This is a genomic window from Kitasatospora sp. NPDC098652, assembly GCF_044760155.1.
GTDB lineage: Bacteria > Actinomycetota > Actinomycetes > Streptomycetales > Streptomycetaceae > Kitasatospora.
The window spans coordinates 392404-507746 of sequence record NZ_JBIWAQ010000004.1; the positions used below are offsets into that span (position 1 = coordinate 392404).

Annotated in this window: 96 protein-coding genes and 1 pseudogene (1 of these 97 running past the window's edge); 35 read left to right on the top strand and 62 right to left on the bottom strand. The window is 73.9% G+C overall.

Annotation, left to right across the window (positions count from 1 at the left end; genetic code table 11):
- Positions 1–52 precede the first annotated feature (52 nt).
- The 4 genes from ACIQWA_RS12500 to ACIQWA_RS12515 form a co-directional block, all read right to left on the bottom strand.
- Entirely contained in the window at positions 53–1165 is a 1113-nt protein-coding gene (locus ACIQWA_RS12500) for a PDZ domain-containing protein (RefSeq protein ID WP_360233306.1), read from the bottom strand.
- A 42-nt stretch (positions 1166–1207) separates the two neighbouring features.
- Positions 1208–1399, bottom strand: a complete 192-nt coding sequence (locus ACIQWA_RS12505; RefSeq protein ID WP_360233303.1) for a hypothetical protein — start codon at positions 1397–1399, stop codon at positions 1208–1210.
- Positions 1400–1645: 246 nt separating this feature from the next.
- On the bottom strand, positions 1646–2086 hold the full coding sequence (locus tag ACIQWA_RS12510; RefSeq protein WP_360233300.1) for a molybdenum cofactor biosynthesis protein MoaE: 441 nt from the start codon (positions 2084–2086) through the stop codon (positions 1646–1648).
- A gap of 197 nt (positions 2087–2283) precedes the next feature.
- Positions 2284–3432, bottom strand: a complete 1149-nt coding sequence (locus ACIQWA_RS12515; protein ID WP_188303064.1) for an NAD-dependent epimerase/dehydratase family protein — start codon at positions 3430–3432, stop codon at positions 2284–2286.
- A 200-nt stretch (positions 3433–3632) separates the two neighbouring features.
- On the opposite strand from ACIQWA_RS12515, the gene ACIQWA_RS12520 reads away from it, so the two are divergent.
- Together ACIQWA_RS12520 and ACIQWA_RS12525 are read left to right on the top strand one after the other, a co-directional pair.
- Positions 3633–5198, top strand: a complete 1566-nt coding sequence (locus ACIQWA_RS12520) for a zinc-dependent metalloprotease (RefSeq protein WP_402481405.1) — start codon at positions 3633–3635, stop codon at positions 5196–5198.
- The gene (locus tag ACIQWA_RS12525) at positions 5195–5788 is read left to right on the top strand and encodes an NUDIX hydrolase (protein ID WP_402481408.1); all 594 of its coding nucleotides are present in this window, start codon (positions 5195–5197) and stop codon (positions 5786–5788) included. Before ACIQWA_RS12520 ends, ACIQWA_RS12525 begins: the two co-directional genes overlap by 4 nt.
- Positions 5789–5856: 68 nt before the next feature.
- Here ACIQWA_RS12525 and ACIQWA_RS12530 read toward each other — a convergent pair whose 3' ends face one another.
- Positions 5857–6555 carry a M48 family metallopeptidase gene (locus ACIQWA_RS12530; RefSeq protein ID WP_402481411.1) on the bottom strand — a complete coding sequence of 233 codons (699 nt, stop codon included), beginning with the start codon at positions 6553–6555 and terminating at the stop codon, positions 5857–5859.
- Between the two features lie 333 nt (positions 6556–6888).
- On the opposite strand from ACIQWA_RS12530, the gene ACIQWA_RS12535 reads away from it, so the two are divergent.
- Positions 6889–7968, top strand: coding sequence for a ThiF family adenylyltransferase (locus ACIQWA_RS12535; RefSeq protein ID WP_360246207.1), 1080 nt, complete (start codon positions 6889–6891; stop codon positions 7966–7968).
- Between the two features lie 465 nt (positions 7969–8433).
- The gene (locus ACIQWA_RS12540) at positions 8434–9888 is read left to right on the top strand and encodes an ABC1 kinase family protein (RefSeq protein ID WP_402481414.1); all 1455 of its coding nucleotides are present in this window, start codon (positions 8434–8436) and stop codon (positions 9886–9888) included.
- A 125-nt stretch (positions 9889–10013) separates the two neighbouring features.
- Here the strand turns inward: ACIQWA_RS12540 and ACIQWA_RS12545 are convergent, their stop codons facing one another.
- From ACIQWA_RS12545 to ACIQWA_RS12560, 4 genes are all read right to left on the bottom strand, one after another.
- Positions 10014–10415 (bottom strand): hypothetical protein, encoded by a 402-nt coding sequence (locus tag ACIQWA_RS12545; protein WP_360244644.1) that lies wholly within the window; start codon positions 10413–10415, stop codon positions 10014–10016.
- A complete protein-coding gene (locus tag ACIQWA_RS12550) occupies positions 10412–10780 on the bottom strand; it encodes a WhiB family transcriptional regulator (RefSeq protein ID WP_370863281.1) in 369 nt (122 codons plus the stop codon). Before ACIQWA_RS12550 ends, ACIQWA_RS12545 begins: the two co-directional genes overlap by 4 nt.
- Before the next feature lie 168 nt (positions 10781–10948).
- Positions 10949–11407 (bottom strand): hypothetical protein, encoded by a 459-nt coding sequence (locus ACIQWA_RS12555; protein ID WP_360244641.1) that lies wholly within the window; start codon positions 11405–11407, stop codon positions 10949–10951.
- Between the two features lie 315 nt (positions 11408–11722).
- Entirely contained in the window at positions 11723–13990 is a 2268-nt protein-coding gene (locus ACIQWA_RS12560; protein WP_402481418.1) for an ATP-dependent DNA helicase UvrD2, read from the bottom strand.
- Between the two features lie 163 nt (positions 13991–14153).
- Here ACIQWA_RS12560 and ACIQWA_RS12565 point away from each other — a divergent pair, with 163 nt between their 5' ends.
- Positions 14154–14411 carry a mycoredoxin gene (locus ACIQWA_RS12565; RefSeq protein ID WP_350506166.1) on the top strand — a complete coding sequence of 86 codons (258 nt, stop codon included), beginning with the start codon at positions 14154–14156 and terminating at the stop codon, positions 14409–14411.
- Between the two features lie 88 nt (positions 14412–14499).
- On the opposite strand, the gene ACIQWA_RS12570 is transcribed toward ACIQWA_RS12565, so the two are convergent.
- From ACIQWA_RS12570 to ACIQWA_RS12595, 6 genes are all read right to left on the bottom strand, one after another.
- Positions 14500–15339: a GntR family transcriptional regulator gene (locus tag ACIQWA_RS12570; protein ID WP_402481421.1), complete on the bottom strand. Its 840-nt coding sequence runs from the start codon at positions 15337–15339 to the stop codon at positions 14500–14502.
- Between the two features lie 302 nt (positions 15340–15641).
- Positions 15642–16583, bottom strand: a complete 942-nt coding sequence (nudC, locus tag ACIQWA_RS12575; RefSeq protein ID WP_360244631.1) for an NAD(+) diphosphatase — start codon at positions 16581–16583, stop codon at positions 15642–15644.
- Positions 16584–16746: 163 nt separating this feature from the next.
- Positions 16747–18150 (bottom strand): dipeptidase, encoded by a 1404-nt coding sequence (locus ACIQWA_RS12580; protein ID WP_360244628.1) that lies wholly within the window; start codon positions 18148–18150, stop codon positions 16747–16749.
- 242 nt (positions 18151–18392) lie between these two features.
- The gene (locus ACIQWA_RS12585) at positions 18393–21257 is read right to left on the bottom strand and encodes an FtsX-like permease family protein (protein ID WP_402481425.1); all 2865 of its coding nucleotides are present in this window, start codon (positions 21255–21257) and stop codon (positions 18393–18395) included.
- Positions 21254–22033, bottom strand: coding sequence for an ABC transporter ATP-binding protein (locus ACIQWA_RS12590; RefSeq protein ID WP_402481428.1), 780 nt, complete (start codon positions 22031–22033; stop codon positions 21254–21256). Before ACIQWA_RS12590 ends, ACIQWA_RS12585 begins: the two co-directional genes overlap by 4 nt.
- Before the next feature lie 191 nt (positions 22034–22224).
- Positions 22225–22854 carry a PadR family transcriptional regulator gene (locus tag ACIQWA_RS12595; protein WP_402481431.1) on the bottom strand — a complete coding sequence of 210 codons (630 nt, stop codon included), beginning with the start codon at positions 22852–22854 and terminating at the stop codon, positions 22225–22227.
- A 67-nt stretch (positions 22855–22921) separates the two neighbouring features.
- On the opposite strand from ACIQWA_RS12595, the gene ACIQWA_RS12600 reads away from it, so the two are divergent.
- Entirely contained in the window at positions 22922–23905 is a 984-nt protein-coding gene (locus ACIQWA_RS12600; protein WP_402481434.1) for an endonuclease/exonuclease/phosphatase family protein, read from the top strand.
- A 10-nt stretch (positions 23906–23915) separates the two neighbouring features.
- Here ACIQWA_RS12600 and ACIQWA_RS12605 read toward each other — a convergent pair whose 3' ends face one another.
- The 4 genes from ACIQWA_RS12605 to ACIQWA_RS12620 form a co-directional block, all read right to left on the bottom strand.
- Positions 23916–25100: a PP2C family protein-serine/threonine phosphatase gene (locus ACIQWA_RS12605; RefSeq protein WP_360244613.1), complete on the bottom strand. Its 1185-nt coding sequence runs from the start codon at positions 25098–25100 to the stop codon at positions 23916–23918.
- 194 nt (positions 25101–25294) lie between these two features.
- Positions 25295–28609, bottom strand: coding sequence for a UvrD-helicase domain-containing protein (locus tag ACIQWA_RS12610; RefSeq protein WP_402481436.1), 3315 nt, complete (start codon positions 28607–28609; stop codon positions 25295–25297).
- A 110-nt stretch (positions 28610–28719) separates the two neighbouring features.
- Entirely contained in the window at positions 28720–32085 is a 3366-nt protein-coding gene (locus ACIQWA_RS12615) for an ATP-dependent helicase (RefSeq protein WP_402481439.1), read from the bottom strand.
- 97 nt (positions 32086–32182) lie between these two features.
- Positions 32183–32560 carry an MGMT family protein gene (locus ACIQWA_RS12620; protein ID WP_402481442.1) on the bottom strand — a complete coding sequence of 126 codons (378 nt, stop codon included), beginning with the start codon at positions 32558–32560 and terminating at the stop codon, positions 32183–32185.
- A 134-nt stretch (positions 32561–32694) separates the two neighbouring features.
- Here ACIQWA_RS12620 and ACIQWA_RS12625 point away from each other — a divergent pair, with 134 nt between their 5' ends.
- Complete coding sequence (locus ACIQWA_RS12625; protein WP_360244601.1) at positions 32695–35433, top strand: lysylphosphatidylglycerol synthase transmembrane domain-containing protein; 2739 nt, start codon at positions 32695–32697, stop codon at positions 35431–35433.
- 98 nt (positions 35434–35531) lie between these two features.
- Here the strand turns inward: ACIQWA_RS12625 and moeZ are convergent, their stop codons facing one another.
- From moeZ to ACIQWA_RS12650, 5 genes are all read right to left on the bottom strand, one after another.
- Positions 35532–36710: an adenylyltransferase/sulfurtransferase MoeZ gene (gene moeZ / locus ACIQWA_RS12630; protein WP_360244598.1), complete on the bottom strand. Its 1179-nt coding sequence runs from the start codon at positions 36708–36710 to the stop codon at positions 35532–35534.
- Positions 36711–36939: 229 nt separating this feature from the next.
- A complete protein-coding gene (locus tag ACIQWA_RS12635; RefSeq protein WP_402481446.1) occupies positions 36940–37950 on the bottom strand; it encodes an NAD-dependent epimerase/dehydratase family protein in 1011 nt (336 codons plus the stop codon).
- A 134-nt stretch (positions 37951–38084) separates the two neighbouring features.
- On the bottom strand, positions 38085–39158 hold the full coding sequence (locus ACIQWA_RS12640; RefSeq protein ID WP_402481447.1) for a hypothetical protein: 1074 nt from the start codon (positions 39156–39158) through the stop codon (positions 38085–38087).
- Entirely contained in the window at positions 39158–40966 is a 1809-nt protein-coding gene (locus ACIQWA_RS12645) for a DUF3492 domain-containing protein (RefSeq protein ID WP_402481449.1), read from the bottom strand. The genes ACIQWA_RS12640 and ACIQWA_RS12645 overlap by 1 nt, the downstream gene beginning before the upstream one ends.
- Before the next feature lie 385 nt (positions 40967–41351).
- On the bottom strand, positions 41352–42254 hold the full coding sequence (locus ACIQWA_RS12650) for an alpha/beta fold hydrolase (RefSeq protein WP_402481452.1): 903 nt from the start codon (positions 42252–42254) through the stop codon (positions 41352–41354).
- 256 nt (positions 42255–42510) lie between these two features.
- Here ACIQWA_RS12650 and ACIQWA_RS12655 point away from each other — a divergent pair, with 256 nt between their 5' ends.
- The 3 genes from ACIQWA_RS12655 to ACIQWA_RS12665 all read left to right on the top strand — a co-directional run bounded on the left by ACIQWA_RS12655 (position 42511) and on the right by ACIQWA_RS12665 (position 43997).
- The gene (locus tag ACIQWA_RS12655; RefSeq protein WP_360244584.1) at positions 42511–43170 is read left to right on the top strand and encodes a TetR/AcrR family transcriptional regulator; all 660 of its coding nucleotides are present in this window, start codon (positions 42511–42513) and stop codon (positions 43168–43170) included.
- A 134-nt stretch (positions 43171–43304) separates the two neighbouring features.
- A complete protein-coding gene (locus tag ACIQWA_RS12660) occupies positions 43305–43532 on the top strand; it encodes a DUF3107 domain-containing protein (RefSeq protein ID WP_360244581.1) in 228 nt (75 codons plus the stop codon).
- Between the two features lie 105 nt (positions 43533–43637).
- On the top strand, positions 43638–43997 hold the full coding sequence (locus ACIQWA_RS12665; RefSeq protein ID WP_402481456.1) for a hypothetical protein: 360 nt from the start codon (positions 43638–43640) through the stop codon (positions 43995–43997).
- A gap of 6 nt (positions 43998–44003) precedes the next feature.
- On the opposite strand, the gene ACIQWA_RS12670 is transcribed toward ACIQWA_RS12665, so the two are convergent.
- On the bottom strand, positions 44004–44732 hold the full coding sequence (locus tag ACIQWA_RS12670; RefSeq protein WP_360244575.1) for a ferritin-like fold-containing protein: 729 nt from the start codon (positions 44730–44732) through the stop codon (positions 44004–44006).
- A 702-nt stretch (positions 44733–45434) separates the two neighbouring features.
- Here ACIQWA_RS12670 and ACIQWA_RS12675 point away from each other — a divergent pair.
- From ACIQWA_RS12675 to ACIQWA_RS12695, 5 genes are all read left to right on the top strand, one after another.
- The gene (locus ACIQWA_RS12675) at positions 45435–47480 is read left to right on the top strand and encodes a DEAD/DEAH box helicase (RefSeq protein ID WP_402481459.1); all 2046 of its coding nucleotides are present in this window, start codon (positions 45435–45437) and stop codon (positions 47478–47480) included.
- 103 nt (positions 47481–47583) lie between these two features.
- Positions 47584–48462, top strand: a complete 879-nt coding sequence (locus ACIQWA_RS12680) for an alpha/beta fold hydrolase (protein ID WP_402481462.1) — start codon at positions 47584–47586, stop codon at positions 48460–48462.
- A 382-nt stretch (positions 48463–48844) separates the two neighbouring features.
- A complete protein-coding gene (locus tag ACIQWA_RS12685) occupies positions 48845–49003 on the top strand; it encodes a hypothetical protein (RefSeq protein ID WP_188305309.1) in 159 nt (52 codons plus the stop codon).
- Positions 49004–49375: 372 nt separating this feature from the next.
- Positions 49376–50014 carry a DUF6758 family protein gene (locus tag ACIQWA_RS12690; RefSeq protein WP_360230840.1) on the top strand — a complete coding sequence of 213 codons (639 nt, stop codon included), beginning with the start codon at positions 49376–49378 and terminating at the stop codon, positions 50012–50014.
- Positions 50015–50070: 56 nt separating this feature from the next.
- Positions 50071–50931, top strand: coding sequence for a PHP domain-containing protein (locus tag ACIQWA_RS12695; protein ID WP_402481466.1), 861 nt, complete (start codon positions 50071–50073; stop codon positions 50929–50931).
- A gap of 101 nt (positions 50932–51032) precedes the next feature.
- Here ACIQWA_RS12695 and ACIQWA_RS12700 read toward each other — a convergent pair whose 3' ends face one another.
- Entirely contained in the window at positions 51033–51674 is a 642-nt protein-coding gene (locus ACIQWA_RS12700) for a suppressor of fused domain protein (RefSeq protein WP_402481468.1), read from the bottom strand.
- Between the two features lie 402 nt (positions 51675–52076).
- Between ACIQWA_RS12700 and corA the strand changes: the two genes are divergently transcribed.
- On the top strand, positions 52077–53198 hold the full coding sequence (corA, locus tag ACIQWA_RS12705; protein ID WP_402481471.1) for a magnesium/cobalt transporter CorA: 1122 nt from the start codon (positions 52077–52079) through the stop codon (positions 53196–53198).
- 94 nt (positions 53199–53292) lie between these two features.
- Here the strand turns inward: corA and ACIQWA_RS12710 are convergent, their stop codons facing one another.
- Positions 53293–54222: a DMT family transporter gene (locus ACIQWA_RS12710; protein WP_402481474.1), complete on the bottom strand. Its 930-nt coding sequence runs from the start codon at positions 54220–54222 to the stop codon at positions 53293–53295.
- Positions 54223–54353: 131 nt separating this feature from the next.
- Here ACIQWA_RS12710 and ACIQWA_RS12715 point away from each other — a divergent pair, with 131 nt between their 5' ends.
- The 4 genes from ACIQWA_RS12715 to ACIQWA_RS12730 all read left to right on the top strand — a co-directional run bounded on the left by ACIQWA_RS12715 (position 54354) and on the right by ACIQWA_RS12730 (position 58200).
- Entirely contained in the window at positions 54354–54893 is a 540-nt protein-coding gene (locus ACIQWA_RS12715) for a hypothetical protein (protein WP_402481477.1), read from the top strand.
- A 157-nt stretch (positions 54894–55050) separates the two neighbouring features.
- Complete coding sequence (locus ACIQWA_RS12720; protein ID WP_360230852.1) at positions 55051–56337, top strand: magnesium transporter MgtE N-terminal domain-containing protein; 1287 nt, start codon at positions 55051–55053, stop codon at positions 56335–56337.
- Positions 56327–56983, top strand: coding sequence for a DUF1003 domain-containing protein (locus ACIQWA_RS12725; RefSeq protein WP_402481479.1), 657 nt, complete (start codon positions 56327–56329; stop codon positions 56981–56983). The genes ACIQWA_RS12720 and ACIQWA_RS12725 overlap by 11 nt, the downstream gene beginning before the upstream one ends.
- A gap of 56 nt (positions 56984–57039) precedes the next feature.
- Complete coding sequence (locus tag ACIQWA_RS12730; RefSeq protein ID WP_360230854.1) at positions 57040–58200, top strand: Mrp/NBP35 family ATP-binding protein; 1161 nt, start codon at positions 57040–57042, stop codon at positions 58198–58200.
- A 76-nt stretch (positions 58201–58276) separates the two neighbouring features.
- On the opposite strand, the gene ACIQWA_RS12735 is transcribed toward ACIQWA_RS12730, so the two are convergent.
- From ACIQWA_RS12735 to sigE, 4 genes are all read right to left on the bottom strand, one after another.
- Positions 58277–58954: a hypothetical protein gene (locus ACIQWA_RS12735; protein ID WP_360230856.1), complete on the bottom strand. Its 678-nt coding sequence runs from the start codon at positions 58952–58954 to the stop codon at positions 58277–58279.
- Positions 58955–59177: 223 nt separating this feature from the next.
- Positions 59178–59609, bottom strand: a complete 432-nt coding sequence (locus tag ACIQWA_RS12740; protein ID WP_402481483.1) for a sec-independent translocase — start codon at positions 59607–59609, stop codon at positions 59178–59180.
- A 125-nt stretch (positions 59610–59734) separates the two neighbouring features.
- Positions 59735–60658 carry a zf-HC2 domain-containing protein gene (locus ACIQWA_RS12745; RefSeq protein ID WP_360230860.1) on the bottom strand — a complete coding sequence of 308 codons (924 nt, stop codon included), beginning with the start codon at positions 60656–60658 and terminating at the stop codon, positions 59735–59737.
- Between the two features lie 101 nt (positions 60659–60759).
- Positions 60760–61488 (bottom strand): RNA polymerase sigma factor SigE, encoded by a 729-nt coding sequence (gene sigE / locus ACIQWA_RS12750; RefSeq protein WP_402481616.1) that lies wholly within the window; start codon positions 61486–61488, stop codon positions 60760–60762.
- A 288-nt stretch (positions 61489–61776) separates the two neighbouring features.
- Between sigE and ACIQWA_RS12755 the strand changes: the two genes are divergently transcribed.
- Complete coding sequence (locus ACIQWA_RS12755; RefSeq protein WP_030287423.1) at positions 61777–62409, top strand: O-methyltransferase; 633 nt, start codon at positions 61777–61779, stop codon at positions 62407–62409.
- A 151-nt stretch (positions 62410–62560) separates the two neighbouring features.
- On the opposite strand, the gene ACIQWA_RS12760 is transcribed toward ACIQWA_RS12755, so the two are convergent.
- On the bottom strand, positions 62561–62728 hold the full coding sequence (locus ACIQWA_RS12760) for a DUF3117 domain-containing protein (protein ID WP_014137929.1): 168 nt from the start codon (positions 62726–62728) through the stop codon (positions 62561–62563).
- 296 nt (positions 62729–63024) lie between these two features.
- Between ACIQWA_RS12760 and ACIQWA_RS12765 the strand changes: the two genes are divergently transcribed.
- A complete protein-coding gene (locus ACIQWA_RS12765; protein WP_360230861.1) occupies positions 63025–63825 on the top strand; it encodes an enoyl-CoA hydratase-related protein in 801 nt (266 codons plus the stop codon).
- Positions 63826–63831: 6 nt separating this feature from the next.
- On the opposite strand, the gene ACIQWA_RS12770 is transcribed toward ACIQWA_RS12765, so the two are convergent.
- Positions 63832–64431, bottom strand: coding sequence for a DNA-3-methyladenine glycosylase I (locus tag ACIQWA_RS12770; RefSeq protein WP_402481486.1), 600 nt, complete (start codon positions 64429–64431; stop codon positions 63832–63834).
- Entirely contained in the window at positions 64428–64856 is a 429-nt protein-coding gene (locus ACIQWA_RS12775) for a DivIVA domain-containing protein (protein WP_402481488.1), read from the bottom strand. The genes ACIQWA_RS12770 and ACIQWA_RS12775 overlap by 4 nt, the downstream gene beginning before the upstream one ends.
- A 180-nt stretch (positions 64857–65036) precedes the next feature.
- Here ACIQWA_RS12775 and folP point away from each other — a divergent pair, with 180 nt between their 5' ends.
- Positions 65037–65849, top strand: coding sequence for a dihydropteroate synthase (gene folP / locus ACIQWA_RS12780; RefSeq protein ID WP_360231289.1), 813 nt, complete (start codon positions 65037–65039; stop codon positions 65847–65849).
- A gap of 6 nt (positions 65850–65855) precedes the next feature.
- On the opposite strand, the gene ACIQWA_RS12785 is transcribed toward folP, so the two are convergent.
- Together ACIQWA_RS12785 and dapE are read right to left on the bottom strand one after the other, a co-directional pair.
- Entirely contained in the window at positions 65856–66665 is an 810-nt protein-coding gene (locus ACIQWA_RS12785; RefSeq protein WP_360230867.1) for a TIGR00730 family Rossman fold protein, read from the bottom strand.
- Between the two features lie 111 nt (positions 66666–66776).
- Positions 66777–67853 carry a succinyl-diaminopimelate desuccinylase gene (gene dapE, locus ACIQWA_RS12790; RefSeq protein ID WP_402481493.1) on the bottom strand — a complete coding sequence of 359 codons (1077 nt, stop codon included), beginning with the start codon at positions 67851–67853 and terminating at the stop codon, positions 66777–66779.
- Between the two features lie 146 nt (positions 67854–67999).
- On the opposite strand from dapE, the gene ACIQWA_RS12795 reads away from it, so the two are divergent.
- Positions 68000–69067, top strand: a complete 1068-nt coding sequence (locus ACIQWA_RS12795) for a hypothetical protein (protein WP_360230871.1) — start codon at positions 68000–68002, stop codon at positions 69065–69067.
- Between the two features lie 308 nt (positions 69068–69375).
- Positions 69376–70179 carry a hypothetical protein gene (locus ACIQWA_RS12800; protein ID WP_360230873.1) on the top strand — a complete coding sequence of 268 codons (804 nt, stop codon included), beginning with the start codon at positions 69376–69378 and terminating at the stop codon, positions 70177–70179.
- A gap of 111 nt (positions 70180–70290) precedes the next feature.
- Here the strand turns inward: ACIQWA_RS12800 and dapC are convergent, their stop codons facing one another.
- Positions 70291–71439 (bottom strand): succinyldiaminopimelate transaminase, encoded by a 1149-nt coding sequence (dapC, locus tag ACIQWA_RS12805; RefSeq protein WP_402481496.1) that lies wholly within the window; start codon positions 71437–71439, stop codon positions 70291–70293.
- 20 nt (positions 71440–71459) lie between these two features.
- Positions 71460–71786, bottom strand: a complete 327-nt coding sequence (gene fdxA / locus ACIQWA_RS12810) for a ferredoxin (RefSeq protein ID WP_030287402.1) — start codon at positions 71784–71786, stop codon at positions 71460–71462.
- 135 nt (positions 71787–71921) lie between these two features.
- On the opposite strand from fdxA, the gene ACIQWA_RS12815 reads away from it, so the two are divergent.
- Positions 71922–72932, top strand: coding sequence for a GNAT family N-acetyltransferase (locus ACIQWA_RS12815; protein ID WP_402481498.1), 1011 nt, complete (start codon positions 71922–71924; stop codon positions 72930–72932).
- 31 nt (positions 72933–72963) lie between these two features.
- The gene (locus tag ACIQWA_RS12820; RefSeq protein ID WP_375884759.1) at positions 72964–73872 is read left to right on the top strand and encodes a transglutaminase family protein; all 909 of its coding nucleotides are present in this window, start codon (positions 72964–72966) and stop codon (positions 73870–73872) included.
- A gap of 4 nt (positions 73873–73876) precedes the next feature.
- Here ACIQWA_RS12820 and ACIQWA_RS12825 read toward each other — a convergent pair whose 3' ends face one another.
- Positions 73877–74506 (bottom strand): response regulator transcription factor, encoded by a 630-nt coding sequence (locus ACIQWA_RS12825; protein WP_360230878.1) that lies wholly within the window; start codon positions 74504–74506, stop codon positions 73877–73879.
- Positions 74507–74691: 185 nt separating this feature from the next.
- Here ACIQWA_RS12825 and ACIQWA_RS12830 point away from each other — a divergent pair, with 185 nt between their 5' ends.
- A complete protein-coding gene (locus ACIQWA_RS12830; protein WP_402481502.1) occupies positions 74692–75180 on the top strand; it encodes a GNAT family N-acetyltransferase in 489 nt (162 codons plus the stop codon).
- 10 nt (positions 75181–75190) lie between these two features.
- Here the strand turns inward: ACIQWA_RS12830 and ACIQWA_RS12835 are convergent, their stop codons facing one another.
- From ACIQWA_RS12835 to ACIQWA_RS12850, 4 genes are all read right to left on the bottom strand, one after another.
- Positions 75191–76450, bottom strand: coding sequence for a sensor histidine kinase (locus ACIQWA_RS12835; RefSeq protein ID WP_402481505.1), 1260 nt, complete (start codon positions 76448–76450; stop codon positions 75191–75193).
- Between the two features lie 8 nt (positions 76451–76458).
- Complete coding sequence (locus tag ACIQWA_RS12840; protein ID WP_402481509.1) at positions 76459–77181, bottom strand: ABC transporter permease; 723 nt, start codon at positions 77179–77181, stop codon at positions 76459–76461.
- Positions 77178–78140 carry an ABC transporter ATP-binding protein gene (locus ACIQWA_RS12845; protein WP_402481512.1) on the bottom strand — a complete coding sequence of 321 codons (963 nt, stop codon included), beginning with the start codon at positions 78138–78140 and terminating at the stop codon, positions 77178–77180. The genes ACIQWA_RS12840 and ACIQWA_RS12845 overlap by 4 nt, the downstream gene beginning before the upstream one ends.
- A gap of 152 nt (positions 78141–78292) precedes the next feature.
- Complete coding sequence (locus ACIQWA_RS12850; RefSeq protein ID WP_402481515.1) at positions 78293–80446, bottom strand: prolyl oligopeptidase family serine peptidase; 2154 nt, start codon at positions 80444–80446, stop codon at positions 78293–78295.
- Positions 80447–80762: 316 nt separating this feature from the next.
- On the opposite strand from ACIQWA_RS12850, the gene ACIQWA_RS12855 reads away from it, so the two are divergent.
- The 5 genes from ACIQWA_RS12855 to ACIQWA_RS12875 all read left to right on the top strand — a co-directional run bounded on the left by ACIQWA_RS12855 (position 80763) and on the right by ACIQWA_RS12875 (position 87053).
- Positions 80763–80957 (top strand): DUF2304 family protein, encoded by a 195-nt coding sequence (locus tag ACIQWA_RS12855; RefSeq protein WP_030062563.1) that lies wholly within the window; start codon positions 80763–80765, stop codon positions 80955–80957.
- A 30-nt stretch (positions 80958–80987) separates the two neighbouring features.
- Positions 80988–81974 (top strand): N-acetyl-1-D-myo-inositol-2-amino-2-deoxy-alpha-D-glucopyranoside deacetylase, encoded by a 987-nt coding sequence (gene mshB, locus ACIQWA_RS12860; protein ID WP_402481519.1) that lies wholly within the window; start codon positions 80988–80990, stop codon positions 81972–81974.
- Entirely contained in the window at positions 81971–82429 is a 459-nt protein-coding gene (locus ACIQWA_RS12865; protein ID WP_402481522.1) for a DUF6113 family protein, read from the top strand. Before mshB ends, ACIQWA_RS12865 begins: the two co-directional genes overlap by 4 nt.
- 239 nt (positions 82430–82668) lie before the next feature.
- Positions 82669–85104 carry a peptidoglycan binding domain-containing protein gene (locus ACIQWA_RS12870; RefSeq protein ID WP_402481525.1) on the top strand — a complete coding sequence of 812 codons (2436 nt, stop codon included), beginning with the start codon at positions 82669–82671 and terminating at the stop codon, positions 85102–85104.
- Between the two features lie 227 nt (positions 85105–85331).
- Positions 85332–87053 carry an ABC transporter family substrate-binding protein gene (locus ACIQWA_RS12875; RefSeq protein WP_402481527.1) on the top strand — a complete coding sequence of 574 codons (1722 nt, stop codon included), beginning with the start codon at positions 85332–85334 and terminating at the stop codon, positions 87051–87053.
- 9 nt (positions 87054–87062) lie between these two features.
- Here the strand turns inward: ACIQWA_RS12875 and ACIQWA_RS12880 are convergent, their stop codons facing one another.
- The 19 genes from ACIQWA_RS12880 to ACIQWA_RS12970 form a co-directional block, all read right to left on the bottom strand.
- Positions 87063–88112: an ABC transporter ATP-binding protein gene (locus tag ACIQWA_RS12880; protein WP_402481530.1), complete on the bottom strand. Its 1050-nt coding sequence runs from the start codon at positions 88110–88112 to the stop codon at positions 87063–87065.
- 156 nt (positions 88113–88268) lie between these two features.
- Positions 88269–89489, bottom strand: coding sequence for an ABC transporter ATP-binding protein (locus ACIQWA_RS12885; protein WP_402481532.1), 1221 nt, complete (start codon positions 89487–89489; stop codon positions 88269–88271).
- Positions 89479–90531: an ABC transporter ATP-binding protein gene (locus tag ACIQWA_RS12890; protein WP_402481535.1), complete on the bottom strand. Its 1053-nt coding sequence runs from the start codon at positions 90529–90531 to the stop codon at positions 89479–89481. Before ACIQWA_RS12890 ends, ACIQWA_RS12885 begins: the two co-directional genes overlap by 11 nt.
- 16 nt (positions 90532–90547) lie before the next feature.
- Positions 90548–91462, bottom strand: a complete 915-nt coding sequence (locus tag ACIQWA_RS12895; RefSeq protein WP_402481619.1) for an ABC transporter permease — start codon at positions 91460–91462, stop codon at positions 90548–90550.
- A 76-nt stretch (positions 91463–91538) separates the two neighbouring features.
- The gene (locus ACIQWA_RS12900) at positions 91539–92465 is read right to left on the bottom strand and encodes an ABC transporter permease (protein ID WP_402481538.1); all 927 of its coding nucleotides are present in this window, start codon (positions 92463–92465) and stop codon (positions 91539–91541) included.
- Positions 92466–92564: 99 nt separating this feature from the next.
- Positions 92565–94190 carry an ABC transporter substrate-binding protein gene (locus tag ACIQWA_RS12905; protein ID WP_360230908.1) on the bottom strand — a complete coding sequence of 542 codons (1626 nt, stop codon included), beginning with the start codon at positions 94188–94190 and terminating at the stop codon, positions 92565–92567.
- Between the two features lie 198 nt (positions 94191–94388).
- Positions 94389–95405 (bottom strand): dipeptide ABC transporter ATP-binding protein, encoded by a 1017-nt coding sequence (locus tag ACIQWA_RS12910; RefSeq protein ID WP_360230910.1) that lies wholly within the window; start codon positions 95403–95405, stop codon positions 94389–94391.
- Complete coding sequence (locus ACIQWA_RS12915; protein WP_360230912.1) at positions 95398–96450, bottom strand: ABC transporter ATP-binding protein; 1053 nt, start codon at positions 96448–96450, stop codon at positions 95398–95400. The genes ACIQWA_RS12910 and ACIQWA_RS12915 overlap by 8 nt, the downstream gene beginning before the upstream one ends.
- Positions 96451–96469: 19 nt before the next feature.
- Positions 96470–97411 carry an ABC transporter permease gene (locus ACIQWA_RS12920; protein ID WP_402481541.1) on the bottom strand — a complete coding sequence of 314 codons (942 nt, stop codon included), beginning with the start codon at positions 97409–97411 and terminating at the stop codon, positions 96470–96472.
- On the bottom strand, positions 97404–98330 hold the full coding sequence (locus tag ACIQWA_RS12925) for an ABC transporter permease (protein WP_402481543.1): 927 nt from the start codon (positions 98328–98330) through the stop codon (positions 97404–97406). Before ACIQWA_RS12925 ends, ACIQWA_RS12920 begins: the two co-directional genes overlap by 8 nt.
- Positions 98331–98471: 141 nt before the next feature.
- Entirely contained in the window at positions 98472–100127 is a 1656-nt protein-coding gene (locus tag ACIQWA_RS12930) for an ABC transporter substrate-binding protein (RefSeq protein WP_402481546.1), read from the bottom strand.
- 432 nt (positions 100128–100559) lie between these two features.
- The gene (typA, locus tag ACIQWA_RS12935) at positions 100560–102464 is read right to left on the bottom strand and encodes a translational GTPase TypA (RefSeq protein ID WP_360230920.1); all 1905 of its coding nucleotides are present in this window, start codon (positions 102462–102464) and stop codon (positions 100560–100562) included.
- Between the two features lie 286 nt (positions 102465–102750).
- A complete protein-coding gene (locus ACIQWA_RS12940) occupies positions 102751–104601 on the bottom strand; it encodes an ABC transporter family substrate-binding protein (RefSeq protein ID WP_402481549.1) in 1851 nt (616 codons plus the stop codon).
- 93 nt (positions 104602–104694) lie between these two features.
- Positions 104695–107268 carry a SpoIIE family protein phosphatase gene (locus ACIQWA_RS12945; RefSeq protein ID WP_402481551.1) on the bottom strand — a complete coding sequence of 858 codons (2574 nt, stop codon included), beginning with the start codon at positions 107266–107268 and terminating at the stop codon, positions 104695–104697.
- 312 nt (positions 107269–107580) lie between these two features.
- Positions 107581–110328 carry a SpoIIE family protein phosphatase gene (locus tag ACIQWA_RS12950; protein ID WP_402481553.1) on the bottom strand — a complete coding sequence of 916 codons (2748 nt, stop codon included), beginning with the start codon at positions 110326–110328 and terminating at the stop codon, positions 107581–107583.
- A gap of 150 nt (positions 110329–110478) precedes the next feature.
- Complete coding sequence (locus ACIQWA_RS12955) at positions 110479–110913, bottom strand: NUDIX domain-containing protein (RefSeq protein WP_360230926.1); 435 nt, start codon at positions 110911–110913, stop codon at positions 110479–110481.
- 10 nt (positions 110914–110923) lie between these two features.
- Complete coding sequence (locus ACIQWA_RS12960) at positions 110924–111088, bottom strand: SPOR domain-containing protein (RefSeq protein WP_360230928.1); 165 nt, start codon at positions 111086–111088, stop codon at positions 110924–110926.
- 283 nt (positions 111089–111371) lie between these two features.
- The gene (locus ACIQWA_RS12965) at positions 111372–112766 is read right to left on the bottom strand and encodes a DUF4190 domain-containing protein (protein ID WP_402481558.1); all 1395 of its coding nucleotides are present in this window, start codon (positions 112764–112766) and stop codon (positions 111372–111374) included.
- Between the two features lie 133 nt (positions 112767–112899).
- Positions 112900–113739, bottom strand: a complete 840-nt coding sequence (locus ACIQWA_RS12970; RefSeq protein ID WP_402481559.1) for a methyltransferase domain-containing protein — start codon at positions 113737–113739, stop codon at positions 112900–112902.
- Positions 113740–113972: 233 nt separating this feature from the next.
- On the opposite strand from ACIQWA_RS12970, the pseudogene ACIQWA_RS12975 reads away from it, so the two are divergent.
- Positions 113973–115120, top strand: a pseudogene (locus ACIQWA_RS12975) (dihydrofolate reductase family protein).
- A 61-nt stretch (positions 115121–115181) separates the two neighbouring features.
- Positions 115182–115343, top strand: partial view of an HAD-IA family hydrolase gene (locus ACIQWA_RS12980; protein ID WP_402481562.1) — the beginning only. Its footprint extends 504 nt past the window's final position; only the first 162 of its 666 coding nucleotides appear in the window; it begins with the start codon at positions 115182–115184; the stop codon falls past the right edge of the window.

A 115343-nucleotide genomic window follows, 5' to 3' on the forward strand; every position in this document is an offset into this window, starting at 1 on the left:
GCTCCCGCCCCCGCTCGGCCGAGGGCTCGCCCAAGGCCCGCCCAGGGCCCGGCTAGCGGGGGCAGGACGGCAGCGCGGAGGCCTGCCCGGAGCGGATCTGCTCCAGCGACTTGAGCGCGCCGTCCAGGGTGTCCGTCTTGATCAGGGTCAACCCGGACGGCACGTTCTTGGTGGCCTCGGCGCAGTTCGAGGCCGGGGTGAAGAAGTACTCGGCCCCGGCGTCCCGGGCGGCGATCAGCTTCATCGATATCCCGCCGATCGGGCCGACCTTGCCGTCGTCGTCGATGGTGCCGGTGCCCGCGACGAACTTGCCGCCGGTGAGGTCGCCGCCCGGGGTGAGCTTGTCGACGATGCCGAGCGAGAACATCAGCCCGGCGCTCGGGCCGCCGACGTCCTGCAGGCCGATGTCGATCTGGAACGGGTAGGTGTGCCGGATCCCGGTGCCGATGCCGACCACGGCGAGCTCGGCCCGCTCGGCCGGCGCCTTCGGGTCGAGGTCCTTGGCCCGGACGGTCGGCACGGTGACGTCGGTCTTCGTCCCCGGGGTGGCGGAGCCGTTGCCGGAGGTGTCCTTGGCCCGCGGCACCACGGTGAAGACCACCGACTCGCCGGGCTTGTGCTTGGTGACGGCGGCGACCACCTGGTCCACCGAGCCGACGGCGGTGCCGTCCACCGCGACGATCTGGTCGCCCGCGTGCAGCCGGCCCTCGGCCGGGGCCCCCGCGGTGACCGACTTGACGATCAGCTCGTTGCCGACCGGGACGCCCAGCTGCTTGAGCGCGGCGGTGCGGGCGCTGTCCTCGGAGGAGGCGAACTCCTCGGCGTTCTGCTTCTTGGCGTCGGCGTCCGACTGCCCCTTGGGGTAGACGTTGTCGTGCGGCACCACCAGCACGTCGTCGCGCATCCAGCCGATCACCGCGTTGACCAGGCTGGGCTCGTACTTGGCCCCGGTGACCTGGACGGTGGTCATGTTGAGGTGACCGCTCGTCCGGTACGAGTCGTGGCCGGTGATGGTGATCACCGGCTTGCCCCCCTGCTCGCCGAGCGTGTTGTACGTCGGGCCCGGGCTCATCTCCGTGTACGGCACCTTCATCAGCACCGAGACGCAGAGCAGCGCTATGAGCAGCAGGGTGGCAGCGAGCATCGTCGCGGAGCGGCGTGGCATGCCTCGACAGTACGGGACGCCCGTGACGCGGCGCCCGCCGGGCTACCGGCCGGAGCGCTCCCCGGGGGCGGCGGAGCCCGCGGTGGTCCGCTCCATCGCGGCCATGAAGCGCCGGTGCTCGGCGAGCGAGGCCGGATCGCCGGTGGCCTTCGGGGCCCGCTGGGCCCACCCCGCCCAGGCGGCCGCGACCAGGACGGCGACAACCGGAATGATCAGCCAGGCGAGCGCACCCATGTCAGTACTCCCAGCTCCTCGGGTCTATGAGCAGATTAACCACCCCGGCGGACAACGCGGCCGGCGCCATCCGGGTTACGGGACGGCCGATCGGCTCACTTCCAGGGAGTATCCGGCGCCCCCGGCCGGACCCGTTCGGGTGAGGCCGCGGCGCGCCTGCCCCGAAGGACGTGCTCCGTGTGCGGGCGGTTGCACCGCACCCGCGCGGTCGGGCGGCTGCTCACCGCCCCGGGAACGGGAGCCCGGTCAGCAGCCCCCGGCGCCGACCCACTCCTCCTCGCCGTCGGAGAAGACCTGGTGCTTCCAGATCGGCACCTCGTGCTTGAGGTCGTCGATCAGCCGGCGGGCGGCCGCGAAGGCCTCACCGCGGTGGGCGCAGGAGACGGCGACGATCACGGCCTTGTCGGTGATCTCCAGCCGGCCCACCCGGTGCACCGCGGCGAGCGCCCGTACCGGGAAGTCGGCGACGACCTTCTCGGCGATCCGGCGCATCTCCGCCTCGGCGGTGGGGTGGCAGCTGTACTCCAGCGCGGCGACCGACTTGCCGCCGTCGTGGTCCCGGACCGTCCCGACGAAGACGGTGGTACCGCCGGCCGCGTCGTCGCCGACCGCCTCGTACACCTCGTCCAGCGAGAGCGGGGTGTCGCGGATGGCGAGCAGGCGGATGGGGTCGTGGTTCTCGGACATGACCCCATGATTCCTCATCGGGGGCCGATCGGGGCAAGGGGCTTCCGCATCACGATTCCGAAATTTCGCATCGTGAGAACCGGCGCCCGCCGGGCGCCGCCTTCGGGCCTCGCCTCCGGGCGGGGCGCCCTCGAGAAGCGTCTTCGGAAAGCGCCCCGGCAGCATCAACTCAGCAGTGGCGACTCAGCGGCGGCGGCTCAGAAGCGGCGACGCTTGCGGGCCCGGCGCACCAGCGCCGCCGTACCGACCAGCGCCACCGTCGCCCCGGCCGCCCCCAGGCTGGTCGCGGCCTCCTTGCCGCCCAGCCGGCGACCCGCCACCGCGTGCTTGCCCGACACCTGCGCCAGCAGCTCGGCCAGCACCTGCTCGTTGGTGAACTCCGGACGCCAGCCCGCCTCGTGCAGCCTGCTCCCGGACACCACCCACGGGTACATCGTGTACGCCAGGTCGCCCGCCGGCGCCGGGGTCAGCCCCAGCCGGTGCAGCCGCGCCGCGGTGCCGAGCGCCAGCGCGGCGGGCAGCTCCATCCGCCGGATCCCGGACAGCCGCTCCACGTCCTCCTGCTCCAGCCAGCCGTCGCAGCCGACCGTCACCTCGCCCTCCACCAGGCCCAGCGCCGCGTACTCCAGCGCCGCCGCCAGGTCGTCGACGTGGCAGAACTGCCAGCAGGGGCGCGAACCGGCCACCACCAGCAGCCGGGGCGCCTCGAAGTGCCGGGTCAGCACGGTGTCCACGCCGGGGCCCACCACCACGGCCGGTCGCAGCACCGTCACCTGCAGCCCCGGGTGGGCGCGCGGCGCCCGCCGGGCCAGCCGCTCGATCTCCAGCAGGTCCCCGACCAGCGAGGCCTCCTCGGTCGCCCGCAGCTCCGAGTCCTCGGCCAGCGGCACCTCGTTGTCGGCCAGCGCGCCGTAGACCATCGCGGAGGTGCACAGCACCACCCGGTGCACGCCAGCGGCCGCCGCCGCGGTCAGCACCGTCTGAGCGCCGCGCACGTTGTAGGCGCTGCGGGCCCGCGGATCGGACTCCATGCCGAAGTCCATCGCCAGGTGCACCACCACGTCGACCCCGGCCAGCCGCTCGGCCACCGCCGGGTCCCGCACGTCCAGGACCCGCCACTGCACGCCCGGGACCTCACCGCGCCGGTCGTCCACCGCCAGCACCCTGCGCACGTGCGGGGAGGCCACCAGCCGGGCGGCGACCCGCTCGCCCAGCACCCCCGCCGCACCGGTCACGGCCACGGTCAACGGCCTCCCGCCGTAGGCTGGAGGCGGCGACGCCGTGGCGTCCGGATCGTCCTCTCCAGCGGTCAGCCCAGAGCGAACGTCCGAAGGCGGGGAACTCACCGGCCATCCTCCACGGTTAGCTTATGTGCGTACGGACGTGTGTCACGTACGTCCATCCTGCCCGAGGCGAAGGCCCGGCGGTGCACCCGGCGCGGGCCTGGCCCTCGGGAACCGCCCACGAGTCCCCCGCTCCACCGGAGACCCGGGCGGACCGCACTGCCCGCCACACCCGTATGACGGCCGACCGGATCGAGGACCCCGTGAGCGACCTTCCCTTCGGATTCGGCGTTCCCCCCGAGGAGCCCGAGGACGGCAAGGCCAAGCCCGACGACGCGCAGAAGAAGAAGGAGCAGGGCCAGGAAGGCACCGGCGGCGCCCAGCCGTTCGGCTTCGGGACCGGCAACCCCTTCGGCGCGATGTTCGGCCTGCCCGGCACCCCGGGCGGCCCCGGCGGCGCCGGAGCCGACAACCCCTTCGCCGCCATGTTCGGCGGCCTGAACCCCGGCGACCTCGGTGCCGCCTTCCAGCAGCTCGGCCAGATGCTCTCCTTCGAGGGCGGTCCGGTGAACTGGGAACTCGCCCAGAACATCGCCCGGCAGACCGTCGTCGCCGAACCCGCCGAGGGCAAGAGCAAGGACCGCTCGGTCGGCGACGCCGAACGCTCCGCCGTCGTCGAGGCCGTGCGCCTGGCCGACCTGTGGCTCGACGGCGTCACCGAGTTCCCCTCCGGCGCCGGCACCGCCGTCGCCTGGAGCCGCGCCGAGTGGATCGAAGCCACCCTCCCGGTCTGGAAGGACCTCGTCGACCCGGTCGCCGAGCAGGTCGGCAACGCCATGGGCGGCGTCCTGCCCGAGGAGATGCAGGCCATGGCCGGCCCGCTGATGGGCATGATGCGGTCCATGGGCGGCGCCATGTTCGGCACCCAGATCGGCCAGGCGCTCGGCGCCCTGGCCGGCGAGGTCGTCGGCTCCACCGACGTCGGCCTACCGCTCGCCCCGGCCGGCAAGGCCGCCCTGCTCCCGCAGAACGTCGCCGAGTTCGGCGAGGGCCTGAACGTGCCCGCCGACGAGGTCCGGCTCTACCTCGCCCTGCGCGAGGCCGCCCACCAGCGCCTCTTCGCCCACGTCCCGTGGCTGCGGGCCCACCTGCTGGGCGCCGTCGAGGCCTACGCGCGCGGCATCAAGGTCGACACCTCCCGCATGGAGGAGCTCGTCGGCCAGCTCGACCCGGGCAACCCGGAGGCCCTCCAGGAGGCACTGGCCGGCGGCCTCCTCCAGCCCGAGGACACCCCCGCGCAGAAGGCCGCGCTCGCCCGCCTGGAGACCGCGCTCGCCCTGGTCGAGGGCTGGGTCGACGCCGTCGTGCACGCCGCCGCCGAGCCCCACCTGCCGCAGGCCGGCGCGCTGCGCGAGACCGTCCGCCGCCGCCGCGCCGCCGGCGGACCCGCCGAGCAGACCTTCGCCACCCTGGTCGGCCTGGAACTGCGCCCCCGCCGCCTGCGCGACGCCGCCCGGCTCTGGGCACTGCTCGCCGACGCCCGTGGCATCGAGGGCCGCGACGCGCTCTGGGAGCACCCCGACATGCTGCCCACCGCCGCCGACCTGGACGACCCGGACGCCTTCGTGCACCGCGGCAGCGGGGACCTGGAGGGCGGCTTCGACTTCGACGCCCTCGACAAGCTGCTCGGCGAGGCCGCGGCCGGCAAGCCCGACCTCACCAAGAACGACCCGCCCAAGGGCGACGCCCCGAAGGGCGACACCCCGAACGGCGACGCTCCGAAGGGCGACCAGGACGGCACCGACGGAAAGGGCGAGCCCACCGCATGACGGCCACCGGGACGTCCACGTCCCCGTCCACCCTCCACGCGGACGCCGTCCGCACCCTGACCGACTGGCGGCCCGCCGACCAGGACCAGGAACAGCTGCGCCTCGACTACCTCGCGCACCTCGCCGAGCAGCCCGAGGGCCTCTACCGGTCCTGCCTGCCCGCCCACATCACCGCGAGCGCGGCGGTCGTCGACCCCGCCGCTGGGCGGGTGCTGCTCACTCTGCACCCCAAGGTCGGCATCTGGCTGCAGATGGGCGGGCACTGCGAGCCCGGCGACGCCGACCTCGCCTCCGCGGCCCTGCGCGAGGCCGTCGAGGAGTCCGGCATCCCCGACCTCACCCTGCTGCGGCAGGACGGCGTGCCCGTCCCCGCCAAGCTGGACCGCCACCAGGTCCGCTGCACCGGCAAGGACCGGCCGGAGAACACCCACCTGGACATCCAGTACATCGCGCTGGCCCCGGCCGGGGCGCAGGCGCTGATCAGCGAGGAGTCGCTGGACCTGCGCTGGTTCGACTACGACCGGCTGCCGGAGCTGACCGACCACTCGGTGCGCGACCTCGTCGCCCGGGCCCGGAGGCTCACCGCCTGACCGACCGAAGTGCGCCATGGAGAGGGGGCGCGGACCGTACGGTCCGCGCCCCCTCTTCATGTCCACCCTCACCCGCAGGAAGCCCCCGGATCCGGTTCCGCTCCCGGCCCCGTCCCCGTCCCCGTCGCACCGTGCCGGGCCCCCGGGATGTGCGGCAGCCGGGCCGCCGACACCACGCCCTCCAGGTAGCCGCGGGCCCGCTCCGTCCGCGGATAGGCCTCCAGCAGCGCCCAGAACGCCGGGCCGTGGTCCGGCACCAGCAGGTGCGCCAACTCGTGCAGCAGCACGTAGTCCAGCACGTACTCCGGCATGCCCTGCAGCCGGTGCGACAGCCGGATCGTCCCCTCGCTGGGAGTGCAGGAGCCCCAGCGCGAATTCTGGTTGGTCACCCAGCGGACCTGCACCGGCTGGGCCCGGCCGGCCAGATAGGCCGCCGACAGCTCCCGGGCCCGTGACATCAGGGCGTCGTCACCGAGGATCCGCCGACGCTCCTGGGCCGCGAGCTTCTCCAGCATCTGCGCGACCCAGCGCTGCTCCTCGGCGTGCGACATCCGGGCCGGGATCAGCACGACGGTGCGGTCACCTTCGCGGTAGGCGGAGACCGTACGGCTGCGCCGGGCGCTGCGCCGCACCTCGACCCGGCTGCGGTCGTGCGCCTCCGGGGGCACCGCCCCCGCGGGCGGGTACTGCGGCCTCGCCTGCTGCTTGTCGTGCGGCTTCTCGCGCTGCTTCTCGTCCGGGCGCCCGCGCGTACTCGGCGCCGCCATCTGGGACCCGGACGCTGCACGGGCACGCCGACGCGACGCCGGTGGATGGGAGTCCCGCTCGGCTGCCATGGCACACGACGTTACCCGGTACCACTGACAGAAGTCCGGTGCCGTGGCCGAAATCTTTCATGGAGCGATCGGGAACGAAAGGCTGCCGGAGGGTGTCCGGAAACCGACGCCCGGAAGGATGGGCAGTTATCCACAGGGCTCCCGAACAGATGGTGTGATCATGCGCCCGGACCTGTGGATAACTTTCCGCACGCCCCCGCCGCCATGGGGCATGCTGCGGTCAGCCGTCCGGAAACGATCGGAAGGGAGACCACCGTGCGCCTCATGCTCAAGCCCGCGCTGTCCCGCAGCTGGCGGGACTCCGAGACCCTGCAGTTCGGCACCGTCACCCGGTTCGCCGGGGTGCTCGGCAACGCCGACAAGACGCTGTGCGAGTTCCTCGACCTGCTCGACGGGACGCGCGAACGACCCGAGCTCCTCTCCGCCGGCGAACGGATCGGGCTCGGCCGCGAGCCCACCGACACCCTGCTGAGCGAACTGGAGGAGACGGGGCTGCTGGACGACGCGGAGGCGACCGGCCGGGCACTGTCGCACTTCCCCCGGCCCCACCAGGACGTCCTCGCGCCCGACCTCGCCTCGCTCTCCTTGGTCCACTCCGGACCGGGCGCCGCACCGGCCGTCCTGGTCCGGCGCGCCAGGGCCAGGATCGAGGTCCGCGGCGCGGGCCGGGTCGGCGCGGCCGTGGCGGCCGTGCTCGCCGCCGGCGGCGCCGGCACCGTCACGGTGGCCGACACCGGCCGGGTCCGGCCCGACGACTGCTCCCCCGCCGGGCTGCCGCCCTCGGACATCGGGCGGCTGCGCTCGACGGTCGCCCGAGAGGCGGTGCAACGCGCCACCGGCCGCCCACTGGCCCCGGTGCCCCGGCGCAAGAGCGACGACCCGCCGCCCGACTTCGTGGTCCTCGCGCCCCGGGACGGCAGCGCCGCCTTCGCGGGAGGAACGTACGAGGCCCGGCTGCTGCTCAGGGCCGGGGTGCCGCACCTGTACGTGGGCGTGGTCGAGGAGTTCGGCATCGTCGGACCGCTGGTGATCCCGGGGCGGTCGGCCTGCGGGCACTGCCTGGTGCTGCGCCGGGAGGACGAGGACGCCGCCTGGCCGCGGGTCCTCGCCCAGCTGGCGGACGACGGCCCGGGCCGGGCCCGCACCCCGGCCTGCGACACGGCCCTGGCCACGGCCGTCGCCGGTTTGGCGGCGCTGCACGTCCAGGTGTACCTGGACGGCGGCCGACCGCCGAGCGTCGACGGCTGGTGCGAGATCTCCGCGGGCGACGGCATGCCCCGCCGCCTGCGGCTCCGAGGACACCCGGACTGCGGCTGCCTGTGGCAACCGCTGCCGCCGAGCTGAGACGCGAGGAGGACAGGAGGCACGAGGAACGCACCGGGCGCGGGCCCGGGCGGCTGCGGGGCTCAGCAGCCACCCGACCCGACCCGTGGCCGACACGGGCAAAGGCGCCCGGCCAGGAGAGCCCATGGCCAGGAGAGCCCATGGCCAGGAGAGCCCATGGCCCGCGCCCTGCCTGGGGCAGGGCGCGGGCCGGGAGAGAGCGGGAGCCGCTGTTCCGAGGGACGGGGTGAGCGCGAGATGTGGGTGGGTGGGTGGGCAGGCGGCGGGTGAGGTGGGAGGAGGAGGGAGGAGGAGGGTGGGTGGGGGGCGGGGGGGGGAGGGGGGCGGGCCCCAGGAGTGTCGACGGGGCGAAGCCCCGAGAGCCCCCCACGAAATACCGCCGGAGCAGGCCCGCGAACCGGGCACAATGGCGTATGTGATGGTGGGCCGTCCGGCGGTCGGGGGGCCAGGGGAATGGAGGCCCGGGTGAGCGATCTTCCGCGCAAGGCAGTGACCCGAACGGCACGGCTCGCCGCCCTGCCGCTGGGCATAGCCGGTCGCGCCACGCTCGGACTGGGCAGGCGCATCGGCGGCCGGTCCGCCGAGGTGGTGACGGCCGAGCTCCAGCAGGCCACCGCCGACCAGTTGTTCAAGGTGCTGGGCGAGCTCAAGGGCGGGGCGATGAAGTTCGGGCAGGTGCTGTCCGTCTTCGAGGCCGCGCTGCCCGAGGAGGTCGCCGGTCCGTACCGGGCGGCGCTCACCAAGCTGCAGGATGCCGCTCCGCCGATGCCCGCCGCCAAGGTGCACACCGCACTGGCCGAGCGGCTTGGGGAGGGCTGGCGCGAGCTGTTCCTGGAGTTCGACGACCGCCCGGCGGCGGCCGCCTCGATCGGCCAGGTGCACCGCGCGGTCTGGCACGACGGCAGACGGGTCGCCGTCAAGGTGCAGTACCCGGGCGCGGGCGACGCCCTGCTCGCCGATCTCTCCCAACTGTCCCGGGTGGCCTGGCTGCTCGGCCCGTTGATCCCCGGGCTGGACATCAAGCCGCTGATCACCGAGCTGCGGGAGCGCGTCTCGGAGGAGCTGGACTACGAGCTGGAGGCCCAGGCCCAGCGCCGGCACGCCGAGGAGTTCGCGGGCGACCCGGACATCGTGGTGCCGGTCGTGGTGGCGCAGGCCGACCAGGTGCTGGTCACCGAGTGGATGGACGGCACCCCGCTCTCCGAGGTGATCGCGAACGGCACCCAGGAGGAACGCGACCGCGCCGGGCAGCTGCTGGCCCGGTTCCTGTTCGCCGGCCCGTCGCGGACGGGGCTGCTGCACGCGGACCCGCACCCGGGCAACTTCCGGCTGTTGAAGGACGACGGCCCGGTCGGGGGCTGGCGGCTGGGCGTGCTGGACTTCGGCACCGTGGACCGGCTGCCGGGCGGGCTGCCCGCGCCGATCGGGGCCTCGCTGCGCATGGCCCTGGACGGCGACGCGGCGGGCGTGCTCACGATGTTGCGCGAGGAGGGCTTCGTGAAGCCCTCGATCGAGTTGGACCCGGACGCGGTGCTGGACTACCTGCTGCCGATCATCGAGCCGGCGGCGGTGGACGGCTTCCACTTCACCCGGGCCTGGATGCGGGCCCAGGCGGCCCGGATCGCCGATCCGCGTTCGCCCGCCTACAACCTGGGCAAGCAGCTGAACCTGCCGCCCTCGTACCTGCTGATCCACCGGGTGACGCTGAGCACCATCGGGGTGCTGTGCCAGCTGGGCGCCAAGGCGCCGTTCCGCGCCGAGATGCTGGAGTGGCTGCCCGAGTTCTCCGGTGAGCGCCCCGCGAAGCCGGCCGGGCGAGGCGGCCCGGCCGGGCCCGCGAAGCGCACCGCATCCGCCAGGTCCGCCAAGTCCGCGAACCCGGCCAAGCCCGCCAAGTCCGCCAAGCCCGCCCGCGGCTGAGCCGACCGTCCGAGGGCGGGCGCCGCGAACAAGCACAACGGCCGCAGGCCGCTCCCCGCGAACGGGGGGCGGCCTGCGGCACGACGGGGGTCGGTCGGATCGGCGGCGAACCGCCTGGGCCGGCGCTACATCAGCGCGACGGCGAGCGCCTTGCGGGCGCGCAGCGAGGCCCGCTCGGCCCGCTGCCGGAGCTTGCGGGCCCGGACGACCCGGCTGACGAGGCGTTGTTCCTCGGCCTCGTGGAGCCTGTCTTGCATATGGGCACGGGCCAGGGATTCATGCAGGAGTTGCATTTCGAGGGTCCTGTTCTGGATCTGAAGTTCGGTGGTCTGCTCGGCGCGGACGGTCGGATCGATGGCGGCGGGGGTCATGTGGTGGTCCTGCTCGTGGTGCGTGCTCGGAAATGGGACGGTGCGGGCTGCTGCGTCGGCCTTGGCGGCGGCGATCCGTACGGATCGGCGGAGGGCGCTGTCCAGCGGGGGCTGCTCTCCCCGGCGGACTGCCCTGGCGTCGTGGGCGGGGTTCACGCCATGACCTCGGTCTTGCGCGGACGCCCACGCGGCCGCTTGCGGGCCACGACGACACCCTGGACGAAAAGTTCGCCGCCCCAGACGCCCCACGGCTCGCGCCGCTCCAGGGCGCCCGCGAGGCAGGCCTCCTTCACCGGGCAGGTGCCGCAGAGGGACTTCGCGTACTCGACGTCGGCGGGCGTCTCGGCGAAGAAGACCTCGGGGTCGAAGGCGCGGCAGGGGATGGGGAGCCCGAGCGCCTCGGCCTGCTCGATCGAGTTGAGCTGCATGAACGGAACCTCCGGAGGGTCGGCCTGGTCGGCCTTGGTGATCTGGCTTGTCGGCGGTACGGACGGGATGGGCGGCGTGATGACCGTGGACACTGTGGGCGTCTTCCTCGTCTTCTCAGTGGTTCCGGCCCAGTGGACTGGTGGTGCTGGGCCGGAGGCCCCGGGGGGCCTGGGTGGTCTTGCGTACCGGACAAAACAGAAGGGCCGCGGATCCCGGTGTGACGGGTTCCGCGGCCCTGGAGGTGCCGACCTGAGGCTGGCTCAGGTTCGTTCTCTCCAGGGTTCAGGCCCGCGGAAGGCCCGCATCCGGATGGCCTCGGCGCCGATAAAGGCGGCCTTGGCCTGGTTGATCTGCTGCTCGTTCTGCTTCTGGGCGTTTCCGGCACCGATGACCTGCGCATAGTCGCCATGCATGGCGGCGACTACGACTGCCTTCGGTGCCTGGAGCGGTCGCTCGTCGCACTCGGGACGCGACGCGCCGACCTGCGCCCAGCCACGGGACAGACCGGTCTCGACGAGGGTGCCTTCGACACTCCTGCCGCCCGTGAGGCACAGATCAGTGTGTCCAAGACCACTGACAGCGGAGGCGACGGAGACACCGGTGGTGTCGAGACCCAGACCGGTTCCACCGAGCTCGGCGAGCGCCCGCAGACGGGCGGCACGCAGGGAGGCAGCGACAACGGTCTGGCCAGTCATTTTGGTGATCATGATGTTTCCCACTGTCTTCGCCTCCTCTCGGCGTCTCGCGGAGCCTGGTCTCCCTGGCTCCGAATGTTCGGATGTCTGTCTCGGTGAAGCTGGTAAAGCTGGTGAAGCGGTGCGGCGTAGCTGTGTGGCGTGGGGGAATCGGCACAGGTTTCACCCCGTGCGACCTCGTCCCCTTGACCGCTCCGGCAGGCTATTGCGCTCCCGGTACGCCGCGCAAACTATTTTTCACGCGAGTTCACGCGACGCCATCGACGGCGCGGTCCGCGCGACGTTCCGCGGCGGTTACGAAGTCCCCCGAGCAGTCCCCTGGACCGCGCCCGTGCCGGCTCACGCCGGATCGACCGGACCGTCGTCCTCGACGCCGTCCGGATCCTCCTCGGGCTCCTCCCCCGCACACAACGAGAGCACGGCGGCCCCGTACTTGTCCAGCTTCATGGCGCCGACCCCCGAGATCACGGCCAGTTCCTGCCGGTTCGCGGGCACGTCCTCGGCGATCGCCATCAGCGTAGCGTCGGTGAACACCACGTACGCGGGGACGCCCTGCCCCTTGGCCTGGGCGGCCCGCCACTCGCGCAGGCGTTCGTAGAGCGCCTCGTCCATCGTGGACGGGCAGTCCTCGCAGCGGCGCAGCTTGCGTTCGACGGCGTCGGTGAGCGCCTTGTCGCAGACCCGGCACTTGACCGGGCCGCGGACCCGCCGGGCGGCGGAGCGCTCGCCGGCCTCGACGCTCCCCCGCCCGCCCCGCGCACCGGTGCGCGCGCCCGGGGCGGCGGAGCCGGGGCGCAGCCCGTCCATGAAGCGGCTGGGTTTGCGGGAGGCGCGGCCGCCCGGGGAGCGGGAGAGGGCCCAGGAGAGGCTGAGGTGCTTGCGGGCGCGGGTGACACCGACGTAGAGGAGGCGGCGTTCCTCCTCGATCTGTTCGTCGGTCTTGGCGTAGATGATCGGCAGGGTGCCCTCGGTGAGGCCGACGAGGAAGACGGCGTCCCATTCGAGGCCCTTGGCGGCGTGCAGGGAGGCGAGGGTGACGCCTTCGACGGCGGGGGCGTGCTGGGCGGCGGCGCGGGCGTCGAGTTCGGCGACGTAGGCGGCGAGGTCGGTGTCCAGGCCTTCGGCGGTGCGGGTGCGCTCGAACTCCTCGGCGAGCCGGACGAGGGCGGCGAGGGACTCCCAGCGGTCGCGGACGGCGCCGGAGCCGGCGGGCGGTTCGGGGGTGAAGCCGCGGCTGGCGAGGACGGCGCGGACCTGGCCGGCCAGGTCGGGGGCGCCGGCGGTGAGGGGGTCGGCGGCGGCGCGGGCGGCGCCGCGCAGCAGCACGCCTGCGTCGCGGACCTCGGGGCGCTCGAAGAAGCGTTCGGCGCCCTTGAGCTGGTAGGGGACGCCGAGGTCGGCGAGGGCCTGTTCGTAGACCTCGGACTGGCCGTTGGTGCGGAACAGGACGGCGATCTCGCTGGCGCGCACGCCGGCGGCGATGAGGTCCTTGATCCGGCGGGCGGTGGTCTCGGCCTCGGTGGGCTCGTCCTCGTACTCGGTGTAGACGGGTTCGGGGCCGGCCTCGCGCTGGGAGACGAGTTCGAGGCGGTGGCGGGCGGCCTCGCCGCGGGCCTGGGAGAGCAGTCCGTTGGCGAGGTGGACGACCTGGGGGGTGGAGCGGTAGTCGCGGACGAGTTTGACGACGGTGGCCTCGGGGTGGCGGCTGCGGAAGTTGAGCAGGTAGTCGGGGGTGGCGCCGGTGAAGGAGTAGATGGTCTGGCTGGCGTCGCCGACGACGCACAGGCTGGCGCCGCCGCCGTCGCCGGTCCACCGGTCGAGCAGGCGCTGCTGGAGCGGGGAGACGTCCTGGTACTCGTCGACGGTGAAGTGCCGGTACTGGCTGCGGACCTGGTCGGCGATGTCGGGCCGGTCCTCCAGGATGGCGGCGGTGAGCAGCAGGACGTCCTCGAAGTCGATGTTGCCGCGGCGGGTCTTGGTCTCCTCGTAGACGCGGTAGACCTGGGCGGTCTCGGCCGGGTCGCGGGGGGCCTCGCGGCCGGACTTGGCGACGGCGGCGGGGTAGTCCTCGGGGGCGGTCTGGGTGACCTTGGCCCATTCGATCTCGGCGGTGAGGTCGCGCAGTTCGGTGCGCTGGACGCGCAGTCCGCAGCGGCCGGCGGCCTCGGCGACGAGCTGGACCTTGCGTTCGAGCAGCTGGGGCACCGGGCCGCCGATGGCGCGGGGCCAGAAGTACTGGAGCTGGCGCAGGGCGGCGGCGTGGAAGGTCCGGGCCTGGACGCCGTCGGCGCCGAGCTGGCGCAGGCGGCCGCGCATCTCGCCGGCGGCGCGGGCGGTGAAGGTGACGGCGAGGACCTGCTGGGGCTGGTAGACGCCGCTGCGCACGCCGTAGGCGATGCGGTGGGTGATGGCGCGGGTCTTGCCGGTGCCGGCGCCGGCGAGGACGCAGACGGGGCCGTGCAGGGCGGTGGCGACGGCGCGCTGTTCGGGGTCGAGCCCGGCGAGGACGGCGTCGGGGCCCGTGGCGGTGCCGGGGTCGGCCCAGGGGGAGCCGTGGGGGCCGTCGTAGGGGCTGCCGCTCAAGAGGTCTTCCTGCATGCGTTCCATCCTCTCAGCCCGCTGGGACAACGGGGGCGGGGTTGTCCACAGGCCCGGTGCGATCGCAGGATGATCGCTCTGCTCCGTGCGTCCTGGGGCCGGAATGACTGCCACCCGGTGGACGTTGCGGCTGTCAGAACGTACGAACCCCTCTTTCGAAGGAGCCCCCTCGATGTCCGGCACCGTGACGATGTACAGCACGACCTGGTGTGGTTACTGCAACCGGCTCAAGAGCCAGCTGGACCGCGAGGGCATCGGCTACACCGAGATCAACATCGAGGAGGACCCGGCGTCGGCGGCGTTCGTCGAGTCGGTGAACGGCGGCAACCAGACGGTGCCGACGGTGCTGGTGCAGCCGGTGGGCGGCGGGGAGCAGGTCGTGATGACGAACCCGAGCCTGATCCAGGTCAAGAAGGCCCTCGCGGCCTGACCCGCCACGGTCCGCCGGGGCCCGTCCGGGGCAGCCACGGTCCGCCGGGATCCGCCCCGGTCCACCCGGGCCCCGGGGTCGGCGCGCGTCACTGCGCGTCGGCCCGGGCGGGGTCGACGGGGGCGGCGGGGGCGGGCAGGGTGGTGCGCGCGCCGAGGTCGCCGATGCCGTAGACGAGTCGGCTGCGGTCGGCGGAGTAGCGGGTCTCGATGACCCGGACGGGGCCGCGCCGGTCGTAGGTGACGCGGGTCTGGACCATCAGCGGGACGCCGGGGCCGCCCTGGAACCACTGGGCCTCCTCGGGGCCGGGCATCCGGGCGACGAGGTGGTCGACGGCGCCGATCTCGGTGCGGCCGAGGGTGGCGAGGACGGCTTCGTCGCCGCCTTCGACGGGGTCGGGTTCCATCAGCGGGGTGCCGGCCGCGAGTCCGGCCCGGTAGTGGCTCTCCTCGATGGAGTACGGCTCGCGGTCGAGCAGGCGCAGCTGGCGGCGGACGACGATGGCCTCGCCGGGGCGCAGCCCGAGGCGTTCGGCGATGTCGACGCGGGCCCGGACGATCATCATCTCGAAGTCGGTGCTGAGTTCGCGCCCGGCTTCGGCGGCTTCGCCGAGGTAGACGGTGGAGGGGGCGGCGAGGCAGTCGCGCGGTGCGGGGGCCAGGGTGGGTCCGTAGGCGCGGTGGTCGAGCACGGGGTGTTCGCGCAGGTAGGTGCCCTTGCCCTGGAGGCGGACCAGTCGGCCTTCGTTGACCAGGACGTCGACGGCGAGGCGGACGGTGTTGCGGGCGACGCCGTACTGGCGTTCCAGTTCGCTCTCGACCGGGAGGGCGGCGTCGGCGGTGAACTCGCCTTCGGCGATCCGGCGGCGCAGGTCGGCGGCGAGGCGCTGGTATTTGGGGGATTGGGCGGTGCCCCGGGGGATTGTCACCCGAGTGAATGTAGCGAGCGCGGTGACGCGGTTTCAGCCGTTTCCGGCAATGTCGTCCGCGCGGGTTGACGGTGGGGGCTTCGGAGTGTCCCGCGGTAGCAGAACTGGCCCGTCCGGTTACGAACAGACGCTCGTGGCGGGTTCGGGAAGAGCTCAGAAAGGAAATTGGGGGCGCGCGGCCAGAGCCACGCGCCCCCTTCTTCCCGGGCGTACCGGAAATACGGACCGGATTACCGGATGCTCGGACGACCGGAGGACCGGCCGACCGGATGCCCGGACGACGAGACGACCGGAGTCCGGGACTACCAGCGCGCCGCCGAGGGCAGCGGCTCGCCGTACCAGAGCTCGACCAGGTGGCGGGCGATCGAGATGCCGGAGGGCGGCAGGATCTCCCCGGCCTCCATCCCGGCCCGCAGTTCCTCGCGGGAGAACCAGCGCGCCTCGGCCAGTTCCTCGCCGTCCACGGTGATCTCGGTGCCGCCGGGCAGCGCCTTGCCGGTGAAGCCGAGCATCAGGCTGGACGGGAACGGCCAGGGCTGGCTGGCGACGTAGCGGACCTCGCCGACCCGCACCCCCGCCTCCTCGTGCACCTCGCGGGCGACCGCCTGCTCGATCGACTCCCCCGGCTCGACGAAGCCGGCCAGCGTGGACCAGCGGCCCTCCGGCCAGAGCGCCTGGCGGCCGAGCAGGCAGCGGTCCTGCTCGTCGGTGATCACCATGATCACCGCCGGGTCGGTGCGCGGGTAGTGCTCGGCCGCGCAGGAGGTGCAGCGCCGCACGTGCCCGGCGCCCGCCTTCTCGGTGGGGTGGCCGCAGCGCGAGCAGAAGCTGTGCAGCCGGTGCCAGTGCTCCAGGGCGACGGCGTGCACCAGCAGCCCGGCGTCCCGGTCGGACAGCATCGCGCCGACCTCGCGCAGCCCGGCGGGGCGGGCGTCGCCGTCCAGCCGGCCGGGCAGGCTCTCGCCGGCCAGCGCGAAGTACGAGACGCCGTCCCGGTCGGTGCCGAGGAAGTAGCGGTCCCCGGTCTGCGGCGCCTCGAAGGAGGGCAGCAGGACGAGTTCGGTGCCCTCGGCGGTGTCCACGACGAAGACCTCGCCCCCGGCGATCGGCAGCACCCGGGTGGCGGGGTGGCTCCAGGCCGCGGCCAGCCACGGCTCGTCGAACCGGTGCTCGGCGGCCCGCTCCACCCCGGCCCTGGCCAGGGCCAGGGCTCGCGGGCGCTCGGTCTCAGGCTCGGTGCTCACGTCGTTCCATCCCCACGTGGTGAATCATCCGGATGAGTGATCTGACTGCCGTGCCGCTCGGAGCGGCTCGCGCGCCCGTCGACGGTGGGCCCGCTCACGCGCCCGTAGACGGTGGGCTCGCTCACGCGCCCGACGCGCGTCCCTCGGCGGTGGGCCCGCCCGCTCACGCGCCGGGCCGGAAGTTCTCGGCCAGGTCGCCCCACAGGTAGGCGGCGGTCTCGACACCCTTGGCCAGCAGGTCCAGCTCGACCTTCTCGTTGACCGAGTGCCAGCCGTCCGAGGGCACCGAGATGCCGAGGAACAGCACCGGCGCGCCCAGCACGTCCTGGAGGTCGGCGGCGGGGCCGGAGCCGCCCTCGCGGGTGAAGAGGATCTTCTGCCCGAAGGCGCGGCCCATCGCGCGGACGGTGGACTGCAGCGCCGGGTGGTCCAGCGGGGTCAGGCAGGGCCGGGTCGCGCCGGGGAAGACCAGCTCGTACCGGACGCCCTCGGGGACCTGCTCGGCGACCCAGGAGCGGACGGCCTCGCGGACCTTCTCCACCTCCTGCCCGGCGACCAGCCGGAAGGACAGCTTGAGGTGCGCCGAGGACGGCACGATGGTCTTGCCGCCGGGGCCGGTGTAGCCGCCCCAGATGCCGTTGACCTCGGCGGTGGGCCGGGCCCAGACCCGCTCCAGGGTGGTGTACCCGGCCTCGCCGCGGGTGCCGTACGACTTGGCGACGCGCAGCCACTGCGCCTCGTCGAAGGGCAGTTCGGCGAACAGCTCGCGCTCGCGCTCGGTCAGCTCGACGACCCCGTCGTAGAAGCCCGGGATCGCGACCCGGCGGTCGGCGTCGTGCAGGGCGGCGGCCAGCTCGGCCGCGACCTGGGCCGGGTTGGGCACGGCGCCGCCGAAGGAGCCGGAGTGGATGTCGGTGTCCGGGCCGTACAGGTCGAGCTGGGCGTCGGCGAGGCCGCGCATGCCGGTGCAGACGGTCGGGGTGGTCTCGGACCACATGCCGGTGTCGGAGATGACCACCACGTCGGCGGCCAGCCGCCCGGCCTCGCGCCGGACCAGGTCGGCGAAGTGCGGCGAGCCGGACTCCTCCTCGCCCTCGATCAGCAGCTTGAGGTTGACGGCCGGTGCGGTGCGGCCGGTGGCGGCCAGGTGGGCGCGCACCCCCAGGGTGTGGAAGAACACCTGGCCCTTGTCATCGGCCGCGCCGCGCGCGTACAGCCGGCCACCGACCACGGTCGGGGCGAACGGCTCGGTGTCCCAGCCGTCCTCCTTCGCCGCGGGCTGCACGTCGTGGTGCCCGTAGACCAGGACGGTCGGCGCGGACTCGTCCCCGGACGGCCATTCGGCGAACACCGCCGGCAGCCCGTCGGTCTCCCACACCTCGGCCACCGGGAAACCGGTCTCGCGCAGCTTGGCGGCCAGCCAGTCCGCGGAGCGGCGCACGTCGCCGGCGCGCTCCGGGTCGGCGGAGACGGAGGGGATCGCCAGCCACTCGGAGAGGTCGGCGAGGAAGGCGGCCTGGTGCTGGTCGATGTAGGAGCGGACGGCGCTGTCCGGGGTACTCGTCATACCGACGACTGTAGTTCGCCTGTACGGGTGCCCGCCCCGGCCCTCCGGGTGCCGGACGCCGTCGGGCCTGTAACCTCCGTCACCCCCGCCGCCGGGAGCGGCGGACGGGGGTGACGGCCGGGGTGGCGGCCGGGGGTGACGGGAGCCGGGCACGGGCCTCAACCAGGCACGGGCCTCAGCCGAGCGCGACCCTCGGTCGGGCACGGCCCTCAACCGAGCGCGACCTTCGACCGGCCCGGCCCTCAGCCGGTGCGGCGCAGCAGCGAGATCCGCGAGCGCGTGAGCAGCGCGGCCAGGCCTGCCGCGAGCAGCGGCAGCACCACGACGGTGGCGGCGATGGTGGGCCAGGGGAAGACCACGGCCCCCTTGTTGGCGAGTTCCTCCGGGCTGATGCCCGGGTAGCCGGCCGCGAGTCCCTGGACCTTGCGCAGGGCGACGGCCGGCACCACGCCGCTGACGACGCCGAGCAGGGTGCCCATGGCGGCGATCACCCCGCACTGGAAGCCGGACAGCGAGCGCCGGATGCGCGGTTCGGCGCCGACCGCGGCGAGGGTGGTGAGGTCGCGCTGGGAGTCGGCGGCGGCCAGTCCGGTGGCGATGCCGGCCGCGCCGAGGGCGACGAGGGCGGCGAAGCCGGCCAGGCCGAGGCCGATGAGTCCGGCCTTGGACTGGTAGCCGCGTTCGACGCCGAGGACGGTGCGGTCGGTGAGCTTGGCGAGCGCGCCGTCGGCCTTCTGCTGGTCGCCGTCGGAGGGTGCGGCCGCGGGGAGCCAGACCGAGCCGGCCGGGCTGGTCCTGAAACCGAGGCGGGTGGCGGTGTCCGGGGTGATGACGAGTTGGCCGGGGGCCGGCAGCACGGAGGGGGCGAGGACGGCGTCGACCTCGGTCTCGGTCTCCTTGGGCTTGGGGGTGGAGCCGTCGGCGCCCGCGGCGACCGGCTCGGTGAACCGCAGGGCGACCTTGCCGTCCTTGTAGTAGCGCGGGTCGAAGACCACGGCCTTGCCGGCGGCGAGGGCCTGAACGGCCGCCGGGTCGGTGACGCCGTAGAGGTTGCGCAGCAGGGTGGCGTCGCCCGCGGCGACGTCGCCGTACTGGCTGCCGCCGCGTTCGTGGACCTGGCAGCGCGGGTCGGTGCTCATCACCCGCTTGATCTCGTCCGGTCCGGCCTGGTTGTCGCGGTCGAAGACCGGGCAGCGCCGCTCCTTGGGCGGCATGACCTGGATGTAGCCGCAGTAGGCGCCGGACCGGCAGTCGCCCTTGAGGTCGACGTGGGAGACGTCGGCGCGCGGCCCGAGGCCGGGGATGGAGCGTTCCACGGTGTCGCGCATCTGCGGCAGCAGCTTGGCCTCGGTGGTGTTGCCGTAGCCGCTGTTGAGGAGGACGGCGCCGGCCGGGCCGGCGGCGGCGTACTCGCGGCGGTACTGCTCGTCGTAGCTGGCGAGGAAGACGTTGACGGCGACGGAGCCGGCGACGGCGGCCATCACGGCGGCGACGGCGGGTGCGGTGCGGCCGCGGTGGCGGACGGAGTCGCGCAGGGCGAGCCGGGGGCCGAGCGAGAGCCAACGGCCGAGCTTGCCGAACAGGCCGACCAGGTACGGGGTGAGGGCGACCATCCCGAGTTCGGCGACGAGCGAGCCGCCGAGGACGGCGAGGGTGCGGCTGGAGAAGCCGCTGGTCGCGCCGAGCAGGGCGAGGGCGGCGCCGCCGGCGAGCATCAGCAGGCCGAGCAGGGCCAGTCTGCGGCTCGGGGGCTTGAGCGAGTCGCGGCCGGTGAGCGCGGAGACGACGTCCTGCCGGGAGGCCTGGACGGCGGGCACGATGGCGGCGAGCAGTCCGGTGACCAGGCCGACCAGGAGGACGCCGAGCAGGTCGAGCGGCTGGAGGTTGAAGTGGCCGAAGCGGGCGCCGGAGTACTCCTCGGCCTGGGTGCGCAGCAGGGCGACCAGGCCGACGCCGAGGCCGAGGCCGAGGGCGGCGCCGGTGAGGCCGAGGACGACGCCGCCGCCGAGGACGACCGCGCGGACGTTGGCGCGGTCACCGCCCGCGGCGGCGAGCAGTCCGAGCTGCCGGCGCGAGCGTCGGGCCCCGACGGCGAAGGCGGGGCCCGCGAGGAGGACGATCTCCAGCAGGGCCATGCCGACGACGGTGCCGAGGATGACGACGGAGGTGCGGTCGAGCAGGGCGGTGCCGCCGGCGCCGCGGATCCGGTCCAGCTCGGTGTAGTAGGGCACCTCGGCGCGCGGGGGCGGGTCGAGCATGACGGTGCGGGAGGCCACGAGGAAGCCGTAGCCGTTGAGTTCGGTGACCTTCGCCCAGTCGAGGGCGGCGCCGGCCGGGAGCTTGACCAGCCAGCGGGCGGCGGGGTCGGAGTCGCGGCCCTGGTCCGGGCCGGCGTTCGGGAGTCTGCCGACCAGGGTGCCGGGGCGGGCGAGGATCTCGGTGTTCTTGAGGTCGCCGGGGTACTCGACGACGGCGGTGATGGTGAAGGGGCTGGACTCCAGGCCGCGGACGGTGGTGCGGTCGCCGATCCGCAGGCCGGAGCGGTTGAGGAACTCGCGGGTGACGGCGGCCTGTTGGTCGTTCACGGGGGCGCTGCCCTCGACCACGTCGACCAGGCCGTGCCAGACCGGGTCGGTCAGGTCGGCCTCGCCGGTGCGGGTGGTGAGCAGGCCCGCGGTGCTACTGGCGGCGGCCTGCGGGCCTTCGACGTGGGGCACCAGGGTGGTGCCGGGCGGCAGCAACTGCTGGGCGAGCAGGGCGGGTTCGGTGTCGCGGGAGCGCTGCTGGGCGGGGGTGTACTGCGGGGCGGCGCCGTCCTTGGCCTCGTACTTGGGGTTGATGACGCGGTAGGACTGGTCGCTCGGGTCGGGGGCCTGCAGGACGGAGCCGCCGCGGTCGGTCATCTCCAGGCGGGCGTCGGCGCGGCCCATGGTGCGGACCACGCGTTCGGCGGGTTCGAGGGTGGCGCTGCGGAAGAACACGTCGGCGCCGGTGACGCCGAGGACGGGCAGCGCGACCATGGCGACGACCAGGGCGCTGCGGCCCTTGGCGCGCAGGGCGTCGCGGCGGGCGATGCGCAGGGCGAGCCGCCAGGCGCTGGGCTTCACTCGTCCACCTGCTCGCTGCCGGCGGCCTGGCTGTTGGCGGCGGCGCTGACGAGCAGGCTGGCGGCGTCCTGGCTGACGGACTCGTCGACCATCCGGCCGTCGCGCAGGAAGACGACGCGGTCGGCCCAGGCGGCGTGCCGGGCCTCGTGGGTGACCATCATGGCGGCGGCTCCGGCGTCGCAGCGGGCGCGCAGCACGGCGAGGACGGCTTCGCCGGTGGTGGAGTCGAGGGCGCCGGTGGGTTCGTCGGCGAGGACGAGGCGTCGGTCGCCGATCAGGGCGCGGGCGATGGCGACGCGCTGCTGCTGGCCGCCGGACATGTCGTCGGGGAAGCGGTCGGCGAGTTCGGGGATGCCGAGCTCCTCCAGGGCGGCGAGGGCTTCGCGGCGGGCGGCGCGGGCGGAGACGCCGTCGAGTTCGCGCGGCAGCGAGATGTTCTCGGCGGCGGTGAGGGCCGGTATCAGGTTGTAGTCCTGGAAGACGTAGCCGATGGAGCGGCGGCGGACCTGGGCGAGCTTCTTGCGGGTGAGCCCGCCGAGGGCGACGCCCTCGACCAGGACCTGGCCGGTGGTCGGGCTGTCGAGGCCGCCGGCCAGGGTGAGCAGGGTGGACTTGCCGGAGCCGGAGGGGCCCATGACGGCGACGAACTCGCCGGGGTGGACCTTGAGGTCGACGCCGCGCAGGGCCTGGACCTCGGCGGCGCCCTGGCCGTGGACGCGGGTGACGTTCTCCAGGTGCAGCACCGGTGTCGGCCGGGGCTGTTGGGTGTGGGACACGGTTCCCCCCTTGTGCTGGGTACGGCTGGTTACGGGTGGGGCGCCGCCGGGGCGCCGGCCGGTGTCGGGTGGCCGGGCGCCGCCGGGGCGCGGGTGCGGCTCGGCGCGGGCTGCTCGGGCGCGAGTGCGGCTCAGGCGTGGGTACGCCTCAGGCGCGGGTGCGGGCAGCACTGCCCGGGCGCGGGTCCGCGTCAGGCGCGGGTGCGGCGGCCGAGCCGCTTGGGTTTCGCGGCGCCGTCGCGGGCGGCTTCGGCGGCCTCGGCCTGCCGGAGTTCGGCCTGCTGGGCGAGCCGGGTCTCGCAGTGGTCGAGCCAGCGGATCTCGGCCTCGGTCTGGAAGATCAGCTGGTCGAGGACGAGCAGCCAGGCGAGTTCGTTGCTCTCGGAGGGCACGGCGCCGGGTCTGGTCTCGCCCGCGAGGGCGCGGCCCTTGAGCCGGGTGTAGTCCTGGAGGGCCTTGATGCTGTGCCGGCGCTGACCCTGGACGACGCCGGAGACGTCCACCCCGGGGACGGTCACGGCCATCGCGAGTTTGATGGCCAGTTCGTCGCGCGGGGGGTTGGTGCGGGGCACCGGGGTGTCGAACCAGGCCCGCAGTTCGGCGCGGCCGGCGTCGGTGACGGCGTAGAACTGGTGGCCCTCCTCGTCCTCCCCGGCGGCCTCGACCAGGCCGTCGCGCTCCAGGCGGGACAGGGTGGTGTAGACCTGCCCGACGTTGAGCGGCCAGGTGGCGCCGGTGCGCGCCTCGAACTCGGTGCGCAGCTGGTAGCCGTAGCGGGGGCCCTGGTCGAGCAGGGCGAGCAGACCGTGACGGATGGACATACTCAGTATGTATACCCGGTATGCCCCACGGCCTCAAGCCGCGCCCCCTCCGGTACCGTCGTGCGGTGTGAGCCAGTTGCGCATCGCCACCTTCAACCTGTTGCACGGCCAGCCGCTCGGCCCGGACGGCACCCCGCTGCCCTACCCGGCCGACGCGGGCGCCCCGTTGGCCGAGGCGGTGGCCGCGCTGGACGCCGACGTGCTGGCCCTCCAGGAGGTGGACCGGCACCAGGCGCGCTCGGGCGGCACCGACCAGGCGGCGGTGGCGGCCGCGGCGATGGGCGCCGGCGACTGGCGCTTCGCCGCCGCGCTGCACGGGCGCCCGGCGCCGGTGGCCGGCTGGGTGCGGGAGCCGTCCGGGCCGGACGGGCTGCGGGTGTACGGGCCGGCCGAGATCGGCGACGGCGCCCCGCCCTCGTACGGCACGGCGCTGCTGACCAGGCTGCCGGTGCGGCACTGGCGGGCCCGCCGGTTCGCCCCCGCTCCGTTCGGACTGCCGCTGCGGGTGGCCGGGCGGCGCGGGCTGACCCCGGTGCCGGACGAGCCCCGGGCCGCGCTGGCGGCCGTACTGGAGGGCGAGCGCGGCCCGTTCACGGTGGTGGCCGCGCACCTGTCCTTCGTGCCGGGCTGGAACATGGCGCAGCTGGCCGGGATCCGGCGCTGGATCGCCGACCTGCCGCAGCCGTACCTGGTGCTGGGGGACTTCAACCTGATCGGCGCGGTGCCGCGCACGGTACTGGGCGGGGCGACGGCGCTGGAGCGCACCGCGCCGCGGGTGCGGGTGCGGGAGCTGCGGGCGGCCCGGCGGGCCCGGCCGGCGCTGGGCGCCGCACTGGGCACCGCGCGCCGGCGGCGGGTGCGCGAGCCGCGGGCCCGGTTGCAGGGCTGGTACGACCTGGCGCGCACGCCGACCTATCCGGCGCACCGGCCGGCGGTGCAGTTCGACCACGTGCTGGCGGTCGGCGTGCCGCGGGCCGTGGTGGGCCCGGCGGCGGCGCCGCACGCCGGGGTGTCGGACCACCGGCCGCTGCTGGTCCGGGTGTCGCTGTAAAGCGCCCTGGCTAGCGCTTGACCAGGGCGTCGGCCTGCTGGGGCAGGTGGGCGAGGGCGGGCTGGGTCGGGTCGTACTGCAGGAGCAGCATGGCCGCGTCGTCGCCGAGCTGGCGCCCGACGTGGCGCACCACGTCCTCGTGCAGCCGCTGCAGGACGTCCGCGGGGCGGCCGTCGGCGCAGCGCGGGAAGCGCTCGGCGAGCGGGTAGAAGGTGCCGGAGCGGTCGCGGGCCTCGATCACCCCGTCGGTGAACAGCAGCACCCGGTCGCCGGCCAGCAGCGGTACCCGGTGCACCGGGGGGCGCACGTCGGCCGGGTCGAGCACGCCCAACGGCGGTACGGTCTCGGCGAGTTCGAGTGGGTGGACCAGGCCGCCGCGGAGCAGCAGCGGCGCGGGGTGGCCGCAGTTGACGAGTTCGGCGGCGCCGTCCGGTCCGACCCCGATCAGGACCAGGGTGACGAACTCCTCCTCCACGCCGGGGTGGTCGTTCTCGTGCAGGGCCCGGTCGAGGCTGACGGCCAGCCAGCCGGCCACCCGGTCGAGGGCGGGCTCCTGGTGGGCGGCCTCGCGGAAGGCGCCGAGGACGGCGGCGGCGGTCTCGACCGCGCCGAGGCCCTTGCCGCGGACGTCGCCGACCACGGCCCGTACCCCGTGCCGGGTGTTGACGACCTCGTACAGGTCGCCGCCGATCCGGGCGTGGGCGGCGGCGGCCTCGTAGTGGACGGCGGCGCGCACGCTGCCGACCCGTTCGGGGACGGGCCGCAGCAGCACCCGGCGGGCGATCGAGGCGACCAACTGGGCGTCGGCCAGGGCGCGTTCCTGGCGCAGTCGCAGGGTGGCGCTGACCCAGCCGATCGTGGCGACCAGCAGGATCGCGATGACGCTGGCGGTGTGCACGGACTCGCCGAGCGCGTTGCTGCGCAAGGCCATCAGGAAGGCCGCCGCCTCGGTGCCCAGGCCGATGACGAGCGGGTACCAGGTGCGGTGGCTGACCACGGCGGCCAGCGCGGGTACGGCGGTGAGGGCGGGTTCGACCGTCACCTCGGTGCCGCTGAGGTAGTCGAGGACGACGATCAGCGCCATGCCGAGGAAGGGCAGCGCGAGCGCCGTCCTCGGCCAGGTGCCGGTCGTGCCCGGTGCGGGTCCCGGGGTCGGCCCGGTGAACCGCTCTCTGATCCATCCGGTCGCGCTCAACTTCGGTCTCTCCAGCGGAAGACGCCGATGCCCGTGGGCACCTGCGGCGATGACTGAGGGTTAGGGAATGCGGGCCTCGCCGGCGGCCGGAGTACGGGGGTTGACCGGTTACCGACCCCACAATAGGCGCGAAACGTGCACGACGCACAGGTTTCGGACGTCGGCGCGATGACTTGGGTGCTCTGCGTGACTCATTAGTCACTGTTCCCGATCAGGAGCCGTTCCAACTCTTTTCGGTCGGGAAGTCGCTCCGGACGTACGATCCGTCCGCTGCGGACGTACAGGAACGACGCCGTGACCTGCTCGGGATCAACGCCCGCCTGCTCCGCCCAGGCCAGCCGGTAGACCGCGAGCTGCAGCGGGTCGGCGGTCTCCTCCCGGTGGGTCTTCCAGTCCACCACTTCGTAGCGTGACGCACCACTGGATTCCGACACCCCGTCACCGTCCCGGTAGACCGCGTCGATCCGGCCGCGCACCACCCGGCCCGCGAGCACCAGCTGGAACGGGGCCTCCACCCGGTACGGCCGGCGGTGGGCGTACGGGGTGCGCAGGAACGCCTCCTTGAGCTGCTCCAGGTCCCGCTCGTCCTCGATGCCGTCGTCGTCGGCGCCGGGCAGCGCGCCGGGCTCGATCAGCAGCAGCGGCTCGATCCGGGACTGCACCCAGGCGTGGAAGCGGGTGCCGCGCCGGGCGGCGGGCTGCGGGGGGCGCGGCATCGGCCGGGCCAGCTCGTGCGCGAAGCCGTCCGGGTCGGCGGCCAGGCGCAGCAGCTGGGTGGCGGACAGCGAGGGGGGCAGCGGCACCTCGCGGGCGGTGCGCCGGGAGCGCTCCAACTCCCCCAGCAGCGCGGTCAGGTCGCGGTCCCAGGAGGCGACCTGGCGCTGGTCCTCGACGGCCATGGGTTCCGCCTCGGCGGCGGGCCGTCCGGCCAGCCGGCCGCGCACCACCTCGGCGACCCGGCGGCGGGCGTGCTGGGCGGCCGGGTCCAGCGGCAGCGGCCAGGGGTGCTCGACGGCGGCGGTCAGCGCCGGGTTCTGGGCACCCTTCTCCGGCTGCTCGGCCCAGTGCTCGACCTCGCCCGCGCCGGGCCGCTCGCAGTGGGCGCGCAGCTGCTCCAGGAATGCGGACGGGCCGCGGACGGTCTTCTGGCTCGGCCCCCACCAGTGCCCGGAGGCCAGCAGCAGGGCGCGGGGGCGGGTGAACGCGACGTAGCCCAGGCGCAGTTCCTCGGTGCCGGAGTGCTCGGCCAGCTCCTTCTTGAACGCGGCCATCGACTTGGACGTCCAGCCGCCGCGCACGTCGGGCAGGGTCGCGGCGTCGCCGCGCAGGGCGTGCGGGAGCACGCGCTTGGTGCTGGTCCAGCGTTCGCGCGGGCTACCGGAGGGGAACGCGCCCTTCACCAGGCCGGGGACGGCCACCACGTCCCACTCCAGGCCCTTGGACTTGTGCGCGGTGAGCACCTTCACGGTGTCCTCGCCGCCGGGCAGGCTGCTGTCCAGGCCGCGCTCGTACTCCTGGGCGGCGCGCAGGAAGCCCAGGAAGGCGGCCAGGCCCGGGTCGCCGTCGAGGTCGGCGAAGGAGGCGGCGACGTCCAGGAAGGCGTGCAGGGTCTCCCGCCGGCGGGCGGCCAGCGCCTGCGGGGAGGCGGACAGCTCGACCTCCAGGCCGGTGACGGTCAGCACCCGGTGCAGCACGTCCATCAGCGGGTCGGCCAGCGAGCGGCGCAGCTCGCGCAGTTCGGCGGCGAGCCGGGCGAAGCGCACCCTGGCCTCGGCGGAGAACGGCAGGTCGTCGGGCTGGTCCGCGTCGAGGAAGGTCTCCACGGCGTCGGCCAGCGAGACCACCTCGGTGGGGTCGGCCTCGGCGACGGCCGCGGCCAGCGCCGCCACGCCCTCGGGCCGCTCGGTGCGCACCAGTTCGGCAGCCCGGCGGCCGAGCAGGGCGAGGTCGCGCGGGCCGATCCGCCAGCGCGGGCCGATCAGCAGGCGCACCAGGGCGGCGTTGGCGGTCGGGTCCTGGAGCACCTCGCAGACCGCCACCAGGTCGGCCACCTCGGGCAGGTGCAGCAGCCCGCCGAGGCCGACCACCTCGACCGGGACCTCGCGGGCGACGAGCGCGGCGTGGATGTCGGGGAAGGCCGCGCCGCCCCGGCAGAGCACGGCGATCCGGCCGGGCGCGGTGCCGGTGCGCACCAGGTGGGCGATCGAGTCGGCGAGCCAGTCGACCTCCTCGGCGTGGGTGGGCAGCAGCGCGGCCCGTACGAAGCCGTCCTGTTCGGCGCCGGGGGCCGGGCGCAGCGCCTCGACGCCCTCGTGCATGGCGCGCAGCGGGGCGGCGAGCTCGTTGGCGAAGGCGAGCAGCCGGCCGCCGCTGCGGCGGTTCTCACTGAGCGCGTAGCGGTCGGCGGGGCGGCCGTCGGCCTTCGGGAAGTGCCGGGGGAAGTCGTCGAGGTTGGCGACGGAGGCGCCGCGCCAGCCGTAGATGGCCTGGCAGGGGTCGCCGACGGCGGTCACCGGGTGGCCGCCGCCCCGGCCGGGCCGGGCTGCGCCCCCGGCGCCCGCGTCCTCGGGGCCCGCGCCCTCGGGGCCCGCGCCCTCGGGGCCCGCGCCCTCGGGGCCTACGTCCGCGCGGCCCGCGCCCTCGGGGCCCGCGCCGAACAGGCCGGCGAGCATCAGGCGCTGGGCGACGGAGGTGTCCTGGTACTCGTCCAGCAGGACGACCCGGTACTGGCCGCGGAGCAGTTCGCCGACCTCGGGGCGCTGCTGGGCGAGGCGGGCGGCGGCGGCTATCTGGTCGCCGAAGTCCATCAGCCCGGCGCTCTGCTTGCGGCGGCGGTACTCCTCGACCAGGCGCAGCAGTTCCAGCCGGGCGCGGGCGGTGGCGGGGACGGCCCGCAGGTCGTCGTTGCCGAGCTTGACGGTGGCGAGGGTGTCGAGCAGCTGCTCGTCGTGGGCGCGCAGGGCGGCGGGCTCGACCAGGTGCTCGGCGAGTTCGCCGTCCAGGGCGGTGAGGTCGGCGACCAGGTTGGCGAAGGTGCCGGTGAGGGCGGGGAAGGGGCCGCGGGCGGTGCGCAGCACCTTGGCGGCGAGCTGGAAGCGGGTGGCGTCGGCGAGCAGCCGCACGTCCGGCTCGATGCCGATCCGCAGGCCGTGCTCCTTGAGCAGGCGCCCGGCGAAGGCGTGGTAGGTGGAGATCTCGGGTTCGCCGAGCGGCTCGCCCTCGTCCCGGTCGGCGACGCCGGCTCGGAGCAGGGCGGTGCGGACGCGTTCGGCGAGTTCGCCGGCGGCCTTGTTGGTGAAGGTGAGGCCGAGCACCTCCTCGGGCCGGACGGCGCCGGAGCCGACCAGCCAGACGACCCGGGCGGCCATCACGGTGGTCTTGCCGGAGCCGGCCCCGGCCACGATCACGGCGGGGGTGAGGGGGGCGCCGATGGCCGCCATCTGTTCCCGGTTGAACGGGATGCCCAGCAGCTCCTTGAGCTGGTCGGGATGGCTGAGCACGGCGGTCACCCCGCAACCGTAACCGGAACGGCGGACATTCCCGGTCCGGGCGTCGCCCGCCCGTTCCCCGCCCGCCCCACCTGCGCCGAGCCCCCCTCACCGAGCCTCGCGCAGAGCCGCTACTCGACGAGCTGCGCCCCGTCCCGCTGGGCGGAGCAGCTGCGGCGGAAGGAGCAGCGGTCGCAGCCGCCGCCGGTCTGCGGGACGAAGCGTTCGGCGAGGACCTTGCCGGCGGCCTCGGCGAGCAGGTTCTCGATCCACGGCTCGCCCTCGGGCGGCTCCTGCCGCTGCACCTTGGGGGCGTCCGGGTCCGCCTTGGCGGCGGCCTCGCGCAGGTGGACGAGCTCGGCGCCGCCGGTGGCCGGCGGGTGCTCGGTGAAGCCGGGCAGCTCGTTGAGGGCGCCGGCCCGGACGGCCAGCTGGTAGACGGCGAGCTGCTTGTGCTCGGGCAGCGACTTGTCGGTGGGGATCTGCTTGCCGGTCTTGAAGTCGACCACGTAGGCGCGTCCGGCGTGGTCCTTCTCGACCCGGTCCATCGAGCCGCGGATGCGCACCGAGACGCCGCCGACGTCGAGGGTGACGTCGAAGCCGTGCTCGGTGGCGACCAGGTCGCGGCCGCGCTCCAGGACGTGCCAGTTGAGGAAGCGCTCCAGGGCGGTGCGGGCCTCGCCCTTCTCCTGCTGGGACTTCCAGGGGGCGTCGAAGGCGAGGGCGTCCCAGACGGTGTCCAGGCGGGCCATCAGGACGGCGAGGTCGGCGGGGGTACGGCCGGAGCCGACCTCGTCGGCGAGGGCGTGCACCACGTTGCCGAAGCCCTGGGCGGCGGTGCCGGGGGCGCGGGCCTTGACCTCCTTGTCGAGGAACCACTGCAGCGAGCAGTTCTCCAGCTGCTCCAGGCCGCTGCCGGACAGCCGGACGGGCGCGTCGGCGCTGCGCAGCGGCTCGGGGGCGGTGGTGGCGTCGTCCAGGCCCCACCAGCGGTCGGGGTGGGCGGCGGGCACCAGCGGCAGCCCGTCCTCGTCGGTGGCGGCGGCCAGGGTGGCGAGGCGTTCGGCGGCGGCGCGGCGCAGTTCCGGCGAGCGGGTGGGGTCGACGGTGACGGCGCGCAGTTCGGCGACCAGGGCGGCCACCGAGAGCGGGCGGCGCGGGCGGTGGGTGACGTCCTCGACGGTGACCGGCGGGGTGCGGCGCACCACCTTGCCGGTGCGCGGGTCGACGTCCTCGCGGTAGAGCTCGCGCAGGAAGCGGGAGGGCTCGTCGCCGTCGTCGGCGGGCGCCTTGACGGCGGTGACGATCAGCCGTTCCTTGGCGCGGGTGGCGGCGACGTAGAAGAGCCGGCGTTCCTCGCCGAGCAGGGCGGCCGGGGAGAGCGGTTCGGCGAGGCCGTCGCGGCCGATCCGGTCGGCCTCCAGGAGGGAGCCGCGGCGGCGCAGGTCCGGCCAGAGGCCGTCCTGGACGCCGGCGACGACGACCAGGCGCCACTCCAGGCCCTTGGAGCGGTGGGCGGTCATCAGCCGCACCGCCTCGGGGCGGACGGTGCGGACGGTGAGGGTGTCGGCGGCGATGTCCTGGGCTTCGAGTTCGGCGAGCAGGTCGAGGGCGCTGCGGTGGCCGGTGACCTGCTCCTCGGCGCGGGCGGCGGTCTCGAACAGGGCGCACAGCGCGTCCAGGTCGCGGTCGGCGTTGCGGCCGGCGGCGCCGCCGCGCAGGGCGGCGCGCTCCAGGCGTTCGCGCCAGCGGCGGCTGCCGTCCCACAGCTCCCACAGGGCCTCCTCGGCGGTGCAGCCGCCGGCCAGCAGTTCGCGGACCTTGCGCAGCAGGGTGCCGAGGTCGCGGGCGCGGCGGGCGGTGGCCGGGTCGAGGGCGACCAGCCGCTCGGGTTCGGCGAGGGCCTCCCGGATCAGTACGCCGGCCGGGCGCGGGGCGACGTGGGGGAGGCCGTCGGCGCGCAGGGCGGCGCGCTCCTCCTCGCGCAGGGCGCGGCCGAGGCGGCGCAGGTCGGAGCCGTCGAGGCCGCCGAGCGGGCCGGTGAGCAGGGCGTGGGCCAGCTCCTCGGTGAGCGGATCGGCGGCGTGCGGGTCGGCGGCGTACGGACCGGCGGTGTGCGGGCCGGGGATGTCGAGGAGGGCCTGCTTGTCGCGGGCGGCCTGCTCGGCGCAGACCCGCAGGGCGAGCAGCAGCTGGGCGACGGCGGGTTCCTCGCGCAGCGGCAGGTCGTCGCCGTCGATCTCCAGCGGGACGCCGGCCGCGCCGAGGGCCCGCCGCACCCCGGGGATGGAGCGGGTGCCGGCCCGGACCAGCACGGCCATCTCGCCCCAGGGCACGCCGTCCTCCAGGTGGGCGCGGCGCAGCAGGTCGGCGATCGAGTCGAGCTCGGCGCCGGGGGTGGGGTAGGTGTACACCTCGACCCGGCCGCCCTCGCGGGAGGGCAGCAGGGCGCGGTGCTGGGCGAGTTTGTCGGCGGGCAGCCGGCCCATCGGCATCCGGCGGGCGAGTTCGCGGGAGGCGGCGAGCAGGACGGCGCCGGAGCGGCGGGAGACCCGCAGCACCTTGACCTCGGCGGGGGTGCCGTCGGCGCGGCGGAAGGCCTGCGGGAAGTCGAGGATGCCGTTGATGTCGGCGCCGCGGAAGGCGTAGATCGACTGGTCGGGGTCGCCGACGGCGACCAGGTCGCGGCCGCCGCCGGCGAGCTGGCGCAGCAACCGGACCTGGGAGGGGTCGGTGTCCTGGTACTCGTCGACGTAGACGACCTCGTAGCGGCGGCGCAGGTCCTCGCCGATCTCGGGGCGTTCGGCGAGCAGCACGGCGCGGTGGACGAGTTCGGCGTAGTCGAGGACGCCGCGCAGGTCGAGCACGTCGAGGTAGTCGGCGAGGAAGTGTGCGGCGGCGGCCCAGTCGGGGCGCTGGACGCCCTGGGCGAAGCGTTCGAGTTCGGCCTCGCCGAGGCCGAGTTCGCGGCTGCGGGCGAGCACGGCGCGGACTTCGTCGGCGAAGCCGCGGGTGGTCAGGCAGGCACGCAGGTCGAGCGGCCAGGCGATCCGGCCGCGGCCGTCGCGGGCGTCCTCGGCGCCGCCGGCCAGCAGTTCGCGGACCATGACGTCCTGTTCGGGGCCGGAGAGCAGCCGCAGTGGTTCGGCGTACTCCTCCGGGTCCTGGTGGGCGCGCAGCAGGGCGTAGCAGAAGGAGTGGAAGGTGGTGGCCTGCGGGGCGGCGGCGGTGGAGCCGAGCCGGCCGGACATCCGGTCGCGCAGTTCGACGGCGGCCTTGCGGCTGAAGGTGAGGACGAGGATCTTCTCGGGGTCGGTGCCGTCCTGGATCCGCCGGGCGACCGCCTCGACCAGGGTGGTGGTCTTGCCGGTGCCCGGTCCGGCGAGGACGAGCAGCGGGCCGCCGGCGTGCTCGACCACGGCGCGCTGGTAGGCGTCCAGCACGGGCGGGTCGGGCTGGACGAGCGGGTTGCGCACGAGCCGGTAGGGCGAACTCACGAACGGGTCCTGGGGTTGTACGGAAGGGCGTGGCCGGGGCGGGCCCGCCGAGGGATCGCGGCGGGCCCGCCCGCATCGAGCCTACGATCCTGCCCCGTCAATCCCGGCCGCGCGCGGGATCCGGTGAATTCTCCCCGCCGTCCCAGCGGGCCCGCCGGAGGTCGACCCGGGGCGGGTCGGCGAGTTCGCGCAGCGGGGTGCCCTCCTCGCCGTAGTGGGCGAGGGCGCGGTGCTCGTGGCCGGGCAGCAGCCGGCCGTCGGCGCGGATCACCCGCCACCAGGGCACCGAGCCGCCGTACAGGGCCATCACCCGGCCTACCTGCCGGGGGCCGCCCTGGCCGAGGTACTCGGCGACGTCGCCGTAGGTCATCACCCGGCCGGGTGGAATCCGCTCGGTCAGGTCGAGCACCAGTTCGGCGAACGGTGGTAGGGCGTCCGGGACGCCGTCGTCTGTTACGTCCGTCACCTGCGGCATTCTTCCTTACAGGGACGCGCGCGCGGCCCCGTACGAACGACCCGCCGCGCCCGATCCGGCCCCTGTCCAGCACGGGAGGTCGGGGCATGCCACCATCTTCGGGGCGGTGAGTGGTGATACGAGGACAAGACCAGATGACCGGGACGGCTGACGTGGGCGTGGACAAGGACTCCGACGAGTCCGGCTCCGTCGTGCCCCCGGCGCCCGGTGACGAGTCCGATGGGCGGCCCGTTCCCGGGCCGACCCCGGAAGTCTCCCTGATCAAGGACCTGACGATCAAGACCCCCACGCCCGAGAAGGCCCCCGAGGCTCCGGCGGAGCCGCCCGCCCCGGCCCCGCCCGTCCCCGCCCCGGCCCCGCCGGCCCCGCGGACCGAGCACCACGACCCGCTGGACGACGCCCCGCACCTGGACGTCGACGAGCCGCTGCTCGCCGCCCGCGCGCACCGCCCGTCCGACCTGATCCGCTTCCTGGCCGGGGTCTTCGGGATAGTCGCCGTCTTCGTCCTGGCCGGCATCGCCACCTCGACGACCACCGGCATCGAGCAGGACATCGCCACCAACGCGCCGCACTTCTCCGCGGTGCTGTCCACCATCACCGGCCTGGTCTCCAGCGTCGCGGTGCTCGCCGTGCCGCTGGCCTTCGCGGTCGAGCGGCTGATCAAACGCGACGGCCTGCGGGTCGCCGACGGCGTGCTCGCCTCGGTGCTCGCGTACGGCGTCTCGCTGGGCATCGACTGGTGGGTGGCCGAGGGCGCCTCCGAGCACATCCGCACCGCGCTGACCCGGCTGCCGATGGACAGCCACAACACCCTCACCGACCCGGTGCACGGCTACCTCGCCCCGGTGATCGCCTACATGACCGCCGTCGGCATGACGAGCAGACCGCGCTGGCGGGTGGCCCTGTGGGTGGTGGTGATCTTCAGCGGGGTCACCGAGCTGCTCGGCGACTACACCACCCCGCTGTCGCTGATGCTCACCGTGCTGATCGGCTGGTCCGTCGCCTACGGCACGCTGTACGCGATCGGCTCCCCCAACATCCGGCCCACCGGCCAGCACCTGATGATCGGCCTGCGCAAGGTCGGCTTCACCCCGGACGGCGCCCACCGCGCCCCGGACGCCCCCGGCGGCACCCGCCGCTACTACGTCACCCAGCAGGACGGCCCGCCGCTGGACGTCCACATCATCGACCGCGAGCAGCAGGCCTCCGGCTTCTTCTACCGGGCCTGGCGCCGGCTGCGGCTGCGCTCGGTGGCGGTGCGCCGCAGCCCCCAGTCGCTGCGCCAGGCGCTGGAGCAGGAGGCCCTGATCGCGTACGCGGCGGCCGCCTCGGGCGCCCGCGCGCCGCAGCTGGTGGCCACCTCCGAGCTGGGCCCGGACGCCGCGATCCTGGTGTACGAGAACGTCGAGGGCCGCACCCTGGACGAGCTCGCCGACGAGGAGGTCACCGACCTGGTGATGGCCTCGCTGTGGCAGTCGGTGGCGGCCCTGCACGAGCGCCGGATCGCCCACCGCCGGCTGACCGGCGAGTCGCTGCTCGTGGTGGACGACAAGACGGCCTGCCTGGTCAACCTCTCCGGCGGCGACATCGCCGCCACCGACCTGACCCTGCGTATCGACGTCGCCCAGCTGCTCACCACCTTCGCGCTGCGGATCGGCCCCGAGCGGGCCGTCGCCACCGCCAACGCGGTGCTCGGCGCGGACCGGGTCGCCCAGGCGCTGCCGCTGCTCCAGCCGGTCGGGATGAGCCGCTCCACCCGGATCGACCTCGCCAGGCTCACCAAGGAGCGCAAGGCCGCCGCCCGGGCCAGGGCGCTGGAGCAGGTCGCGGCCGGCGAGCGCACCCAGCAGCAGGCCGAGGAGGACATCGCGGCGGCCGGCGAGGACCTGCTCAGCCGCATCCGCGGCCAGATCCTGCAGATCGCCCCCGAAGCGCCGATGGAGCCGGCCAAGCTGGAACGGCTCAAGCCGAAGAGCCTGATCATGGTGATCGCGCTCACCTTCGCCGCCTACCTGGCGCTGACCACCATCAAGCCGGCCCAGCTCAAGCTCTCCCAGATGAACTGGGCGTGGGCGGCGGCGGCCCTGCTGGCGGCCGCGTTCAGCTACGTCGCCGCCGCGATGAGCCTGACCGGCTTCGTGCCCGAGCGGCTGCCGTTCCGGCGCACCGTCGCGGCCCAGCTGGCCGGCTCCTTCGTGAAGCTGGTCGCCCCGGCGGCGATCGGCGGCATCGCGCTCAACACCCGCTACCTGCAGAAGGCCGGGATCCGCCCGGGCCAGGCGGTCGCCTCGGTCGGCGCCTCCCAGCTGGCGGGCCTGGCCGGGCACCTGCTGCTGCTGTTCAGCTTCGGCCTGATCACCGGCAGCCAGACCAACGGCGACCTCTCCGCCTCCCGGGCGGTGATCATCGGGGTGCTGACCGCCGCCGTGCTCGCCCTGGTGGTGGCCGCGGTCGCGCCGCTGCGCCGCTTCGTGCTGGGCCGGCTGCGCTCGCTGTTCTTCGGCGTGGTGCCGCGCATGCTCGACCTGATGCAGACGCCCAGCAAGCTGATCACCGGCTTCGGCGGCATCCTGCTGCTGACCCTGTCCTTCACCGCCTGCCTGGACTTCTCGGTGCAGGCCTTCGGCGGCGACATCAGCTTCTCGGCCGTCGCGGTGGTCTTCCTCACCGCCAACGCGGCCGGCTCGGCGATCCCCACCCCGGGCGGCATCGGCCCGGTCGAGGTGGCCCTGATCGGCGCCCTGACCGTCGCGGACGTCTCCCCCGCGGTCGCCACCCCGGCGGTGTTCCTCTACCGGGCGCTCACCTTCTGGCTGCCGGTGCTGCCGGGCTGGATCGCCTACAACGTGCTGCAGCGCAAGCACGCGCTCTGAGCGCGGCACGCGGAGACGACGAAGGGCCCCACCGCCGAGCGGTGGGGCCCTGAGTCGTACACCCGGCCGTACAGCCGGATGTACGGCCGTACGTCGGCCTAGTAGACCGGCTTGTGCGGCTCGATCTGGTTCACCCAGCCGAGCACGCCGCCGCCCAGGTGGACGGCGTTGGCGAAGCCCGCGGCCTTGACCACGGCCAGCACCTCGGCCGAGCGCACACCCGACTTGCAGTGCAGCACGATCTTGCGGTCCTGCGGCAGCTTCTCCAGGGCGTCGCCCATGAGGAACTCGTTCTTCGGGATCAGCACCGCGCCGGGGATGTTGACGATCTCGTACTCACCGGGCTCGCGGACGTCGATGAGGTAGATGTCCTCCTTGTCGTCCTGCCACTGCTTGAGCTGCTTCGAGGTGACGGTCGAACCGGCGGCGGCGGCCTGCGCCTCCTCCGACACGACGCCGCAGAAGGCCTCGTAGTCGATCAGCTCGGTGACCGTCGGGTTCTCGCCGCAGACCGCGCAGTTCGGGTCCTTGCGGACCTTCACCTGGCGGTAGTTCATCTCCAGGGCGTCGTAGATCATCAGCCGGCCGACCAGCGGGTCGCCGATCCCGGCCAGCAGCTTGATCGCCTCGTTCACCTGGATCGAGCCGATGGACGCGCAGAGCACGCCCAGCACGCCGCCCTCGGCGCAGGACGGGACCATGCCCGGCGGCGGGGCCTCCGGGTAGAGGCAGCGGTAGCAGGGGCCGTGCTCGGCCCAGAACACGCTGGCCTGGCCGTCGAAGCGGTAGATCGAGCCCCACACGTACGGCTTGCCGAGCAGCACCGCGGCGTCGTTCACCAGGTAGCGGGTGGCGAAGTTGTCGGTGCCGTCCACGATCAGGTCGTAGCCGGCGAAGATCTCCATCACGTTGGAGTTGTCGAGACGCTCCTCGTGCAGGACCACCTCGACGTACGGGTTGATCTGCCGCACCGAGTCGCGCGCGGACTCCGCCTTGGAGCGGCCGATGTCGGCCTGGCCGTGGATGATCTGGCGCTGCAGGTTCGACTCGTCGACCACGTCGAACTCGACGATGCCCAGCGTGCCGACACCGGCGGCGGCCAGGTACATCAGGGCGGGCGAACCGAGGCCGCCGGCGCCGACGCAGAGCACCTTGGCGTTCTTCAACCGCTTCTGCCCGGCCATCCCGACGTCCGGGATGATCAGGTGGCGGGAGTACCTGCGGACCTCGTCGACGGTGAGCTCGTCGGCCGGCTCGACCAGGGGTGGCAACGACACGGGGACTCCGATGGGTCTCTTGTTCAGGCGGCCGGGGCCAGCCTCGGACGGGGTTGTTGCACCGCCACTCAGGTGGCTCTCTAGGCCAACAGTGTCATGCCCCACCGGTATTCCGAGACAGCCCGTCCGATGGGCGAGACGGGCCGCGCCGGATCGTGGAACCGCCCGCCGGACGCCCCGGAGCGCCCCGGGCCCGTGGTTGCGGGCCCGGGGCTCCTCCGCACCGCGCTCACACCCGACAGGCCGTCTCCAGCCAGACGTCCCCCAGCGACTCCTCCAGCGGCACCTGTGTCCGCCAGCCGAGACGGTCCCGGGCGGTCCGCACGTCCGCCTGCCGCCAGGGCACCGGCTCCCCCGGGGCGGGCCGGCCCTCCGGCCGGTGCCCCTCCGCCCGGTGGCCCGGCAGGTACGGCCCGGGCGAGTGGTGGCCGTGGCCCGGCAGGTGGTCGCCGACCGGCCCGGCGGCCTGCGCGGGCAGCAGGACCTGCCGGTTCTCCTCCACGATCGACCCCTCGAAGCCCGACGCCCGGACCAGCAGCTGGGCCGCGTCCCGGGCCCGCACGGCGTGCCCGCTGCCCACGTTGATCACCCCGGTGGCGGCCGAGACCGCCGCCGCCTGGATCGCCCGGGCGACGTCCCGCACGTCCACGAAATCCCGGTATCCGGACAGGTCCGGCATCCGCACCTGGTTCTCGTCCCGCTCCAGCGCCCGCCGCAGCCCCTCGGCGAGGCGCCCGAACAGCGAGGCGGTCGGCGCCCCCGGGCCCACCACGTCGAACACCCGCAGCACCGCCGCGTCCAGCCCCGAGGCCAGCACCAGCTCCGTCCCGGCCAGCTTGGAGACCCCGTACGGGCCGACCGGCCGCGGCTCGGCCTGCTCGGACACCGGCACCCCGCCGGGCACCGGCCCGTACTCGGCGGCCGAGCCGACGTGCACCAGCCGGGCCGGCTCCCGGCTGCGCCGGATCGCCTCGCAGACGGTCGCGACGGCCAGCGTGTTCGACCGGATCAGGGTCCGCGAGCTGCCGTAGGTGGCACCCGCGCAGTTGATCACCACCTGCGGCGCGACCGCGTCCAGGAAGCGGGCCAGCGCGCCCGGGCTCCCGGTGGTCAGGTCGAAGCGGATGTCGGCCGAGTCGCGCCGGCCGAGCACCGTCACCTGCAACTCCTGGTCCATCAGCAGACGATCGGTCACCCGGCGGCCGATGAAGCCGTCGGCGCCCAGCAGCAGCACCCTCATCGGGGGCGTCCTTCCACGAAGCGAGGTCGGGGACGACCTGGCGGACTGAAAAACAGCGAACGAGATCTGACGGGTCTGACGGTCTTACGGGTCGGACGGGGTCCTGCGAGTCGGACGGGGTCGGACAGGAGGGCTCAGCGGTGCGCGCCGGCCCGGCCGAGCAGCGCCCAGCCGTAGGCCAGCAGCACCGCCGCGACCGCGCCGCCGCCCAGCAGGACGGCCGACGGCCAGGAGCGGCCCAGCGCGAGCGGCACCGCCGTCGCGACGGGCCCGGCCAGGGCGCCCAGCGCGGCGGCCGTGGTCCGGCCGCAGCGCGCCAGCAGCGCGGGCAGCACCAGCAGCAGGCCCAGCACGCCCTGCGCCGCCCATGCCGCGGGGCTGGCCCGCTCGGCGGCCAGGTGCAGCAGGCCGCCGCCGTGGCCGGGCCCGGGGCGCGGCGCGACCACCGCGAGGACGGCCAGCGCGGCGTAGCTGAGCACCGCGAGCACGGCCAGGTGCAGCGCGACCGCGACCGGCAGCACCGGGCGCATCCGGGCCCGGAACTCGGCCAGGGTGCGGGCGGCCCCCAGGTGCCCCCGGCCGACCTGCCGGTACCAGCGGGCCGCCCGCTCCGCCGAGCCCGCCGACACCGCGGCGGCCAGCACCAGGGCGGCGGCCAGCGGCCGGTCCGGGCCCGGCGCCGCCAGCGGGAGCAGCAGCAGCGCGGCCAGGCCCAGCCCGTGGCCGAGCGCGGCGGGGCGCGGCCGGGAGCCGGCGGGCGGGGTGCTGGCCGGGCCGAGCTCGGCCGGGCAGGGCGGGCCGCACGGCGGCGGGGCGGGCTCGGCCGGGGCGGTTCCGGTCAGCGCGGGCAGCAGCACCAGCGGGACGGCGGCGGGCAGCAGCACCGGCCAGCGGGCGCCGAACGCGGCCACCGCGGCGCAGGGCAACGCGGCCAGCGCGGCGGCGGTCAGCGCCGCCCGGGCGGCGGCCGCGCAGTGCCGCGGTTCGGGCGGCTCGGGCGGCGGCGGCCGCCGGGGCACCCGGGCGTACAGCTCCTCGGCCAGCGAGAACAGGTCGGCGTGGCGGCAGCGCGCCGCGGCGTCCGGGCCGAGCCCGGCCTCCTCCAGCCCGGCGGCGATCTCCAGCGGGTCGACGGCGCGCTCGCACAGGTCCCGGTGCTCGGCCATCAGCTCGCGCACCGGGTCGGCACTGACTGCGGGGCCGGACATCAGACGGCCTCCGCGAGGGCGGGGCCGACGGGGCGCGCCGGATCGGGTCGGGCCTGGTCGATTCGCGCCGGATCGGGGCGGGCCGGCGGTTCGGCGAGCACCGTCAGGGCGGCGAGCTGCCCGGCCCGGCGGCGCGGTCCCGGCGCGAGCGCCCCGTCCGCGTGCTCGGCGTACGGCCCGGGGGCGGCGGCGCCGTCCTCCCGGCCGTCCTCCCGGTCCTCGTCCCCGGGCCCGTCCCGGTCCTCATCCCCGTGCTCGGCCCGGCCGCCGACGGGGCCGCCGGCCGGGCCGTCGCTGAGCCAGTACTCGGCGGGGCGCGCGAACGGGCGTGGCGCCCGGCCGCCCTGGCCCGCCCCGCCGCCCTCGGGGAAGGCGGGGTACTGCGAGACCAGTTCCAGGTAGATCTCCCGGAAGGCACCGGTCACCGGTTCGACGGCGAAGCGTTCCTGCGCCCGCAGCCGCCCCGCCAGGCCGAGCCGGGAGCGCCGCTCCTCGTCGCGCAGCAGCGCCAGGCAGGCCCCGGCCAGCGCGCGCGGGTCGCGGGCGGGCACCAGCAGCCCGGTCGGACCGACCACCTCGCGGGCCACCCCGACGTCGGTGGAGACCACCGCTCGGCCGCTGAGCATGGCGTCGGCGAGCAGCCGGGGGCTGCGCTGGGAGAGCGCGGAGAAGACCGCCACCGTGCCGCCCTGCCAGGCCTCGGCGAGCGAGCCGGGCCGGCCGGCGAAGTCCACCGCCGCGCTCACCCCGAGCCGTTCGGCGACGGCCGCGCAGTGCGCCCGGTAGCCGGGGGCCGCCTCCTCGCCGTACAGCACCAGCCGGGCCGCGGGCAGTTCGGCGCGGACCCGGGCGAAGGCGTGCAGCGCCAGTTCGGCGTCCCGCCCCGGCTCCAGCGGGCCCGCCCAGACCAGGGTGGGCCGCTCCGGCTCCGGCCCGGCGGCCGGGCGGTCCACCGCCGGGGTGCCCTCGTAGACGACCCGGGTGCGCGCCGGATCGGCCCCGCAGCGGCGCTGCCACTGCTGGTCGTGGGCGCTGCCCGGGGTGAGTATCGCGGCCTGCCGGTAGGTCTCCTCGGTGAGCGCCCGGAAGAAGGACAGCAGCAGCGCCCGGACCGGCCACCGGTACGGCGCCTCGCGGTAGCCGAGGTACTGCTCGCGCAGGTGCAGGCCGTGCTCGGTGACCACGAAGGGCACCCCGTGCAGCTGCCGGGCGACCAGGGCGGGGAGCGCGGCCGGGCCGCCGCCGACCACGTGGCACAGGTCGGCGGTGCCGAGGCCGCCGGGGCCGGTGCCGTACCAGGGCGCGGAGAGCGGGCGCAGGCACTGCTCCAGCAGGTCGGCGGCGACCAGCACGTCGCGGACCAGCGGCTGTCCGGCCGAGGTGTTCGCGCCGGGCAGCCGCCAGGTGCGCTCCAGCACCCGGCGGGCGTGGGCGGAGGCGAGGAAGGCGGGCAGGGTGCCGCCGTCCTCCCGGGCCAGCGCCGCCAGCCGGTACAGCCCGGCCCCGAAGCCGGCCCGCTCCCCCGGCAGCACCAGCGCCCGTACCAGCTCCTCGTACGCCCGGGCGTACTGGCGTCTGCGCAGCGCCCCGGGGGCCCGGCCGCGCGGCCGGCGGCCCCACAGCGCGAGGTGGTGGGCGCCGTGCCAGGCGGGCGAGGGCCGAGCGCCGGGGCCGGGGCCGTCCGGGCCGGTGAGCAGGTACAGCTCGAACTCGTGCTCCGGCAGGCCCTCGGCCAGCCGCTCGCACCAGGCCCCGGCACCACGGTCGGGATGCGGACGGGCACCCTCGGTGAGCAGCGCGACGCGCACGGGAGTCCTCCTTCTGCCTCGGAGCGGGGGCGGTGCCGGCAGCCTCGGTCAGCGCCGACCGCCCCCCGCACCCCTGGGACGCCCCCTGGGCGGGGGCCACGGGAGCCGCGGGGCCGTACGCCGGGACGCTTGCTCGGGCCGTGCGCCGGGTGCTCCGGCGTCAGCGGTCCTCCCCCACACCTGTTCGGTCCGGCAGCAGAAAGGTAGGACCGGCCCGGGGCGATCCATCGGTCACATGCCTGGCTGCCACCTGAACGAGTGAACCGCCGTGACCTCGCACCTGACCGGGCCGTTAGCGGGCGCTATACGGCGCTCCGGCACCGCCCGGCACCGCCCCGGTACCGCCCCGGCACCGCTCCGGCACCGCTCCGGCACCGCCCGAGGCTCAGCGGGCGGTGTCCGCGATCAGCTCGCGCACGGCCCGGGCGACCGCGTCGGGGTGCTCCATCATCGCCACGTGCCCGGACTCGGGCAGCACCAGCAGCCGGGCGTCGGCGAAGGCCGCGCAGGCCCGCCGGGCGGAGCGGTAGGCGACCAGCTTGTCGCGCAGCCCGTACACCAGCAGCACCGGCGCCGCGACCTGCTCGGCCTGCCGCCACAGCGCCTGGTCGCCGCGCTCGGTGTAGGCGGAGACGATGCCGCGGGCCGAGCCGACCAGGGCCGGCATCGCGTGCGGCTGCGCCATCCGGTGCCGGTACTCGGCCACCGCCTCGGCGCGGGCGGTCGGGCTCAGGGCGGCCGGGTCGCCGTAGACCAGGCGCAGCAGGTCCTCGGTGGCCGCCTCGGCGTCGCGCCGCCCGGCCGGCAGCCGGCGCAGCAGGGCGGGCAGTCCGGGCAGGGCGAGCAGGCCGGTGGGCCAGGCGGAGCGCTGCGGGGGCAGTTCGGGCAGCGCGGGCGAGACCAGGGTGAGGCTGCGGACCAGGTCGGGGCGCAGCGCCGCGAGCCGGACCGAGACGGCGCCGCCGAGCGAGTTGCCGAAGAGGTGGACGGGGCCGCGGCCGGCGGCCTCCAGGTAGCCGATGACGGCGCGGACGTGGCCGGAGAGGCTGAGGTTGCCGTCGGCGGGCGGGCCGGAGCGGCCGAAGCCGGGAAGGTCGACGGCCTCGCCGTCGACGAGGCCGGAGAGCCGGTCCATCAGCGCGGTCCAGTTGCCGGCCGAGCCGCCCAGGCCGTGCACGAAGAGTCCGGGCTCGCGCCCGTCGGCGCCGCCCGCCTCGGCGGGCCGGTGCACCGCGAGCACCGCGCCGGGGACCTCGACCGTACGTACCTGCTGCTCAGCGCTGCTCATGGTGGACGATGGTAGTGAGGCCCGGTCGGGGGCGGCGGGGGCGGTCCGGCCTTCCCGGCCCCCGTCCCGTCCGCCCGTCCCCTCCCTCCTCGCCTCCCTCGTCGCACCACTGCCGACGCCGAGGTCAGCGCCGTATTGTGGGCTCCTGACAAGCGGCCGGACTGCTTTTCTCGCCTTCGCCAGGGGCGGGCGCGGTTACCGAAAAGTAGAATCGGCCCTCTTGCCAGCCCCGAAGAACCCCGAAGTGAGGAGCGCCGTGACGGCCATCCAGGAGGCGCAGGAGCGCCCGCGCGGTGCCCGCCTGCCGCGAAGCGCCCGCCGTGAACAACTGCTCGGTGCCGCCCAGGAGGTGTTCGTCGCGCAGGGTTACCACGCGGCCGCCATGGACGACATCGCCGACCGCGCCGGGGTGAGCAAGCCGGTGCTCTACCAGCACTTCCCCGGGAAGCTGGAGCTCTACCTGGCGCTGCTGGACAAGCACTGCGACGCCCTGGTCGAGTCGACCCGCGAGGCGCTGGGCACCACCACCGACAACAAGCTGCGGGTGGCCGCGACGATGGAGGCGTACTTCAACTACGTCTCCAGCGAGTCGGGCGCGTTCCGGCTGGTCTTCGAGTCGGACCTGACCAACGAGCCGGCCGTGCGCGAGCGGGTGGAGCGGGCCTCGGAGGCGAGCGCGACGCTGGTCAGCCAGGTGATCCAGGAGGACACCGACCTGCCGGAGGCGGAGTCCAAGCTGCTGGCGGCCGGGGTCTGCGGCCTGGCCCAGATCACCGCCCGGTACTGGCTGTCGCAGGGGCTGGAGATCCCGCGCGACGAGGCGGTGCGGCTGGTCGCCAGCCTGGCGTGGCGGGGGCTCAAGGGCTTCCCGATGCACCCGGGCGACCTCCCGCCGGAGGGTTCCGCCCAGCGCTGAACGATCCGCTGACCTTCGCCTGGGCGGTGATCGGGTGCTCTATGGTGAAGCCGTACGGCGCGGTCGCCGTGACCGCTTGTCCCAGGCGGTCCGTCGCCGCGCGTGGAGACTGCCAACCCGGAGGGACGGAAGCCGTGGAGGTCAAGATCGGCGTGCAGAACGCGCCGCGCGAAATCGTGATCGAGAGCTCGCAGACTGCCGATGAGGTCCAGAGCGCGGTCGCGAAGGCGCTGGAGGGCTCCACCAAGCTCTTCTCGCTCACCGACGAGCACGGCCGTCGCGTCATCGTCCCGGCCGAGCGCCTGGCGTACGTGGAGATCGGCGAGTCGGCCGCCCGCAAGGTGGGCTTCGGCACCGCCTGAGCCGCCGCGAGCAGGTCCGTCCGGTGCCCCGTTTCCCACCAGGGAGCGGGGCACCGTCGCGTGTACGGGCAGGTCGGCCTGGGTACGGCGACAGGTGCGGCACCGGTGCCGCACGCCCGTACCCCCGGGGAGGCCGCCGTGCTGGTCGAATCGCTCGTCTTCGTCCTGGTCGGCCTGGCCGCGGCCTCGGCCGCGCTGCTGGGCCTGCCGGGGTACTACCGGGCCTCCCGCCCGCTGGTGGTGGGGACGGCCCTGGCCTCGGCGCTGCTCGGCGGGGTGGTGGCGCACTTCTGCCTGGACGGTCGCCGACCGGTGGCCGCGGTGGCGTTCTCGGCGCTGGCCGCGGGGGTGGTCACCTCGCTGCTGGCCCGGCCGGACCTCGCCGCCGGGCGGGCCCCGGCGCACCGGCACCACCCGCACCGGGCCGGCGCCCACCGCGCGCCGCGGCGGCACCGGCCCGCCTGAGGCGCGTCAGGAGGCCAGGCCGAGGGCGGCCATCCGCCGGGTGTGCGCCTCGGTGATCCGGTTGAACATCTTGCCGACCTCGACCAGGTCGAAGCCCTGCACCTGCACGCCGCCGACCAGCAGGTTGGAGAGCGCGTCCCGCTCGGCGACGACCCGCTGGGCCTGGCTGAGCGCCTCGCCCATCAGCCGCCGGCCCCACAGGGCGAGCCGGCCGCCGGCCCGCGGGTCGGCCTCGATGGCCTGGCGGACCTTGTCGACCGCGAACTGTCCGTGGCCGGTGTCGGACATGACGCTGAGGACCAGGTCGCGGGTGTCGTCGTCCAGCCGGACGGCCACCTCGCGGTAGAAGTCGGTGGCGATGGCGTCGCCGACGTAGGCCTTGACCAGGCCCTCCAGCCAGTCCGAGGGCGCCGTCATCCGGTGGAACAGCTCCAGCGGCTCGACGAAGGGGCGCATGGCCTCCTGGGGGTCGGCGCCGATCTCGGCGAGCCGGTCGTGCAGCCGCTGGTAGTGCTGGAACTCGGCGGAGGCCATCCGGGCCAGGGCCGCCTTGTCGGCGAGGCCGGGCGCCAGCTTGGCGTCCTCGGCGAGCCGCTCGAAGGCACTCAGCTCGCCGTACGCGAGCGCGCCGAGCAGGTCGAGCACCGCCGCGCGGTAGGCCGGTTCGGCCGAGCACGTGGCCCAGTCGCCGATCGAGCCGGGCGCGCCGTCCTGCGTCTCACCATGGGTCTCCATGACCCGCCACCTTAGTCCCGCCCGGGCCCCCGCCCCACCACCGGACGCACCCCGGTGACCTGCCGGATCGGCTCCCCGTGCACCCGTCGGCGGGGGCGGTGTCAGACGCGTCACGTGTTCGAGTCGTCGCCTGACTGTATGGTGGTACGGAGCCCCGTCGTGCTCGCACGGTGCCACCGCCGTCTCGGTGGCCCGCACGAGCCCGCTCCGTAGCGGCAGCGCGTCCCCCGGACGTGTCCGCACCGGAGGCACGGGTACTCACGTACGCGGATGCCCGGTCGGAGAGCCGATCGGCTCCGACCATGGCTTGGACTTCAAGCCTTGGCACCGCATCAGTGGCCGAGCGAGGGCCGCCGAGACCACGCCCACCTGGCGGAGGTCCCGCGCAGGTCCCTCACGGGAACTCTCCCCGACGCCGCCGGCGACGCGCCCCGCCATCGGGCCGCGCGCACCGGCCGGCCGCAGGGACCGGCGCGGTTGTGCGTCCGCTCAGCTGTACTCGGGGCCGACCAGGCCCGTACCCACAGCCGCGCGGCTGCCCGCCCGCCGCTCGCTCTCGGCCCCTCCGAAAACGGAAGAGGCAGCACCCTGTCCACCACCGCTGAACCCATCAAGACGACGTTCCGGGACCTGGGGATCCTCCCGGAGACCGCCGAGGCCCTCGAGTCCGTCGGCATCGTCCATCCCTTCCCCATCCAGGAGATGACCCTCCCGGTCGCGCTGACCGGCCACGACGTCATCGGCCAGGCCAAGACCGGCACCGGCAAGACCCTCGGCTTCGGCCTGCCGCTGATCGAGCGCGCCGTGGTGCGCGCCGACGTGGACGCCGGCCGGGCCACCGAGGACCAGCTCTCGGACTTCCCGCAGGCGCTGATCGTCGTCCCGACCCGCGAGCTCTGCACCCAGGTCACCAACGACCTGCAGACCGCCGGCAAGGTCCGCAACGTCCGCGTGCTCGCGGTCTACGGCGGCCGGGCGTACGAGCCGCAGGTCGAGGCGCTCAACAAGGGCGTCGACATCGTGGTCGGCACCCCGGGCCGACTGCTGGACCTGGCCGGCCAGAAGAAGCTGAACCTGTCCAAGGTCCGCGCGCTGGTCCTGGACGAGGCCGACGAGATGCTCGACCTGGGCTTCCTGCCCGACGTCGAGAAGATCATCACCATGCTGCCGGCCAAGCGGCAGACCCTGCTCTTCTCGGCCACCATGCCGGGCCAGGTCATCAACCTCGCCCGCCGGTACATGAGCCAGCCGACCCACATCCGGGCCGCCGCCCCGGACGACACCGGCGCCACCGTCGCCAACATCGAGCAGCACATCTTCCGTGCCCACTCGCTCGACAAGGTCGAGCTGGTCTCGCGCATCCTCCAGGCCGACGGCCGCGGGCTGGCGATGATCTTCTGCCGCACCAAGCGCACCGCCGCCGACGTCTCCGACCAGCTGACCCAGCGCGGCTTCGCGGCCGGCGCCGTCCACGGCGACCTCGGCCAGGGCGCCCGCGAGCAGGCGCTGCGCGCCTTCCGCAACGGCAAGGTCGACGTGCTGGTCTGCACCGACGTGGCCGCCCGCGGCATCGACGTCGAGGGCGTCACCCACGTCGTCAACTACCAGTGCCCCGAGGACGAGAAGACCTACCTGCACCGGATCGGCCGCACCGGCCGGGCCGGCGCCTCCGGTACGGCCGTCACCCTGGTCGACTGGGACGACATCCCGCGCTGGCAGCTGATCAACAAGGCGCTGGACCTGCCGTTCAACGAGCCGGAGGAGACCTACTCCACCTCGCCGCACCTGTACGAGCTGCTGAAGATCGCGCCGGGCACCAAGGGTGTGCTGCCGCGTTCGGAGCGCACCCGGGCCGGGCTCGGCGCGGAGGAGATCGAGGACCTCGGCGAGACCGGCGGGCGGGGCGCCCGCACCGGTCGCGGCGCCGGCGCTGCCCGCGGCGGGCGGGCCGGCTCGGGCCGCCCGGCCGTCGAGGCCCCGGCGGCGGAGGAGAAGCCGCGCCGCACCCGTGAGCGCCGCCGCACCCGCCGTGGTACGGAGCTCGGCGAGGGCGAGGCGGCCGTCGCCGCGACGGTGACCGAGGCGGCTCCGGCTGTCGAGGGTGCCGAGGGCGAGGCCGCGCCGCGCCGTCGCCGCCGCCGTTCGCGCGGTGGCGCCGGCTCGGGCGAGGTCACCCCGGTGGCCGCGGCCGAGGTCGTCGCCGAGGCGGCCGCGGTGGTCGAGGCCGCCGTGGTCGCGGCCGAGCCGGTGGCGTCCGAGGCCCCGGTGGCCCCGGTGGCCGAGGAGAAGCCGCGCCGGACCCGGACCCGCAAGCCGAAGGCCGAGGTCGTCGAGGTGGCGGAGGCTGTCGAGGCCGCCGCCGTCACCGAGGCCCCGGCCGAGGCACCGGCGGAGAAGAAGCCGGCCCGGACCCGGACCCGCAAGCCCAAGGCCGAGGTCGCGGAGGCCGCGGAGGCCGTCGAGGCCGCCGCCGTCACCGAGGCCCCGGCGGAGAAGAAGCCGGCCCGCGCCCGGACCCGCAAGCCCAAGGCCGAGGTCGCCGAGGTCGCGGAGGCCGTCGAGGCCGCCGCCGTCACCGAGGCCCCGGCCGAGAAGAAGCCGGCCCGCGCCCGCAAGCCCAAGGCCGTCGCCGAAACCGCCCCGGAGGCCCCGGCCGCCGAGGCCCCGGCCGAGGAGGCGCCCGCGCCGCGCAAGCGCACCCGCGTCCGCAAGGCCGTGGCCGCCCCGGAGGCCACTCCGGAGGGCTGACCCGCACCGCCCCCTCGGGCGTTCCCGGGCGTCCCGCCTGGTGGGAGGGGTACCGGGACGGCATAGGCTCGTGGCATCGCCTGCCCCGGGAGGGAACCCGCTCATGAGTACTCCGCCGTTCCTGGACCTGCCCCGCTGCGCCCGGGCGGAACGCGTGCCGACCGCGCGCGGGGAGTTCGCGGCGCTGCGGGCGGAGCCGGACGGCCCGGTGCGCGGCTCGGCACTGCTGATGCCGGGGTTCACCGGCAGCAAGGAGGACTTCATCGCGCTGCTGGCGCCGCTCGCGGCCGCCGGGTACCGGGTGACGGCCGTGGACCAGCGGGGGCAGTACGAGACCGGCGGGCCGGACGACGAGGCGGCGTACGAGGTGAGCGCGCTGGGCGCCGACGTCCGGGCGCTGACCGAGGCGCTGGCCGCGGAGGGCGGGCCGGTGCACCTGCTGGGGCACTCCTTCGGCGGCCAGGTGGTCCGGGAGGCGGTGCTCGCGGCGGCCGAGGAGGGCCCCCTGCCGTGGCGTTCGCTGACCCTGATGGCCACCGGGCCGGGCGCGATCGACCCGGCCGAGGCGGCCCGGACCAGGATGCTGCTGGACGTCCTGCCGGTCATGGGCCTGGAGGAGATCTGGCAGGTCATGCGGCAGATGGACGAGAGCAGCGGGAGCCCGAAGCCGGCGTTGGCGCCGGGGGTCGCGGAGTTCCTGCACCGCCGCTGGGTGGCCAATGTGCCGCGGTCGCTGGCCGTCACCGGCGCGCACCTGGTGGCCGCGCCGGACCGGGTGGACGAGCTGGCCGCGGTGACGGCCGGGACGCTGCCGGTGCTGGTGGTGTCCGGGGAGCAGGACTACGCCTGGCCGGTGCCGGAGCAGGGCGCGATGGCGCGGCGGCTGGGCGCCCGCCGGGTGGTCGTCGCGGGCGCGGCCCACTCCCCCAACGCCGAGCGGCCGGCCACCACGGCCGAGGCGCTGGCCGCGTTCTGGGCCTGAGCCCGGCCTCCGATCGCCCCCTCCCCCGGCGTGGTCTGTACCACTTCCGGGGGTTCGACCGCGCTCGACGCAGGACAAAAGTCGTTAGTTACGGTAATCTTTGATTCTGTCCGGGAATCATCGGCGACCCCCACCGGGGTGCCTTTCAGCCGAAACCCGGACGTTACGGACGGGCAATGGCCCGGTAGCACCGCCACGACACCGTGGTGCACGAGGGACTGGACGCACCAGGCAAGCCCAGGGGGAGCCCTTGCCGCAGCAGACCGCCACACGTACCACCCGCGTGGTCCGGCCGCAGCGCCGGATCCGCAGGACCCCGAAAGGGCTGATACCGACTCAGCCGCAACCGCCCCGCCCCGCGGGGCCCGGAAAGGAGACGCCCATGACCAAGCCCATGCGCTTCGAGATCCTCCGCCTGGACGACGCCAACGGCTCCGCGACCGACCGCGTGATCGCCGATGCCGAGACCGTGCGCGAGCTCGTCCAGGACGCCGCCCGCACCGGCGAGCGCCTGCTCATCCGCCCGTGCCCGACCGTCTGACCCGGCGCGGCGCCTCCGACCGGGAGGCCCCACCCGCCGCCGACGAGCCGGGATCGTCCGATCCGGACGTACCGATACCCGACTGACGCCCCGTCACCGCGATCGCCGTTGACGGGGCGTCAGTGCGTCCGGCCCCGAACCGGCTCCCACCCGGCTCCGACCCCGCCCCGCCCCGGCTCCAGCCCGACCCCGACCCCGCCCCGGCCCCGGAACGTTTGCCTCCGCCCGCCACGGGACATCCCCCAACGGGAACCGCCCGCGCCGCACCCACCCGCGCCGGCCGGGCGTCCAGCACCGACAGGGTGCCGCCGAGCCGTCCGTACGGGTGATCGTCCTTGACGCGGCGGTCCGGAGGGAGGAGCGTTGTCGGCTATGAGGGGCGAGCCAAGCTGTCCGAGGTGCGCCGGTCGGGTCCGCGCCCCCGGTCTTTTTTCGGACACCTGGCAGTGCGACCGGCACGGAGCCGTGCACCCGATGCAACCCGTACTGCCCCCGAGCGTGGAAGCCCTGGGCGTCGCCGTCGTCCGCTCCCAGGTCCCCGTCTGGCTGCCCTGGCCGCTCCCGGTCGGCTGGCTCTACACCGGCATCGCCCACGTCGGCGACGACATCTCGGGCGCCCGGGCCACCGCCGTCGCCTGCTCCGGGCCCGCCCCGCTCGGCGGCTTCGGCGAACTGGTGCTGGTCGCCGAGGAACTGGGCGTCGGGCTCGGCGCCCGCTACGCCGGACTGCCCGGCCCCGACCCGGGCGACTCGGTCGGCCTCTACAAGCCCGCCGACGCCAAGCTGATGGCCGCCGGGCGGCCCACCCCGATGTTCCACGTCCCGGACGCCCCGGCCGACCGTGCGGTGTTCGTCGGCGAGGCCCGCGGGCTCTGGCTCTGGGCGATCGCCTGGCCCGAGCAGTCCGCGCTGGTGATGTACGACGAACTGGTGCTCACCGACCTGCGCGAGGCCGGCGCCGAACTGGACCTGCTGCCCTGCGGGGCGCTCTCCCCCCGGCTGCTGGGCTGACGACGGGCCGCACGGCCTATCCTGGGCGGCACCCACCAGCCTGAGGAGTCCGCCCCGTGCGCATCGACCTGCACGCCCACAGCACCGCGTCCGACGGCACCGACAGCCCGGCCGAGCTGGTCGCGGCGGCGGTCGCGGCCGGCCTCGACGTGGTCGCGCTCACCGACCACGACACCGTCGCCGGGCACGCCGAGGCCGCCGCCGCGGTGCATGCGCTGCCGGACGGCACCCGGCTGACCGTCGTCCCCGGCGCCGAACTGTCCTGCGTCGTGGACGGCGTCAGCATGCACCTGCTGGCGTACCTGTTCGACCCCGAGGAGCCGGAGTTCGCGGCCGAACGCGAGCTGGTGCGCACCGACCGGTTCCGACGCGGCCGGGCGGTCGTCGAGCGCTGCCGGGAGCTCGGCGCGGACATCAGCTGGGAGCAGGTGCGGCGGATCGCCGGGACCGGGTCGGTCGGGCGGCCGCACATCGCCAGCGCGCTGGTCGAGGCGGGCGTGGTGGCCACCGTCTCGGACGCCTTCACCCCGCAGTGGCTGGCCAACGGCGGCCGGGCGGACGTCCGCAAGCACGAGACCGACCCGGTGCGCGCCGTCCGGCTGGTCCGGGCGGCCGGCGGGGTGCCGGTGTTCGCCCACCCCGGCGCGGTCAAGCGCGGCCGGACCGTCCCCGACCGGGTGATCGCCGAGCTCGCGGCCGCCGGACTGGCCGGGCTGGAGGTCGACCACACCGACCACGACGAGGAGACCAGGCAGCGGCTGCGCGGCCTGGCCGACGACCTCGGCCTGCTGGTCACCGGCTCCAGCGACTACCACGGCAGCCGCAAGACCGTCCGGCTCGGCGAGCACACCACCGACCCCGGGGTGTACGAGGCGCTGCTGGCCCAGGCCACCGGGGCGAAGCCGATCGAGCGCTGACGGCGGGCGGGGCCGCGCACCGGGGCGCGGTGCGGCGGGCGGGCCCGCCCGTACGCCCTGTCTGCTGGGAGCCGACGCCGGGGCCCGGTCCCGACCGGGGGTCAGTCGAGCCTGACGCCGCGCCGCCCCGGGTCGCGCAGGTCGGTGCCCTGGTCCAGCCAGCGCTCCTGGAGCGCGGCCGCGCCGTGCACCCGCTTCCAGCCCGCCTCGTTGGGCGTCATCGGCAGCAGCGGTAGGAAGCGCACCGGCTCGGCGGGCTCGGCCAGTTCCAGGTCCTCGACCAGCCCGCCCGGCTCGGCGGCCAGCACCGAGGTGAACGGGGCGCCCTCCCAGAGCGGGGCGCCGAGGTCCAGCGAGCCGCCCGGGGCCACCACCAGGCCCTCGACCTGCGGCGTCGCGGCGAAGGTGGCGAGGCTGCGCAGCACGCCGTCGCGCCCGCCGCGCACGGTCAGCACCAGTTCGACGCGCGGTCCGCGCAGCTGGTCGGCGACCGGCTGGGTCGGGTCGGCCATCGGGGCGGCCGACATCCCGAGCGTCGCGTAGCGGACCAGGCCGTCGGCGTCCGGCCCGAAGCGCAGCACCTCGATCCGGTCGGTGCCGAGGAAGGTGACGGCGGCGCGGCCGCTCGGCTCGCCGAAGGTGGAGATCAGCCGGGCCTCGACGGCCGCCAGCACCGCCTCCCGGGTGAGTTCCGGGGAGCTGCCGCCGTGGGGGTCGCCGAAGGACAGGAAGTCGTGCGCCATGCCGGTGAGCGTAACCCGGGCCGCCCCGGCGTCCGCGCGGGGGCGTACGGGCGAAGGCCGGGGAAACCCCGGGGCACCGATGCCCGGTCAGATGTTAGGGTGAGCGACTGGCCACCGGGATCGCAGGTTCCGGGGCGGCGAGCGAAGGAGGTGGTTGCGGTGGATACCGGCCGACCATGCAGTACCGGCAGCTCTGCCCGGCCCCGACTTCCCCGTGACCCCCGCCCCGCAGGCCTCAGCGGCTGACCGAGCCCCAGTGGCCCGGGCGCGGGTCGTCGGCGGACGGACCGGCCGGGAGAGCACCCCTCGTCCCCTTCACCGGTGTTCCTCGCCGTCGCACCACGGCCCTTCCGCGTCCCTACCGCGCCACCGTGCGACGGCTCCTGCCCCAGGGAGCCTGTCATGTCGATGATCAACAGCCTGCGCGCCGCCGTCCGCACCAACCGCCGACGGGGCCCCGTCGGGGCGTACGACGCCGTGCCCGAGGGCGTCGGCTCGGCGGTCGTGGACTGCGCGGTCTACCAGCACGGCCGGCGCAACGGTGAGACCTGCAGCCCCCGCGAGGCCGCCCGCCGGGTCAAGGCCGCGCACCAACTCCCGGACACCGCCGGGTCGTTCAGCTGGATCGGGCTGCACGAGCCGACCGAGGCCGAGTTCGAGGGCATCGCCCAGCGCTTCGGCCTGCACCCGCTCGCGGTGGAGGACGCGGTGCACGCCCACCAGCGGCCCAAGGTGGAGCGCTACGACGACGTGCTGTTCGCCGTCTTCAAGACCATCCGCTACGTCGAGCACGACCAACTGACGCCCACCAGCGAGGTGGTGGAGACCGGCGAGCTGATGGTCTTCGCCGGCCGGGACTTCGTGATCACCGTCCGGCACGGCGGCCACGGCTCGCTGCAGGAGCTGCGGCACCGGCTGGAGGCGGACGCGGACGAGGCCGGGCTGCTCGCCAAGGGCCCGGCCGCGGTGCTGCACGCGATCGCCGACCACGTGGTGGACAACTACCTGCTGGTCGCCGAACGGCTGCAGAACGACGTGGACGAGATCGAGTACGGCGTCTTCTCGGCCAAGGGCGCGCGCACCGCGGACGTCGGCCGGGTGTACCAACTCAAGCGCGAGGTGCTGGAGTTCAAGCGCGCGGTGGCACCGCTGCTGCGCCCGATGCAGCAGCTGTCCGAGCCGCAGCAGGGCCTGGTCGACCCGGACATCCAGAAGTACTTCCGGGACGTCGCCGACCACCTGGCCCGGGTCACCGAGCAGGTGCACGGCTTCGACGAACTGCTGAACTCGCTGCTCCAGGCCAACCTGGCGCAGGTGTCGGTGGCGCAGAACGAGGACATGCGCAAGATCACCGCCTGGGCGGCGATCTTCGCGGTGCCCACCATGATCACCGGCGTCTACGGCATGAACTTCGACTACATGCCCGAACTGCACCACGCCTACGGCTATCCGATGGTGCTCACCGCGATCACGCTGATCTGCGTCGGGATGTACCGGGGCTTCCGCCGCAACGGCTGGCTGTAGCGCCCGCCCCCGCCCGCGCCCGCCCCGGGGTCCCGCCCCGCGGGCGCCGGGACCCCGCAGGGCGGGACCCCGCGGGGCGGGACCCCGCGGGGCGTCAGCGCCGTCCGCCGCGGGCGACCAGGACCAGGCCGAGCAGGATCAGCACCACCGCCGGGTACGCCGCCACCGGGGGCCACTGGCCGAGCCAGAGCGCGGCGATCAGGGCCGCGCCCGGGGTCTCCAGCAGGATCGCGGTGGAGGTGATCGACGGGCCGAGGGTGCGCACCACCCGGTTGCTCAGCGAGTGCCCGAGCAGCTGCGCGGTGACCATCAGCAGCACGATCTGCCACCAGGCCCCGGCCGACCAGCCGGACAGCCGCGTGCCGGTGGCCAGGCAGAGCACCAGCAGGCCGGTCGCCGTGGTCGCGTAGCAGACCAGCGTGTACGCGGTGGTGCTGACCGTCCTGCGGACCTCCGCGCCCAGCAGCATGTACCCGGCCGCGGCCAGGCCCGCGGCGAGCGCGAGGGCGTCGCCGAGCAGGGCGCGCGGGGACATCGAGAGGTCGACGCCGGTCAGCACCAGCACCCCGGCGAAGGCGACGACCGTCCCGAGCCAGACCATCCTCGGCGCCCGGACGCCGAACAGCCGCATCAGCAGGATCGTCCACAGCGGGGTGGTGGTGACCAGCGCGGTCGCGGAGGCCACCGAGGTCATCCGCAGGCTGGGCATCCAGAGCGCGAAGTGCACCGCGAGCAGCGCCCCGGCGGCGACCGCGAGCAGCAGCGCCCGTCGGCCGATCCCGCGCAGCTCGGCGCGGTGGCGCAGCAGCGCGTACGGGCCCAGGGCGCCGACCGACATGACGTTGCGCCAGAAGGCGATGGCCAGCGCGGGCGCGGCGGTGGCGGAGATCAGCGGGCCGGAGAGGGAGATGCCGCCGATCGAGACGGCGAGCAGCAGCAGGTCGACGGTGGGGAGCGGGTGCGCGGGCCGCTGGTCGGCGGCGGTGGCAGGGGCGGGGGCGGTCGCGGGCCGGGCGGCGGGCACGGCGCTCCTTCGCTGGTCGCGGGGGTGTGGCGCTCATACGGTAAGGCCCGTGGGGCGCCAATGGAACTGTCGCCCGGAGGCTGAGACGTCCGGCCGGGCGGGCGCGGGCGGCGAACCCGTACGCTGTCGCCATGGACCGCAACTCCGCCGCCCCCGTCGCCGACGACTTCCTCGACCAGGCCCTGCTGGAGGAGGCCGCGAAGAAGTCCGGACTGCTCTGGGTGCGCGCGGACGGCGAGGCGCAGGCCCGCCCGCTCTGGCACGCCTGGCACGACGGCGCCGTGGTGGTGGTCGGCGGGGGCGGCGAGCAGCCCCTGCACGGCCTGACCGCGGGCGGCCGCGCCGTGATCACCGTGCGCAGCAAGGACAAGGGCGGCCGGCTGACCGGCTGGGCCGCCGAGGTGGTCGAGCTGGCGCCGAACGGCGAGGCCTGGCTGGGCGCCGTCGAGGAGCTCAAGGGCAAGCGGCTGAACGCGCCCGACACGGACACCATCGCCGAGCGCTGGGCCCGCGAGTGCCGGGTGCTGCGGCTGCGGCCGGTAGGGGCGCTGACCGAGCGTCCGGGCGCCATGCCGGACGGCTCGCTCGCCGCCGAGCCGATGCCCACCCCGGCCACCACCCGCCGCCCGATCCCCGCCGGGCTGCCCAAACTGCTGTTCAAGCGCCGCTAAAGGTTCATGCCGAGGACTCCTGGGCCCGCTACCGTGCCTCACCGGGCCGGGTGCAGGCGGCACAGGTAGCCTGGGCCGGACGTGCGCCCCGGTGCGCACCGTACGGCGTCGAGCAGGTCGGACCGCCCGGGCAGGGTCGAGGGAGTCGAGGGAGTTCATGGCAGGGCCAGGAAGCCGGGTCTTCATCTCCCACCTCTCCGCCGTCGCGGTGTTCGACCCGAACGGCGACCAGGTCGGGCGGGTCCGCGACGTGGTCGTCTCGCTGCGCCTCGGCGGCCGCCCTCCGCTGGTGCTCGGCCTGGTGGTCGAGGTCGTCGCCCGGCGCCGGATCTTCCTGCCGATGACCAGGGTGACCAGCCTGGAGTCCGGCCAGGTGCTCACCACCGGCGTGATCAACCTGCGCCGCTTCGAGCAGCGCCCGTCCGAGACCCTGGTGCTGGCCGAGCTGCTGGACCGCACCGTCACCTGGTCCAAGACCGGTGAGGACGTCACCGTGCTGGACGTCGGCATGGTGCAGACCCGGCTGCGCGAGTGGGAGGTCACCAAGGTCTTCGTCCAGGTCGGCCGGGCCACCCGGCTGCGCAAGGGCAAGGGCGAGCGGCTCACCCTGGACTGGCAGGACGTCACCGGCTTCGCGCTGCCCGAACAGGACCAGGGCGCGGCGAACCTGCTCGCCACCTTCGAGCAGCTGCGCCCGGCCGACCTCGCCAGCGTGATGCACCACCTGTCGGCCAAGCGCCGCGCCGAGGTGGCCGCCGCGCTGCCGGACGAGCGGCTCGCGGACGTCCTGGAGGAGCTGCCCGAGGACGACCAGGTCGAGATCATCGGCAAGCTCAAGGAGGAGCGGGCGGCCGACGTCCTGGAGGCGATGGACCCGGACGACGCCGCCGACCTGCTCTCCGAGCTGCCCGGCGAGGAGGCCGAGCGGCTGCTCGGCCTGATGGAGCCGGAGGAGGCCGAGCCGGTCCGCCGGCTGCTCTCCTACGAGGAGGACACCGCCGGCGGTCTGATGACCACCGAGCCGATCGTCCTGGAACCGGACGCGACGGTCGCCGAGGCGCTGGCCCGGATCCGGATCCGCGACCACAAGCCCGCGCTGGCCGCCCAGGTGTACGTCTGCCGGCCGCCGAACGAGACCCCGACCGGCAAATACCTGGGCGCGGTGCACTTCCAGCGGCTGCTGCGCGAGCCCCCGTACGTGCTGGTCGGCTCGCTGGTGGACGACGACCTGGACGCGCTGCCGCCGGACACCCCGCTGTCGCTGGTCACCAGCTACCTGGCGACGTACAACCTGGTGGCCGCGCCGGTGGTGGACGAGGCCGACCACCTGCTCGGCGCGGTGACCGTCGACGACGTGCTCGACCACCTGCTGCCCGAGGACTGGCGCGACGCCGCGCTGCACGCCGGGGACGACGACAGAGACGAGGTGCACGGTGGACGGTGACCGCAACGGCCGGCGGGGCGAGTCCGCCCGCCGGCGCCTGCAGGGCGAACTGCGGGAGCTTCGCCAGCTGCGCGAACTGCGCACCCGCGAGGGCGGCGGCCGGGAGCGCCTGGAGACCTCCCCCATCACCGGCTCCAACCGCGTCCGGCTCGACCAGCCGCGCACCGCGCGGCCCGGCCTGCTGACCCTGCCGTCCTACGACCCCGAGGCCTTCGGCGTGCTGTCGGAGCGGATCGCCCGCTTCCTCGGCACCGGGCGGTTCATCGTCTGGATGACGGTGGTGATCATCGTCTGGGTGCTGTGGAACACCATGCTGCCGCCGGCCGCGCGCTTCGACGAGTACCCGTTCATCTTCCTGACCCTGGTGCTGTCGCTCCAGGCCTCCTACGCGGCGCCGCTGATCCTGCTGGCGCAGAACCGCCAGGACAACCGGGACCGCGTCAACATGGAGCAGGACCGGGCCCGCAGCGACCGCAACATCGCCGACACCGAGTACCTGGCCCGCGAGGTCGCGGCGCTGCGGCACGGGCTCGGCGAGGTGGCCACCCGCGCCTTCATCAGCTCCGAACTGGGCAGCATCCGCTCCGAACTCCACGCGCTGCTCAAGGAGATCGACGAACGGCGGGGCGCCCCCGAGTCGTTGTGACCGGCGGCACGCCACCGGCCGGTCGAGCGGTTCGCCCGGAGCCGTACCATCAAGGCATGGCCAACGAGACAGAGGTCGCGGCCGGCGTCACGGAGGACTCCGTACGCCAGGCGCTGGCGACCGTCAACGACCCGGAGATCAACCGCCCGATCACCGAGATCGGCATGGTGAAATCGGTCGGGATCGCCGAGGACGGCGCGGTGCGCGTCGCGGTCTACCTGACCGTCTCCGGCTGTCCGATGCGCGACACCATCGTCACCCGGGTCCGCGACGCGGTCGGCCGGGTGCCCGGTGTGACCGGCGTCGAGGTCGAGCTCGACGTGATGAGCGACGAGCAGCGCAAGGAGCTCTCCCAGCTGCTGCGCGGCGGTGCCCCCGAGCGGGAGATCCCGTTCGCCAAGCCGGGCACGCTGACCCGGGTCTACGCCGTCGCCTCCGGCAAGGGCGGCGTCGGCAAGTCCTCGGTGACCGTCAACCTGGCCGCCGCGATGGCCGCGGACGGCTTGAAGGTCGCCGTCGTGGACGCCGACATCTACGGCCACAGCGTGCCGCGCATGCTGGGCGTCGAGGGCCGGCCCACCCAGGTCCAGGACATGATCATGCCGCCGCAGGCGAACGGCGTGAAGGTCATCTCGATCGGCATGTTCACCCCGGGCAACGCCCCGGTGGTCTGGCGCGGCCCGATGCTGCACCGCGCGCTGCAGCAGTTCCTGGCCGACGTCTACTGGGGCGACCTGGACGTGCTGCTGCTGGACCTGCCGCCCGGCACCGGCGACATCGCGATCTCGGTGGCCCAGCTGGTCCCCAACGCGGAGATCCTGATCGTCACCACCCCGCAGATGGCCGCCGCCGAGGTGGCCGAGCGGGCCGGCACCATCGCGGTGCAGACCCACCAGAAGATCGTCGGCGTGATCGAGAACATGTCCGGCATGCCGTGCCCGCACTGCGACGAGATGATCGACGTCTTCGGCACCGGCGGCGGCCAGACCGTCGCCGACGCGCTGAGCCGCACCGTCGGCGCGACCGTCCCGGTGCTCGGCTCGATCCCGATCGACGTCCGGCTGCGCGAGGGCGGCGACGACGGCCGCCCGGTCGTGCTCGCCGCCCCCGACTCCCCGGCCGGCGCCGCCCTGCGCGCCGTGGCCGGCAAGCTCGGCGGCCGCCAGCGCGGCCTGTCCGGCATGTCGCTGGGGCTGACGCCCAAGAACAAGTTCTGACGTTCCACGCGGGCGTACGCGGCGGGGCCGGACGGATCACCGTCCGGCCCCGCTGCGTGTCCGCGGCGCCGCGGCGCTACGGCCGGGCGTAGCCGCCCAGGTCGGGGACGGTGGCGAAGCCGACGCCGTAGGCGCTGACGCCCCGGCCGAAGGCGCCGAGCAGCACGCCGGGGGCCTCGCCGGCCAGCACCCAGCCGTACTCGGACTCCCGGTAGCGGAAGGGCTGCGGCAGCCCGTTGACCGGCAGGCTCAGGGTCGACCAACCGGGCCCGGCCAGGTCGTCGGCGAGGTCCCACGCCAGGTTGCTCTGCTGGTCCAGCCAGTCCTGGCGCAGCGCCCGGTCCAGCTGGCCGGGCCAGGTCGCGGCGAGCAGGCCGGAGCCGGCCAGCCAGGCCGCGGAGGAGGCGGAAGTCGCCTCCAGCGTGCCGGTGTTGTCGGCGCTGCGGCGGCTGTCCCGGCGGGCCACGGTGACCACCACGGCGAACTTCCGCACGTCGCGCGGCTCGTACTGCTTGGCCGGCTCGTCGCCGTGGCCGAGGGTGCCGTAGTCGACGCCGCCGGCCGTCCCGCCGCGGGGGCCGCCGGCGCCCGCCTGCATCAGGAAGCGGCGGCCGGTCCAGCCCTCGTCCAGCCCGTACCAGGGGAAGTCGGCGGACAGGTAGGGCACCAGCGGGTCCGCCGGACCGGCCTGCCCGCCGACCACCGGGCCGCCGGCCGTGACCGTCGCCCCTCCCGCCTGACTCGTCGCGTCCATCCCCGGGCCTCCTCAACGCACGTGTGCCTGCCGTGGCGCGCTCCCATGGTGGCGTACCTCGGCGTTCCCGGGGGCCGTTCCTGGTCCGCGCGGGCGCGGATGTGACGGACGGCTCAACGGGAACAATCAGCACAATAGCGGCGCGCACGCCGGGGCCCCGCTCAGCCGGGCGGGCCGGCCGGAATTGTCGGACGCGCCGAGGGCCGCGGGCGGCCGGCCCGGATCAGGTGGCGTCGGGGTCGAACGGGGGCCGCTCGCCGGGCTGCAGCGGGGCGCCGGCCGAGGCGGGCGCCGCGGCCTTCTCGAAACTCACGCTGCCCGGCCGGCCGTTCACCGGCCCGGCCGGCCGGTCGTCCAGGACGGAGCGGATGTCGAGCGACTCCTTCATGTCCTTGAGGCCCAGCGGGTCCTGCTGGTCGCCCATGAGCTGCTTGCGGACGAAGGTCTTGGGGTTGAGGTCCTCGAACTCGAAGTCCTTGAAGTCGGGCCCCAGCTCGCTGCGGATGTCCTCCTTCGCGGTGTCGGCGAAGGAACGGATCTTCCGGATGAAGCCCATGGTGTCCTGGATCAGCTTCGGCAGCTTGTCCGGGCCGAAGACGACGATCGCCAGTACCGCCAGGGTCAGCAGCTTCAGCCCGCCTACATCGGTGAACACCTGGGCTCCCTAGCTCATCGGACGACGGTTCCTACAGGGTAATGGCCACCGGCGAGTCCCTGGTCCACGGCGGGATGAAGCCGTGGTAAAGACCAGCCGGTGGCCGGGGGCGCGGCGACGATCAGCTAGCGGATCTGCTGGCGCAGGGCGGCGACGTTGCCCGGGTAGCGCTCCGGGGAGGAGGTCGGCTGCGCCGGGCGGGTGGCGGCCACCGGGCGGCCCGGGAAGTCCACCGGGACCTGCGCGTTCATCGGGACGTAGCCGCCCCGGCCGCTGGTGCCGCCCACCGGGCTGACCGTGGTGCCGTGCTGCTCCTCGCCCTGGGTCAGTCCGCCGACGCCGACGCCGCCGAGCGTCACCGCGGCGACCGAGAAGGCGCCGGCGGCGGCGAACACCAGGCGGCGGCCGCGGGCCGGGGAGGGCCGCAGGGCGGCCGCTGCGGGCTGCGGGCGGGCGGCGGTCCGGTCGGGCCGGGCGACGGCCTCCGGGCGGCCGGTGCGCCGGCCGATGAGCGGTCGCAGCACCGAGCCGCGGCCGAAGGCGCGCGGGTCGACCCCGGGCACCGGGGTGTCGGCGCCGAGCGCGCCCGCGCCGAAGGAGGCACCGGCGCCGCGGCCGAAGGAGCCGCCGGTCAGCCGGCTGCCGCCGAGCGTCCCGGTGGCGTTCAGGCCGCCACCGGGGAGGTCGTCGTCGTCCCGGCCGCGGGGCCGGCCGGCGTCCGCCGGGGCGTCCTCGGGGAGGCTGCCGACGGCCATCAGCCGGGCCATCAGCGCGGAGGAGGGGCCGGGGGTGTCGGTGCGGGTCAGCAGGTGCTTGACCGACCGGCCCTCGTCGGCCTCGGCCTTGCACTGCGGGCAGGTGGCCAGGTGGGCCAGGACCCGCTCGCGGGAGTCGTGGCCGAGTTCGCCGTCCAGGAAGGCGGACAGCCGGTCGCCCAGGTGGTGTTCCTCGGCCGCGGGTTCGGCCGGCCGTACGGGCAGCGCGCGCAGCGCCGTGTCGGCGGGCAGCGGGACGGCGGGCAGCAGCGGGTCCCCGAGGTCGGCACCCACCGGATCCGCAGCGGCACGGCGGCCCGGCAGGGCCCAGCTCCGCCGGGTCGAGGACCGGTCGGACGCATCCGAACGGTCCGGACCGGACCAGCCGGTTCCGCTCACGATCGCCTCCGTCCGCGCCCGCCCGGCGCCGTCGCCACCTCGGCGGCGACGCCGACCGGCACCGGCTCCTCCGAGCCGCCGCGGCGCTCGCGGCCCGGGGCCGCGCCGGGGGCGCGGTGCTTGAGGGCGGCGCGCAGGTGGGAGCGGCCGCGGTGGATGCGGCTGCGGACGGTGCCGAGCTTGACACCCAGGGTGGCGGCGATCTCCTCGTAGGACAGGCCCTCGATGTCGCAGAGCACCACGGCGGCGCGGAACTCCGGGGCGAGGGTGTCCAGCGCCTGCTGCACGTCGGCGTCGAAGTGGGTGTCGCTGAAGTGCTGGGCCGGGCTGGGCTCGCGGGAGGCGAGCCGCTCGGCCGCGTCCTCGCCGAGCGCGTCGAAGCGGATGCGCTGGCGGCGGCGGACCATGTCCAGGAACAGGTTGGTGGTGATCCGGTGCAGCCAGCCCTCGAAGGTGCCGGGGGTGTAGGTCGACAACGAACGGAACACCCGGACGAAGACCTCCTGGGTGAGGTCCTCGGCGTCGTGCTGGTTGCCCGTCAGCCGGTACGCGAGGCGGTAGACGCGGGCGCTGTGCGCCTCGACGATCTCCTCCCACGTGGGCGGAGTCCAGCTCTGCGCGTCGGGACCCTCGGCGAAGGTCGCGAGGACAGGGGCCTCGGCGGTACCGGCGGCCGGCGTGGCGGCGGCGGGCTGGTCCAGGTCGGAGTGCGCAGGCTGGTTCATCACGGGCTTCGGCGTACGGGCCGACGCGGTGCCGCGGGAGTGCCGCCGCACAGGGACGTCGCCCTCGGCCACACCTCCTCGGTCGGCTCTTCTGCCCAGCAGGGCCACCACCATATCCACCTCACCCGTCAAGCCCGGATAAAAGTGCCCGGGAGGTCTTGCGCACCCGGTCGTCAGTGACAACGGCCCGCCGCCGTACGCGGTTCCCGCCCGGCCAGTAATCTGTGGCAGGAAATATCGACATCCTCCGGCACCGGGCCGCCACCCGGGGCTCCGAAAGAGGCAGCCATCAGCGAGTTCGGGCCCGCGCGCGCGGCCCTCGCCGACACCTACGTGGGCGAGGACGCGGTGCTGACCTACGCCCGGGCCCAGTCCGCGCGGACCGGCATACGGGCCATCGGACCGAGCGGCGGGGCCTGCCTGCGGCTGCTGGCCGCCGCCCTGGACGCCAAGGCGGTGGCCGAGATCGGCACCGGCACCGGCGTCTCCGGCGTCTACCTGCTGCGCGGGATGCGGCCGGACGGCGTGCTCACCACGGTCGACTCGGAGCCGGTGCGCCAGCAGCTGGCCCGCGAGGCCTACCAGGCGGCCGGGTTCGCGGCCAACCGCTCGCGGTTCATACCGGGCCGGGCCCTGGAGGTGCTGCCCCGGCTCGCCGACGGCCAGTACGACCTGGTGTTCTGCGACGGGGACCCGGCCGAGTCGCGGGAGTACCTGCTGGAGTCGCTGCGACTGCTGCGGCCGGGCGGGATGGTCTGCTTCGAGGGGGTCTTCCAGGAGGGCCGGCTCGCCGAGCCCGAGCTCCAGGACCCGCAGACCGGCGCGGTGCGCGACCTGGTGCGGGACGTGCGGGAGAGCGACGCCCTGCTGCCCGCGCTGCTGCCGGTCTCGGACGGGCTGCTCTGCGCCGTGAAGCGCTAGGAAGCCCCGGGACCGCCGGGAACCCCGGGGGACGCCGGGGACGCCGGAACCGCCGCCGGGGGAACGCCCCCGGAGAACGCACGGGCCCGGGCCGACATGACGTCGTGCCCGGGCCCGGCGGTACGTCTCCAGGAGACGGCGAACGCTGCGGTCAGCCGCAGGCCTTCTTCAGGGCCTCGCCCAGGGCGTCGGCCTCGTCGGGAGTGAGCTCCACCACGAGACGTCCGCCGCCTTCGAGCGGAACGCGCATGATGATGCCCCGCCCCTCTTTGGTGACTTCGAGCGGGCCGTCACCCGTCCGCGGCTTCATGGCCGCCATGCTCGTTCCCCTTCCTGCAACCGCTCAGCTACGCACCGGCAGTCCGTCCACCGCCGGTATCGAACGCATTGATCGGAAGCCATTATCCCGCATGCCACGGCCTGATGACCAACATCACTCTCGGTGCAACCACGGCCGGACCGGCAGCAACCACCGCAATCGGCACCAAAAGCCCCGGCGTGGCGGCGGTGCTGACGGCACCGGAAGGTGCGATACCTCACACTCCCCAGTCCGCCCTCCACTCCGGCATCCTGGCACGACCACCCGCGTGACGACCGTCGAGGGAGCCCTCACCCATGTCCGATTCCGTGCTGTACGAGCTGGACGGCGGCCTCGCCGTCATCACCATCAACCGCCCGGAGGCGATGAACGCCCTGGACGTGGCCACCAAGGTCGCGCTGCGGGACGCCGTTATCGAGGCCGCCGGGGACCCGGCCGTACGCGCGGTGCTGCTCACCGGGGCGGGCGAGCGGGCGTTCTGCGTCGGGCAGGACCTGAACGAGCACCTGGCCCTGCTCAAGCGCTTCGAGGAGACCGGCGAGGGCGCGCTGCGGACCGTCGCCGAGCACTACAACCCGCTGACCCGCGCGCTGGCGGGCATGCGCAAGCCGACCGTCGCCGCGGTCGGCGGGGTGGCGGCCGGCGCGGGCGCCTCGCTCGCCTTCGCCTGCGACTTCCGGATCCTGTCCGACCGAGCCGGCTTCAACACCGCCTTCGTCGGGATCGGCCTGACCGCCGACTCCGGCGCGTCCTGGACGCTGCCCCGGCTGGTCGGGCACGCCAAGGCCACCGAGCTGCTGATGCTGCCCCGGACGGTCAAGGCCGCCGAGGCGATGGAGCTGGGCCTGGCCACCAAGGTCGTGCCGGGCGACGAACTCGCCGCCACCGCACGGGTCTTCGCCCGCGAACTGGCCGAGGGCCCGACGGTGGCCTACGGCGCCGTCAAGGAGTCACTGGCGTACGGCGCCTCGCACTCGCTGGACGAGCTGCTCGACAAGGAGGACGAACTCCAGACCCTGGCCGGGGAGAGCGAGGACCACCGGATCGCGGTGCGCGCCTTCATCGCCAAGGAGAAGCCGAAGTACGTCGGCCGCTGACGGGCCCTACCGGCCCCCGCGACCGCCGGTGCGGACGTGGCAGTCCGCCAGGTGGTCGTCGACCAGGCCGCAGGCCTGCATCAGGGCGTAGGCGGTGGTCGGGCCGACGAAGCGGAAGCCCGCCTTCTTGAGCGTCTTCGCCAGCGCCGTCGACTCGGGCGTGACGGCCGGCACCTCGCCGATCGTGCGGGGGGCCGGCCGGTCCGGGTCGGCGGCGAACTGCCAGATCAGCGCGTCCAGACCGCCGTCCAGGTCGCGGGCGACCCGGGCGTTGGCGATCGCCGCCCGGATCTTGGCGCGGTTGCGGATGATGCTGGTGTCGGCGAGCAGCCGCTCCTCGTCGGCCTCGTCGAACTCGGCGACCTTGCCGATCTCGAAGCCGGCGAACGCGGCCCGGAAGCCCTCCCGGCGGCGCAGGATGGTCAGCCAGGACAGGCCGGACTGGAAGGCCTCCAGGCAGACCCGTTCGAACAGGGCGTCGTCGCCGTGCACCGGCCGGCCCCACTCGGTGTCGTGGTAGACCCGGTAGTCGTCGGTGGAGTCGCCCCAGCCGCAGCGGCGCAGGCCGTCCGCACCGAGCACGGTGCCACCCGGCGTCTCGGTCACCGGTCCTCCACCGGCTTCGCGTCCTCGGGGGCCTGCGACTTGGTGAGCGCGACGGCGGGCTCGACCACCGTGGCGAACTGCTCCAGGCCGGGCAGCGGCTCGGCGGCCGGGTCGGGGGCGCCGGTGGCCTCGACCGCGCCGCGCAGCTGGGCGGCGGCCTCCAGTTCGGCGATCCGCGCGTCGCGGTAGGCGAGTTCGGCGCCGAGGCGGTCCAGGACGTCGTCCACCTCGTCCATCCGGTAGCCGCGCACGGCCATCGGCAGGCGCAGCTCGTCCACGTCCGTCTTGCTCAGCGGGCGGTCCTGCGGCAGCCGCGCGGCGATGCGGTCCGGCACCGCCTCCGGCATCGAGCCGCCCCCACCGAGCGCAACCAGCGCGGCGCCGCCGACCACCACGGCCATGGCGACCACGATCACCCAGAACACGAGCTGTCCTCCCGAACTCCCGGTCGGCCTCCTCCGAGGGGCCAGGGAACCGGGCTGATCATGACAGCATGGTCCCTAGTGAGGCCGGGGGCCATCATCGCACCCGCAGCAGCTGTGGAGGAGACATCGGTGGCACTGCGCCTGGGACCGCGCGAATTCGGTGACGACGAGCTGGTGATCATGGCGATCGTGAACCGGACCCCGGACTCGTTCTTCGACAAGGGGGCGACCTTCGCGGACGAGGCCGCCTTCGCCGCCGCCGACCGCGCCGTGGCCGCGGGCGCGGCCGTCCTGGACATCGGCGGGGTGAAGGCCGGGCCGGGCGACGAGGTCACGGTCGAGGAGGAACTGCGGCGCACCGTGCCGTTCGTGGCCGAGCTGCGCAAGCGCCACCCCGGGACGGTGATCAGCGTGGACACCTGGCGGCACGAGGTCGGCGAGGCGGTCTGCGAGGCCGGCGCGGACCTGCTGAACGACGCCTGGGGCGGGGTCGACCCGAAGCTCGCCGAGGTGGCCGCCCGGTACGACGCCGGGCTGGTCTGCACCCACGCGGGCGGCGCCGAGCCGCGCACCCGGCCGCACCGGGTCGGGTACGAGGACGTGATGGCGGACATCCTGCGGGTCACCGTCGGGCTGGCCGAGCGGGCGGTGGGCCTGGGCGTCCGCCGGGACGCGGTGATCATCGACCCGGGGCACGACTTCGGCAAGAACACCCGGCACTCGCTGGAGGCGACCCGGCGGCTGCCGGAGATGACCGCGACCGGCTTCCCGGTACTGGTGTCGCTCTCCAACAAGGACTTCGTCGGCGAGACCCTGGACCGGCCGGTGAACGAGCGGCTGCTCGGCACCCTGGCCACCACGGCGGTCTCGGCCTGGCTGGGCGCCCGGATCTACCGGGTCCACCAGGTCGAGGAGACCCGCCAGGTGCTGGACATGGTCGCCTCGATCCGGGGCACCCGCCCCCCGGCGGTCGCCCGCCGGGGGCTGGCCTAGCCCGCGCTAGATCTCGTTCACGGGCCGGCGGGCGTCGGCGAGGATCTTGAGGACCTCGTCGATCTCGTCCGTGATGTGGAACAGCTCCAGGTCGTGCGGGGCCGCCTTGCCCTGCGCGACCAGGGTGTTCTTCAACCACTCGTAGAGGCCGCCCCAGTAGGCGCTGCCGTAGAGGATCACCGGGAAGCGGGTGACCTTCTTGGTCTGCACCAGGGTGAGCGCCTCGAACAGCTCGTCCAGCGTGCCGAGCCCGCCGGGCAGCACCACGAAGCCCTGGGCGTACTTCACGAACATCGTCTTGCGGACGAAGAAGTAGCGGAAGTTCAGCCCGAGGTCGACGAACTCGTTGAGGCCCTGCTCGAAGGGCAGCTCGATGCCGAGCCCGACGCTGAGGCCGCCGGCCTCCGTGGCGCCGCGGTTGGCGGCCTCCATCGCGCCCGGGCCGCCGCCGGTGATCACCGCGTAGCCGGCCTCGGCGAGGGCCCGGCCGATGGCCACCCCGGCCTCGTACTCGGGCGAGTCGGCCGGGGTCCGGGCCGAGCCGAACACGCTGATCGCGGGCGGGAGTTCGGCGAGGGCGCCGAAGCCCTCGACGAACTCGGAGGTGATCCGCAGCACCCGCCAGGGATCGGTGTGCAGCCAGTCGGTGGGGCCGGTGGTGTCCAGCAGGCGCTGGTCCGTGGTGCTGGTGCCGACCTGGTCCCGGCGCACCAGCACCGGGCCCTTCTGCTTCTCGGGCCAGGCCTTCTTCTTCCGCGGCACGCCGACCTGCTCGGGGCCGTGTCCGTACTGCCTGTCGTCTCCTGTGCCTGTCATGACGGAACCCTACGCCGACCTCCCCCCGATTTCAGGCAACGGGGGAAGGTCGGTCAAGCAACCGGAAGATGGCGTTCGCCCGGCTTCGGATCGACCGCGAACGCTGTCAAGTCAGCTGGTCAGCCAGGCCCGCAGGCGGTCCTCGGTCTCGGCGATGGCGGTCAGCGAGCAGTGCTCGTCCCGCTTGTGCGCGAAGTTCGGGTCACCCGGTCCGTAGTTGACCGCCGGGACGCCGAGCGCGCTGAACCGGGCGACGTCGGTCCAGCCGAACTTGGCCCGGGCCTGGCCGCCGGTCGCCGCCAGGAAGGCCTTGGCGGCGGGCTGGGACAGACCGGGGAGGGCGCCGGGGGCGAAGTCGGTCACGGTCAGCTCGAAGCCGTCGAAGACCTCGCGGACGTGCTTCTCCGCCTCGGCCTCGCTGCGGTCCGGCGCGTAGCGGAAGTTGACCGTGATGACGCACTCGTCCGGGATCACGTTGCCGGCCACGCCGCCGTCGATCCGCACCGCGTTGAGGCCCTCGCGGTACTCCAGGCCGTCGATCTCCACCCGGCGCGGCCGGTAGTCCGCGAGCCTGGTGAGCGCCTCGGCGGCGTGGTGGATGGCGTTGTCGCCGAGCCAGCTGCGGGCCGCGTGGGCGCGTACGCCGCTGAGCCGCACCTGCGCCCGCAGGGTGCCCTGGCAGCCGCCCTCGACCATGGCCCCGCTGGGCTCCATCAGCACCGCGAAGTCGGCGGCCAGCCAGTCCGGGCGGTCCTTGGCGAGGTGGCCGAGGCCGTTGCGGGAGGCCTCCACCTCCTCGCAGTCGTAGAACACGTAGGTGAGGTCACGGTTGGGCTCGGTCAGGGTGGCGGCGAGGCGCAGCGCCACCGCCACGCCGGACTTCATGTCGGAGGTGCCGCAGCCGTAGAGCAGGTCGCCGTCGACGTACGAGGGCAGGTTGTCGGCGATCGGCACGGTGTCCAGGTGGCCGGCCAGCACGACGCGCTCGGCGCGGCCCAGGTTCGTCCGGGCGACCACGTTGTTGCCGTAGCGGTCCACGGTCAGGTGCGGGTAGCCGCGCAGGGCGGCCTCGACGGCGTCGGCGAGCGCCTGCTCGTCGCCGCTCACCGAGGGGAAGTCGACGAGGCGCGCGGTCAGCGTGCCGCCGTCGAGGGTCAGGTCCAGGGGCGTCGGGTTCGGGCTGCTCATGACGTCAGCCTAGTGCCGTCGGATCGGCACTCCGCGTGGTCGTCCTGTGACCTGGAACGCCTGCGGACCGGCAACCGGAATGCGCCGCACATCCGTCCGAGTGGGTACGGTGTCGGATCAAGTAGGCGGGCGCGAGAGGGGCGACGGTGGCCAGGAGAAGGAACAGCGAGGAGCTGGGCGACGAGCTGGGCGACGAAGAGGCGCCCCGCCGTCGTGGTCCGGTCCGTGCGCTGTTGCTCGTGCTGGTCGGGCTGCTCGGCCTGGCGATGGTCGCGGGCCTGGCGGTGGTCGGGATCTGGTGGTTCGGTTTCCGGCAGGGCGCCACGGAGGAGTGCTCGGTGAAGACGGCCGCCGGGAGCGGCACGCTGGAGCTGCCGCAGGCCGCCAATGCGGCGACGATCGCCGCGGTGGCGCGTTCGCGGGGCCTGCCGGACCGGGCGACGGCGATCTCGCTGGCGACCGCGATGCAGGAGTCCAAGCTGCGCAACCTCGCGGGCGGTGACCGGGACTCGATCGGCCTGTTCCAGCAGCGGCCCTCGATGGGCTGGGGCACCCCGGAGCAGATCGCGGACCCGGTGTACGCGACCAACAAGTTCCTGGACGGTCTGGTCAAGGTGCCCGGTTACACCCGGTTGCCGCTGACCGACGCGGCCCAGGCGGTGCAGAAGAGCGGCTACCCGCAGGCGTACGCCAAGCACGAGACCAAGGCGACCCTGCTCACCTCGGCGCTGGCCGGCCGGGAGCCCGCGTCGTTCAGCTGTGTGGTGAAGGACTACGCCAAGCCGGACCCGGCCGACTCGGCGTCGCCGACGGCGGGCGCCACGGCCACCCCGGCCGCGCAGCCGGACCGCACCCAGGTGCTGTCCGACCGGGTGCGCCGGGAGTTCGGCAAGACGGTCACCCCGGCGGCGGGCTACGCCTCGACGATCAAGGGCGCGGAGAACGCCGTCGCGCTGACCCCGGACCCGGCCGCCGCCGCGCTGACCACCTCGGCGGACGCCGGGGCCGACGCCGGGGCGCCCGCCGAGCGGGCCAGCGGCTGGGAGGTGGCCCACTGGGCGGTCGCCCAGGCCCAGCAGCTGGGCATCGCGACGGTCGCCTACGACGGGAAGATCTGGCGCAAGTCCGAGTCCGAGGACGGCTGGCAGACCCAGACCTCGGGGACCTCGACCAAGCTCGTCCAGGTCACCCTGGCCCCGTACGGGAAAGGCTGACGCACTCACGTTCGGGTAGCCGCCGGACGGGTGATTCCGGTCAACCGCGATGGACCGGCCGCCCGTTCCGGCGACCCCGGCCGGAGAACCGTCACTCCCCTTGCCCGGGCCGGTCCGACGGCCTCCCACGAGGCCGGGACGGGCGCCCGCTGCGGTCATACGATCCGATGGTCGGTCAGGCTCGTTCCTTGCACCGACCGAAACCTTCTGGCTTCTCAAGCGGTAACAACGTCGTCCGCCAGGTCCCGTCCGCACCCGGAACGTCCACCCGGCGGACGGGACGGACCCAGACCCCTTCGAGGAGCCTCATGTCTCACCCCCTCACGCGCCGGATCGCCCAGGCCGCGCTCGTCGTGGCCGCCGGAGCGACCCCGCTGGTCGCGGCCGGCTCCGCGTCCGCCCTGGGCGGGGACGCCCTGCTTCCCAAGAGCGACCTCGCGGCGCCGCTGGGCCAGCTGACCAACACCGACACCGGTTCCACCCTGCAGCACACCACCCACCAGCTCGGCCAGGCCGCCGGCACCACCGGCGCGGCCACCGTCGCCGCCGGCGTACCGGCCTCCGCCGACGCCGCCGGGAACATCGTCGCCCACCAGCTCCCCGAGGCGAACGAGAAGGCCAGCTCGCTGACCGCCCCGGTGGACCAGACCGCCGCCACCACCGGCCAGCTCTCCGCCGTCACCCCGAAGGTCGCCTCGGCGCTCGCGGGCAAGCTCGGCGAGGCCGTCACCGGCAAGGGCATGGGCACCCGCAGCGCCAACGCGGGCAGCAGCCCGGTCGGCGGCCTCGGCCAGGCCGGTGCGCTCGCCCACGCGCTGCCCGGCGCCGACAAGCTCTCCGGAGCCGTCCCCAGCACCGGCGCCGTCACCGACGCGCTGCCCACCAGCGCCGTGGAGCGCGCCCTGCCGCTCGGCTCGGTCGAGCACGCGCTGCCCGGCGGCCTGCCCGCCACCGACGTCCTCGGCCTGGCCGAGCACGGCTCGGCCAACCGGCTCGGCGGCGCCGACCTCGGCCCGAACAACCCGCTGTCCGGCCTCACCAACTCGCTCGGCCCGGTCGGCGGCCTGCTGGGCGGCGTGAACGGCGGCAGCATCAGCGGCCTGCCGCTCTAGACCCGCGGTCGACCGCGGCAGCCCCCGCCGCGGTCCGCACGCGCGGGAGGGGCCGGTGTTCCGTCTCGGAACACCGGCCCCTCCGTCGTACCCGCCGTCAACGCGCCGCCGTCAGCGCGTTGCGGCCAGCCGCTCCACGGCCGCGGCGACCCGCTCGTCGGTCGCGGTGAACGCGACCCGGACGAAGCCGGCGCCGGACGGCCCGTAGAAGTCACCGGGCGCCACCAGGATGCCCAGCCCGGCCAGTTCGGCCACGGTCTCCCAGCACGGGCGGTCCTGGGTCGCCCACAGGTACAGGCTCGCCTCGGAGTGCTCGACCCGGAAGCCGTACGCCTCCAGCGCCGCCCGCAGCGCCGAGCGCCGGGCCGCGTACCGCTCCCGCTGCTCGGCCACGTGCGCGTCGTCGGCGAGCGCCGCGATCGTCGCCGCCTGGACCGGCGCCGGCACGATCATGCCGCCGTGCTTGCGCAGCCCCAGCAGCTCCTCGACCACCACCGGGTCGCCCGCCACGAAGGACGCGCGGTAGCCGGCCAGGTTGGAGCGCTTGGAGAGCGAGTGGACGGCCAGCAGGCCCTCGTGGTCGGCCCCGCAGACGTCCGGGTGCAGCACGGAGACCGGCTCGGCCTCCCAGCCCAGCTCGAAGTAGCACTCGTCGCTGACCAGCAGCACCCGGTGCTCCCGGGCCCACTCGACGGCGCGGCGCAGTTCGTCCGCGCCGAGCACCCGGCCGGTCGGGTTGGACGGCGAGTTCACCCAGAGCAGCCGCACCCGGGAGCCGTCCAGCTCGTCCACCGAGTCGTACTCGACCGGCTCGGCGCCGCACAGCCGGGCGCCCACCTCGTAGGTCGGGTAGGCCAGCCGCGGGTAGGCGACCTGGTCGCCCGGGCCGAGGCCGAGCTGGGTCGGCAGCGAGGCCACCAGCTCCTTGGAGCCGACGGTCGGCAGCACGGCCCGCGGACCGATCTCGGCGCCGCAGCGGCGGTTCAGCCAGCCGGCGATCGCCTCGCGCAGCTCCAGCGGGCCCCAGACGGTCGGGTAGCCCGGCGTGTCGGTGTGGGCCGCCAGCGCCTTCTGGATCAGCTCGGGGACCGGGTCCACCGGGGTGCCGACGGAGAAGTCGCAGACGCCGCCGGGGTGGGCGACGGCGGTGGCCTTGTAGGGCTCCAGCTTGTCCCAGGGGAAGACCGGGAGCCGGTCGGAAACGCGGCGCGCCGCCCCCGGGTGACCCGGGAACGGCGCGCGCGTGCTGTTGGTGTTCACAGCTCAGTAGCCACCGATCGTCAGTGGTCGGCGTTCTGCGGCGGCAGCGCGGCGATGAACGGGTGGTCCCGCTCGATCAGGCCGAGCTTGGAGGCGCCGCCGGGCGAGCCCAGGTCGTCGAAGAACTCGACGTTCGCCTTGTAGTAGTCCTTCCACTCCTCCGGAGTGTCGTCCTCGTAGAAGATCGCCTCGACCGGGCAGACCGGCTCGCACGCGCCGCAGTCGACACACTCATCCGGGTGGATGTAGAGGGAGCGCTGGCCCTCGTAGATGCAGTCAACCGGGCACTCTTCGATGCACGCCTTGTCCTTCACGTCGACACAAGGCTGCGCGATGACGTAGGTCACGCTGTCGTTCCTCCTCGGAAGGGCCTGGTGGCCCGTGCTGTTCTGCTGCCGTGCGCGGTGTGAGCGCGGCGTCGTCGATGCCCGCACCTAGTATCGCGGGTCGGAGCAGGCAAATGCACAGGAGGTGGCCGGATCATGACCCGAGACCAGCTGGAACGGCGTCCGGAAGTCCGGATAGATCCCTCTGACGTGGGACTTCGGGTCTCCGTGCGACGCCTCTCGGAGTTCGTGGACGACCGTCCGGTGTTCCGCGATGTGATCGGCGTGCTCACATCGTGGGACGATCAAGGGCTCACGGTCGAGCCCCGTTCCGGCGGTCCGGTGAGCTTCCCGGAGAAGCTGCTGGTCGCGGGCAAGGTCGTGCCGCCCTTCCCGGCGCGGCGCGCGCCGCTGCCCGCCGCCACGCCGGTCGAACTCCAGCGGACCGCCGGGCGCGGCTGGCCGGCCGTCGAGCAGGAGGCGCTCGGCGCGTGGACGCTGCGCGCGGCCGCCGGGTTCACCCGGCGGGCCAACTCCGTCCAGGCGCTCGGCGATCCCGGCGTGCCGCTGCCCGAGGCCCTGGCCGCCGTCCGGTCCTGGTACGCGGCGCGCGGGCTGCCCGCCTACGTCGAGGTGGTCGGCCCCGGCTCGCCCGAGGAGCTGCGCGGCGAACTCGACCGGCTGGGCGCCGGGTACGCCCCCACCCTGGTGCGCACCGCCCCGCTCGCCGCGCTCGCCCGGACCGGCGCCGGGCACGAGCGGGTCCGGCTCGCCCGGACGGTGGACACCGACTGGATGTCGCTGTACCGGCGGGTGAGCGGGGACCCGGCCGTGGAGGAGGCGGCCCGCCGGGTGCTGCACGGCGGCCCCTCGGTCTGGTTCGCCACCGTCCCCGGCGCCCCCGGGCAGCCGCCGCTGGCGATCGGACGCTGCGTCATCGACGGCCCGTGGGCCGGCTTCGGCGCGATCGAGGTCCAGCCGTACGCCCGGCGGGCCGGACTGGCGACCACGGTGATGGCGGTGCTCGCCGCCCGTGCGGCGGAGGAGGGGGCGAGCGGCGCGTACCTGCAGGTCGAGGCGGAGAACGACGGTGCGAGGGCGCTCTATGACGGACTCGGCTTCACGACCAGTCACACTTACCACTACGCGCTCCTCCCCCAGGAGTAGCCGACCGACCGTTCCATCCTGGTATGTCCGCTTGTCCGTCCGTCGTACGAAGGCCGTCGCCGTCACCGTGACCGAGCACAGCAGAGACCGCTTCCGGACCGCCGCCCGCTCCGAGCAGCCCGACCCGGTGCTGCTCTGCCTGCTCGCCGCCGCCGAGCACGACCCGGTCCTCGACCCGGGCGATCCGGGCGAGCCGCCCGGCGTGGACACCCTGCTGGCCGCCTGCGAGGCCGCGCTCGACCGGCACGCGGCCGCCGTCCGGCTCGCCGTGGCCGAACGCTCACCGTCCGGGCCGGAGGAGACCGCCGCGCTGCTCGCCGCCGTGCTCGGCGGCCGGGAGCGCTTCCACGGACGCCAGTCCGACTACCGCCGGCTGGAGTCCTCCCTGCTGCCCGACGTGCTGCGGCGCCGGCGCGGACTGCCGATCATGCTCTCGCTGGTGTGGACGGCCGTCGGCCGCCGGGCCGGGCTCACCGTGCACGGCATCGCCCTGCCCGGCCACTTCATCGTCGCGGTCGGCGGCCCGGCCGGCGGCGAGGAGTACGTCCTCGCCGACCCCTTCCACGGCGGGCGACTGCTCGACCCCGCCGACGTCGAGCGCCTGGTCGCCGCCTCCGGACACGACTTCACCCCCGCGCTGCTCACCCCCGCCCAGCCGCTGGACATCGTGCTGCGGGTGCTCGGCAACATCCGGGCCTGGGCCGCCGACCGGCCCGAACAGGCCCGCACCCAGCTGTGGGCCACCGAACTCGCCCTGCTGCTCCCCCGGCACCCGGCCCAGCTACGTCTGGAACGGGCCGAACTCCTGGTGCGGATGGGCGACTTCCTCGGCGGCTCGGCGGAGATGGACGACTACGCGCGGATCCTGGACGCCTTCGACCCGGACACCGCCGCCAAGGTCCGCCAGGAGGCCCGGGCGGCCCGCCACCGGCTCAACTAGCCTGCTACAACCAGCCCTTCTCGCGGGCGATCCGGACCGCCTCGGTGCGGTTGCGGGCCTCGGTCTTCTGGATCGCCATCGAGAGGTAGTTGCGGACCGTCCCCTCCGACAGGTGCAGCCGCCTGGCGATGTCCGCGTTCACCGCGCCGTCCGCGGCCGCGCCCAGCACGTCCCGCTCGCGCGCGGTCAGCGGGTTGGCGCCCTCGGCCAGCGCGGCCGCCGCCAGCACCGGGTCGATCACCCGCTCGCCGCGCAGCACCCGGCGGATCGCCTCGGCCAGCTCGGACGCCGGCGCGTCCTTCACCAGGAAGGCGTCCGCCCCCGACTCCATCGCCCGGCGCAGGTAGCCGGGGCGGCCGAAGGTCGTCGCGATGACCACCCGCGTCCCCGGCGCCCGGCTGCGCAGCTCGGCGGCCGCCTCGATGCCCGTCATCCCCGGCATCTCGATGTCCAGCACGGCGACCTGCACCTCGTTCGCCAGCACCGCCGCCACCACCTCGTCCCCGCGGCCGACCTGCGCCACGACGTCGATGTCCCCCTCCAGGCCGAGCAGCGCCGCCAGCGCCTCCCGGACCATCCCCTGGTCCTCGGCGAGCAGCACGCGGATCGAGGGGCCGTTCTCTGCAGTACCCATGGCCATGACCTTAGAGGGGGAGGGACTTGAGTCTCCGGCAGGGGGAGACCCCACAGTGGTGCCCATGGACGGCAGCGAGACGCTCTACTCGATCGGCGACCTCTCCCGGCGCACCGGACTCTCCGTCAAGGCCTGCGGGAGGTAATCGAGTGGTTCACCGAGGCCCTGCGCAGCAGACTGACCGGATGCTGACCCTGGAACCACTGCGCCCCGACCACGCCGACGCCGTGCTCGCCTTCGAACTCGCCAACCGCGCCTGGTTCGCCCGTACCGTCCCGGACCGCGGCGACGCCTACTTCGCCGAGTTCCCGGCCCGGCACGCCGCCCTGCTCGCCGAACAGGCGGCGGGCGTCTGCCGCTTCCACCTCGTCCTCGACGCGGACGGCACGCTGGTCGGCCGGCTCAATCTGCTGGACCTCGTGGACGGCAGCGCCGAACTCGGCTACCGCGTCGCCGAGTCCGCGGCGGGCCGGGGCATCGCCACCGCCGCCGTCGGCCTGGCCCGCCGCCTCGCCGCCCACGACTACGGCCTCCACTCGCTGAGGGCCGCCACCACCCTCGACAACCCGGCCTCCCAGGCCGTCCTCACCCGCAACGGCTTCACGGCCACCGGGGAGTGCCTCCTCGATGGCCGCCCCGGCCTCCGCTACCACCGCTCCCTCGCCGGCGCCTGACCCCGGTGCCTCAGGGCACCTTCGAGGCCCCGGGGGCCGGTGCGGGTGCCGTTCGCAGGGGTACCGAGGCCCGGACGCGAAAGCCCCTGCCGCGCTCTCCCGGGCCGGTCTCCAGCCGGCCGCCGACCAGGGCGAGGCGCTCCTCCAGGCCCGACAGGCCGTTGCCCGGCTGGGACTTGCCCGGGCCGGGACCGTTGTCGGTGATCTCCAGGACGGCGTACCGCTCGCCGCCGCCGTCCCAGCTCTCGTCCGCCGTCACCGTGCAGACGGTGGCCCCCTCGCCGTGCCGGACGATGTTGGTGACCGCCTCGCGCAGCGCCCAGGCCAGCGCGCCCGCCTCCTCGGTGGCCAGCGACGGCCAGGCGTCCACCAGCGACGGCGCGGCCTCCAGCCGGACCTGCGCGGCGGCCAGCGCCGTACGGGCGGCGGCGAGTTCGACCGGCAGGGTGGGGCGGCGGAAGCCGGTCACGGCCTCCCGCACGTCGATCAGCGACTGCCGGGCGACCTGTTCGATGTCGGCGACCTGCGCCCGCGCCGCCTCGTCCTTGCCCGCGTCCATGAACCGGCCGGCCAGCTCGCTCTTGAGGGTGATCAGCGAGAGCGAGTGCCCGAGCAGGTCGTGCAGGTCGCGGGCGAGCCGCAGCCGCTCCTCGGAGGCGGCCAGGTGGGCGACGGCGGCCCGGGCCTCGCGCAGTTCGTTCATGGTGGCGACCAGCCGCTGCAGGCCGGTCATCGCGACGCCGGAGAGGAAGGCGCTGAGGGCGAAGGTGGTGGTGCTGTCGTTGTCGGCGTGGATCGCCAGGCCGGTCCCGGCGGTGAGCAGGGCCATCGCGACCAGGGCGCGCAGCGCGTGCTTCACCGGGGTGATCACCGCGAGGCACACCGAGGCGTAGATGAACATGGTCAGGAACTCGCCGCCGAGCACCGCGGCGGAGGCCACCGCGAGCACGACCATCGTCCCGACGGTCACCTGGCAGGCCCGCGGCTTCATCCCCGCCTGCGAGCGGAAGATCACCAGCAGGACGTAGGCGACCACGAAGACCGCCAGGCAGACCCAGCCGAAGACCTGCTCGGCCCCGCTGTGGCGGCCGTTCAGCAGGCTGCTCGCCGGATAGGCCAGGTAGGTCATCCACAGCAGCATCCAGGCGACCTTGACGGTCATCTGCCGCCGGGTCTCCACCGGGGCGCCCGGGACGTTCATGAAGGAGGCGCGCGCCGGACCGGCCTCCACCGGTTCGTCGGGGCGGTCGGTCCGGTGCTCGTCGGTCATGGTGATCATCATGCCCGGCGGGCGTCACGCCGGTACAGCACCGCTGCGCCGGCGACGAACACCGCGAAGAAGGCGGCCAGTCCGGCGACCGCGGCCAGGTCCAGCGAGTGCCCGGGCTGGGTGAAGGTGGCCAGCTTGTTGTACAGGAACACCGGGTTGAACCGGGCGAAGGTCTCCAGCGAGCCGCTCACCGGGAACCAGGTGCCGCCGAGCAGCGCCATCGCCATGTAGGTGATCATCACGATCGGCTGCACCGCGTCCGGCGCCGCCGCGTAGCCCAGCGCCACCCCCAGCGCGGCGAAGACGAAGCTGCCCAGCCAGAGCGCGGCCGCCAGCCCGATCCACTGCGGCACGCTCAGCGAGACGCCCTGGACGGCCCCGGCCGCGAAGACCACCAGGATCGCCGGCAGCGTGGTCACCGCGGTCGCCGCGATCTTGCTGACGGTGTACGCCCGGCCGGGCAGCGCGGTCAGCCGCAGCTGGCGCGTCCAGCCGCTCTTGCGCTCCAGCGAGATCCGCTGCGCGTTGCCGGTGAGCACCGCGCCGACCGCGCCGAAGGTGGCCATCGAGACCATGAAGTAGGTCTTCACGGGCAGGCCGCCGGCCTGGTTGCCGGAGCCGTAGGCGTTGATGAAGAAGACGTACATCAGCGCCGGGTAGAGCACGGTGAAGAACAGGTAGCGCCGGTTGCGGAGGGTCCGCAGGATCTCCAGCTTGATCAGGGTGGTCATCGCACGCTCTCCTTCTCGGCGTCGGCCCGGCGGTCCAGCTCGCCCGTGATGGTCAGGAAGGCCTGTTCCAGGCCGACCCCGGTGACCTCCAGGCCGCGCGGGTACAGGCCCGCCCGGTAGATCCCGGCGACGCCGGCGTCGGCGTCCGCGGTCCGGATCCGCACCGTCCGCACCCCCGGGACCCTTGCGGTGACGTCCAGCGCCTGCACGCCCGGCAGGGAGCGCAGCACGGCCTCGTCGAAGCGGACGTCCGCGGGGAGGTCGGCGTCGTGGAGCTCGAAGGCGATCCGACGGGCTCCGGCGCGCGCCTTGATCTCCGCGGAGCTGCCGTCGGCGATCAGCCGGCCCCGGTGCAGCACCAGGACGCGGTCGGCGATCGAGTCGGCCTCCTCCAGGTAGTGGGTGGCGAACAGCACCGTGCGCCCGGCGTCGGCCTGGGCGCGCATGCTCGCCCAGAACGCCTGCCGGACGCTGACGTCCATGCCGGTGGTGGGCTCGTCCAGCACGATCAGGTCGCTGTCGCCGGCGATCGCCAGGGCGAACCGGACCCGCTGCTCCTGCCCGCCGGACAGCTTGTCCACCCGGCGTTCGGCGATCTCGGTGATCCCGGCGTCGGTCAGCACCCCCGTGACCGACCGACCGCGCGGGTGCACCTTGCAGGCGAGTTCGACCAGCTCGCGGACCTTGACGTCGGTCATCAGCCCGCCGCTCTGCAGCATCGCGCCGACCCGGCCGTCCGCGATCGCCGCCCGCGGGGTGCCGCCGAACAGCGTGACGCTGCCCTGGTCGGGTTCGCGCAGGCCGAGCAGCAGGTCCAGACTGGTGGACTTCCCGGCGCCGTTCGGGCCGAGCAGGGCGACGGTCTCGCCCGGCCGCAGCACGAGGTCCAGCCCGTCCACGGCGCGCACCCGCCCGTAGCTCTTGCCCACGCCGCGGAAGGCGGCCACCTCGGTAACCATCGCCCGGCTCCTCTCCCTGGTGGTGTCCGGTGCGGAGCTGTCCGCACCGGACCAGGGTCCCGCCCGGGCCGGGGCCGGCGGCAGTGCCGGCCGTCGTGCCTTCGGTATGACGGATGTCATGCCGCGGGGCACGACGGCCCGGCCCGGGGTGCCTAGCGGCCCAGCGAGCGCTTCACGAAGTCGACCTGGAGCAGCAGCAGGTTCTCCGCGACCTCCTCCTGCGGCGTCATGTGGGTGACGCCCGACAGCGGCAGCACGGTGTGCGGGCGCCCGGCGGCCAGCAGCGCCGAGGAGAGCCGCAGGGTGTGGGCGGCCACCACGTTGTCGTCGGCCAGGCCGTGGATGATCATCAGCGGGCGCTCCAGCCCGGCCGCGTACCCGTTGAGCGAGTTCGCCGCGTACACCTCGGGCCGCTCGGCCGGGTGGCCCAGGTAGCGCTCGGTGTAGTGGGTGTCGTACAGCTCCCAGTCGGTCACCGGGGCCCCGGCCACCGCCGCGTGGAACACGTCGGGGCGGCGCAGCACGGCGAGCGCGGCGAGGTAGCCGCCGTACGACCAGCCGCGGATCGCGACCCGGTCGAGGTCCAGCGGGAACTCGCCGGCCAGCGCCCGCAGCGCCTCCACCTGGTCGTCCAGGGTGGCCCCGGCGAAGTCGAAGGCGATGGACTTCTCCCAGGCCGGTCCGCGCCCGGGGGTGCCGCGCCCGTCGGCGACGACCACCGCGAAGCCCTGGTCGGCGAACCACTGGGAGTTGAGGTGCGGGTTGTGCGCCTGGACGACGCGCTGGCCGTGCGGGCCGCCGTACGGGTCCATCAGGACGGGCAGCAGGCCGTCGCGCTCGCGGTCGTAGCCGGTGGGCAGGAACACCGCGGCCGGGATGCGGCGCTCGCCCGCGAAGCGGAAGACCGGGCGGGCGGTGATGGCCGGGGTCTCGGCGTACGAGGCGATGGTGGCGACGTCGTCGACCACCACGCCCTCCGGCAGGTCGCGGGCGACCTGCACCAGTGTGCCGGGCAGGTCGGGCTCGGCGGTGGCCCGGACGGTGATCCCGCCGGCGTGCACCGCGCTGGTGACGGAGGTGAACGGGCGGCCGTTGGCGGACTCCCAGGCCAGTTCCTTGCCGTCGTGGCTGATCCGGCCGACGGCGATCCAGCCGGGCTCGGGGTCGGTCTCCTCGGCGCCGCCGGAGGCGCTGAAGAACACCTCCCGCGCGGTGACCGCGACCACCGACCGCACGTGCAGGTCGGCCCCGGTGACGGCCTGGTCGCCGACCACCAGTGCCCGCACCCCGCCCCGGTCGGAGATCCGGACCAGCTTGCCGTCCGGGGTCCAGGCCGGCACGCCCGGGAAGGCCTCCAGCCAGACCTCGTCGTGCTCCTCGAACAGCACCTCGGTGGCGCCGGTGGCCACGTCCACGCCGAGGATCCGCTGGGCGCGCTGGTCCCGGGACTGGACGAGCAGCAGCGGCACGCCGCCCTCGGACCAGTGCACCCGGGCCAGGTACGGGAAGGCCGCGTGGTCCCAGGAGACCTCGGTGCGTCCGCCGTGCAGGTCGAGCACCCAGAGCCCGACCTCGGCGTTGGCGGTGCCGGCCGCCGGGTAGGCGACCTCGGCGGGCTCGCGGTCCGGGTTGGCCGGGTCGGCGATCCACCAGCGGCGCACCGGGCTGTCGTCGGCGCGCTCGGCCAGCAGCCGCTCGCCGTCCGGGGACCACCAGAAGCCGCGGGTGCGGTCGATCTCCTCCTGGGCGATGAACTCGGCCTGGCCCCAGGTGACGTTCGGGCCGTCCGGCTCGGCGAGCGCCCGGTCGCCGCTGCCGTCGGTGCGGGTCAGCCGCAGTTCGCCGGCGGTGTTGGCGTAGGCGACGTGGGCGCCGTCCGGGGACAGCCGCGGGTCCAGCAGCGGGCCCACGGCGGGCAGTTCGGCGGTGGTGCCGGCGGCCAGGTCGGCGGTGAACAGCCGGCCGGAGAGCGCGAAGGCGGCCCGGTCGCCGGCGGCGTCCAGGGCGTAGCCGACGATGCCGGCCGAACTCTCCCGGCTGCGCTCGCGGCGCGCCTTCTCGGCCGGCGAGAGGTCCTCCTCGCCGCCGCCGAGCAGCACCGCCGGGTCGGCGGCGATCCGCTCCTCGCCGGTGGTGGTGTCGAGGGTCCAGAGCAGGTTGGCCCGGTCGCTGCCGGAGCGCGAGCGCAGGAAGACGACCCGCGAGCCGTCCGGTGCGACGGAGAAGGAGCGGGGGGCGCCGACGGTGTAGCGCAGGGTCCGCGCGTACTGCCGGGGGAAGGTGTCCGCAGGAGTGTGGGAGGTCATGGCACCAGACCCTACGACGGGCGACTGCCACGGCCGGGTGACTGGCGATCACTCGTTCGGAGCATCACCTCCGAGTACGCCCCGAAGGGCCCCACACCCCCTCCGACCGGCCCGTGCGCCCCACGAGTGCCCCGTTGCCCCGGCGCGCGCGGACTCACTGAATGTAATGCTCCCCTTACCCATCGGGTATGACTGGTCAGGCGAGTGATCGTCGGGCCCCGTCCCGGGCCCGCCGGCCACCCGGCCCCGATTCCCGTACGGTCCCACCGCCGCCCTCCCCCAGGAGGCCGGCGCCCGAGAAGGGGTATGAGCCCACATGGCCATGAACATCTCCGCAGCCGTGCTGATGCTCGTCATCGTGGTGGTGCTGATCCGCCGCTCCGGCCTCAAGCTGGCGCACGCGATCGTCTGCGCACTGCTCGGCTTCTACCTGGCCTCCAGCTCGATCGCACCGTCGATCAGCCAGGTCACCAGCAACCTCGCCGGGATGATCAACGGCCTCAAGCTCTGACCCCTCCGGCCGGTGGCTAGGCTTCCTCCCATGACCGCGACTACCGGCCGCCGCCTCCTCCTGGTGCACGCCCATCCCGACGACGAGTCGATCGGCAACGGCGCCACCATGGCCAGGTACGCCGCCGAGGGCGCCCGGGTGACGCTGGTGACCTGCACCCTCGGCGACGGCGGCGAGGTGATCCCGCCCGGGCTGGCCCACCTGACGGCCGATCGGGACGACACCCTCGGCGCCCACCGGATCGGCGAGCTGACCGAGGCGATGCGCGCCCTCGGCGTCACGGACTTCCGCTTCCTCGGCGGGCCGGGGCGCTACCGCGACTCCGGGATGATGGGCGTGCCCGAGAACGACGCCCCCGGCTGCTTCTGGCGGGCGGACGTGGACGAGGCGGCGGGCCACCTGGTCGCGGTGGTCCGCGAGGTGCGGCCGCAGGTGCTGGTCACGTACGACGACAACGGCGGCTACGGGCACCCGGACCACATCCAGGCGCACCGGGTCGCGATGCGCGCGTACGAGCTGGCCGCCGACCCGGCGTACGCCCCGGAGGCGGGCGCTCCCTGGCGGATCGCCAAGGTGTACTGGAACCGGATGCCCCGCTCGGTGCTGGACGCCGGCCTCGCCGCCACCGCCGCCGAGGCGCGCTTCCCGGGCGTCGCGCAACCCTCCGACGTCCCCGGGGTGGTGGCCGACGAGGTGGTCACCACCGTGCTGGACGGCACCGGCTACGGCGCCCGCAAGGCCGCCGCGCTGACCGCGCACGCCACCCAGATCACCGTGGCCGGTGACTCCTTCGCGCTCTCCAACCACCTCGGCCAGCCGCTGTTCGCCACCGAGTACTACCAGTTGGTGCGCGGCCAGGCCGGACCGGAGCGGCCCGAGCGCGACCTCTTCGCGGGCCTCGACACCGAGGCCGCGGACCCGGCGGCGGACCGGGCGGACCCGGCGACTGACCCCACGGCGACCGACCCGACGGGCCTGGCCGCCGACCCGATTCCGAGCGAGGGGAACGCCCGATGACCGCACCCGCCGCCAAGCCGAAGAGCCGCTCGATCGCGGTGGCCGTCCTCGGCACCCGCGAGGAGCGGCTGGCCGAGCCCCAACCCCCGCGCGCCGCCCGGATCGCGGCGTATGTCCTGTTCTTCCTGCTGGGCATCGCGGTGTCGGTGTGCGGATCCTTTGTGCAGGCCCTGTGGCCGCCCGTGGGAGTTCTGCTGGCGCTCGCCGCCACCGCCGCGACCTTCTACGCCGGCCTGCGGGTCACCGGTACCAAGCTGGGCGCCGCGGTGCCCGCGGGCGGCTGGTTCATGGCGATGCTGCTGCTGATGGTGCCCCGGCCGGAGGGCGACAACGTGCTCTGGTCCAACGCCACATCGCTGGCCTGGCTGTTCGTCGGCTCGATCCTGGGCGTGATCTGCGCCACCCTGCCCACCCGCACCAGCTGGTTCCCCGGCGTGCCCAGCCCCAAGCGCTGAACCGGGCGGGCGGCCGCGTACGGTAGCGCACACAACGCGCAGTCAGGACCACTCCGCCGTACTCTCATACCGGAGGAACCGGACGTATCAGGATCTGTCCGAAGCCGTTCACCGCTCAGTTCTTCCCAGTATGGTGGTCCCGCAGTACGTCGTACCCGACCGCCGTTTGCCCCAGGCCCGGCGACCACGAACCGCGGTCGCGCCGCACGGCCCGCCCGCGAACCCGGAGCAGAGCAGCATTGAGCAGCCGCGAATCTGACAACGCCAACCCGACGCCCCGGCGCACGGGTCCGGACGCCTACCCGTCGGGCACGCCGCCCTACGGCACCCCGGCGGGCCCCGGCGGCGACCGGGCCGGCGCCGACACCGGGTCGGGCGGCGAGGACGACGGTCCGAAGACCGAGACCACCCTGACCACCCGGGTCCGGATCAACATCCCCGGCTCGCGCCCGATCCCGCCGGTCGTCGTCCGCAGCACCGTCAAGAACGAGACCGCCCGGGGCGACGACGGCCCGGCCGACCCGTTCGCGCCCGGCGCCGAGCCGGGCGGCCCGCGGCACCGCTCCGCGCCCGCCTCGCCCGTCCTCGGCGTGATGGAGGGCGGCTCCGGCTCGGCCACCCCGCCGAACCTGCCGCCGGAGTGGCAGATCCCGCCGATCCCGCCGGCGACCTCGGAGTCCGAGTCCACCGGCGCGTGGTTCCGGCCGCGGCAGAAGAAGGCCCCGGCCGCCGAGCCCGCCCCGGCCGCCGTGCCGGTCGGCGCCCCGAGCGCCCCGAGCGCGCCGGAGGCCCCGGCCGTGCCCGGGCCCGGCGCCGAGGCCCGGCCGCAGGCCGCCCCGAACGGTGCCCGCCCGGCTCCGGACGCCGGCGCCGCCCGGCCGAACGGCCGCCCGCTGCCCACCCGGGGCCAGGCCCCGCGCCAGGGCGCCGCCCCGGCCAACCCCGCCTCGCCCTACGGCGCCGGGGGCCCGGCCGAGGAGCCGGGGGTGTACGAGAGCGCCGACCCGTTCGCCCCGGTCGCCGACCCGTTCGCCCCGACCGGCCCGACCGGCCCCGCCGCCGGTGCGCGCGGCCGCGGTGACCAGCGCGGCCCGCGTGGCAGCCGTCCGCAGCAGCCGTCGCCGCACCAGCAGGGCGGCCCCCAGCAGGGCGGGTTCCCGCAGAGCGGCTTCCCGCAGGCCGGGCCCGGCCCGGAGGACACCTCGGTGGACGGCTTCGCGCCGATCCGCGAGCACGACGCACCCCCGGCCGCCATACCCGGCCTGCCCCGGAACGGCACCACTCCGAACGGCACCACTCCGAACGGCAACGCCCCGCAGGGTGCCGACGGCCGTCCGCAGCCGGGCCTGTTCGCCTCGGCCCCGACCGGCACCGACCCGTTCGCCACCCAGCGCCCGGCCGCCCCCGGCCAGGACCCCTTCGCCGCCCCGGCGGGCCCCGGCGGGCTCTTCCCGGGCGCACCCCAGCCCGCCGCCCAGCCTTCCCCGCCGCCCGCCCCCGGCGGCCCCCGGCGGGCGGGTCGTGACCCGGAGGCCACCGAGGTCACCCCGCTGCCCGCCCCCGGCCCCCAGGCCGCGACCGGCGGCCCCGGCGGCCAGGTCGACGCCGCCCCGTTCCTCCCCGGCGCCGTCCCCGGGCCGGCCCCCACGGCCGGCCCCGCGCCCGCCAAGGACAAGGCCGAGCCGGCCGCCCCGGCCAAGGGCAAGGCGAAGGCCAAGCGCGGCGGCCCGAAGAAGCTGGTCAAGCTCGGCGTCTACGCCGTCGGCGGGGTGCTCTTCCTCGGCGCCGCCGCGTACGGCACCGGCCTGATGCTCAACCAGTCCGACATCCCCAAGGGCACCGTGGTGCTCGGCACGGACATCGGCGGCAACGGCCGCGACCAGGCGATCCACGCACTGGACGCCTCGGTCGGCAAGGCCGGGCAGCAGCCGCTCAAGCTCAAGATCGGCGACCAGAGCGTCGACCTGGACCCGACGGTCGCCGGCCTGAGCTTCGACACCACGGCCACCGTGGACGGCCTCGCCGCGCACAGCTACAACCCGGTCGACGTGATCAAGTCGATCCAGGGCGGCACCAAGGCCGTCGCCCCGGAGGTCCGGGTCGACCGTGCCAAGCTCAAGGCCGCGCTGGACTCGCTGGCGGCCGGCTCGGGCCAGGGCCTCCAGGAGGGCTACGTCAAGTTCGCCGACAACGGCGACCCGGTCGTGGTCCCCGGCAAGGCCGGTCAGGCCGTGGACACCAACGCCGCGCTGGACGTGGTCGAGCAGGCCTACCGCGACCGCGCCGCCGGCAAGCCGGACCAGCCGATCGCCCTGGCCGTCACGGCCGCCCAGCCCAAGGTCTCCACCCAGGCCCTCCAGGCCGCCGCGGACAGCCTCGGCAAGCAGGTGACCAGCGGGAAGATCCACATCGTGGCGGGCGCCAAGACCTGGGACTTCGGCCCGAAGACCGCGGCCAAGGCGCTCACCCTGACCCCGGACGCCTCCGGCAAGATCGCGCCCAAGTGGGACCTCGACGCGCTGGGCTCCCAGCTCAACGGCGCGTTCGACAAGGTGAAGGCCAAGAAGAACGGCCAGACCGCCGCGATCACCCCGCAGGACGTCGCGGACGCCGTCACCTCGCTGTTCGACAAGACCGGCGACAAGGAACGCACCTTCAAGTTCACCGTCGCCTGACCCGAGACGCCTGACGCCGGACGTCTGGCGCCTGACACCCAACGCCGGGCGCCTGCCGCCGGACGGCACCACCGTCCGGCGGCGTCGGCCGACGAACCGGGCACGAACGAGGGGCGGGGCCGCCGCACCGCACGGATGCGGCCGTCCCGCCCCTCGACAACTCCCCCTCCCGATCAGCAAGATGTGACGCCACACCATCCGTCACAGTCACCCCGGGAGCCACCACGATGGGCCGCCGCAGCCTCCAGCACCACCGGACGGCACTGCTCGCCGGTCTCACCGCCCTGACGCTCTCCCTCGCGCTCTGCTCCTGCTCCGCGGGGTCGGACGGCGCCGCCCCGGACGCCCCGATCGCCGCCCCCGGGATGCCCAAGCTGACCTCGGTCGACATCAACGCCCACGACCGCGCCCAGCTGCGCCAGGGCGGCACCCTGAACCTGGCGATCTCCCAGTTCTCCCACCAGTGGTCACCGATCCACACCGACGGCACCGAGTCCTCGACCGTCGCGGTCAGCAAGCCGCTGCTGCCGACCTTCTTCCGCTCCGACGCGGCAGGCACCCAGACCGTCAACCCGGCGTACCTCCAGGAGGCCCACGCCGAGCTCAGGGACGGCCACCAGGTGGTCACCTGGACGCTCAACCCGAAGGCCCACTGGTCCGACGGCACCCCGATCACCTGGCGCGACATCGAGGCCAACTGGCGCGCCATGAACGGCAAGGACCCGGCGTACCGGCCGTCCAGCACCTCCGGCTTCGAGCTGGTCAGCTCGGTCGAGCGGGGCAAGGACGACTTCCAGGCCGTGATGACCTTCGACCGGCCGTTCTCCGAGTGGCAGTCGATGTTCAACGGCGCCGCCAACGCGCCGCTGCTGCCCGCGAGCAAGGTGTCCACCCCGGAGCTGTTCAACTCGGCCTACCTGGACGCCATCCCGCTCACCGCCGGCCCTTTCAAGGTCGAGCGGCTGGACCCGTCGGCGCAGACCGTCACCCTGGTCGCCGACCCGGCCTGGTGGGGCGACAGGCCGGTGCTGGACCGGATCGTCTTCCACGCCATGCTGCCCGACGCGATGCGCACCGCCTTCGCCAAGGGCGAGATCGACCTCCTCAACAACGGCCCGGACCTGGCCGGCTACCAGGTCATCAAGAACACCAAGGGCGCGGCGGTACGCCGGGCCGGCGGGCCGGACTTCCGGCAGCTCACCCTGAACGCCCGCAACCCCGTGCTCGCCGACCCGACCGTCCGCCAGGCCGTCTTCCAGGCGATCAACCGGGACGCCCTGATCCGCACCGACCTCAACGGCCTGGACTGGCCCGCCGTCCCGCTCAACAACCACCTGCTGGTCGCCAACCAGAACGGCTACCGCGACAACTCCCTGGGGCTGTCCCGCTTCGACCCGGCCGAGGCCGCCCGCAAGCTGGACGCGGCGGGCTGGAAGCTCGACGGCGACGTACGGAAGAAGGACGGCCGCGAGCTGAACCTGCGGATGGTCGTCCCCGCCGGGGTGGCCGTGGCCCAGAACGAGACGGCCTCCGTGGCGAAGATGCTCAAGGACGTCGGCGTCAAGGTCACCCCGGTGACCGCCCCCGCCAACGAGTTCTTCGACAAGTACGTCAACCGCGACGACTTCGACATCGCCGTCTACGCACTGCTCGGCACCCCGTTCCCGGCCAGCGGCAGCCGCGCGAGCTACGTCCAGAACAGCTCCTCCAACCGGGCCGGCGCCGGCAGTCCCGCGGTGGACGCCGCGCTCGACCGGGCCGCCGGCGCGACCGACGCCGGCACCGCCTCCGAGGCGATCAACCAGGCCGACGGCGAGCTCTGGAAGGTGGCCGGCGTCCTGCCGCTCTACCAGCGCCCGCAGCTGTACGGCGCCCGCGCCGACCTCGCCAACATCGGCGCCCAGGGCCTGTCCGACATCGTCTGGGAGAACGTCGGCTTCACCAAGTAGCGCCCCGGCTCAGCCGTGCAGGGTCTCCCGCCAGTAGTGGCAGGCGCTGCGGCGGCCGGGCAGCTCGGCCCCCTCCGCGTCCGCCACCGGCACCAGCGGCGGGAGTTCGGTCAGGCAGCGGTCCTGCACCCGGTCGCAGCGGGGGTTGAACGCGCAGCCCTCCGGGATGCGCAGCAGGCTGGGCGGCAGGCCCTTGATGGCGTGCAGGTCCTGGCCCTTCTGGTCCAGCCGGGGGATGGAGGCCAGCAGGCCCCGGGTGTAGGGGTGCGCGGGCCGGGCGTACAGCTCGTGCACGGGGGCGGTCTCGACGATCCGGCCCGCGTACATCACGGCGATCTTGTCCGCGACGTCGGCGACCACGCCCAGGTCGTGGGTGATCAGGATCAGGCCCATGTTGAACTCGGCCTGCAACTCGGCCAGCAGGTCCATCACCTGGGCCTGCACCGTCACGTCCAGCGCGGTGGTGGGTTCGTCGGCGATGATCAGGTCCGGCTCCAGCGCCATCGCCATCGCGATCATGATGCGCTGACGCATGCCGCCCGAGAACTGGTGCGGGTAGTCGTTCACCCGCTGCTTGGCCGCCGGGATGCGCACCCGCTCCATCAGCTCGACGGCCTTCACCTTCGCCTCGGCGCGCGAGAACCCCTGGTGCACCCGGAACATCTCGCCGAGCTGGTAGCCCACACTGAGCACCGGGTTGAGCGCGGACAGCGCGTCCTGGAAGATCATCGCGATCTGCCGGCCCCGGACGGTCCGCCGGAGCCGGGGGCTCATGGTCAGCAGATCATCGCCCCGGAACAGGATCCGCCCCGAGGTGATCCGGCCGGGCGGCACGTCCAGGATGCCCATGATCGCCTGCGCCGTGACCGACTTCCCGGAGCCGGACTCGCCCAGCACCGCCAGCGTCTCCCCCGCCGCCACCGAGTAGCTCACCCCGTTGACGGCCTTGGCCACACCGTCCCGGGTGTGGAACTCGATGTGCAGGTCCTCGACCTCCAGCAACGGCGTCCCGGGCACCAGGTTCTCCCGTCCGCCGCCGACCACCTCGACCGCATCCATCCGGGCAGCCCTCCTCAGCGCAGCCGCGACCATCGCCTGGCGCAGAGCAACTATCAAGGACCGGCGTTCACTTGGGGAGTGTGCGGCAGATCTCGGTTCCATCACGGCGAAGGGCGCGCCCTCGGTACGAGGACGCGCCCTGGGTGGCACCGACCGCTAGGGCTCCTGGCCGGAGCCGTCGTCGGGCTGCCGCTTCCCCCACTCCGCCGCGCTCTGCCCGCTCTCGCGCTCCGCCGCGCTCTGCTCGATCTCGCGCTCCGCCGCGCTCTGCTCGATCTCGCGCTCCGCCGCGCTCTGCTCGATCTCGCGCTCCGCCGCGAAGTGACACGCCGAGTCGTGCACCGCCGCCCCGCTCAGCCAGCCCGGCGCGGCCAGCAGCGGCACCTCCACCGAGCAGCGCTCCTGCGCCTTCCAGCAGCGGGTGCGGAACCGGCACCCCGAGGGCGGGTTGGCCGGCGAGGGCACGTCCCCGGTGAGGACGATCCGGTCCCGGCTCTCGCGCGCCGTCGGGTCCGGCACCGGCACCGCCGACAGCAGCGCCTGGGTGTACGGATGGGTCGCGTGGTCGTAGATCTCCAGGTCGCTGCCGAGCTCGACCATCTTCCCCAGGTACATCACCCCCACCCGGTCCGAGATGTGCCGGACGATGGAGAGGTCGTGGGCGATGAACATGTACGAGAGGTTGAACTCGCCCTGCAGCTGCTCCAGCAGGTTGATCACCTGCGCCTGGACCGACACGTCCAGCGCGGAGACCGGCTCGTCGCAGATGATGATCTCCGGCCGGAGCGCCAACCCCCTCGCGATGCCGATGCGTTGGCGCTGGCCGCCGGAGAACTGGTGCGGGTACCGGTTGATGTACTCCGGGTTGAGCCCGACCACGTCCAGCAGGTCCTGGACGGCCTTGCGGCGGTCGCCCTTGGGCGCCACCTCGGGGTGGATCTCGAAGGGCTCGCCGATGATGTCGCCGACCGTCATCCGCGGGTTGAGCGAGGTGTACGGGTCCTGGAACACCATCTGGATGTTGCGCCGGACGGCCTTCAACCCGGCCCCGGAGAGCCGGGAGATCTCCTCGCCCTTGTAGCGGACGGACCCTCCGGTGGCCGGCTCCAGGTTCATCAGCACCTTGGCCAGCGTGGACTTGCCGCAACCGGACTCGCCGACGATGCCGAGCGTCTCGCCCTGCATCAGGTCGAAGCTGACCCCGTCCACCGCCTTGACCGCGCCGACCTGCTTCCGGAACAGCACGCCCTTGGTCAGCGGGAAGTACTTGACCAGGTCCCGGACCTCCAGGATCGGCTCGCCGCGCGGCACCGGCTGCTCGAAGGCGACCTCCTCCGGCACCGCCACGCCCGACGCGCTGGCCCCGTTAACGGTCATGGAGGGTCTCCTTCCAGAAGAAGCAGGCGCTGCCGCGGCCCTCCAGCGGGGTGCCGTCCTCCTCGGTGACCGGGAACAGCTCCGGCACCTCGGCCCGGCAGACGTCCTGGGCCCGCGGGCAGCGGGGGTTGAAGGCGCAGCCCTTGGGGATCCGCAGCAGGTTGGGCGGCAGGCCCTTGATGGCGTAGAGCTCCTGGCCCTTCTGGTCCAGCCGGGGGATGGAGTCCAGCAGGCCCCGGGTGTACGGGTGCGCGGGCCGCGCGTACAGCTCGTGCACGGGCGCCGTCTCGACGATCCGGCCCGCGTACATCACGGCGATCTTGTCCGCGACGTCGGCGACCACGCCCAGGTCGTGGGTGATCAGGATCAGCCCCATGTGGAACTCGGCCTGGAGCTCCGCCAGCAGGTCCATCACCTGGGCCTGCACCGTCACGTCCAGGGCGGTGGTGGGCTCGTCGGCGATGATCAGGTCCGGCTCCAGGGCCAGCGCCATGGCGATCATGATGCGCTGGCGCATACCGCCGGAGAACTGGTGCGGGTAGTCGTTCACCCGCTGCTTGGCCGCCGGGATGCGCACCCGCTCCATCAGCTCGACGGCCTTGGCCTTCGCCTCGGCCCGGGAGACGCCCTGGTGCGCCCGGAACATCTCGCCGAGCTGGTAGCCCACGCTGAGCACCGGGTTGAGCGCGGACAGCGCGTCCTGGAAGATCATCGCGATCTTCCGGCCGCGGATCCTGCGCCGCTCCTCCTTGCCCATCGTCAACATGTCCTGGCCCCGGAAGCGGATCTCCCCGCGCGGGATCCGGGCCGGCGGCATGTCCAGGATGCCCATGATCGCCTGGGCGGTCACCGACTTCCCGGAGCCGGACTCGCCCAGCACCGCCAGCGTCTCCCCGGCCCGGACGCTGTAGTTGACCCCGTTGACGGCACGGGCGACGCCGTCCCGGGTGACGAACTCGACGTGCAGGTCCCGCACGTCGAGCAGCGGCCCCTCGTAGGGCGTCTGCCGCTCCTGCCCGGTGGCGTCCACAGCTGTACTCACGATGCGCTCCCCTCGCTCAGCGAAGCTTCGGGTCGAGGGCGTCGCGCACCGCGTCGCCCAGCATGATGAAGGCCAGCACGGTGACGGAGAGCGCCGCGGCCGGGAAGAACAGCACGTACGGCGCCGTGCGGATCACCTTCTGGGCGGAGGAGATGTCGATGCCCCAGGAGATGGTCGGGTCCTGGAGGCCGATGCCGAGGAAGCTCAGCGTGGCCTCGGCCGCGATGTAGCCGCCGAGCGCGATGGTGGCGACCACGATCACCGGGGCGATCGCGTTCGGCAGGATGTGCCGGAACATCAGCCGCCCCGTCCCGGCGCCGAGCGCCCGGCCCGCCACCACGTAGTCGGCCTGTTTGACGGTCAGCACCGCGCCGCGCATGACGCGGGCGATCTGGGTCCAGCCGAGCACGCCGAGGGCGATGACCACGCTCCAGACCGTGCGGGTGGAGAAGGCGTTCAGCAGCACCAGGGCGCCGAGCAGCAGCGGGATGCCGAAGAAGATGTCGACGATCCGGGAGATCACCGCGTCCACGGCGCCGCCGAAGTACCCGGCGACCATGCCGGTCAGCCCGCCGAGCACGGTGACCGCGGCGGTCACGAAGATGCCGACGGTGATCGAGGCGCGGGCGCCGTAGATGACCCGGGCGAAGATGGAGCGGCCCTGGGCGTCGTAGCCGAACCAGCCGGCGCCGAAGACGTCGCCCGAGTCCGGCCGGCGCAGGTAGTTGTTCACCAGGTCCGCCCTGCGCGGGTCCGCGTCGGTGAAGGCGTACGGGAAGACCGCCATCACCACCAGCAGCAGGATCAGCACCGCGGAGATCAGGAAGATCGGCCGCCGGCGCAGGTCCCGCCAGGCGTCGCCCCAGAGGCTGCGGGCCTCCTCCCGCTTCTCCACGTCGGGTTCGACCAGGGTCTCCAGCTCGACCGCCATGCCCTGCTCACCCGCGTAGTCCAGGCGCGAGACACCGGGCTTGGGGTGCGGCTTGGGCGAGTCCTCGTCGTGGATGTCAGGCATAGCGGATCCTCGGGTCCAGGACCGCGTAGAGCAGGTCGACGAGCAGGCTGGCGACCAGGTAGACGATCACCAGGACGGTCACGATGCCGACCACGGTGGGCCCTTCCTTCGTGTTGATCGCCCGGTACAGGACGTTGCCGATGCCCTGCACGTTGAAGATGCCCTCGGTGACGATCGCGCCGCCCATCAGCGCGCCCAGGTCGGTGCCGAGGAAGGTGACCACCGGGATCAGCGAGTTGCGCAGCAGGTGGCGCAGGATGATGGTGCGCTGGGGCAGGCCCTTGGCGACGGCGGTGCGCATGTAGTCGGCCCGCAGGTTCTCGCCGATCGAGGTCCGGGTCAGCCGGGCCACGTAGGCGAGCGAGAGCGAGCCCAGCACCACGGCGGGCAGGACGAGTTGGGAGAGGTCGTAGCTGTCCTGCACGGTCGGGGTGACCCAGCCCAGATTGGTGGCGAAGACCGTCTGCGCGATGTACGCCAGCACGAAGACCGGGATCGAGATCACCACCAGGGTCAGCACCAGCACCAGGGTGTCGGCGATGCTGCCGCGCCACAGTCCGGAGACCAGGCCGAGGGCGAGGCCGAGGATCAGCTCGAACACGAAGGCCAGCAGCGCGAGCCGGATGGTGACCGGGAAGGCCCCGGCCATGATGTCCGAGACCGGGCGGCCGGTGAAGCTGGTGCCGAAGTCGCCCTGGAACAGGTTCGCCATGTAGTGCAGGTACTGCTTCCAGACCGGCTGGTCGAGGAAGTACTTGTGCTTGATGCTGGCCACCACGGCCGGGTCGGCCGCCTTCTCCCCGAACAGCGCCGTCACCGGGTCCCCGGGCAGCGTGTAGACCATCAGGAAGATCAGCAGCGTGGTGCCGAAGAACACCGGGATCATCTGCAGCACCCGCCGCAGCACGTAACTGCCCATCCGAGCCTCCTTCCAGGGCGTGACCGGCCGGGGGCGACCGGCCGGGAGAACCGGGCCCCGCCCTCCGTGCGGGGAGGACGGGGCCGCGTGGGGGGCGGGTCAGCCCTTGACCTCGACCTGGGTCCAGGCCGGGTTGCCGAAGGAGTCGAACTTCACGTTCTGCACCTTGTTCGAGTAGCCCGAGTTGGTGCGGTAGTACCAGAGCGGGATGGCCGGCATGCCGCTCGGCAGCACCGCCTCGGCCTGCTGGTAGCCGGTCACCGTGTCGGCGACGCTGGCGGCCTCGTCGGCCTTGGTGGCGGCGTCGTCGAACTGCGGGTTGCTGTAGCCGAAGTCGTTGGAGGCCGCGCCGGTGCGGTAGACGTCGGAGAGGAAGTTGGCGTTCAGCGGGTAGTCCTGCACCCAGCCGGTGCGGAAGGCGCCGTTGAGCTGGTGCGCGGTGATCGCCGCGCGGGCGGTCTTGAAGTCGGGCTTCGGGTCGCCCAGGCAGTCCACGCCGGTGCTCTGCCGAATCGAGTTGCAGACGGCGTCGACCCACTCCTTGTGGCCGCCGTCCGCGTTGTAGGTGATCAGCAGCTTGTTCCCGGGGACGCCGCCGCCCTCCTGGATCAGCTGCTTGGCCTTGGCCGCGTCGAACTTGCAGAAGTCGCCGCAGGCGCCGTCCTTGTAGCCCTCGACGCCCTCGGCGACCCAGGCGGTGGCGGGCTTGCGGGAGCCCTGGAGCACCGTCTTGGTGATGACGTCCCGGTCGATCGCCATCGACAGGCCCTGGCGCACCTTCGCCTTGTCCGGCGAGGACCAGTCGGCCTGGTAGAGCGTGAAGCCGATGTTCTGGATCGCACCCTGCGGGGCGTCGATGGCCCGGTCGCCGAGGTCGTTCTTGTAGTTGGCCAGCGCCGACGGCGGCACCTGGTCCATCACGTCGAGGTTGCTGGACTGGAGGTCCGCGTAGGCGGCCTCGGACGTGGTGTACATCTTGAAGACGATGCCGCCGTTCTTCGGCTTGTCCACGCCCTGGTAGTCCGGGAAGGTCTTGGTGACCACCTCGGTGTTGTGCGACCAGCTGACGAACTGGTACGGGCCGTTGCCCACCGGCTTCTGCCCGTACCCGGCCGGGTCCGAGTAGAAGGCGTCCGGCAGCGGCGAGAAGGCGATGTAGCCGAGCTTGTACTCGAAGTACGAGACCTTGTTCCTGAGCTTGACGGTGAAGTGCAGGTCGTCGGTGACGGTCAGGCCGGACATCTTGTCCGTGGTCGCCTTGCCGGTGGCCGGGTGGACGTCCTGGTAGCCCTCGATGTCGGAGAACCAGGAGCTGTTGATCTGGGCGTTGGCCGGGTTGGCGCCCCAGTTCCAGGCGTCCACGAAGTTCTTGGCGTGCACCGGGGTGCCGTCGTGGAACTTCCAGCCGTCCTTCAGGGTGATGTTGAAGGTCTGCGAGTCACTGGTGTCGATCTTGTCCGCGACCTGCATCCGGATCTTCGCCGTGCTGGGGTCGTAGTCCACCAGCCCCTTGAACAGGTTCTGGATGATGCGGCCACCGCCCACCTCGTTGGCGTTGGCGGGCTGCAGCGGGTTCTGCGGCTCATTGCTCTGGTAGCTGAACGTCTTGCCGGCGTCCGACGAGCTGCTGCCACCGCCTCCCCCGCTGCTGCTGCACCCGGTGGCCACCAGGACCACGGACGTCGCAGCGGCGAGGACCAGGCGAGCACGGGCGGCTACGGGCATGGAGGTCCCTCCTCAGGGGTGTGTGTCGCATCACACCCCATGAGAAGCGCGCCCCGGCGACGGCGCGAGCCGGGTGCACCCGGACGGGTGCCGTGACCCCCCTACCGAGTTGACGCGGCGCCGGATCCTCCCCGGCGCCCGGAACGCCGGAAGGGCCCGCGGCCGGAGCCGCGGACCCTTCCTGGTGCGTACGGGACGTCAGGCCGCGGCCGACTCCCGGACCTCGGCGAAGTGGCAGGCCGACTCGTGGGCGGCCGGGCCCTCCAGCGTGGTCGGGATCGCCAGCAGCGGGATCTCCTCCGCGCAGCGCTCCTCCGCCTTCCAGCAGCGGGTGCGGAAGCGGCAGCCGGACGGCGGGTTGGCCGGCGAGGGGATGTCCCCGGTCAGGATGATCCGCTCGCGGTTCTCGCGCGCCGTCGGGTCCGGCACCGGCACGGCCGACAGCAGCGCCTGGGTGTACGGGTGGGTGGCGTTCTCGTAGATCTCCTCGTCGGAGCCGATCTCGACCATCTTGCCCAGGTACATCACGCCGACGCGGTCGGAGATGTGCCGGACGATGGAGAGGTCGTGCGCGATGAACATGTACGACAGGCCGAACTCGCCCTGCAGCTGCTCCAGCAGGTTGATCACCTGCGCCTGGACGGACACGTCCAGGGCCGAGACCGGCTCGTCGCAGATGATGATCTCCGGCTTGAGCGCGAGGCCGCGGGCGATGCCGATGCGCTGGCGCTGGCCGCCGGAGAACTGGTGCGGGTACCGGTTGATGTACTCCGGGTTCAGACCCACGACGTCCAGCAGGTCCTGGACGGCCTTGCGGCGGTCGCCCTTGGGTGCCACCTCGGGGTGGATCTCGAAGGGCTCGCCGATGATGTCGCCGACCGTCATCCGCGGGTTGAGCGAGGTGTACGGGTCCTGGAACACCATCTGGATGTTGCGGCGGACGGCCTTGAGGGCCGCGCCGCCCAGGGTGGAGATGTCCTCGCCCTTGAACAGCACCTGACCGGAGGTGGCCCGCTCCAGGTTCATCAGCACCTTGGCCAGCGTGGACTTGCCACAGCCGGACTCGCCGACGATCCCGAGCGTCTCGCCCTTCTTGAGGTCGAAGCTGATGCCGTCGACGGCCTTGACCGCGCCGACCTGCTTCTTGAACAGGACGCCCTGGGTCAGCGGGTAGTGCTTGACCAGGTCCTTGACCTCCAGGATGTTCTCAGCCATGGAGGGTCTCCTTCCAGAGGTGGCACGCGCTGCGGCGGCCGGTGATCTCCGTGCCGTCCTCGTCGGTCACGTGGTGCAGCAGCGGGACCTCCGTGCGGCACAGGTCGGTGGCGACGTCGCAGCGGGGGTTGAACGCGCAGCCGGCCGGAACCTTGAGCAGGTTCGGGGGCAGGCCCTTGATCGCGTACAGGTCCTGGCCCTTCTGGTCCAGGCGCGGGATCGAGCGCAGCAGGCCCTTGGTGTACGGGTGCGCGGGCTTCGCGTACAGCTCGTGCACCGGGGCGGTCTCGACGATCCGGCCCGCGTACATCACGGCGATCTTGTCCGCGACGTCGGCGACCACGCCGAGGTCGTGGGTGATCAGGATCAGGCCCATGTTGTACTCGGCCTGGAGCTCCGCCAGCAGGTCCATCACCTGGGCCTGGACGGTGACGTCCAGGGCGGTGGTGGGCTCGTCGGCGATGATCAGGTCGGGCTGCAGCGACAGCGCCATGGCGATCATGATGCGCTGGCGCATGCCGCCGGAGAACTGGTGCGGGTAGTCGTTCACCCGCTGCTTGGCGGCGGGGATGCGCACCCGGTCCATCAGCTCGACGGCCTTGGCCTTGGCCTCGGCCTTGGAGGCGCCCTCGTGCACCCGGAACATCTCGCCGAGCTGATAGCCCACGCTGAGCACGGGGTTGAGCGAGGACAGCGCGTCCTGGAAGATCATCGCGATCTTCCGGCCGCGGATCTTGCGCCGCTCCTCGTTGCTCATCTTGAGCATGTCCTGGCCGCGGAACAGGATCTCGCCCTGGGTCACCTTGCCCGGGGGCATATCCAGGATGCCCATGATGGTCTGGGCCGTCACGGACTTGCCGGAGCCGGACTCGCCGAGGACGGCGAGGGTCTCGCCGGCCGAGACGGAGTAGTTGACGCCGTTCACGGCCTTGGCGATCCCGTCCCGGGTGTGGAACTCCACGTGGAGGTCCTTGACCTCCAGGAGCGGGGTTCCGACTTCGAGACGGTCCTTGTTCTGGTTGTTCTTCTCGATCACGGTGGTCATCGGGTCGTCACCTCTTCTCTCAGCGGAGCTTCGGGTCGAGGGCGTCGCGGACCGCGTCGCCGAGCATGATGAAGGCCAGCACGGTGAGGCTCAGCATGCCTGCGGGGAAGAACAGGGCGAACGGCGCCGTACGGATCAGCTTCTGGGCCGAGTTGATGTCGATGCCCCAGGAGATGGTCGGGTCCTGCAGACCGATGCCCAGGAAGCTCAGCGTGGCCTCCAGGGCGATGAAGCCGCCGAGCGCGATGGTGGCGACCACGATCACCGGGGCGATCGCGTTCGGCAGGATGTGCCGGAACATGATCCGGCTGGTGCTGGCGCCGAGCGCCCGGGCCGCCGTCACGAAGTCGGACTGCTTGACCGTGATCACCGAACCGCGCATGACACGGGTCATCTGGGTCCAGCCCAGGGCGACCAGGGCGAAGACCACGCTCCAGATCGTGCGCGTGGGGAAGGCGTTCAGGATCACCAGCGCGCCGAGCAGCAGCGGGATGCCGAAGAAGATGTCGGTGACCCGGGAGATGATCGTGTCGATCCAGCCCCCGAAGTAGCCGGCGAGCATGCCGGTGATGCCGCCGATGACGGCCGTACCGACGGTGACGCAGATGCCGACCACGACCGAGGCGCGGGCGCCGTAGATGACGCGGGCGTAGATGCTGCGGCCCTGGCCGTCGTACCCGAACCAGTCCCCTTCGAAGAAGTGGCTGTAGTTCGGCGGCGTGTGGAAGTGGTTGCGCAGGTCGCCGGCCCGCGGGTCCACCGAGGTGAACAGCCCGGGGGCGATCGCGATCACGATCAGCAGCAGGATCAGCAGCGCGGACAGCACGAAGATCGGCTTGCGCCGGAGGTCGTGCCAGGCGTCGGAGCCGAGGCTGCGCGGCTTCTCCGGCTTGGCGACCGGCGCGACGGTGGTCTGGGCCGGGATCTTCCCGGCCGTCTTCTTCTCGGTCAGGTCAGGCATACCGGATCCTCGGGTCCAGGACCGCGTAAAGCAGGTCGACGATCAGGCCGGCGGCCAGGTAGACGAGCACCAGGAAGGCCACGAAGCCGGAGACGGTCGCGCCCTCCTTCATGTTGATCGCCTGGTAGAGCGCGTGGCCGACACCCTGGACGTTGAAGATGCCCTCGGTGACGATCGCACCGCCCATCAGGGCGCCGAGGTCGGTGCCGAGGAAGGTGACCACCGGGATCAGCGAGTTGCGCAGCAGGTGGGTGCCGATGACCTTCCGGCGCGGCAGGCCCTTGGCCACCGCGGTGCGGACGTAGTCGGCCTTGATGTTCTCGGCGATGGAGGTACGGGTGAGGCGCGCGACGTAGGCCAGCGACAGCGAGCCGAGCACGACGGCCGGCAGCACCAGCTGGGTGATGTCGTCGCTGTGCTGGACGGTCGGCGTGACCCACTTGAGGTTGATGCCGAAGACCGTCTGGAACAGGAAGCCCAGCACCGGGACCGGGATCGAGATCAGCAGCAGGGTGAAGACCAGCGCGCCCTTGTCGAAGAGCTTGCCGCGGCGCAGACCCGCGAACAGGCCGATGCCGATGCCGACCACGATCTCGATGGCGAACGCGAACAGCGCCAGCCGGACCGTGACCGGGAGCGCCTCGGTGATCTTGTCGAGCACCGGACGTCCGTCCAGTGCCTTGCCGAAGTCACCGGTGAGCAGGCCCCCCATGTAGGAGAGGTACTGCTGGACCAGCGGCTCGTCCAGGTGCTGCTGATGCTTCAGCACTGCGAGCTGCACCGGGTCCGGCGCCTTGTCGCCCCACAGTGCCGCCAGCGGGTCACCGGGCAGCAAGTGCACCATGAAAAAGATGAGTGCGGTCGTTCCGAGGAACACCGGAATCATCTGGAGCAGTCGCCTCGCGACAAAGCGCCCCATCGTGCCTCCATGTATGGCTCTGCCGGGCCCGTCAACCCGGCAAGAGATAAGTCGGCGTGCCAACGGCCGGTGCCAGTCCTCGCCCTTGTGGGGATGGGACGGGCACCGGCCGTTGTCACCGGGTCAGGCGGTGCCGACCGATTACTTCTTCTTCTTGACCTCGACGTCGGTGTAGACCGGGTCGCCGAAGGAGTTGAACTTCACGCTCTGGACGTTGTTCGAGTAGCCCGAGTTGGTCTTGTAGTACCAGAGCGGGATCGCCGGCATGTCCTTGGCCAGGACGGCCTCGGCCTGCTGGTAGAGCTCGGCGGTCTTCTCGACCGTGGTGGCCGCGTCGGCCTGCTTCGCCAGGTTGTCGAACTCCGGGCTGGAGTAGCCGGCGTCGTTCGCGGCGGCACCGGTGCCGTAGACGTCCCGCAGGAAGTTGGCGTTCAGCGGGTAGTCCTGCACCCAGCCGGTCCGCATCATGCTCTGGACCTGCTTCTTGGTGACGATGTCACGCGAGGTCTTGAAGTCCGGCTTCGGGTCACCGAGGCACTCGACGCCGGTCGCCTGGCGGATCGAGTTGCAGACCGCGTCCACCCACTCCTTGTGGCCACCGTCGGAGTTGTACAGGATGGTGATCTTGCCGCCGGGAACGCCGCCGTTCTCGGTGATGAGCTGCTTGGCCTTCGCCGGGTCGTACTTGCAGGCGTCGCCGCAGACGCCGGCCTTGTAGCCCATGACGCCCGGCGCCACGAACGAGTCGGCGGGCTGACGGCTGTTGTTCAGCACGGTCTTGGTGATGGTGTCGCGGTCGATCGCCATCGACAGGCCCTGGCGCACCTTGGCGGCCTTGTCCTTGTCCATGGAGGACCAGTCCGCGTTGTACAGCGCGAAGGAGATGTTCTGGATCGCGCCCTGGGCCTGGTCGATCGCGCGCTTGCCCAGGTCGTCCTTGTACTTGGGCAGGTCGGTCGAGTCGACCTGGTCCAGCACGTCCAGGGTGTCGGACATCAGGTCCTTGTACGCGGCCTCGGGCGAGGTGTAGGCGCGGAAGACGATCCCGCCGTTCTTCGCCTTGTTGGTGCCGCTGTACTTGTCGTAGGCCTTGAGCGTGATGGCCTTGTTGTGCTCCCACGACACGAACTGGTACGGGCCGTTGCCGACCGGCTTCTCGCCGTAGCCCTTCGGGTCCGCGAAGAACCCGGTGGGGAGCGGGAAGAAGGCCGAGTAGCCGAGCTTGTACGTGAAGTACGAGACGGGCTGCGACAGTTCGATGGTGAAGTGGGTGTCGTCGACGACCTTGAGGCCGGACATCTCCTTGGCGGTCGGGTCGCCCTTTTCCGGGTGGACGGCGTCGTAGCCGACGATGTCCGAGAACCAGTCGGAGTTGATCTGGTTGTTGGCCGTGTTGGCGGACCAGTTCCAGGAGTCCACGAAGGACTTGGAGGTGACCGGGGTGCCGTCGTGGAAGGTCCAGCCGGACTTCAGCGTGACGGTGTAGTTCTTGGCGTCGGTGGTCTCGATCTTGTCGGCCACCTGGTTGCGAAGAGCACCGGTCGCGGGGTCGTAGTCGACGAGGCCCGTGAAGAGCTGCTTGACGATGCGACCGCCCTGGTTCTCCATGGCGTTGGCCGGCTGCAGCGGGCGCTGCGGCTCCGCGCTCTGGAAGCTGAACGTGCCCGAGGGGTCGACCGCGGCGCTGTCCGAGCTCCCGCCGGAGGTGTCGCTGCTGCCGCTGCTGCTACAAGCAGTCGCGGCGAGCGCGACAGCGACAGCTGCGACAACCCACTTGGCCTGGCTCACACCACGCATCGGTGTGCCTCCTGAATTCGACGTTTGCGACGAGGAGGGCACCACGGATCGGTTGTCACCGGGCCCGCAATGCCGTCCGCGCTCGTGGTTTCGGCGCGCACCCCTGCGCGTTCACCCTTGACCCGAGCCTGACTGCACCCACTATCCGTCACGCACGGACACGAAAGTGACCAGTGACGATCTCAATTAGGTCACATGAACAGTCGGTAAGTTTCGAAAACCGGACATATGAGACATAGCCAGACAGGCACCAAACGGACAGTCGTCACGGATGACGAACTGTCACGTTCGCTCAGCGGACACCTGGGTGTGATGAGCGCTATTCCGTTAATAGCGGCCCCGACAACTTGGAGTAGTTGAAAAAGTTCGCCCCCCTCTCCATCGGAAAGGGGGGCGAAGCATTCCGGCCAAAGGCCGGTCAAGCCGTCCGGATCACGCCTTCTTGGCGCGCGAGGCGGTACGTCCGCGGTCCTTCTGGTCCAGCACGACCTTACGGATGCGAACCGTCTCCGGGGTCACCTCGATGCACTCGTCCTCGCGGCAGAACTCCAGCGACTGCTCCAGCGAGAGCTTGCGCGGCGGGACGATCGACTCGGCCACGTCGGCGGTCGAGGACCGCATGTTGGTGAGCTTCTTCTCCTTGGTGATGTTCACGTCCATGTCGTCGGAGCGCGAGTTCTCACCGACGATCATGCCCTCGTACACCTCGGTGCCCGGCTCGCAGAAGAGCACGCCGCGCTCCTGGAGGTTGGTCATCGCGAAGGCGGTGACCACACCGGCGCGGTCGGCGACCAGCGAGCCGTTGTTGCGGGTGGTCAGCTGGCCGAACCACGGCTCGTGGCCCTCGTGGATCGAGTGGGCGATGCCGGTGCCGCGGGTGCTGGTGAGGAACTCGGTACGGAAGCCGATCAGGCCGCGGGACGGCACGACGAACTCCATCCGGACCCAGCCCGAACCGTGGTTGGACATGTTGTCCATCCGGCCCTTGCGGACGCCCATGAGCTGGGTGACGGCACCCATGTGCTCCTCGGGCACGTCCACCGTGAGGCGCTCGACCGGCTCGTGGGTCTTGCCGTTGACCTCCTTGGTGACGACCTGCGGCTTGCCGACGGTCAGCTCGAAGCCCTCGCGGCGCATGGTCTCGATCAGGATGGCCAGCGCCAGCTCACCGCGGCCCTGCACCTCCCAGGCGTCCGGGCGCTCGGTGTCGAGGACGCGCAGCGAGACGTTACCGATCAGCTCGCGGTCCAGGCGGTCCTTCACCTGGCGGGCAGTGACCTTGCGGTCCACCTTGACGCCGGACTTGGCGTCCGCGCCCTTGCCCGAGCCGCCGCGGCCGACGAGCGGGGAGGTGTTGGTGCCGATGGTCATCGAGATGGCCGGCTCGTCCACCGTGATCAGCGGCAGCGCGATCGGGTTCTCCGGGTCGGCCAGGGTCTCGCCGATCATGATGTCGGAGATGCCGGCGACGGCGCAGATGTCACCCGGGCCCGCCATCTCGGCCGGCTTGCGGGTGAGCGCCTCGGTCATCAGCAGCTCGGAGATGCGCACGTTCTGGATCGTGCCGTCGCGCTTGATCCAGGCCACGGTCTGGCCCTTGCGCAGCTCGCCCTGCTCGACGCGCAGCAGCGCGATGCGGCCGAGGAAGTTGTCGGCGTCCAGGTTGGTGACGTGGGCCTGGAGCGGCGCGTCCACGTCGTAGCTGGGGGCCGGGACGTGCTCCAGCAGGGTGGAGAAGAACGGCTCCAGGTTGGTGCTGTCCGCCGGAACGGTGCCGTTCTCCGGCTTGGTCAGCGAGGCGACGCCGTCACGCGCACAGGCGTAGACGATCGGGAACTCGATCTGCTCCTCGTCCGCGTCCAGGTCCAGGAACAGGTCGTAGGTCTCGTTGATGACCTCGTCGATCCGGGAGTCCGGGCGGTCCGTCTTGTTGATGCACAGGATGACGGGCAGGCGCTGCGAGAGCGCCTTGCGCAGCACGAAGCGGGTCTGCGGCAGCGGGCCCTCGGAGGCGTCGACCAGCAGCACGACCGCGTCCACCATCGACAGACCGCGCTCGACCTCGCCACCGAAGTCGGCGTGGCCCGGGGTGTCGATGATGTTGATGGTGATCGGCGCGCCACCATCCTTCGGGTGGTACTTGACGGCGGTGTTCTTCGCGAGAATGGTGATGCCCTTCTCGCGCTCCAGGTCGTTCGAGTCCATCATGCGGTCGTCGAGCTGCTGGTGGGCCGCGAAGGCGCCGGCCTGCTTGAGCATGGCGTCGACCAGCGTGGTCTTGCCGTGGTCGACGTGGGCGACGATGGCGACGTTACGGATGTCGTTGCGCGTGGGCATGCCTAGCGGATTCTCCCGGAATCGTGGGTTACGGCGGGCCCGGCCGCGAGACGCGCATCGGCGGCCCTTCGGCCGCGCCACCCGTTCCGCCTGCTACTACCGGTCCACCCGCCGGGCATCTGGACATGCCTCGGCTTTTCCCTATGGTACGGGGAAGCGCCCAAGGGGGCAGAAACGAGCAGGTCGGGCGGGACCAAGATCACAGACGAGTCACGCGCCCTTCACCCCGCGGTCGCGTTCCGACACCCCCCGTTCGCGCTCCGGCGGCCCGGGCCGCGCGGCCCCGCTACCGGCTCCAGCCCACGTCCTGGAAGCGCGGCCAGCCGAAGCCGAAGGCCCCCGCCCCGACCACGCCGGTCCGCACCCCCACCAGCTCCGGCCGCTGGTAGAGCGGGACGGAGTGCCCGAGCTGCCAGATCCGGACGTCCGCCTCCTGCAGCAGGTCCAGCCGGGCCGCCGGATCGAGTTCGCCGGCCGCCCGGTCGAACAGCCGGTCGATCTCCTCGGTGCCGCTGCGGCCGTAGTTGCCGCGGGACTCGAGCGTGCCGTCGGCGTCCGGCCGGGGCTTGGCGTAGGCGGCGCGCTGCTCCACGGCCGGACTGGGGCCGGCCGGCCAGGAGAACAGCGCGAGGTCGTAGTCGCCGTCGGCCAGCTGCTCCGGGACGAAGGTGTCGGCCGGCACGGTCCGCGTCCTCATCGCAATGCCGAACGCGCCGAGGTCCACGGCGAGCGCGTCGGCGGTGCGCCGGGCGGTCGCGGAGCCGGCCGGGACGAGCAGGGTGAGGGCGAGCTCCTTGCCGTCCTTGGTCCGGGTGCCCCCGTGCAACAGCTTCCAGCCGGCCCCGTCCAGCAGCTTCGCGGCGTCGGCCGGTCCGATCGCGGCGCTGTCGTCCCGGTAGCCCTCCTGGTCCCCGGCGAGCAGGTGGCTGCCGAGCGGGGCGCCGGGCAGGCCGAGCGGGCCGAGCGCGGCCTCGGCGACCGAGCGCCGGTCCACCGCCCGGGCCACCGCCTGCCGCACCGCCGGGTCGCCGAGCGGGCCGCGGGCGGCGTTGAGGGTGAGCTGGGTGAGCGAGGGGGCGGCCGCCCGGTGCACGGTGACCCCGGGCAGCGACTCGGCCCGCCGCAGGGCCAGCACCGCCGCCTCGGGCACCGCCTCGGGCGGGGCGGCGGCCGTCGCGGAACCGCCCTTGCCCGACGGCGAGGGCGAGGGTACGGCCGAGGGCGAGGGCGATGACGACGGTGCGGCCGAGGGCGACGGTGCGGGCGGCGGCACCGCCTGGTCCACCGCGGCGGTGAGCGGGGCGACGTCCAGCCGGCCCTGGTCCAGCGCGTCCAGCCGCCGCTCGGGCGGCGCGGCCAGGAAGTCGATCCGGTCGGTCTTCGGCCGGTCCCCCCACCAGAGCGGGTTGCGCTCCACCGTGACCCGCCCGCCGTCCTCGTCGTACCGGGTCAGCTCGTACGGCCCGGCACTCAGGTGGCCGGTGCCGGTCAGCGCCCGGTTGAAGGCCGCCGGGGTGGCGGTCTCGGCGGCCGGGTAGAGCGGCCCGAACAGGGCCCGCCACTCGGCGTACGGCCGCCGGAAGGTCACCTTGACCTCGTGCGGGTCGGCGCCCTGGGCGACCGAGTCGATGGCCTCGTACCCGGCCGCCGGCCCGCCCCGGTAGGCCGGGTCCAGGCCGGACAGGGCGGCCCGCTGGGCACTGAGGTCGGCCGCCGACAGCGGGGTGCCGTCGGTCCAGACGGCCTGCGGGTTGAGCCGGTAGGTGACCACCTGCGGCTGCTGCCCGGGCGGGGTGGACTCGGCGCCGACCAGGTAGTCCGGGTCCGGGACGAGCCGGCCGTGCTCGTCGGGCCGGAACAGCGAGGGGTACAGCGCGTGGGCGAGCAGCGCCGAGTCGGCGCCCGCCCCGCGCTGGTAGACGTTGAGCGTGGCCGGGACGCCGTCCAGCGCCCAGTGCAGCGTGCCGCCGTCCCGGACGGCGCCGCGGTCGGCGGCGCGGACGTCCCCGGTGGTGGCGGTGGGCTCGGCCCGGGCCGGTACGGGCGAGGGGCCGCGGCCCTGGTCGTCGGAGCAGCCGCCGAGCCCGGCGGAGAGCAGCAGTGCGGCGGCTGCGGCGGTGAGCTGGCGGACACGCATGGCGGCCATCGAACGCCGCCCGCCCCGCCCGGCCCGCGCCGACACGGCGGGCCGCCGGGCGACTGCACCCGTACGGCCCAGCCCCGCCGGGCGCTACAGCGCCAGCTCGAACCAGACGATCTTGCCCTTGGGCGTGCGCCGGCTGCCCCAGCGCTCGGCCAGCAGGCTGACCAGTTGCAGGCCGCGCCCGCCCTCGTCGGTCTCCTGGGCGCGCCGCTGCCGGGGCTGGGCGTAGCCGTCGTCCCAGACCTCGCAGACCATGCTGCGCTCGCGCAGCAGCCGCAGCCGGATCTCGCCCCGGCCGTGCTTGAGCGCGTTCGTCACCAGCTCGCTGACCAGCAGCTCGGTGGTGTCGACCAGCTCGTCCAGCCCCCGGGCGAGCAGCCAACTACAGGCCAGTTCACGGGCCTTGGCGACGGAGGTCGGCTCGGGCGGGAGGAACCAGTTGCCGACCGCGTCCTCGGGGAAGGCGTGCACCTTGGCCATCAGCAGGGCGATGTCGTCCTCGCCGTGGTGCGGGTCGAGCTCGCCGAGAACGTGGTCGCAGAGGTCCTCCAGGCCCTTGCCGCGGTCGCTGAGCGCGGCCCGGAAGGCGCGCAGGCCCTCGTCCAGCTGGTGCTTGCGGCTCTCCACCAGGCCGTCGGTGTAGAGGCCGAGCACCGCGCCGTCCGGGAGGGTCAGCTCGACCTCCTCGAAGGGCTCGCCGCCGACGCCGAGCGGCAGGCCGGGCGGCACGTCGAGCATCCGGGCGGGCTCGCCGGGGCTGAGCAGGACGGGCGGCAGGTGGCCGGCGTTGGCGAACATGCAGCGTCGGGTGACGGCGTCGTACACGGCGTACACGCAGGTGGCCAGGTAGACCTCGCGGGCCTCCTCGTCGGCCGTCGAGGTGAGCCGGCCGTACGCGGTGGGCGGCCCGACCGGGACGGAGTCGTCGCCGAGGCCGCGGGCGATCTCGTCCAGCGCGCCGAGCACCTCGGCCGGGTCGAGGTCGAGCATGGCCAGGGTCCGTACCGCGGTGCGCAGTTGGCCCATCGCGACGGCGGCGCGCAGACCGCGGCCCATCACGTCGCCGATGACCAGGGCGGTGCGGTTGCCGGGCAGCGGGATGACGTCGAACCAGTCGCCGCCGACCTCGGTGTTGTTGTTGCTGGGCAGGTAGCGGCAGGCGATCTCCAGGCCGCTGGCGGCCGGGTTGCCCGGGGGCAGCAGACTGCGCTGGAGGATCAGCGCCCGCTCGTGCTCGCGGCGGTAGAGCCGGGCGTTGTCGATGCAGACGGCGGCGCGGGCCACCAGTTCCTCGGCGATCGCCACGTCGCGGGCGTCGAAGGGCTCGCTGCCGATCGCCCGGGAGAGCTGGACCAGGCCCAGCACCTGGTCGCGGGCGACCAGCGGGACGATCAGGGTGGAGCGCAGCAGCGGGTCGCGGCCGGGCTCGGGGACGACGCTGCGGCCGGTGCGCAGCGCCCGGGCGTGCGGGGAGCGGCGCGGGTAGCAGAGGGTGCCACCGGCTTCGGCGATGGGCAGTCCGGTGACCGAGCCGAGCACCGAGGAGGCGCCGCCGATGACGCTGGAGACGGCGACCCGGCGCAGTTCGCCGCTGCCGTCGGTGAGCACGGTGTCGCCGAGGCGGCCGGCGCTGGGGACGGTCTCGCCGGAGAGCAGCGCGGTGTACAGGTCGACGGTGGCGAGGTCGCAGAACGGCGGGACGACCACGTCCAGGAGTTCCTTGGCGGTGGTCTCCAGGTCGAGGGTGGAGCCGATGTGCGCGCTGGCCTCGTTGAGCAGGGCGAGGTTGCGGCGCACGCCGTCGGCCTCGCGCTCGGCGACGTGCCGGCTGGTGACGTCGGAGACCTGTCCGGCCACGCCCATCGGCTGCCCGGCCGAGCCGTTGAGCCGGTACAGCGAGACGGCCCAGAGCCGGTTGCCCTCGCGGGTCGGGACGGCGCTGTGGAAGCGCAGGTCGAAGACGGGCTCGCCGGTGGCGAGGACCTTGCGCAGGGCGGCGCTGAGCCGGTCGGCCTCGGACGGCGGGAAGAGGTCGTGCGGGGTGAGGCCCTCCAGGTCGGTGGGCACCAGGCCCATCCCGGAGGCGAAGGCGTCGTTGACCCGCTGGAGCCGCAGCCGGTCGTCGAAGAGCACGAAGCCGGTGGGCGTCTGCCCGAAGACGGCCTCGGAGGCGGCGAGGTCGGTCTCGATCCGGCGCAGCCGGCCGAGGTCGACCGCCAGACAGGTGGCGCCCGCGGTGGGCAGGGCGCTGTCGGGCATCAGGTAGAGCTCGGCGAGTCCCTCGCCGCCGGCGGCGTCCCGGTAGGGGGTGGTGCCGACCCACTCCTCACCGGCCAGGGTGCGCTCCAGCCGGGCGCGGCCGCGGCGCCAGAGTTCGCGGGGGACGAAGGTGCTGATCGGGTCGGCGCCCACGGCCTCGGCGGCGGGGACGCCGAAGAACTCGGCGGCGCGCTCGCTCCACTGGCTGATCCGGCCGTCGGGGCCGATCGCGAAGGTGGCGACCCGGATGTAGTCGTAGATCGAGCCCGGGTCCCCGCCGCCCCAGGACCGGGGTTCGGCCGCCGGGTGGGCCGCGGCGCGGTCGTCGCGGCCCGGGCCGGCGGTGGCGCGGGCCGGTGGTGCCGGTACGGGCAGGTGCGGGGAACCGGCCTGCCCGGGCACAGCGGCATGACCGCTGCTGCTCGGCGCATTCCGCGCCGGAGTGCTGTTCAACGGACCGACCCCTCCAAACCCGCGACCGTCCGGATGTCGAGAAGACCGAGTATTCATCATCGAGGGGTGCGTTCACACGCCCTCAACATCACAACATCAGATCGGGCGAAGGTTTTTGTCCTACCGCCCGCGCAACCACAATGCCACGCCCGCGCCCCCTTCCGGAGCGCGCGCTCCCCCTGGGCGCCCGTTGGCATATGCAGCACGGTTGCAGCATGGTTGCAGCACGGTTCTCCTGGCGATCCGGACGCTCTACTCGCGTCACTCCTCGCCGGGGTCAGTACCCGGCAGGGCCAGCTCGAACCAGACGACCTTGCCGATCCCCTCGGCCCGGGCACCCCAGTGCAGCGCCAGCCGGTGGACCAGCTCCAGGCCCCGGCCGCCCTCGTCGGCCTCGGCCGCGTGGCGCTCCCGGGGCGGGTCCGGCAGCGGGTCGGAGATCTCGACCAGGAGGGTCTCGCCGAGCGTCAGCCGTACCCCGATCGGGGCGCTGGCGTACCGGACGGCGTTCGTGACCAGCTCGCTGACCAGCAGCTCCGCGGTGTCGGTGAGGTCCTCGACGCCCCACTCGGCGAGCGCGGCGCGGACCAGCCGGCGGGCCCGGGAGACGGCGGTCGGCTCCGCGGGCAGCGTCCAGCCGGCCGTCGGGGTGCCGGCCTGGCCGTGCCCGAGCCGGGCCAGCAGCAGGGCGACGTCGTCCGGCTCACGGCCCTGCTCCATGGTGTCCAGCACCGCCTCGCAGGCGGCCTGGATGGAGGCGTGCGGCTCCTGGAGCACGGTGAGCAGCCGGCCCAGGCCGACGTCGAGGTCCTTGTCCCGGGACTCCACCAGGCCGTCGGTGCAGAGCGCGAGCAGGCTGCCCTCGGGGATCTTCAGTTCGACGGATTCGAACGGAACTCCGCCCACGCCGAGCGGGGCGCCGGAGGGCAGGTCGAGGATCCGCCCGGCGCCGCCGAGCAGCGGCCCGCCGGTGCGGGTCGGCTCCGCGGCCTCCTCGCCCGGCACCACCAGCACCGGCGGGATGTGCCCGGCCTTGGCCACCGTCAGCTTCGCCGTGCCCGGGTCGAAGACGGCGTAGACGCAGGTGGCGAGCAGCGCCTCGTCCGGGCCCTGGGCGAGGTCGTCGGCCAGCTCGTGGACGTGCCGCAGCAGGACGTCCGGCGGCAGGTCGAGGGCGGCCAGCACCCGCACGGCGGTGCGCAGCCGGCCCATCGTGGCGGCGGCCCGCAGGCCGTGGCCCATCACGTCGCCGACCACCAGCGCGGTCCGGTCGCCGGGCAGCGGGATGACGTCGAACCAGTCGCCGCCGACCTCGGTGCCGCTGCTGCCGGGCACGTACCGGTAGGCGACCTCGACACCGGTGGGCTGGGGGACCTGCTGCGGGAGCAGGGTGCGCTGGAGGGTGAGCGCGGCGGTGCGCTCGCGGGCGTACAGCCGGGCGTTGTCCAGCGAGCTGCCCGCCCGGTCGGCGAGTTCGACGGTGAAGGCGAGGTCGTCCCGGTCGAAGCCCTCGCGGTAGCCGGCCCGGCTGACCAGCAGCAGGCCGATCACGATGCCGCGGGCGCGCAGCGGGACGACCAGCATCGAGTGCACGCCCAGGTCGTGGGCGGCCTGCATCTTGGGGTCGCCGGGGTAGGTGACGTCGTCCAGCTGGTCGGCGCCGGACAGCAGCTCGGGCACGCCGGTGCGCAGCACCCGGCCGCAGGCGGAGTCCTCGGCGAAGGTGATCCGGGCGCCGCGCCGGAGCATCACCTCGACCTCGGGGCCGTCCTGGACGGAGGCGGTGCCGAGCTGGAGCAGTGAGGTGCGCCGGTCGTGGCCGTGCCGGGGCAGGTCGTCACCGTGCGCGACGGCCTGGAGCAGGATCACCGCGGAGTGGTCGGTCAGCCGGGGCACCACCGAGCCGGCCAGTTCCTGGGCGATCCGCGCGGCGTCGAGCAGGTCTCCGACCCGGGAGCCGAACTCGTTGAGCAGCGAGAGCCGGCGCCGGGCGTGTTCGACCTTGGCCACCGCCCGGTAACGCTCCGTCACGTCCATCACGGTGCCGGAGATGCCGAGCACCCGGCCGGCCCGGTCGGTCATCCGGCTGTAGGAGATCGAGCGGTAGCCGGCCCGGTTGGTGACCGGGGAGGCGAGGGTGACGTCGATGACCGGCTCGCCGGTGGCCAGCACCTGGCGCTGGATCGCGGTGATCTCGTCGGCGGCCCGCTCGGGCAGGGTCTCACCGGTGGTGCGGCCGACGTGGTCCGCCAGGGCGACGCCGTTCATCTCGGCCAGGGTCTGGTTGACGGCGGTGTAGCGCAGGTCGGTGTCCAGGATCGCGATGCCCAGCGGGGACTGTTCGAACAGCGCGTCGCGCACCGCGAGGTCCCGCTCGATGGCCCGTACGGCGGCCGCCTCGGCCAGGTTGACCTGGAGGAACGGGGTGCCGTCGCCGTCCACCAGCAGGGAGATCCGGGCGTCCACGGCGACCGGCGCGCCGTCCCGGTCGCGCAGTTCGGCGCTGCCCGCCCAGCGGCCGTGCCGCAGGGTGTCCTGGACCGCGGCCCGGATCCGGGCGACCTGCTCCTGGTCCGGGATCAGCTCGTCGATCCGGCGGCCGACCAGCAGCTCGCTCGGCCAGCCGAGCAGTTCCTCGGCGGCCGGGCTCCACAGCACCACCCGGCCCGCGGTGTCCAGGATCGCGATGGCGACCTTGAGCATGTCCAGCAGGCTGCCCCCGGGCGGCGCGTCCAGGCCCTGCCGGGCGTCCGCCGGGCCGCCGGGGAACGGCCGGCCGGGGCGGCTGCGCAGGGCGGGCCGGACGCCGGGCTCGGGGGCGGCCAGGGTCGGCGCGGGCTGGACCGGCTGGGCGCCGACCGGGATGTCGGGCCCGCCACGGCGACGGCCGGACGACGGCGGCTGCGGGGCGGCCGCGGCGGCGGCACGGCGCAGCCGGGCACGGGCGGCGGCGCCTCCCGCGGTGCCTGCCCGGCGCGCTCCCCCGCCGCCGTTCCCGGTTGTCGACACCGACGGGGCCTCCGGCTCTGGTCGGGATCGGCGTCGCCGGCTGGGACGGCTCACCGATGGTGACGAATGGTGCCGAAAGGCGACATACCCAGCAGAACCCAGGCTATCCCGGCTGCCGGGTCGGCTTGTCCGATTGACCTATCCGGAGGCTTACGCGTCGCCCGCCGCCGCGAGCAGCTCGGCGACCTGCGGCAGGACCTCGCGGTCGTGCCCGATCCAGTCCACCGAGTCCAGCTCGGCCGGGCCCAGCCAGCGCAGCTCGTCGTGGTCCTCCAGCGCGCTCGGCTCGCCGGACAGCAGCTCGGCGGCCCAGAAGCGCAGCTCCAGCCCCGGCCGTACGGCCCACCCGCCGGAAAGCCGCCGCAGCGCCCGCGCCCGTACGCCCAGTTCCTCCAGCAGCTCGCGCTCCAGCGCCTGCGCCTCGGTCTCGCCGGGCTCGGCCTTGCCGCCGGGGAACTCCCAGCGGCCGGCGACCGACGCGGGCGAGCTGCGGCGGGCGGCGAGCACCCGGCCGCCGCGGATCAGCACCCCGCCGACGACGATCCGCGGCGGGGTTCCGACAGTGGTCTCACCGGCCTGTTCCATGCCCCCGACCCTACGGGGCCGGGTCCGGGCGCTGGGCCTCGACCCAGTACAGCTGCTTGTGGCCGCGCGCCTCGAACTCGGCCGCCAGGCGGTGCGCCTCGGCCTCGGCCAGGTTGTCGGCGACCAGGAAGCGGTTGCCGTTGTCGTCCTGCCGCATCACCCGGAAGGTGCTCATGGCGGGAGGCTAGCGGGTGGGGCCCGGGCACGGCTCCGGTTCCGGCGGCCCGGGTTCTTGCCCGGGTTCCGGCGCGGGTTCCGGCGCGGGTTCCGGCGCGGCCCCGCGCGGGTTCGGGCGCGGTGTCCCCGGCCGGCGTGGGGGTCTGGCCGGGGACACCCGGGTGACCCTACGGCTCCCGCGCTACCGGCAGGTACGGGCGGGGTTAACGCCGAGTAACCCGGCGAGGGGTCCGGGCCGGGGCGGGCTCGGGCGGGCTCGGGCGGGTTCGGGGCGGGTGGGCTCAGACCCGGAGGTCGGGCACCTGCTCGCCGGTGGACAGGCCGAGCGAGCGCCGGATGTCCACACTGACCGGCACCGTCCTGGCGACCAGGGCCCGGGCCCGGCGCAGGTCGCCCGCCACGTCGCTGCCGGAGGCCGCGGCGTCCCAGGCGACGGCCGCCTGGGACTGGGTCTCGGCCAGCTTCTCCATCTTCGGCTGGACGTCGGTCGGCCACTCCGCCGTCGGCTTGCGCAGCGCGGCGGCCTCGGCCCGGGAGGCGGCGGCCATCCGGCGGGCCCAGGACCGGTACTCGGCCTCGGCGACCGCCACGTCCTGCTTCGGGGTGTCCAGGTAGGCCGCGTTGAAGCCCCGGACGGCCTCCAGGTAGGCCAGCTGGACGGAGGTCAGGCTGCGGCGGTCGGTGCGGACCGTCCCCAGGTGCTGGTCGTCCGGGTCCTCGAAGGCGCAGGTGACGTACCGTTCGCCGGCCGCCCAGTTGCCCGCGCTCGGGTAGAGGTAGACGTCGTCCATGCCGTCCGGGACGGCCCACTGGTCCAGCGCGTAGTCGTCGAGCACCCGGCGGCACAGCGCGGCGGCCCGCTCGCGGACGACCGTCGCGCCCGGGTAGGCGCCGCTGCTCTCCGGGATCTTCGCGGTGCCGGCCACCTCGCCGTTGTGCCGCTCCGCGCAGGCCACCCGGCGCACCCAGTACACCGTCTCGTCGCCGTTCTCGTCCGGCTGCCCGCTCGTCCCCGAGGAGAGGTAGCAGTCCCCCACCTTCAACGCCGACCAACGGACCGACCCGGCCGGCGGCCTGTCGGCGTACCGGTCGCCCCGCCCGTTCCGCGCGGGGCCGAAGTCGCCCGCGCCCAGGGCGAGCGACAGCAGCAGGGTGCCCGCCGTCCCGAGCACCAGGCCGGTCACCGCCATGCCGCGGCCGCGCTGACCGGTGCGCTTGATCTGGACCAGCGCGAGGATCCCGAGCACCAGGGCGAGCGGCGAGAGCAGGCTCAGCGCGGTCGCCAGCGAGCCGACGGCGAAGCCGTTGGTGCGCGGCTCGGGCCGGGGGGCGTACGGGTTGAGGACGTACGGCGGGTAGGGGTGCGGGCCAGGCTGGGGGTGCGCGTGGCGGCCGGGTTGGAGGCCGGACTCGGCGGAGGGCGGCACCGAGGCCCAGCCGCCGGCGGGTAGCGGCGGGGGCGGTGGCTGGGGCGGGGCCGACGGGGACGGGGGTCCGGCCTCGGCCGGCGGGGCCCAGGGGTCGGGGGCGGGGTCGGGGGCGGCCGGCCCTGCCTCCGCCGGGCCCGGCTGCTCCTCGGCCGGCCCCGGCACCTGTTCCTGCCCCGGGTCCTTGCGGAAGTCCACCCGCGGGTCCGGCCCCGGAGCGGCGGGCGGCGCGGACTCAGGCTCGGACACGTGGACTCCCCCTGCCCGCCGGGGCGGGCCTCGACTCGGCGTTTCGGCTCTCGACACCGCCGCCCGGGCCGGAGGGGCCCGAGCTGAACGGTCGCGCGACTTTACCCGATCTTTCCGAACAGCCGCCCCGTCGTCACCGCCCCGGCCGCTCCGCCCCGACCCGGGCCAGGATCTCGCCGTGGATCATCGAGAACCAGCCGTCCTCGGCGGCGCTCCACTCCCGCCAGCCGGCCGCGATCTGCTCCAGCTCGGCGGGCTCCGCGAAGCCCCGTTCCACCGCCGTCCGACCGAAGGCCGTCCCGGTCACCCGGTCCGCCCACATCCCGGCCCACCACTCGCGCCGTTCGGGCGTCGCGAACGTCCAGGTGCCGGTGCTCGCGGTGACGTCGGTCAGACCGGCCGCCCGGGCCCAGGACAGCAGCCGCCGCCCGGCGTCCGGCTCGCCGCCGTTGGCCCGGGCGGTCCGCCGGTAGAGCTCCAGCCAGCGCTCCAGCGCGGGCGCCTGCGGGAACCAGGTCATCGTCGCGTAGTCGACGTCCCGGGCGGCGACCAGCCCGCCGGGCGCCGTCACCCGGCCCATCTCGCGCAGCGCGGCCACCGGATCGGCCACGTGCTGCAGCACCTGGTGGGCGTGCACCACGTCGAACTCGCCGTCCCGGTACGGCAGTTCGTGCACGTCGGCCAGCTCGAACACGACATTGGCCAGGCCGCGCCCGGCGACGTACCCGGCAGCCTGCTCGAGCACCTCGGCGGAGGTGTCCACGGCCACCACCCGCCCGCCGGGGCCGACCAGCTCGGCCAGGTCGGCGGTGATCGTGCCCGGGCCGCAGCCGACGTCCAGCAGCGCCTGGCCGGGCCGCAGTTCGGCCAGCAGGTAGCCGGCCGAGTCGGCGGCGGTACGGGAGCGGTGCGAGCGCAGCACGGCCTCCTGGTGGCCGTGGGTGTAGGCGGTGGCAGGCTGCGGTCCGGGCATGGGTCCCCCCTGAGGCGTGGTCGGTGTTTCCGTTTCCGCGATGCTCCGACGCTACGCCCTGTCCCGGATGGCGAGAAGAACCGTCTCACATGGCGACCATCGGGCGACCCCGCCGGCACCGGCGGCCGTACCGTGGAGGCGCCCGACCGAACGGCCCCGAGCAGCCCCGAACGTCCCCGAACATCCCGAACAGCCCCGAACATCCCGAACGGCCCCGAGAGAACGGTCCGCCCATGCCCGGCCCCGGCCAGCGCCCCTTCGTCCTGCTGAGCGCCGCCGTCTCCCTCGACGGCCACCTCGACGACGCCTCCCCCGACCGCCTGCTGCTCTCCGGCGCCGCCGACTTCGACCGGGTCGACCAGGAGCGGGCAGCCGCCGACGCGATCCTGGTCGGCGGCAACACCCTGCGCGCCGACAACCCGCGCCTGCTGGTCAACGACCCCGCGCGACGGGCCGCCCGGGCGGCCGCCGGGCGGCCGGAGCACCCGCTCAAGGTAACGCTCAGCGCGAGCGGCGCCCTCGACGCCGACCTGCGGTTCTGGCACACCGGCGGCGCGAAGCTCGCCTACACCACCGAGGCGGGGGCGGCGGTGCTGCGGCCCCGGCTCGACGGGCTGGCCGAGGTGGTCGCGCTCGGCGACTCGGTCGACCTCGGCGCGGTGCTGGACGACCTGGGCGCGCGCGGGGTGCGCCGGCTGATGGTCGAGGGCGGCAGCGGGGTGCACACCCAGTTCCTCGCCCAGGGCCTGGCGGACGAGCTCCAGTTGGCCGTCGCCCCGCTGCTGGTCGGCCAGCCCGGGGCGCCGCGGTTCGTCGGCCCGGCCGCGTTCCCCGGCGGCCCGACCCGGCGGATGCGACTGCTGGAGGCACGTACGGTGGGCGACGTCGTCCTGCTCAGGTACGCCCCGAAGGAGCCCGCGCCGTGAACCGCCCCGCCGCCACCGACCTCGACCACCTGCGCCGGGCCGTCGAACTCTCCCGCCGCTGCCCGCCCTCCGGGACGGCCTTCTCGGTCGGCGCGGTGGTCGTCGGCGCCGACGGCGAGGTGCTGGCGGAGGGCTACAGCCGGGAGGCGGACGCGCACGACCACGCCGAGGAGGCGGCCCTGGCCAAGCTCCCGGCGGGCGACCCCCGACTGCGCGGGGCGACCGTCTACAGCAGCCTGGAGCCCTGCGGGCAGCGCGCCTCCCGCCCGGTGCCGTGCGCCCGGCTGCTCATCGCGGCGGGCGTGCCCCGGGTGGTGGTCGCCTGGCGTGAGCCGGACCTCTTCGTCACCGACTGCCAGGGCACCGCGCTGTTGGAGGCGGCCGGGGTCGAGGTGGTGGAGCTGCCGGAGCTGGCCGCGGAGGCCCGGGCGGTCAACGCCCACCTGCTCCCGTGATCTTTTGTATCATTCAGAAACAAAGAGCTCACTTCTCCTCCGCGCCTCCAGGAGCCGCCCCATGACCGCCACCCCCGTCCGGTTCACCACCCGCGCCCTCCTCCTCGACATGGACGGCACCCTGGTCAACTCCGACGCCGTGGTCGAGCGCTGCTGGACCCGCTGGGCCGAGCGGCACGGCCTCGACCCCGTCGCGGCGCTCACCGTCGTCCACGGCCGCCAG

What these genes read in the sequence shown, in the direction of transcription:
- ACIQWA_RS12500 (WP_360233306.1), bottom strand. Translation starts at nt 1,165, where the DNA reads ATGCCACGCCGCTCCGCGACGATGCTCGCTGCCACCCTGCTGCTCATA.
- ACIQWA_RS12505 (WP_360233303.1), bottom strand. Translation starts at nt 1,399, where the DNA reads ATGGGTGCGCTCGCCTGGCTGATCATTCCGGTTGTCGCCGTCCTGGTC.
- ACIQWA_RS12510 (WP_360233300.1), bottom strand. Translation starts at nt 2,086, where the DNA reads ATGTCCGAGAACCACGACCCCATCCGCCTGCTCGCCATCCGCGACACC.
- ACIQWA_RS12525 (WP_402481408.1), top strand. Translation starts at nt 5,195, where the DNA reads ATGACGGCCACCGGGACGTCCACGTCCCCGTCCACCCTCCACGCGGAC.
- ACIQWA_RS12530 (WP_402481411.1), bottom strand. Translation starts at nt 6,555, where the DNA reads ATGGCGGCGCCGAGTACGCGCGGGCGCCCGGACGAGAAGCAGCGCGAG.
- ACIQWA_RS12535 (WP_360246207.1), top strand. Translation starts at nt 6,889, where the DNA reads ATGCTCAAGCCCGCGCTGTCCCGCAGCTGGCGGGACTCCGAGACCCTG.
- ACIQWA_RS12560 (WP_402481418.1), bottom strand. Translation starts at nt 13,990, where the DNA reads ATGGAACGCATGCAGGAAGACCTCTTGAGCGGCAGCCCCTACGACGGC.
- ACIQWA_RS12565 (WP_350506166.1), top strand. Translation starts at nt 14,154, where the DNA reads ATGTCCGGCACCGTGACGATGTACAGCACGACCTGGTGTGGTTACTGC.
- ACIQWA_RS12580 (WP_360244628.1), bottom strand. Translation starts at nt 18,150, where the DNA reads ATGACGAGTACCCCGGACAGCGCCGTCCGCTCCTACATCGACCAGCAC.
- ACIQWA_RS12595 (WP_402481431.1), bottom strand. Translation starts at nt 22,854, where the DNA reads ATGTCCATCCGTCACGGTCTGCTCGCCCTGCTCGACCAGGGCCCCCGC.
- ACIQWA_RS12620 (WP_402481442.1), bottom strand. Translation starts at nt 32,560, where the DNA reads ATGCCGCAGGTGACGGACGTAACAGACGACGGCGTCCCGGACGCCCTA.
- ACIQWA_RS12625 (WP_360244601.1), top strand. Translation starts at nt 32,695, where the DNA reads ATGACCGGGACGGCTGACGTGGGCGTGGACAAGGACTCCGACGAGTCC.
- ACIQWA_RS12635 (WP_402481446.1), bottom strand. Translation starts at nt 37,950, where the DNA reads ATGAGGGTGCTGCTGCTGGGCGCCGACGGCTTCATCGGCCGCCGGGTG.
- ACIQWA_RS12640 (WP_402481447.1), bottom strand. Translation starts at nt 39,158, where the DNA reads ATGTCCGGCCCCGCAGTCAGTGCCGACCCGGTGCGCGAGCTGATGGCC.
- ACIQWA_RS12650 (WP_402481452.1), bottom strand. Translation starts at nt 42,254, where the DNA reads ATGAGCAGCGCTGAGCAGCAGGTACGTACGGTCGAGGTCCCCGGCGCG.
- ACIQWA_RS12670 (WP_360244575.1), bottom strand. Translation starts at nt 44,732, where the DNA reads ATGGAGACCCATGGTGAGACGCAGGACGGCGCGCCCGGCTCGATCGGC.
- ACIQWA_RS12675 (WP_402481459.1), top strand. Translation starts at nt 45,435, where the DNA reads ATGACCCTCCCGGTCGCGCTGACCGGCCACGACGTCATCGGCCAGGCC.
- ACIQWA_RS12680 (WP_402481462.1), top strand. Translation starts at nt 47,584, where the DNA reads ATGAGTACTCCGCCGTTCCTGGACCTGCCCCGCTGCGCCCGGGCGGAA.
- ACIQWA_RS12685 (WP_188305309.1), top strand. Translation starts at nt 48,845, where the DNA reads ATGACCAAGCCCATGCGCTTCGAGATCCTCCGCCTGGACGACGCCAAC.
- ACIQWA_RS12690 (WP_360230840.1), top strand. Translation starts at nt 49,376, where the DNA reads ATGAGGGGCGAGCCAAGCTGTCCGAGGTGCGCCGGTCGGGTCCGCGCC.
- ACIQWA_RS12700 (WP_402481468.1), bottom strand. Translation starts at nt 51,674, where the DNA reads ATGGCGCACGACTTCCTGTCCTTCGGCGACCCCCACGGCGGCAGCTCC.
- corA (WP_402481471.1), top strand. Translation starts at nt 52,077, where the DNA reads ATGTCGATGATCAACAGCCTGCGCGCCGCCGTCCGCACCAACCGCCGA.
- ACIQWA_RS12715 (WP_402481477.1), top strand. Translation starts at nt 54,354, where the DNA reads ATGGACCGCAACTCCGCCGCCCCCGTCGCCGACGACTTCCTCGACCAG.
- ACIQWA_RS12720 (WP_360230852.1), top strand. Translation starts at nt 55,051, where the DNA reads ATGGCAGGGCCAGGAAGCCGGGTCTTCATCTCCCACCTCTCCGCCGTC.
- ACIQWA_RS12730 (WP_360230854.1), top strand. Translation starts at nt 57,040, where the DNA reads ATGGCCAACGAGACAGAGGTCGCGGCCGGCGTCACGGAGGACTCCGTA.
- ACIQWA_RS12735 (WP_360230856.1), bottom strand. Translation starts at nt 58,954, where the DNA reads ATGGACGCGACGAGTCAGGCGGGAGGGGCGACGGTCACGGCCGGCGGC.
- sigE (WP_402481616.1), bottom strand. Translation starts at nt 61,488, where the DNA reads ATGAACCAGCCTGCGCACTCCGACCTGGACCAGCCCGCCGCCGCCACG.
- ACIQWA_RS12760 (WP_014137929.1), bottom strand. Translation starts at nt 62,728, where the DNA reads ATGGCGGCCATGAAGCCGCGGACGGGTGACGGCCCGCTCGAAGTCACC.
- ACIQWA_RS12765 (WP_360230861.1), top strand. Translation starts at nt 63,025, where the DNA reads ATGTCCGATTCCGTGCTGTACGAGCTGGACGGCGGCCTCGCCGTCATC.
- folP (WP_360231289.1), top strand. Translation starts at nt 65,037, where the DNA reads ATGGCGATCGTGAACCGGACCCCGGACTCGTTCTTCGACAAGGGGGCG.
- ACIQWA_RS12785 (WP_360230867.1), bottom strand. Translation starts at nt 66,665, where the DNA reads ATGACAGGCACAGGAGACGACAGGCAGTACGGACACGGCCCCGAGCAG.
- dapE (WP_402481493.1), bottom strand. Translation starts at nt 67,853, where the DNA reads ATGAGCAGCCCGAACCCGACGCCCCTGGACCTGACCCTCGACGGCGGC.
- ACIQWA_RS12800 (WP_360230873.1), top strand. Translation starts at nt 69,376, where the DNA reads ATGTCTCACCCCCTCACGCGCCGGATCGCCCAGGCCGCGCTCGTCGTG.
- ACIQWA_RS12815 (WP_402481498.1), top strand. Translation starts at nt 71,922, where the DNA reads ATGACCCGAGACCAGCTGGAACGGCGTCCGGAAGTCCGGATAGATCCC.
- ACIQWA_RS12825 (WP_360230878.1), bottom strand. Translation starts at nt 74,506, where the DNA reads ATGGGTACTGCAGAGAACGGCCCCTCGATCCGCGTGCTGCTCGCCGAG.
- ACIQWA_RS12830 (WP_402481502.1), top strand. Translation starts at nt 74,692, where the DNA reads ATGCTGACCCTGGAACCACTGCGCCCCGACCACGCCGACGCCGTGCTC.
- ACIQWA_RS12835 (WP_402481505.1), bottom strand. Translation starts at nt 76,450, where the DNA reads ATGACCGACGAGCACCGGACCGACCGCCCCGACGAACCGGTGGAGGCC.
- ACIQWA_RS12840 (WP_402481509.1), bottom strand. Translation starts at nt 77,181, where the DNA reads ATGACCACCCTGATCAAGCTGGAGATCCTGCGGACCCTCCGCAACCGG.
- ACIQWA_RS12845 (WP_402481512.1), bottom strand. Translation starts at nt 78,140, where the DNA reads ATGGTTACCGAGGTGGCCGCCTTCCGCGGCGTGGGCAAGAGCTACGGG.
- ACIQWA_RS12850 (WP_402481515.1), bottom strand. Translation starts at nt 80,446, where the DNA reads ATGACCTCCCACACTCCTGCGGACACCTTCCCCCGGCAGTACGCGCGG.
- ACIQWA_RS12855 (WP_030062563.1), top strand. Translation starts at nt 80,763, where the DNA reads ATGGCCATGAACATCTCCGCAGCCGTGCTGATGCTCGTCATCGTGGTG.
- mshB (WP_402481519.1), top strand. Translation starts at nt 80,988, where the DNA reads ATGACCGCGACTACCGGCCGCCGCCTCCTCCTGGTGCACGCCCATCCC.
- ACIQWA_RS12865 (WP_402481522.1), top strand. Translation starts at nt 81,971, where the DNA reads ATGACCGCACCCGCCGCCAAGCCGAAGAGCCGCTCGATCGCGGTGGCC.
- ACIQWA_RS12875 (WP_402481527.1), top strand. Translation starts at nt 85,332, where the DNA reads ATGGGCCGCCGCAGCCTCCAGCACCACCGGACGGCACTGCTCGCCGGT.
- ACIQWA_RS12880 (WP_402481530.1), bottom strand. Translation starts at nt 88,112, where the DNA reads ATGGATGCGGTCGAGGTGGTCGGCGGCGGACGGGAGAACCTGGTGCCC.
- ACIQWA_RS12885 (WP_402481532.1), bottom strand. Translation starts at nt 89,489, where the DNA reads ATGACCGTTAACGGGGCCAGCGCGTCGGGCGTGGCGGTGCCGGAGGAG.
- ACIQWA_RS12895 (WP_402481619.1), bottom strand. Translation starts at nt 91,462, where the DNA reads ATGGCGGTCGAGCTGGAGACCCTGGTCGAACCCGACGTGGAGAAGCGG.
- ACIQWA_RS12900 (WP_402481538.1), bottom strand. Translation starts at nt 92,465, where the DNA reads ATGGGCAGTTACGTGCTGCGGCGGGTGCTGCAGATGATCCCGGTGTTC.
- ACIQWA_RS12905 (WP_360230908.1), bottom strand. Translation starts at nt 94,190, where the DNA reads ATGCCCGTAGCCGCCCGTGCTCGCCTGGTCCTCGCCGCTGCGACGTCC.
- ACIQWA_RS12910 (WP_360230910.1), bottom strand. Translation starts at nt 95,405, where the DNA reads ATGGCTGAGAACATCCTGGAGGTCAAGGACCTGGTCAAGCACTACCCG.
- ACIQWA_RS12915 (WP_360230912.1), bottom strand. Translation starts at nt 96,450, where the DNA reads ATGACCACCGTGATCGAGAAGAACAACCAGAACAAGGACCGTCTCGAA.
- ACIQWA_RS12920 (WP_402481541.1), bottom strand. Translation starts at nt 97,411, where the DNA reads ATGCCTGACCTGACCGAGAAGAAGACGGCCGGGAAGATCCCGGCCCAG.
- ACIQWA_RS12925 (WP_402481543.1), bottom strand. Translation starts at nt 98,330, where the DNA reads ATGGGGCGCTTTGTCGCGAGGCGACTGCTCCAGATGATTCCGGTGTTC.
- ACIQWA_RS12930 (WP_402481546.1), bottom strand. Translation starts at nt 100,127, where the DNA reads ATGCGTGGTGTGAGCCAGGCCAAGTGGGTTGTCGCAGCTGTCGCTGTC.
- typA (WP_360230920.1), bottom strand. Translation starts at nt 102,464, where the DNA reads ATGCCCACGCGCAACGACATCCGTAACGTCGCCATCGTCGCCCACGTC.
- ACIQWA_RS12940 (WP_402481549.1), bottom strand. Translation starts at nt 104,601, where the DNA reads ATGCGTGTCCGCCAGCTCACCGCCGCAGCCGCCGCACTGCTGCTCTCC.
- ACIQWA_RS12955 (WP_360230926.1), bottom strand. Translation starts at nt 110,913, where the DNA reads ATGGAACAGGCCGGTGAGACCACTGTCGGAACCCCGCCGCGGATCGTC.
- ACIQWA_RS12960 (WP_360230928.1), bottom strand. Translation starts at nt 111,088, where the DNA reads ATGAGCACCTTCCGGGTGATGCGGCAGGACGACAACGGCAACCGCTTC.
- ACIQWA_RS12970 (WP_402481559.1), bottom strand. Translation starts at nt 113,739, where the DNA reads ATGCCCGGACCGCAGCCTGCCACCGCCTACACCCACGGCCACCAGGAG.